Origin of the sequence: Mesorhizobium sp. C120A (assembly GCF_030323105.1) — a bacterium.
Classification (GTDB): domain Bacteria; phylum Pseudomonadota; class Alphaproteobacteria; order Rhizobiales; family Rhizobiaceae; genus Mesorhizobium.
Genome location: NZ_CP100476.1, coordinates 4,082,361 through 4,193,846 on the forward strand (window position 1 = coordinate 4,082,361; position 111,486 = coordinate 4,193,846).

A 111,486-nucleotide genomic window follows, 5' to 3' on the forward strand; every position below is an offset into this window, starting at 1 on the left:
CGTCGAAGGCGAATTTGCGCTCAAAACCCTCTTCGCGGTCTTTCATGCTGCTCATGGCTTCCCTCCGATGAAATCGATTCGCGTTGGCGATGGATATGTGTGTTGCCGCAGCACAAACCAAAAGGGCGCGGGCCGGTCAATATGCTACATCACTTGCTGCGCTGCGGCATTTCATTCCTGAAAGCGGTCGATGGAAAGGATTTGCCGATTGAGCAAACGCTGTGATTGGGATAGACCCGGCATTGAACCCCACCCGTCGCCGCACCAATTTAGGCAGACGGACAGGAACTGGTCGCTTGCCGCCTGCCCGCAAATCCAGAGAAAAATCAGATGAAAAATCGCCGCCGCATTTATGAAGGCAAGGCCAAGATCCTCTATGAGGGACCGGAACCGGGCACACTTATCCAGTTCTTCAAGGATGATGCGACCGCATTCAACAAGAAGAAACATGAGGTCATCGACGGCAAGGGTGTGCTCAACAACCGCATTTCCGAGTACATCTTTAACCATCTGAACCGCATGGGCATTCCGACCCACTTCATCCGCCGGCTCAACATGCGCGAGCAGTTGATCAAGGAAGTCGAGATTATTCCGCTCGAAGTGGTGGTGCGCAATGTCGCCGCCGGCTCGCTGTCCAAGCGCCTCGGCATCGAGGAAGGCACCGTTCTGCCGCGCTCGATCATCGAATTCTATTATAAGGCCGATGCGCTCGACGATCCGATGGTGTCGGAAGAGCACATCACCGCTTTCGGCTGGGCAAGCCCGCAGGAGATCGACGACGTCATGGCGCTGGCCATCCGCGTCAACGACTTCCTCTCCGGCCTGTTCATGGGTGTCGGCATCCAACTCGTCGATTTCAAGATCGAATGCGGCCGCCTGTTCGAGGGCGACATGATGCGCATCGTCGTTGCCGACGAGATCTCGCCGGATTCGTGCCGGCTGTGGGACGTGGCAACGCAGGACAAGCTCGACAAGGACCGTTTCCGCCGCGATATGGGCGGCCTCGTCGAAGCCTATCAGGAAGTTGCCCGCCGCCTCGGCATCATGAACGAGAACGAGCCGCCGCGCCCGACCGGCCCGGTGCTCGTCGCCTCGACCGATGGCCTCAAAGGCAAGCCGCACTAAGTCTTCATTTCTTGACGCGATTCCGGACGAAAAACCGCTTCAGACTTTTCCTGGAATTGCTAAGTCTTCGAACAGGAACCTGTCCAGCATGATCAAGGCCCGCATCACCGTCACCCTCAAGAACGGCGTGCTCGACCCGCAGGGAAAAGCCATAGAGCACGCTCTGTCCGGACTGGGGTTCGGCGGCGTCGGCCAGGTGCGGCAGGGCAAGGTCTTCGACCTCGAGCTCTCAGAGACCGACAAGGCCAAGGCCGAAGCCGATCTGAAAGCCATGTGCGACAAGCTGCTGGCGAACACAGTGATCGAGAATTACGCGGTGGAGATCGCTTGATATGAAATCAGCTGTCGTTCTTCTCCCCGGCCTCAACCGCGACCGCGACATGATTGCGGCGCTGACCAAGATCTCCGGGCAGGCGCCGGCGACCGTCTGGCAGACCGACACCGAAATCCCTGATGTGGACCTGATCGCCATTCCCGGCGGCTTCTCGTTCGGCGACTATCTGCGTTGCGGCGCCATTGCCGCGCGCATGCCGGTCATGCGGGCGGTTGCGGAAAAGGCGGCCAAGGGCGTCATGGTCATCGGCGTCTGCAACGGCTTCCAGATCCTGGTCGAGGCTGGCCTTTTGCCCGGCGCGCTGATGCGCAATGCCTCGCTGAAATTCGTTTGCCGGGAGGTGAAGCTCGAAATCGCCAACGCCAACACCATGTTCACCCGCCGCTACCAGCCGGGTCAGATCATCCGCACGCCGGTGGCGCATCACGACGGCAACTATTTCGCCGACGCCGACACGCTTGCCCGTCTCGAAGGCGAAGGACAGGTGGTGTTTCGCTATGCCGAGGGCACCAATCCCAATGGCTCGATGAACGACATTGCCGGTATCGTCAGCGAGAAGGGCAATGTGCTCGGCCTGATGCCGCATCCCGAAAACCTGATCGAGGCAGCGCATGGCGGAAGCGACGGCCGCGCTCTGTTCGAAGGCGCGCTCGGCATCGCCGCCTGATATCTCAAAATTACTTTCAAAAACGCGGGGGCGGTTGACCATGAGACTGACGATTGTTCGCCTAGGTCCCCTGGCTGCTGCCGGCTTGGCGTTGGCGTCCTGCCAGTCCAGCCCGAAGAGCGCGCCGGTCCCCACGGGCAAGAGCGCTTCGCTGCTGGCCATGGAGCAGGTGGCGATATCGGCCCACAAATGCTGGATCGCCAGCAAGGATCCCGCCTTCAAATCCTATCAGATGGCCAATGAGCTGAATTCGTTCAGCGGCACGCCCCGCTTCCTGCTGGTGCCGGCCAAGCATTATGGCGGCAAGCCGCTGCTGGTCGTCCAGGCGCAAGGCAATTCCAGCCGCGTCGACGTGTTCGGTCCGCTGATGGACGATCCGCTCGGCGCGCGCATCGGATCCGACATTGCGCGCTGGCAAACGGGCAACCCCTCCTGCAACGCGGCCGCCTGACGCCATGGGCCGCTTCCTGCAGTTTGCGGGATTGGTCATAGGTCTGGCCGGGCTTGTCCTGCAAGCGTGCATCACCATCCCGGCATCGATGGAGGCCGGCCGCAGTTTTCTCGGCTCCATCGTCTTTCTGTTCAGCTTCTTCACCATCCTGACCAACATCGGTGCGGTGCTGGTCCATGTCTCGCTGCTGTCGCCTTCGGGCTACGCCTGGCTGCCCGCCTTTGCCGGACCGCGGATGCGGGCCGGCGTCGCCGTGTCCATCGCGCTTGTCTTCATCGTCTATGCGACCGTTCTGGCGCAGCTCTGGCAGCCGCAGGGGCTGTTCCTGCTCTGCGACGTGCTGCTGCACTATGTGACGCCGGTTCTGTTCGTGCTGTGGTGGCTGATAGCAGGTGCCGACGGCAGAGCGAGATGGAGCGACATTTCCTGGTGGATGGCCTATCCGATCGCCTATCTCGCCTATGCGCTTGTACGCGCACCAATCGCAGGCGAAGTGCCCTACCCGTTCCTCGACGTTGCGAAAAACGGCACGACCAACGTCGCGCTTGCGGCGCTGGCTGTCACCGGGGTTTTCCTGGTGCTGTGCATCCTCGCTGTGCTTGCCGACAAGGGCGTCTCACGCATAAGAACATCCGGCGCGCGCCGCTGACCGGGCTCCGGGTCAGTCCCAGAATTGCCTGATGCCTTCGCGGTGGGCGTCGTCACGCGACACACCGATGTCCCTGAGTTGCTCGTCGGTCATTTCGAGCAAAGCCAGGCGGCCGCGACGGCGCTCGATCAGCACGTCGATCCATCGCGCCAGCGATCTGACCACATGCACGATCCGGCCGACAAAGCCTCGCCGGCTGGCCGGCCCGACCAATTCAATGCCCGCGCAGCGGATTGTCTCGATTGTATCCATTGTCTTTCAGCCAACCTTGCAAATTGTACCCATCTTAGTACGGTTCTGATATGCATTGACACCCGATCTGGTGCAATATACAGAATTGTCACCATGACAAATTGGCTCCCTGACCTCACCATCGGTTCCGGCCCGCTTTACCAGCGCCTTGCCGACAGCATCGAGTCGGACATTGACAAGGGCGTCATCGATGCCGGGGCAAAATTGCCGCCGCAGCGCGATCTCGCCTATGATATCGGCACGACGGTCGGCACGATCGGCCGAGCCTATCAGCTGCTGCGCGAGCGCGGCCTGGTGAGCGGCGAAGTCGGTCGCGGGACCTATGTGCTGGCGCAGCAATCGGAAGCGGCGTCACCCGAATTCGCCGAGCCGGCCGTGCAAGGCACGCGCTATGTCGATGCACCGCCCGGCAAGCTGCGTTTCGACAGCACTGCCGCGCCCGACATCGGCCAGGGCGCCATTGTCGCCGACATGCTCTCGCGCACGGTGCAGGATCACCCGCACGAGATTTCGAGCTACACCAGGGATTTTCCGGAGCGCTGGTTCGAGGCCGGCGCCCGCTGGCTGTCGCGCAATTCGTTCCGTCCGGCGGCCGACACCATCGTTCCCACGCTTGGCACACATGCCGCGGTGATGGCGGCGATTGCGGCACTGACCACACCGGGCGACTATGTCGCCTTCGAGCACCTCACCTATTCGCAGATCGCCCGCAGCGCCGGGCTGATCGGGCGGCGCATAGCACTGGTGGCATCGGACGAAGAAGGCCTCGATCCCGAGGATTTCGAACGCGTCTGCGCGCAAAAGCACCCGAAGATGATCTTCCTGATGCCGACGGTGCAGAACCCGACGCTGGCGATCCTGTCGGTTTCGCGCCGCGAGGCGATCGCTCGTGTCGCGCGCGCGTACAATGTCATCGTCATCGAGGACGATCTCTATGGCGGCCTGACCGAAGATCCGACGCCGCTCATCGCCGAATATGCACCCGAGCGCACCATTGTCGCCGGCGGTCTGTCGAAATCGGTCGCGGCAGGTGTTCGCGGCGGCTGGCTCTCCTGCCCGCCCGCCTATCGCCATCGCATCCGCGTCGCCCACAAGATGATGACCGGCGGGATGCCGTTCCTGCTGGCGGAGGTGAATGCGCGGCTGGTGCTGTCAGGGCAGGCTGGCGATATCCGCAAACGCAGCATTGCCGAAATTGCCGCCCGCATCGCCATCGTGCGCGAGACACTGGCGGGTTTCGCCTTCAAGTCACACGGCAGCGTGCCCTTCGTCTGGCTGACGCTGCCCGATCCCTGGCTGTCCGGCACGTTCAGGAGCGCATGCCTCGAAAATGGCGTGCTCCTCGACGACGAGGACGAGTTCAAGGCGGGGCGTTCCGAGCAGGTTTTTCACGGCGTGCGTTTCGGCGTCTCGCAGCCAAGGCGGCGCGAGGACATCACCGGCGGCGTCGCGGTGATCCGGCGGCTGCTGGAGGAAGGCCGCGCCGGCTACGACAGTTCGTCCTGAATCGTTGGCGCCAAACCGTGCCCCTGCGTACCGATCTCAGGTTCAGCCTTCTGCCTTGAAGTTTTTGGCTTCCTTCGCGCCCTTGTCCTTGCCGTGCTTCTCGGCCAGGTCCTTGGCTTGCTTGGGCGAAACGTCGGTGGTCTCGGCAATATGCATGGCCTCCTTGTCGGAGAGGCGATTGTCTTTCTTGCCTTGCTTGGTGGCCATGTCGAAATCTCCTGGTTGGTTTGAGGCCTAACGGCCGGGATGCCATAGCGTTCCCCAGCGGCTCCCCGCTACCATCGTCGCCCTGTGGTTTTCCGGCGTTTTTCGTCATCCAATGGGGTGTATCACGCCAAAGCTTGCGATATGAGGGGGACTCAAATTCCCCTCTCCCATGGACATCAATCGCCGCCCATGACCATTTCCAATTCCGTGCCGATCACCCCGGAACTCATCGCTGCGCATGGGCTGAAGCCCGACGAATACCAGCGCATCCTCGACCTGGTCGGGCGCGAACCGAGCTTTACCGAACTCGGCATCTTCTCGGCGATGTGGAATGAGCACTGCTCCTACAAATCCTCGAAGAAATGGCTGCGCACGCTGCCGACCACCGGGCCGCAGGTCATCCAGGGTCCGGGCGAGAACGCCGGCGTGGTCGATATCGGCGACGGCGACTGCGTCGTCTTCAAGATGGAGAGCCACAACCATCCCTCCTACATCGAGCCCTACCAGGGTGCGGCGACCGGCGTCGGCGGCATATTGCGCGACGTCTTCACCATGGGCGCGCGGCCGATTGCGGCGATGAACGCTTTGCGCTTCGGCGCACCGGACCATCCCAAGACCAGGCACCTGGTCAGCGGCGTGGTTTCCGGCGTCGGAGGATACGGCAACGCCTTTGGCGTGCCGACCGTCGGCGGCGAGGTCAATTTCGACGCCCGCTACAACGGCAACATCCTGGTCAACGCCTTTGCCGCCGGCCTCGCCAAGACAGATGCGATCTTCCTGTCGGAAGCCAAGGGCGTCGGCCTGCCGGTCGTCTATCTCGGCGCCAAGACCGGCCGCGACGGCGTCGGCGGCGCCACGATGGCCTCGGCCGAGTTCGACGACAAGATCGACGAGAAGCGCCCGACCGTGCAGGTCGGCGATCCCTTCACGGAAAAATGCCTGCTCGAAGCCTGCCTTGAGCTGATGGCGTCCGGCGCCGTCATCGCCATCCAGGACATGGGTGCGGCCGGCCTCACCTGTTCGGCGGTCGAGATGGGTGCCAAGGGCGACCTCGGCATCGAGCTTCACCTCGACCAGGTGCCGGTGCGCGAAGAGCGCATGAGCGCCTATGAGATGATGCTGTCGGAGAGCCAGGAGCGCATGCTGATGGTGCTGCGCCCCGAGAAGGAAAAGGAAGCCGAGGCGATCTTCCACAAATGGGGCCTCGACTTCGCCATTGTCGGCAAGACCACCGACGATCTGCGCTTCCGCGTCATTCACCAGGGCGACGAGGTCGCCAACCTGCCGATCAAGGACCTTGGCGACAAGGCGCCGGAATACGACCGCCCCTGGGTCGAGCCGAAGAAACCTGCGGCGCTTGCCGCCGGCGATGCGCCGAAGGCCGATGTCGCCGACGCGCTGCTGAAACTGCTCGGCGGGCCGGACCTGTCGTCGCGGCGATGGGTGTGGGAGCAATACGACACGCTGATCCAGGGCAATTCGCTGCAGCTTCCGGGCGGCGACGCCGGCGTGGTGCGCGTCGAAGGCCATCCGACCAAGGCGCTCGCCTTCTCCTCCGACGTGACGCCGCGCTATTGCGAGGCCGACCCGTATGAAGGCGGCAAGCAGGCGGTGGCCGAATGCTGGCGCAACCTTACCGCCACCGGCGCGCTGCCGCTGGCGGCGACGGACAACCTCAATTTCGGCAATCCGGAACGGCCCGAGATCATGGGCCAACTGGTCGGCGCGGTGAAAGGCATTGGCGATGCCTGCCGCGCGCTCGGCTTCCCGATCGTGTCGGGCAATGTCTCGCTCTACAATGAAACCAACGGCCAGGGCATCCTGCCGACGCCGACCATCGGCGGCGTCGGGCTGATTGCCGACTGGTCGAAGATGACCCGTATCGGCTTTGCCGCCGAGGGCCAGATGATCCTGCTGGTCGGCGCACCCGCAAGCTGGGGCAGCCATCTCGGCCAGTCCGCCTATTTCAGGGACATCCATGGCCGTACCGACGGGCCGCCGCCATCCGTCGACCTCGCCCATGAAAAGCGCGTCGGCGACCACGTGCGCGCGCTGATCGCGTCGGGCGTCGTCACCGCGGCGCATGACCTTTCCGATGGCGGCCTTGCGGTGGCCCTGGCCGAGATGGCGACGGCGTCCGGCATCGGCGCCACAATTCCGGGGCTCGCCGGCACCGACCCGATCCCGGTCTGGTTCGGCGAAGACCAGGGCCGCTACCTCCTGACGCTGTCCGTCGATCCGCAGAGCAAGGAATGGGACGCCATCCGCGAGGAACAGAGCAGGCTCGGCATCTTTGCGCCATGGATCGGCTCGACCGGTGGAAACGAACTGAAGCTCGGCGATGCCAGGGCGATCCCGGTCAGCGAATTGACCGCCGCCCACGAAGGCTGGTTCCCGAACTTCATGGACAAGTCCATTTGACCAGCCTGGCAGCCCGGACGCTGATCGCAGTCGTCTTCTGGCCGTCGCTGTTCTTCTTCTGGTTCCTCGGGCCGTTCGTCTTTTTCCTGCTGTCGACGACCTCGAGCGAGGTCTGTCCGCTGCTGGAAAGGCGTGACCAGTTCATTGAGGCGGCCAATGGCACACTGCAGATGCTGGCCTTGCAAAGTCTGATCTATGCGATCCCCATCGTCTGCCTGGTGCTGTGGAGCCGCCTTTTGCCGAACCCGGCGCGCGCAAGGCATGTCGCCACCTGCATCAAGCTCTTTGCCATTGCGGTCATTACCGGCGCGCTGTGGGAATACGGGTCATCGCTGATCTGCGACGGCTATGGCCAACCATTCTTTTCGCCCTTGTGGCAGATGACCAGCTATCTCCCGATTATCAACCTGGCGCTCAACATCCCGCTCTATGTCCTGGTGTCCAGCCTTGGCCGGGGGTTCTCGACCCGCGACGACATTACCGAAGATGGTGTGGTTCACCCGCGGCAGGATGGCCCTTAGACACTGCGTCGCCGACAGAACGGCTTCAACCCGGACCAGAAAGGCTTTAGGCTGCCGTCCGAGTCACTCGTGCCTAGCCGCCCAGAACAGGATTTTGCCATGGCAATGGATGCCCACGACATCGAAAAACTGATCAAGGACGGCATTCCGGACGCCAAGGTGACGATCCGCGACCTCGCCGGTGACGGCGATCACTATGCAGCCGAAGTGGTGGCCGAAAGCTTCCGCGGAAAGAGCCGCGTCCAGCAGCACCAAATGGTCTATGATGCGCTGAAGGGCAATATGGGCGGCGTGCTGCACGCGCTGGCCCTGCAGACCAGCGTGCCGGACTGAAGCCAGACTGGCCTACTGTTTCTGCGGCTGCTTCGCCGACACTGACGTGATCGGCTTCGCCGACACTGAGATGATCGGGCCCGCCGGGTATTTTCCGCCGACGATCATTCTTTTCCCATCCGACAGCGCGGAGACCGCGCCGTCGAGGAACAGCGCGTTGCGGCATTGTAGCGCGTCGCGAAACAGCCGCGCAAAGCTGCCGAAACTGACCTCAGACCGCGAGATCACCAGCAAAACGGTGTTTTCATCGCGCACGCCGACGCCGTTGCGGATGTAGCGCGAGGTTCCGTTCGGCTCGAAGCGTGGGTGAATCTTGCCATCGATCACCAGCATCGGGCCGGACTGCGTGGCGAAGGCAACATCGCGTTTGGTGACCGCATAGGCGTTGCTTTCCATGACAGCCGCCTTGCCGTCCTTGCCCACCAGAAAAACGCCGTTCGGTTTCAGGAAGAAATTGCCTTCGCCGTCGGCAAGATTGAGCCGTGACTTTTCGCTGCCGTCCTCGACCAGGAGCCCGACCGGCGACAAATCCTCGTGATACATGCCGCCATTCATGGCGAGCAGCACCGGCCTCCCCTCGCCCGCAACCGCCTTTTCGAAGGCTTCGAGCGAACCAAAAGGCTTGCCATCGGCGCCAGCGTGGAAAACACCGATGCTGTCGGCGCGAAGATCGATCTCGCAAACGACATAGGTCACCGCCTCGAAGGCGACATTCCGGCAAGGCGCGGGCAGGTCACCGCCAATGACCAGCGGCGGCGGCTCCGGGCGTCTCGGCCACCAGACAACGGCAATCGCCGCCAGCAGGATGGCGATCGGAAGGGCGGCGCCATATCGTCTTTTCATCATGTTCCGAAGGCTGCAATCGGGTCGGATGCTTGGCCCAAGACAGGCGATCCTTTGCGCCATTTCCGCGACGGCGGCGCAAACATCTTGTTTCGGCCCATCTATGGGTTTATTTGATGGCTATGCTTCGAGCCTGACTCCCACAGGCGTGAAAGGATATCTCATGAGCGGCATCAACGACTACATCGACAGCGAAGTGAAGGGCAACGACGTCGTCCTTTTCATGAAGGGCACGCCCGGTTTTCCGCAGTGCGGCTTTTCCGGCCAGGTCGTCCAGATCCTCGATTACATCGGCGCCGACTACAAGGGCGTCGACGTGCTGACCTCGGCCGAACTGCGCCAGGGCATCAAGGAATATTCGAACTGGCCGACGATCCCGCAGCTTTACGTCAAGGGCGAATTCGTCGGCGGCTGCGACATCATCCGCGAAATGTTCCAGGCGGGCGAGCTGCAGACGTTGCTCGTCGACAAGGGCGTCAGCGTCAAAGCGACAGCCTGATTCTGAGTTGAGACGGGGCAGCCCCGCCCCGGCAAAATGTTACCTCCCCCTATCGGAGTGAGGACGAACTTATGCGCCGGCATGCCGGCGCATATTCGTTTTGAAGATCGGACCCGCCGTGGACCAGCCAGCAAAAGCGCCGCAACAGGGACGCAAATTGCCTATTCCGCGCTGGGAATTCATCGCGCTGTGCGCGGCACTGATGGCGTTGAACTCGCTGGCCATCGACATCATGCTGCCGGCACTGCAGCAAATCGGCGCCACGCTTGGCGTTGAGAATGAAAACCACCGCCAGTATGTGATCACCGCCTATATATTGGGCTTCGGTGGCGGACAGCTTTTCTTCGGACCGATCTCGGACCGGTTCGGGCGCCGCGCGCCGCTCGTTGCCGGGCTGGCGATTTATGTCGTGGCGGCGGCAGCTGCCGCCATCGCCCCGTCATTCGCCGTCCTGCTGCTGTGCCGGCTGGTGCAAGGCATCGGTGCGGCGGCGACCCGCGTCATCGCCGTCTCGATCGTGCGCGACACGTTCGACGGTCGGCGCATGGCCGAGGTGATGTCTCTGATCTTCATGGTGTTCATGGCCATCCCGGTGATCGCGCCTGGGATCGGCCAGGTCATCATGCTGTTCGCAACATGGCACTGGATCTTCGTCACCATGGCCGTCGGGGCGCTGATCGTGTCGGCGTGGTCGCTGCTGCGGCTGCCGGAGACGCTGCATCCGGAGTACCGCCGGCCGCTGACAGTCTCATCCGTCGTCGGTGGTTTCCGCATCGTGCTCACCAACCGCATGGCGCTTTGCTACGCCTTTGCCAGCACCTTCATTTTCGCCGCCATGTTCGGCTTCATCGCCTCCGCACAGCAGATCTATGTCGACATTTTTCATGTCGGCGAATTGTTTCCTGTCATCTTCGCGGGTGTCGCCGGCGTTCTCGCTTTTTCGAACTACCTCAACTCGCGCCTGGTCGGCCGCATCGGCATGCGCCGCCTGTCGCAGAGCGCACTGCTGTTGTTCCTGGTGATCAGCCTTGCCTGGCTCACCGTTTCGCTTCAAATGAAGATGCCACTCTGGCTGTTCATCACCTTCTTCGCCAGTGCGATGCTCCCGTTCGGCGCGCTCGGCGCCAATTTCAACGCGCTCGCGATGGAGCCGCTCGGCCAACTGGCGGGCACCGCGTCGTCCATCCTGGGCTTCATGCAGACTTTTCTCGGCGGCATCCTCGGCACGCTGATCGGCCAGGCCTTCAACGGCACGGTGACGCCGCTTGCCGCCGGCTTCTGCAGCGTCTCGGTCGCGGCCCTGCTGATGATCCTGATCGCCGAGCGCGGCAAGATGTTCCAGCCGCACAACCCACCCATTTCAGGGCACGTCACCGACCTGCATTGAGCAACTGTTCTGCGCTACGAGTTTTATTTGTCTCAGACCGCAGCCACCTTCAAGCGACGCGTTTCAGGATGCGCCGCCAATCACTGCCGTGAAACGAGGGAACAGCGGGCGCCCTGCGATGGCGCCACCCATGCTGTCCGAAAGAGGCATCGGCAGAGCCTTGTCGAGCGCTTCGAGCACGGATGACACAAAGACCCGGTTGAGCGAGGCATCATCTCCCATATGGGAGAAAGTGGCGCGCGGTTTGCCCATCAGCGTGCCGTTTTTGCGAATTGAGAAACTCAGCGTCAGGGTCATGCCAGCACTTCCAGGCGGCGGCTGCCAACAGGCAAAGATCGCGGAAAACATCTCGTCTATGGTATCGACGGGATCGCGACTGCCGCACGCGCGTTCCTGCGATCTTGCCTCAGTGGCGCCAGCGGCGGCCAAGGCAAGTGCAAGCGCCGTTGCAACAATTGCGGACCGATGTTTCATTTCGCAGCTTCCGACTTCGCGAGAGATTGGACACTATAACAGAGCCAATATACTTGACGAAAGCCTCTACCAGCAGTTGGGCCGATTATTGCGCCCAGAGTTCCCTGCGCAACTCCTGCCAGCTTTCCTTGTCCGGGGCGACAAGAATGCCGCCGTCGATATGCGAGGGCAGATAGGCGCTGCCGTCGATCCGCGCGGTGTAGCCGCCGGCCTCGGCGTGGATCAGCACACCGACCAGATGGTCCCACGGCATCAGTTTGTTGTAGACGACGAAATGGGCATGGCCGCTGGCCAGAAGACGGTATTCATGTGCCGCGCAGCGATAGCCGAACTGCGACAGGGTCTTGGTCTGGTTGCGCGCCAGGAGCGAGCGTTGCGGTTCCGCCAGATATTGCCAGGAGACGGAGCCGGTCATCTGCGAGATCGGCACGGCATCGGCGACATGCACCGTCTCCAGCGCGCCATGCGCATGGCGGATATGGCTGCCGGCGCCCTTGGCGCCGATCAGCCAGTCCCGGCCTACGGGGTCATGGATGATACCGGCGACGGTTTCACCCTTGACGACGACGCTCAGCATGACGCCGAAGAGCGGCACGCCGGAGGCGAAGTTGAAGGTTCCGTCGACCGGGTCGACGACGAAGGCGAGGTCGGCATCACCGAGCCCCTGAAGCAGCGCCGGATTGTCGGAACAGGCTTCCTCGCCGACGATCATCGCCGTGGGATAGCGCTCGCGCAGCCTGGCCGTGATCAGCCGCTCGGCGTTGATGTCGGCCTCGGTCACTAGGTCGGCAGCCGAGGTCTTCTGCCTGATGTCGCCCTCGCCCAGCCGGCGAAAGCGTGGCATGATTTCGGCCCTGGCTGCATCGGCGAGAAGCTCGGCCAGCCAGTCGATCGCTTGGTCGTCAAATATCATCGGAAATGTCTTGTCCTGTGCTGAGGCTGCCATTGAGGGCGGCAAAGTCGAACAGCTTTCTGTCGAGCAGATGCGACGGCCTGGTGTTGGACAGCGCGCGCAGCATCGTGTCCTTGCGGCCCGGCATGCGCTTTTCCATATCGTCCAGCATCGCCTTCATGGCGTTGCGCTGCAGGCCTTCCTGGCTGCCGCAGAGATCGCAGGGAATGATCGGGAATTTCATCGCGGCGGCGAATTTCTCCAGATCGACCTCGGCGCAGTAGCTCAGCGGCCGCAGCACCATGACGTCACCGTCGTCATTGAGCAGCTTTGGCGGCATGGCGGCAAGGCGGCCGCCATGGAATAGATTCATGAAGAAGGTTTCGAGAATGTCCTCACGGTGGTGGCCGAGCACCAGCGCCGAACAGCCCTCCTCGCGCGCGATGCGATAGAGATGGCCGCGCCGCAGCCGCGAGCACAGCGAGCAATAGGTGCCGCCCCGGGGCAGCTTGTCGGTGACCACCGAATAGGTGTCCTGATACTCGATGCGATGGGCGATGCCATGCGCATCGAGGTAATCGGGCAAAATGTGCTTCGGAAAGTTCGGCTGGCCCTGGTCGAGATTGCAGGCCAGCAAATCGACCGGCAAAAGGCCGCGCCATTTGAGATCGAGCAGCACGGCGAGCAGGCCGTAGGAATCCTTGCCGCCGGACAAAGCCACCAGCCAGCGGTCGCCGGGCCTCGCCATGGCGAAATCCTCGACCGCCTGACGGGTCAACCGCAACAGCCGCTTACGCAGTTTGTTGAACTCGACGGAAGACGGCACGTCGGCAAACAGCGGATGGAAGCCGCCTTCAGCAATCGGTTCAACTGTGTCGATGTCTGCCAGCATGTTCATGGCTTGTCGCTTTCCATAGCCGAGAGTGCCGGATTAGCGGACATGGCCGACAAAGAAAAGGCCGCCTCGACGGGCGGCCCTTTCCGGTATCGCAGAAAGCGATCGCTTAGCGCGAATAGAATTCGACGACCAGGTTCGGCTCCATCTGCACGGCGAACGGAACGTCGGCCAGGCCGGGGATGCGCGAGAAGGTCGCGACCATCTTGTTGTGATCGACTTCGATATAGTCCGGCACGTCGCGCTCGGCGAGGCCGACCGCTTCCAGCACGATGACCAGCTGCTTCGACTTTTCGCGCACTTCGACGACGTCGCCCGGCTTGCAACGGTACGAGCCGATGTTGACGCGCTTGCCGTTGACGTTGACGTGGCCGTGGTTGACGAACTGGCGAGCCGCGAAAATGGTCGGCACGAACTTGGAGCGGTAGACGACCGCGTCGAGACGCGACTCGAGCAGGCCGATCAGGTTCTCGGAGGTGTCGCCCTTGCGGCGATCAGCCTCTTCATAGACCTTGCGGAACTGCTTTTCGGAGACATCACCATAGTGACCCTTCAGCTTCTGCTTGGCGCGCAGCTGCAGGCCGAAATCGGAAAGCTTGCCCTTGCGGCGCTGGCCGTGCTGGCCGGGGCCGTATTCACGCTTGTTGACCGGGGACTTCGGGCGGCCCCAGATGTTTTCGCCGAGACGGCGGTCGATCTTGTACTTCGCGGATTCGCGCTTGCTCATCGCATTCCCTTTCAAAACAAACCACCCGGAGCCTCATGGTCCGGGTGAAGGAAACGCGCCCTCCTCTGGCCTCCGTTTTCGAGGCCTGACAGGGTTTTCCCACGCAACGCGGCGGAAAACCCACGGGACACGTCAGTCTAGACAAAACCCAGGAAACGATAAACCTGCTTTCCCGGGCTTGCCATGCAAAAGAAACAACCGGGCATTGCGGCCCAGTGTTGGTGCGCTCGATAAACGGAGATTTGAGCAGAGTCAAGCGCGTCGCTGGCGCTGGGCCCGGCAACCATATCACGTCTTTGGCGTTGAGTGCCGTGCCGGATGCGGCGGGAGGTTGTTGCGCCGACGGCATTTAGGAAGGGACTGAGCCAAAGGAGCCCGAAGTCGCATGAAGAAGTTTTTCCTCTCGTTGGTCGGTGCAGCCGTCATGGCCGGGACGATGTCGATCGCCGTGCCCGAGCCAGCGATGGCCAAGCACTGGCAGGGCCACAAGCATCGTCAGACCTGCGATGTCGTGGTGAAGAAGAAGGTCATCTGGCGGCATGGCCACAAGAAGGTCATCCGCTACAAGGTGAAGCGCTGCTGGTGACGTCAGGAGTTTCGGGCTTGGCCTGAATCGAAGAAGCCCGTGGTTTCGGCCACGGGCTTTGTTTATCGACTCGGTTCAAGGTTTCAGTCTGCCGATTTCTTCTCCGGCAGGCCTTTGCGCTTGGTCTCTGCGAATTCCTCGAGCTGCTTTTCGCTCATCGAATTGTACATCGACTTCGACGCGCCTTGAAGTTCGCTCTTCCTGGTCTCGCCGCGCTTGGCCGACAGGGCTGCGCCAGCGGCCTTTTGCTGTGCTTTTGAGGTTGCAGGCATATCGGCACCTCCTTTGCTGACAGAGGAAGAAACGTTGCGCTCCGGCGACGGTTCCAGCGCTGGCGGTCAACTTCCGTTCCGCGCTCATGCCTGCCCATGGTCGGCCAACTGCCGGCAAAACCACCTTCCCGTGCCCGCAACGCCGGTGTAGGACGGCGCCATGAAATCGTTGAACGATCCCTCGCAGGCACTCGCCACCGGCCTCGCGAAAATCCGCACCGAGTTCCATGTGCCGGAGGGATTTCCCCCTGATGTAATGGCCATGGCACAGACGGCGGCCAGGCGCGTGCCCGACCAGCATGCCGACCGCACGGCGATGCCCTTCGTGACGCTCGATCCCGCGACTTCCACCGATCTTGACCAAGCGTTTTCGATCGAAGCGAGCGGTAGCGACCTTCTGTTGCACTATGCGATTGCCGACGTAGCCTGGTTCGTCGCGGACGGCGACGCGGTGGATCGCGAAGCCTGGGCGCGGGGCGAAACCCTGTATTTGCCGGACGGCAAGGCCGGGCTCTATCCCCGGGTCATTGCCGAGGGCGCCGCGAGCTTGCTGCCCGGCGGTCCGCGTCCGGCTGTCATCTTCACGGTCCGGATCGCCGACGACGGAGCGGTAAGGCTGGATGGCGCGGAGCGGGCAATCATTCAAAGCCGCGCCAAGCTCGCCTATGACAGCGTGCAGGCCGCCGACGTCCCAGTCGGCTTCGCCGAAATCGCGCGGCGCATGGCGGCGGCCGAAGACCGTCGCGGCGCTTCGCGCGTCGACCCGCCCGAGCAGGAGGTGGAACAGCTTGCCGATGGCACGTTCCAGCTTGCGTTCAGACCGCTGCTGCAATCCGAGCAAGACAACGCAGCACTTTCGCTGGCCGCCAACATGGCGATTGCCGACGCCATGCTGGCACACCGGACCGGCTTGTTCCGGGTGATGGCGCCGCCCGATGCTTCCAAAGTACAAAGACTGCGCAGCGCGGCACGGGCCTTAGGCCTGTCCTGGCCTCCTTCGACCAGCCTGTCCGACTATCAGCGAACCCTCGATCCGACCAACATGCACCAGGCAGCGCTGATGCTGGAAATCCGCCGCGCCGGCTCCGGTGCGTCCTACCAACCCTATGAAGAAGGCGTTGTCCCCTGGCACGAGGCGATGGCCGCGACCTATGCCCACGCCACCGCGCCCCTGAGGCGGCTGGCCGATCGCTATGTCGTGCGCTGTGTGCTGGCCATCGTCAACGGCCAGCCGGTGCCGCAAGCCGTTACCGAGGCGTTTTCCAGACTGCCGAAGGTGATGGGCCGCGCAGGCGCCCGCGCCTCGCAGATCAACCACGCGGCCATCGACCTTGCCGAGGCGGTGATGCTGAGGGGGCGCATGGGTGAAACATTCAAGGCCGTCGTCACCGACGTCGGTGATCAGCGTGTGCGCGTTCAGCTCTCGGACATGCCTGTCGTTGCGAATGTGAAGGCCTCTGGGTTCAGGCAGGGCGATGGCCTGACGCTAAGGCTTGTTTCGGCCGATCCGGATCGGCGCGTCATTGTCTTCGAGCTTGCCTAAAGCGCGTCGGCGACGCGCTTTAGTTTTTTCGTTTTGTGCATGTCGTTGTCCCAAAACCGCTGCGCACTTTTGGGCGACACATGCATTAGCGCGCGCTCAATCCAAAACCCTGCATCAGCCGGCTGATGGCGAAATCCGCGTTTCCGGAGGTAAAGACGGCGATGTCGGGCTCGCTTTGCGGCAATGGCCCGTCGACAGCCGGAAGCAGCGACAGAGCGCGCCGCGCAATCGCCTCGGCCGGGTCGATCCAGTCGACCGGCCAGGGCGCGGTCTTGCGCATGCGATTGGCCAGGAACGGATAGTGCGTGCAGGCGAGCACGACGATGTCCGTGCGCAAATCGTCATGCTGGACAAAACACGGTGCGATTTCGGCACGCACGGCCTCCTCGTCGACAAAGCCCTCGCGCATGTAGGCCTCGGCCAGTCCGGCGAGATTGTTGCTGCCGACCAGCCGGACATGGCATTTCTGCGCCCATTTGCCGATCAGGTCGCGCGTGTACTGGCGCTTCACCGTGCCCGGCGTCGCCAGCACCGAGACCAGCCCGGACCGGGTGCGCTCGGCAGCCGGCTTGATCGCCGGCACCGTGCCGACAAAGGGATGGCCAGGGAATTTTTCCCGCAACGCATCGATCACCAGCGTCGAAGCGGTATTGCAGGCGACGACCGAAATTTCCGGATCAAAACGGTCGAGCAGCTTGGCGAAGAGCTCGACTATATGGGCCTGCAGCGCCGGCTCTTCCCAGGCGCCGTAGGGAAAGGCCTTGTCATCGGCGACGTAGACGAAGCGCCGGTCGGGCATCAGCACGCGCGCTTCGCGCAGCACGGTCAATCCGCCAACGCCGGAATCGAACATCAGTATCGGACGGTGGCTCATTGATATCGGACCATGAAAGAGGCTGGATCAGAAGGCTTGGCGGTCATTGGCCAATGCCGTTCTATCTGCAACCATCATGGCCTTGAAGTGGCGAATGTTAGCAACTTCCACGCAAAGCCGGCGAAGACGACCTTGCCTCGGTTGCTCTAGAGCCCGCGCTTGCCGAAGCCGGCGGGCCGCGGACGGCCCAGAGGCTGGGCGGACGGCACCGAGCGCGTGGCCGGTGTGGCGTTGCGCATAGAAGACTGTGCCGCGCTGCTGGCCATCCGGCTGGATGCCGCAGGCATGGGCGTATCGCCATCGAAATCGAAAACCGATGTCAGTTCGTCGATATTGATGCCCGCCACCGGCTTAGCCACCAGAATCGTGCACCAAAGGCCAAAGATCGACAGCGCAAGCAGGTTCAAACCGCTGGACGTGCTTTCCGGATTGTTGAAATCGATGACCAGCAGCGTGCCTGCCTGCAGAAAGGCGTAGATGGCGCAGAACACGATGTAGGACCACAGGATCCAGGCTTTGCCGTTGGCGTCGCGGCTGCGTCGCCAGGCGATGTTGGCACGCATGACCACAGCCAGGAGGGAAACGATCAGAACCGCGCCTGCCATCCCTTGCCGCGATGGACCGGGCGCCGAGTTGACCAGCCCCTCAAAGCCGATCGTGCCAACGATGCACAGCACGGCAAGAACGGCCTCGAGCAGGGCTACGCCGAGGGAATAGAAGAAGAAGCGCATACGGCCGATTTTGGACGTGAACATCTGCCACCCCACCGTTTTGACAACAATGGATGATAAGCAAATAAAATTCGGTTACTTCAGCCGTTCGAAGCTTAGCGATTTCTAATCTTCTTTGTCTGCCTGGGGTTTTCGCGCAGCGGCCGGCAAACGCCTTGGATCGTCTCCCGGCGAGCCGTCACCGCGCGGCATGGCCGGCGAAAACCGGTCGAGCGACGAGATGATGCCGCGCAGCACTTTCAGTTCCGGCTCGGCGAAACCGGCGCGCGTCAAGACGGCGCGCAGATTGTCGACCATCTTGGGTTTCTTGGGCGCCGGGCGGAAATAACCGCGCGCTTCGAGCGCGCCTTCGAGATAGGCAAACAGGCCGTGCAACTCTTCCTTGCTCGCCGGCTTCATTTCAGGACTGGAGAAATTAGTCGCCGTCTCGTCCTCCAGGCCGGATTTCATCCATTCATAGGACATCAACAGCACGGCCTGGGCGATGTTGAGCGACGAAAAGCCGGGAACGACCGGGAAGGTGACGATCTCGTCGGCCAGCCCGACCTCGTCATTGTAGAGCCCAAAACGCTCGCGGCCGAACAAGATGCCGGTGCGCAGGCCGGCCATCTGACGCGCCCTGAGCGCCCTGCCCGCCTCGACCGGACCACGCACGGGTTTGAAGCCGTCGCGCTCGCGCGCCGTGGTGGCGAAGACAAAATTGAGGTCGGCGACGGCGGACGCCAGGTCGCCGAACACTGTTACGGCATCGATGACATGGTCGGCGCGGCTGGCGGCGGCGCGCGCCTTCTCGCTCGGCCAGCCGTCACGCGGGTTGACTAGTCTCAGTTCGGCAAGGCCGAAATTGGCCATGGCGCGCGCGACCATGCCGATATTCTCGCCAAGCTGCGGCTCGACCAGGATGATCGCCGGGGCGGCGGCGGATGCGTTTTCAGGATGATCGGCGGCGGACATGGTCTCAATGAACTGCTGTTTGCGGCATTTCAGCGTTCCCTGCCACATCCGCTCGGCAAAATGAAGCTTTTGCAAACACCGGTCGCGGCACAGACGACCCATTCTGCACGGATGGTCGTTTGCGCGGCCAAATAGGCTTTGATATACGCTCCGCATACCCGGCCGAAGCCATGCGGGCGAGGCCGTTTTGTTCCCCAAAAGCGAGGCATTCTTTTCATGGCGAAGATCAAGGTGGCGAACCCGGTCGTCGAGCTCGACGGCGACGAGATGACCCGCATCATCTGGCAGTTCATCAAGGACAAGCTGATCCACCCTTATCTCGACCTGAAGCTCGAATATTACGACCTCGGCGTCGAGCACCGCGACGCCACCAACGACCAGGTGACCATCGATTCGGCCAATGCCATCAAGAAATGGGGCGTCGGCGTGAAATGCGCGACGATCACGCCCGACGAGCAGCGCGTCGAGGAATTCAAGCTGAAGAAGATGTGGAAGTCGCCGAACGGCACCATCCGTAACATTCTCGGCGGCACCATTTTCCGCGAACCGATCATCATGAAGAACGTGCCGCGTCTGGTGCCGGGATGGACCAAGCCCATCATCGTCGGCCGTCATGCTTTCGGCGACCAGTATCGCGCCACCGACTTCCGCTTCCCCGGCAAGGGCAAGCTGACCATCAAGTTCGTCGGCGAGGACGGCAAGGTGATCGAGCATGACGTGTACGACGCACCCGGCGCCGGCGTTGCCATGGCGATGTACAATCTCGACGACTCCATCCGGGAATTCGCCCGCGCCTCGCTGAATTACGGCCTGCTGCGCAACTATCCGGTTTATCTCTCGACCAAGAACACCATCCTCAAAGCCTATGATGGCCGCTTCAAGGACATTTTCCAGGAGGTCTACGAGGCTGAATTCGAGGCCGAGTTCAAGGCGAAGAAGCTGTGGTACGAGCACCGGCTGATCGACGACATGGTGGCCTCCGCCCTGAAATGGTCTGGCGGCTACGTCTGGGCCTGCAAGAATTATGACGGCGACGTCCAGTCCGACACGGTGGCGCAAGGTTTTGGCTCGCTCGGCCTGATGACCTCCGTGCTGATGACGCCGGACGGCAAGACGGTGGAAGCGGAGGCCGCGCACGGCACCGTGACGCGCCACTATCGCCAGCACCAGAAGGGCGAGGAAACCTCGACCAATTCGATCGCCTCGATCTTCGCCTGGACGCGCGGCCTCGCCCACCGCGCCAAGCTCGACGACAATGCCGAGTTGAAGCGGTTTGCCGACACGCTGGAGAAGGTCTGCATCCAGACGGTTGAGAGCGGCTTCATGACCAAGGACCTGTCGCTCTTGATCGGTCCCGACCAACCATGGCTGTCGACCACCGGCTTCCTCGACAAGATCGACGAGAATTTGCAGAAGGCGATGGCGTAAGCCGGCAGCCATGGCCAAGCCGGTCGTCTACGGGGCGGACTACAGCGTCTATATGCGCATCGTCCGCCTCGTGCTGGCGGAAAAAGGCATCGACTACGACCTTGTGCCGGTCGATGTCTTTGCCGCCGAGGGCGCTCCCGCCTGGTACTTCGAGCATCACCCTTTCGGCCGCATTCCGGCCTTCGAGCATGACGGGTTTCGCCTGTTCGAAACCAGCGCGATCGCCCGCTATGTCGACGAGGCGTTCGACGGCCCGGCACTGCAGCCAAGAGACGCCCGCACCCGCGCAACGATGAACCAGATCATCGGCATGCTCGACGCCTATGCCTACAGGTCGATGGTCTGGGACGTCGCCGTCGAGCGGCTTGAGAAGGAAGCGCCAGACGAGGCACTGGTCGCCAACGGGCTGCGCCAGGCGGAAACGGTGCTGCGGGTGCTCACCGCACTCAAGCCTCCCGGGCCGTGGCTGCTCGGCGACCAGCTGACGCTGGTCGACCTGCATGCGGCATCCATCATCGCCTATTTCGTCAAGGTCGCCGACGGGCAAAAGCTGCTTGCGGCGTTCGCCGACATCCAGGCCTGGTGGGACGGCATCGCAAAACGTCCGAGCCTGGCGGCGGGCTGATATGGGTTCGGGCCATGGCTGACCCATCTCGCCAGGACGCGCTCACCATCGCCAGAATTGTCAGGGTCAACCACGCCGGTGAGTTCGGTGCGATCAGGATCTATTCGGCGCAGATTCTTGTCGCCAGGCGCTTCTGGCCGGATTGCGTGCCATCCTTGTCGGAGATGCTCGGGCACGAGCGCACGCATTGCGCCGCCTTCCGTGCCGCCATGCCGGCGCGGAAGGCGCGACCGTGCCGGGTGATGCAATTCTGGAGCTGGGGTGGCTGGCTGCTGGGTTCTGTCACCGCCCTGCTCGGTCCGCAAGGCATCTGGGCCTGCACGGCGGCGGTTGAAGCGGCGGTGCATCGCCATCTGGACGATCAGCTGTTTTCCTCGCCAATCGCGACCACGACTTGCACGGCATCATCCTGGCGATCCGCGAGGAAGAGCTCGCCCATCTCCATCTCGCCGAAGAGCAGCTGAAATCGCCCGGCCCGGCGCTGAACTTTTTACGGTCGCTGATTTCGATCGCCACGGACGTGCTGATCTGGCTGTCCACCTGGGGCGATTCCAGCAGAATGACGCGCGCCCTGAAGGCGGCGAAAAGAACTAGACTAGCTAGACGGACCGTCTAAGAGCTGATTGCCGGCTTGCCACGATCAGCCACAGAATGGCAAGCACGGCGGCGAAGGCCGGAAAGCCGCACACGAACCAGATACGACATAGGGTGGCTTTCAGGCTGCCTCCAGCGCCGCCCTCACCGCGGCGATCGCATCATTGGCCTTCGAGGCGTCCGGACCGCCGGCTTGCGCCATGTCGGGCCGTCCGCCGCCGCCCTGCCCGCCCAATGCGGCCGAGGCAACGCGCACCAGATCGACAGCGCTGAAGCGGCCGACGAGATCGTCCGTCACGGCGACCACGACGCTTGCCTTGTTGTCTTCGCCCGCACCGACGAAGACGACGACGCCGGAGCCGAGCGATGTCTTGCCGGCATCGGCCAGCGGCTTCAAATCCTTCGGCGACACGCCGGAAACCGCTTTGCCGAGGAAGCCGATACCGGCGACGGTTTCGGTGGTGGCCGGAGCATCGGCCGCGGCACCACCGCCCAGCGCGAGTTTCTTGCGCGCTTCGCTCAGCTCCTTCTCGAGCTTCTTGCGCTCCTCGAGCAGCGTCTCGACACGCGCCGGCACGTCGGCCGGCGAGATCTTCAGCACGGCCGCAGTTGCCTTCAGGCGCCTGTCCTGCTCATCGAGATGTTTGCGCGCGGCTTCGCCGGTCAGCGCCTCGATGCGGCGCACGCCGGCGGCGACCGCGCTGTCGGAGACGACACGGACCAGGCCGATATCGCCGGTCGCCCGGACATGGGTGCCACCGCAGAGCTCGACCGAATAGGGCCGGTTGGCCTTGGCGCCATGCACGCCGGTGCCCATCGAAACGACACGCACCTCGTCACCATATTTCTCGCCGAACAGCGCCATGGCGCCTTCGGCGATGGCGTCGTCGACCGACATCAGCCGCGTCGTCACCGGGCTGTTCTGGACGACGATTTCGTTGGCCATGCGCTCGACCTCTTCGAGGTCTTCGGCCGAGATCGGCTTGTTGTGCGAGATGTCGAAGCGCAGGCGCTCGGGCGCGACCAGCGAACCTTTCTGCGCGACATGGGTGCCCAGCACCTCGCGCAGCGCCTCGTGGATCAGATGCGTTGCCGAATGATTGGCGCGCAGCCGGGTGCGGCGCGCATGGTCAACCTTCAGCTCGACGGCTGCACCTGGCTTGACCGTGCCGTTCGTCACCTTGCCCAGGTGCACGAACAGGCCGTCGGCCTTTTTCTGCGTGTCGGAAACCTCGATCGAGAAACCTTCGCCGGAGATGATACCGGTGTCGCCCATCTGGCCGCCGGACTCGCCATAGAACGGCGTCTGGTTGACGACCACCGCCACCGCGTCGCCCTTGATCGCGCTGTCGACGGTCTTGCCGTCCTTGACCAGCGCCTGGATGAGGCCTTCCGCCTGTTCGGTCTCGTAGCCGAGGAATTCGGTGGCGCCGGCCTTCTCGCGTACAGAAAACCAGATGGTCTCGGTGGCCGCGTCGCCGGAGCCAGCCCAATGCTTGCGCGCTTCGGCCTTCTGCTGCTCCATCGCATGGGTGAATCCGGCAAGGTCGACCGAGATGTTGCGCTGGCGCAGTGCGTCCTGCGTCAGATCGAGCGGGAAGCCGTACGTGTCATAGAGCTTGAACGCGGTCTCGCCATCCAGCATATCGCCGGCGTGCAGCGTATCCGTCGCCTCCGAGAGCAGGCCGAGGCCGCGCACCAGCGTCTTGCGGAACCTGGTCTCCTCGAGCTTCAGCGTCTCGGTGATCAGCTGTTCGCCGCGCAGCAGTTCGGGATAGGCCTGGCCCATCTCGCGCACCAGCGCCGGCACCAGTTTCCACATCAACGGCTCCTTGGCGCCGAGCAACTGCGCATGGCGCATGGCGCGGCGCATGATGCGGCGCAGCACATAGCCGCGGCCTTCGTTCGACGGCAGCACGCCATCGGCCACCAGGAAGGAGGACGAGCGCAGATGGTCGGCAATGACGCGGAAGGAGGCGACCGTCTCCTTGTCCGGGCCCTGCCCGAGCGCTGACGAGGCCGCATCGATCAGATGACGGAACAGGTCGGTCTCGAAGACGCTCTCCACCCCTTGCAGGATGGAGGCCATGCGCTCCAGGCCCATGCCGGTGTCGATCGACGGCCGCGGCAGGTCGATGCGCTCATCCTTGGTGACCTGCTCATATTGCATGAACACCAGGTTCCAGAATTCAAGGAAGCGGTCGCCGTCCTCCTCCGGGCTGCCGGGAGGGCCGCCCCAGATGTGCTCGCCACGGTCGATGAAGATTTCCGAGCACGGCCCGCACGGTCCGGTGTCGCCCATAGCCCAGAAATTGTCGGAGGTCGGGATGCGGATGATGCGGTCATCGGAGAAACCGGCGATCTTCTTCCAGAAGCCGGCCGCCTCGTCATCGGTGTGATAGACGGTGACCAGCAGCTTGTCCTTGTTCAGCCCGAACTCCTTGGTGATCAGGTTCCAGGCCAGTTCGATGGCGCGCTCCTTGAAATAGTCGCCGAAGGAGAAATTGCCGAGCATTTCGAAGAAGGTCAGATGGCGCGCGGTGTAGCCGACATTGTCGAGGTCGTTGTGCTTGCCGCCGGCGCGCACGCTTTTCTGCGCAGTGGTGGCGCGCGAATAGGACCGCTTCTCCAGGCCGGTGAAGACGTTCTTGAACTGCACCATGCCGGCATTGGTGAACATCAGCGTCGGGTCGTTGCGCGGCACCAGCGGGCTCGAGGCCACGACCTCGTGGCCCTCCTTGCGGAAATAGTCGAGGAATGTCGACCGGATCTCGTTCACGCCACTCATGACTGCTGCCTTTTCGCGAAAACCGCCGGCACGGCCGGCGGACACTGGTCTCTGCTTTTTAGAAGATTGACTTGGCCTTTTAGCGGGCACGCCCCACCCTGTCCAGAAACACGGAATTGGGCCATCCCGGCAACTGCCAAGCCGGCTTCACGCTGCCCAAAAACGAAAACCGCCGGCGCGAAGGCCGGCGGTTTGAAACGCAATACTAAAGAACTCGGTTACTTAAGCATCGGATAATAGACTGGATTTATGGCCGAACTCTGGCCGTGCCCTACATGGCGCCGGATTCTTCCTCGAAGCCGTCGTCGCTTTCGCCGCGCTCGGGGCCGCCATTTTCAAGAAATTTCTCGGCGATCAGCCCGGCATTCTGCCGCAGCGCAAGTTCGATCTCACGCGCCGTGTCGGGATTGTCGCGCAGGAACAGTTTGGCGTTTTCGCGACCTTGGCCGAGACGCTGCGAATTGTAGGAGAACCAGGCGCCGGACTTCTCGACCACGCCGGCCTTGACGCCGAGATCGACCAGTTCGCCGGTCTTGGAGACGCCCTCGCCATACATGATGTCGAACTCGACCACCTTGAAGGGCGGCGCCAGCTTGTTCTTGACGACCTTGACGCGGGTCTGGTTGCCGACGACCTCGTCGCGGTCCTTGACCGAGCCGATGCGGCGGATGTCGAGGCGCACCGAAGCGTAGAATTTCAGCGCGTTGCCGCCGGTCGTGGTTTCGGGCGAACCGAACATGACGCCGATCTTCATGCGGATCTGGTTGATGAAGATGACCATGGTGTTGGAGCGCGAGATCGAGGCGGTCAGCTTGCGCAGCGCCTGGCTCATCAGACGAGCCTGGAGACCGGGCAGCGAATCGCCCATCTCGCCCTCGATTTCAGCGCGCGGCGTCAGTGCCGCCACCGAATCGACGACCAGCACATCGATGGCGCCGGAACGCACCAGCGTGTCGCAGATTTCAAGTGCCTGCTCGCCGGTGTCGGGCTGCGAGATCAGCAGGTTTTCGAGGTCCACGCCGAGCTTGCGGGCATAGACCGGGTCGAGCGCATGCTCGGCATCGACGAAGGCGCAGATACCGCCCTTCTTCTGGGCTTCCGCCACCGTATGCAGCGCCAGCGTCGTCTTGCCCGAGCTTTCCGGCCCGTAGATCTCGACGATGCGGCCGCGCGGCAGGCCGCCGACGCCAAGCGCGATGTCGAGGCCCAGCGATCCCGTCGGCACGGTTTCAATCTCGACGACCTGCTCATTGGCGCCAAGCCGCATGATCGAGCCCTTGCCGAAGGCGCGCTCGATTTGCGACAGCGCCGCATCCAGAGCCTTTGATTTGTCCACCGCTTTGTCCTCTACAAGCCGCAAAGAATTCTGAGCCATGATACATCACCCCTTGGTCGTCAATGAAGGCCGGACAATCCGTAATCCCTACCCATTTTGTACTACTTTTGTTCTCGTTTGGCAAGAGGGGTCAAATAACTGAAAAACCATCTTTATCCGGATTTGTTCTTTTTTTGTCTCTTGGTATTTTCGGATGTATCCCCTTCGGGCCAGATGCTCCGGCTGTTTCGATCGGCCGAATCGCCAGCTCGCCTGCGAAGCTCCGCCGCACAGCGTAGCGCTTGTGCGGCTCGAATAACAAAGGTCATATCGCCGGCATGGTGAAATCAGCAAAGATACTGGCGGTGGGCGGCGCCCATATCGATCGCCGCGGCCAGGTGTCGGGCACGTACGTGCCCGCGGCGTCCAACCCCGGCACGATGCGCGAGGATGTCGGCGGCGGCGTCTTCAACGCGCTGCGCAGCCTGGTGCGGCGCGGCGTCTCGGCCTCGCTTTTGTCGGTGCGCGGCGGCGATGCCTCGGCCGAGACGGTTGCGCGCGCCATCGCCGACTCCGGCATTGCCGACCTGTCGGCGGTTTTCCTCGACCGCACGACGCCGAGCTACACCGCGCTGATCGACAGGGATGGCGAGCTGATCACCGGCTTTGCCGACATGGCGCTCTACGATTTGGCGTTCCCCAAGCAGATCCGCCGCTCCAAGGTGCGCGAGGTGGTCGCCGAGGCCGATGCGGTGCTCTGCGACGCCAATCTGCCATCAACGGCGCTGGAGCGGCTGGTGGGGGTCGCCGCCGGCAAGCCGGTGTTCGCCATTGCCATTTCGCCGGCCAAGGTGGTGCGGCTGATACCGGTGCTGAAGGAACTCGCGCAGGTCTTCATGAACCGGCGCGAGGCCATGGTGCTGGCCGGCGTCGATGCCAATGCCACCGAGCGCGAGACCGTCGACGGACTGCGCTGCAGCGGCCTCACCAGTGGCGTGGTGACGGCGGGCGACGGCCCGGTGTTGGGATTCGACCAAGCCGGCGCCTTCTCTATCCTGCCGCCGGCGCCGAGAAAAGTCGCCGACGTCACCGGCGCCGGCGACGCGCTGGCCGGCGCCACCATCGCTGCCCTGCTGCGCGGCCTGGCATTGCGCCAGGCCCTCCGCGAAGGCGTTGCCGCGGCGACGCTCGCCATCGAAAGTTCGGATGCCGTGCCGGCCTTCACCGCCGCGACCTTCACCGAGGCACTGGCTCTTGTGCCCGACGCGCAGGAAATGGCATGAGGGCGGCCAATTGCCATTGCCGGAGCGCGACGTCCAAGCGGACGCGCGGATCTCCGGATCGGAGACCATCATGACACCGCAAAGCGCCCGCCCCTTGATCGACATCCACGCGCCCGTGGCTGAGGCGCTCGCCGCTGGCCGCCCGGTCGTGGCGCTGGAAAGCACCATCATCACCCATGGCATGCCTTACCCCGACAATGGCGCCATGGCCGCCAATGTCGAAAAGATCATCCTGGACAATGGCGCGGTGCCGGCGACGATCGCCGTGGTCGCCGGCCGCATCAAGATCGGGCTTTCCGACGGCGAGCGCGAGTCGCTGGCCATGACCGGCGATGCCATGAAGCTGTCGCGCGCCGATCTCGGCTTTGCGGTGGCGCAAGGCCGCACCGGCGGCACCACGGTCGCCGCCACCATGATCGCCGCTGACATGGTCGGGATAAAGGTGTTCGCCACCGGCGGCATTGGCGGCGTCCACAAGGGCGCGGAAAAGAGCTTCGACATCTCGGCCGATCTCGACGAGTTGGCGCGCACGCCGGTCATCGTCGTCTCGGCCGGCGCCAAGGCGATTCTCGACATCGAAAAGACGCTGGAAGTGCTGGAGACGCGCGGCGTGCCGGTGATTGGCCATGGCTGCGAGACGATGCCGGCCTTCTGGTCGCGGCATTCGCCGTTCCGCGCGCCGCTGACCCTGCACAGACCGGAAGAGATCGCGCATTTCTACAAGACCAGGGCGGCACTTGGCCTGGTCGGCGGCATGCTGATCGCCAACCCGGTGCCGCAGGACGATGAAATCCCGGCCGACGAGATGGCCGGCTATATCGAGGCCGCGCAGAAGGCGGCGGAAGTGCAGAATGTGACCGGTAAGGCGGTGACGCCGTTCCTGCTGGGCAAAATCCTCGAACTGACCGGCGGCCGGAGCTTGAAGACCAACATCGCGCTGGTCGAGAACAATGCGCGGCTGGCGGCGAGGATTGCGACGGCGCTGTAGGATCGCCTACGTCGGCGGGACAGCACCCCCCTCTGGCCTGCCGGCCATCTCCCCCGCAAGGAGGGAGATTAACAGCTTAGCCGCAGGCTCCCATTTTCAACGTTGGTGATTAGCGAAGGCCAATGTGACAACTGATCTCCCCCTTGCGGGGGAGATGTCCGGCAGGACAGAGGGGGGTGGGAAGAAACGCGGCGGTCCCGGTTCACTTCCCCGCCCTTCGTCCCGCCTCATACGCCCGGCGCGCCCACACCCTCATCTCGTCAGGATCATCAAACGCGTCGTCGGGAATGCTCCAGTACGGCATCGCGACCAGCTTGCCGTGGCGGGTGCCGGTATAGGTCCATTGCATGCAGCCGGCGGCTTCGAAGTCGGGCGCGCTTTGCTCGTCAGCCTTGAGCAGCAATTCGCCGCGCAGCACGATGGCGACGATGACGCCGTCGAAATAGATACCCTTGCCGCCGAACAGTTTTCGGATACTGACCGGGCCGAGGCCTTCGAACAGTTCTTCGATGCGTTCATTGTCCATGCCGCAATCATGTCACCGGGCTTGCCATGGCTGCAATCAAAAACCATGCTGGCAAGTTGAGAGCCATCCGTCGGAGTCTTGTCCATGCCGCTGCTGCTCAAGGGATCCTGCCGCTGCGATGCCGTCCATTTCGAGGTGGAGAGCAACACGCCGGTGCCGTTCATGCTGTGCTACTGCTCGATCTGCCGCAAGCAGCAGGGCGGCGGCGGCTTCGCCATCAATCTCGGCGCCGATTACAAGACGCTGAAAATCAAGGGCAAGCGCAATCTCGGCGTCTACCAGGCCGAGATCGCGGACGACGAGCATCCAAAGTGTGAGATTTCGACGGGCGAGCGCAATTTCTGCAAGAAGTGCGGTTCGGCGCTCTGGCTCTACGATCCGACATGGCCGGACCTGGTCCACCCCTTCGCCTCGGCAATCGACAGCGAGTTGCCGAAGCCGCCGGAGAAGGTGCATCTGATGTTGAAATACAAGGCGAGTTGGGTCGAGCCGGTGATCGGCAAGAAGGACAATGCGTTCGACGTCTATCCCGAGGAATCGATCGCCGACTGGCACAAGCGGACGAAGATGTGGGTGAAGTGAGGACTCGGAGCGCGACTTCCGATGGTTAGCGCTGCCCCTCATCCGGCCCTTCGGGCCGTTCGTCATTCGAAAAGCCAAGCAATTGGCTTTTCGCCCGCTGCGCGGACCATTCCTCACCTCCCCGTGAACGGGGCGAAGGAAAGATCAGGCGGAAGCGCGCGCTTCAGCCAGCGCCTTCAGGTCGGCGGGCTTCAGTTCGACGGATTCGCCGCAGCCGCAGGCCGAACTCTGGTTCGGGTTGTGGAAGGTGAAGCCGGTGCGCAGCGTGGTCTGCTCGAAATCCATCTCGGTGCCGAACAGGAAAAGGGCAGCCTCGGGCGCGACATAGACATGCGCGCCGTCGCGTTCGATATGGTCGTCCTTGGTATTGGGCTCGGTCACCAGGTCGACCGTGTATTCCATGCCGGCGCAGCCGCCCTTCTTGATGCCGAGGCGAATGCCATGCGCATTGTCGCGCGTGGCGACGATCTCGCGCACCCGGTCGGCGGCCTTTTCGGTCATCGTGATGACGGCGAAGCGTCCCATTCTTTTTCCTCTTCCATTCCATGCAGGTTCAAGGCCTGCCGAATGATTCCTCACCTAAAATGGTGAAGTTTTACCACTGGTGCAAGTGCACCAACCTCAGTCAACCTAGTACCAGCCCACCGCCACCTGCGCCTCTTCCGACATGCGGTCGGGCGACCAGGGCGGGTCGAAGGTCATGTTGACCTCGACGCCGGAGACGCCTTCGACGGCGCCGACGGCGTTTTCCACCCAGCCGGGCATTTCGCCGGCCACCGGACAGCCGGGCGCGGTCAGCGTCATGTCGATCTTGACCGCGCGGTTGTCCTCGATGTCGATCTTGTAGATGAGGCCGAGCTCATAGATGTCGGCCGGTATTTCCGGGTCATAGACCGTCTTCAGCGCCGAGACGATGTCGTCGGTCAGCCGCGCCAGTTCGTCGGCGGGAATGGCCGAGGCGGAAACCAGCGGATTGATGGCTGCTTCCGGCGCGGTGGTGTGGCTCGCATCATCCATGGTCGTCATCCAAAGAACCTGTCACCCGAAGAACTTGCGCGCTTTTTCCAGCGCATCGGCCAAAGCGTCGACTTCGGCCCTGGTATTATACATGCCGAACGATGCCCTGCATGTGGAGGTTACGCCAAAGCGTTTCAACAGCGGCTGGGCGCAATGGGTGCCCGCGCGGACGGCAACACCTTGCCTGTCTATCACCATCGACACGTCATGGGCATGAATGCCCTGCAACTCAAAGGAAATGATGGCGCCCTTGTCCGGCGCGTCGCCGAAGATGCGCAGCGAGTTGATGGCGCGCAGCCGCTCGTGTGCGTAGGTCTTGAGGTCGGCCTCGTGCGCGGCGATGCGCTCGCGGCCGATCTTTTCCATGTATTCCAATGCTGCACCCAGCCCGATCGCCTGCACGATCGGCGGCGTGCCGGCCTCGAAGCGGTGCGGCGGCTCGTTGTAGGAGACGACGTCTTCCGTCACTTCCTCGATCATCTCGCCTCCGCCCATGAAGGGGCGCATGGCCGAGAGAATATCCTTCTTGCCGTAAAGCACGCCGATGCCGGACGGCCCGTAAACCTTGTGGCCGGTGAAGACGAAGAAGTCGCAATCCAGATCCTGCACGTCGATCGGCATGTGCACGGCGCTCTGGCTGCCGTCGACAAGTACGGGAATTCCACGCGAATGCGCGATGCGCACGATCTCCTTGATCGGGGTTACCGTGCCCAGCGCGTTCGACATATGCGTGATGGCGACGAGCTTGGTCTTGTCGGTCAGCCGCTTTTCGAATTCCTCGATGTGGAAGATGCCGAGATCGTCGACCGGCACCCAGACCAGCTTGGCGCCCTGCCGCTCCCGGATGAAATGCCACGGCACGATGTTGGAGTGGTGCTCCATGATCGACAGCACGATCTCGTCGCCCGCGCCGATATTGGGCATGCCATAGCCGTAAGCCACGGTGTTGATCGCCGCGGTCGTGTTCGAGGTGAAGACGATGTTGTCGGTGCTTGGCGCATTGAGGAAACGGCGCACCGTCTCGCGTGCCTTCTCATAAGCGTCGGTTGCGGCATTCGACAGGAAATGCAGGCCGCGATGCACGTTGGCGTATTCCTGGGAATAGGCGTGCTGGATCGTATCCAGCACCACCTGCGGCTTCTGCGCCGAGGCGCCATTGTCGAGATAGACCAGCGGTTTGCCGTAGACTTCGCGCGACAGGATCGGGAAGTCGCGGCGGATCGCCTCGACGTCGTATGGGGTTGTTTCGATCTTCTGGTCCATTACAAGCTCTCTTGAGGCACCGCCTCACTTCGTCACGCACCCCTCACCCGACCGAGCTTCGCTCGGCCACCGCCCGGGGCGTGTCACTTGCCTCGCCCGTCCTTCGGACCCACAAGGGGAGAAGGGGAGGCGCTACCCATGCGCCACGAACCAGTCGTCCAGCCTTGTTTCCAGGGCCTCGACGATGGTTTCGTCGTCCAGTTCCTCGATCACTTCGGCGACGAACGCCTTGACCAGCAGGCCACGGGCGCTCTTCTCGTCGATGCCGCGAGCCATCAGGTAGAACAGATGGTTGTGGTCGATCTCGGTAACGGTCGCGCCGTGGCCGCAGATGACGTCGTCGGCGAAGATTTCCAGCTCCGGCTTGGTCGAGAACTCGCCATCATCCGACAAAAGCAGCGTGTTGCAGGCCATCTTGGCGTTGGTCTTCTGCGCGTATTGGTGGACGTTGATGCGGCCCTGGAAGACGCCGCGCGCCTTGCCGGTCACGACATTGCGGATCACTTCCGTCGATGTCGTATGCGGCACGGCATGGTCGAGCACCATGGTCACGTCGGTGTGGGTGTCGCCGGCCAGAAGGTTGATGCCGCGCAATTTGAAGTCGGCGCCTTCGCCCGTGGTCTTCACCACGATCTCCTGGCGCACAAGCTTGCCGCCGGCATTCATGAAAAACAGCGTCAGCTTCGAATTCTTGCCGAGATGCGCCTTGAACTGCGCCAGATGGGTGGCCGTCTCCGGCTGTTCCTGGATGATCAGCCAGGTCACCTCGGCGCCTTCGTCGAGCACCAGCTGGCTGACGGAGCTGGCCAGAGCCGCGCCCTCGCCCGCCTGACGCTCGACGATCGCAGCCTTGGCGCCGGCGCCGACACGCACGGGAAAGCGCACATGGGTCTGTCCGCCGGCTTGCACGTTCTGCAATTCGACCGGCTTTTCCAGTGCTGCGCCATCGGCGATGTCGACGAAATAGCCGTCGGCGACGAAAGCAGTGTTCAGCGCGCCGATGGCGTCATCGCTGCCATAGGGCTCGAGGCCGGGTGCAATCGAGCCGTCGGTCAGCTTTTCCGACAGGCGCTGGATCGTCACGCCCTCGATCGCGGGGAATTTCGCACTCGAGACGCCGTTCAGAACCGCCAGCACGGCGGAACCTTCGACGATGGGCGTTAGCGTTTTGGCGGCGGCCGTCGGATCGAATGCCGGCACCGCGGTCAACAGCCGGCGCAGGTCAGTGTAATGCCAGGATTCGATGCGCCGCGTCGGCAGCCCGTGCTTGATCGCCTCGATGGCGTCGTCGCGCTTCAGCATCACCGCGCCGTCACCCGGCAGCAACGACAGACGCTCGCCGAAAGCGTCGATCAACGCCGTTTCGGCCTGCGTGCGCTGGGGTTGTGTATGCATATTCATCAGTTTTGCCCCGCCTTTCAGCATAAAATGGCCTTCTGGCGCCTCACGCGGCTTCGCCGATCACGCCGGCATAGCCATTGGCTTCGAGATCGAGCGCCAGCGACTTGTCGCCGGACTTGATCACCTGGCCCTTGTATAGGACGTGCACGCTATCGGGCACGATGTGCTCGAGCAGGCGCTGGTAGTGGGTGATGACGATGATGGCACGGTCGGGCGAACGCAGCGCGTTGACGCCGTCCGAGACGATCTTCAGCGCATCGATGTCGAGGCCGGAATCGGTCTCGTCGAGCACGCAGAGCTTTGGCTCCAGCAGCTTCATCTGCAGGATCTCGGCCCGCTTCTTCTCGCCGCCGGAAAAGCCGACATTGAGCGGCCGCTTGAGCATCGCCATGTCCATGTTGAGCGAGGCTGCCGCCTCCTTCACCCGCTTCAAAAATTCCGGAATTTTTAGCGGCTCCTCGCCGCGCGCCTTGCGCTGCTCGTTCATCGCCACCTTCAGGAACTCCATGGTCGCGACACCAGGTATCTCCATCGGATACTGGAAGGCGAGGAAGATGCCCGCGGTGGCGCGCTCGGCCGGATCCATTTCGAGGATCGACTGGCCGTTATAGAGGATGTCGCCTTCGGTGACCTCATAGTCCTCGCGACCGGCGAGAATATAGGACAGCGTCGATTTGCCCGAGCCGTTCGGGCCCATGATGGCGGCGACCTCGCCGTTTTTCACCGTCAGGTTCAGGCCGCGGATGATCTCGGTGCCGTCATCGACGATGCGGGCATGCAGGTTCTTGATCTCAAGCATTGTTCTTTTCTCTGAAATAATCGTCGTAGGTGACTGTGCAATCGGTGTGCCGGCGCTGCAGGGTTTTGAACCGCCAGAAGGACAGGCCGAACCCCACCGCGAAAACCGCAAGGCCGACCAGCGGATGGACGAACGCCGCCAAAACGGCGCCTACCAGGGCCGAGGCTACTGCGGCCGCGGCGTATTTCATTGTGGCGATGTTGCCCTCGCGACGAACCGCCCAGAGCCGCCGCCAGCGAACCGCAAACCAGATCTCGTCGCGAGGCAGCGTCATGGTCATCTCTTCAGCCATCAACCAAGTGGCGCAGAAACGGCAGTATAATTGCCGAGACCAGCCCGGTCACGGCGCCCGCCGCCATCCGGCGCGGCGTCGACTGGATAGAGGGCGCGACAGCGCAGAGCGCGCCGCACACCAAAGCGTAAAAAACGATCGGAACCGTATCCATCACTTCAACTTCCTTTCAAACGTTCAGTTGCAATCCTGTGCCTTGTGCACGGTCCTGAACGCTTGGCGGGTCGCTATCCTTCCAGTGTCCATCGCATTGCCTATCCGAGCGCCTACGCCCGGTTATTCTACATCTGCGTCACGGCTTGCCAAAATCCTCGCCAAAAGCCATCCGGCGAGTAGGCCGCGCCGAGCAGCACTATCCCTATCGCGCAAAACCAGAATGCAAGGCCCAGGCCCGCTTCCCAGTTATCCACTCGATCCCGCAGATAGACATGTTTTTCCACGGATTCGCGTTTGCGCGCCCTTGTCACCCCACGCTACCCTCAAGGCTGATGCCGATAAGCTTCTGCGCTTCGACCGCGAACTCCATCGGCAGCTGCTGGATGACATCCTTGACGAAGCCGTTGACGATCAGCGCGATCGCCTCTTCCTCGGGAATGCCGCGCTGCATGACGTAGAATTTCTGGTCCTCGGAAATCTTCGACGTCGTCGCCTCATGCTCGAACTGCGCCGTCGAATTCTTGGCTTCCATGTAGGGCACGGTGTGCGCGCCGCACTGGTCGCCGATCAGGAGACTATCGCAATTGGTGAAGTTGCGGGCGTTGGTCGCTTTGCGGTGCGCCGAGACCTGGCCGCGATAGGTGTTCTGCGAGAAGCCGGCGGCGATGCCCTTGGAGATGATGCGGCTCGACGTGTTCTTGCCGAGATGGATCATTTTGGTGCCGCTATCGACCTGCTGGTAGCCGTTCGACACGGCGATCGAATAGAACTCGCCGGAGGAATCGTCGCCGCGCAGGATGCAGCTGGGATATTTCCAGGTGATCGCCGAACCGGTCTCGACCTGCGTCCACGAGATCTTCGAACGGTGGCCGCGGCAGTCGCCGCGCTTGGTGACGAAATTGTAGATGCCGCCCTTGCCCTCGGCATCGCCGGGGTACCAGTTCTGCACCGTCGAATATTTGATCTCGGCATCGTCGAGCGCCACCAGTTCGACGACGGCGGCATGCAGCTGGTTCTCGTCGCGCTGCGGCGCCGTGCAGCCTTCGAGATAGGAGACGTAAGCCCCCTCCTCGGCGATGATCAGCGTGCGCTCGAACTGGCCGGTGTTCTTCTCGTTCATGCGGAAATAGGTCGACAGCTCCATCGGGCAGCGCACGCCCTTGGGCACGAAGACGAACGAGCCGTCGGTGAAGACAGCCGAATTCAGCGTGGCGTAGAAATTGTCGGATGTCGGCACGACCGAGCCGAGATATTTCTGCACCAGCTCCGGATGCTCGCGGATGGCCTCCGAGATCGAGCAGAAGATGACGCCGGCCTGCGCCAGTTCCTTCTTGAACGTGGTGACGACGGAAACGGAATCAAACACCGCGTCGACGGCGACACGGCCCGATTTGTAGACGTTGTCGCTGGGCTCCTCGAGATCGGAGACGTCGGTTTTCTGCACGCCGGCGAGGATTTCTTGTTCCCGCAGCGGAATGCCGAGCTTCTCGTAGACCTTCAACAGCTCGGGATCGACGTCGCTCAGCGAGGTCGGGCCGGGCGTGCTCTTGGGCGCCGCGTAGTAATAGAGGTCCTGAAAATCGATCTTCGGATAATGGACGCGCGCCCAGGTCGGCTCTTCCAGCGTCAGCCAGCGCCGATAGGCTTCCAGACGCCATTCCAGCATCCAGGACGGTTCATCCTTCTTGGCCGAGATGAAGCGAATAATGTCTTCGCTCAGGCCCTTGGGGGCCTTGTCCATCGCGATCTCTGTCTGGAATCCGTATTTGTACTGGTCGACGTCGATCTTTCGGACCCGATCGATCGTGTCCTGCACAGCAGGCATAAGCGTTCTCCATCCACGCCGGGGTCAAGGCCCGACAGTTTTCAAACTATGGCATCGCCGAGGGCTGCCCATGAGGCGCCGAAGGCGGCGTAAGTTTCATATAGTGCGTCTCGGCCGGGAATTCACCCGGCCACTTGCAAACGCACGGCTCTACCAGGCCGCGAGGCCTGAATTCTTTGTCGCCGCCTCAGGCGGCTTGTTCCCTGCCCGCCCGGCGCTGGGCAATACCGGCCAGCGCAGCACGGAACAGTTCGATATCCCCGGCACTCGTTGCGTGGCCGATGGACACGCGCAAAGCGCCCAGGCTGTCGCCGTAACCCATGGCTTTCAGCACATGGCTCGGCCCGACCTTGCCCGACGAACAGGCCGATCCCGCCGACAGCGCCACGCCAGCCAGATCGAACGCGATCTGCGCCGTCTCGGCCTTGATGCCGGGAATAGCGAAGAATGTCGTATTGGCAAGCCTTGGCGCGCCGGTTCCGAAGATTTCTGCGTCCGGCACCAGCGTTTTGAGTGTTTTCTCGACCTCGCCGCGGCGTTGCGCGATCGCTTCGACGTCTTTCAGTCCAGCCAAAGCCTGCCGCGCCGCGGCGCCAAAGCCGGCGATGGCCGCCAGGTTTTCGGTGCCGCCGCGATGGCCCTTTTCCTGGCCGCCGCCATTGATCAGCGGCTTCGGCATCATCAGATCGGCTGCCGCAACGACGGCGCCGACACCCTTGGGGCCGCCGATCTTGTGCGAAGACAGAATCAAATAGTCGGCGTAAGCCGCTGACATATCGATGGGACCACGGCCCGCAGCCTGCACCGCGTCGACCACCAGAATGCCGCCCGCCGCCTTGACGATTGCAGCGATTGCCTCGATCGGCTGGATGACGCCGGTCTCGTTGTTGGCGGCATGGATCGCGACCAACGGCAGGCCTTCGGCCTTGTCATGCGCGGCCAGAGCGGCTGTCAGCTGAGCGAGGTCGGCAATGCCATCGGCGTCGACGCCGATCCGCGAAACCTGTGTTGCCGGGAAGCGGCCGCCGTTCAACAGGCAAGGGTGGTCGGCCTCGCACACATAGAGCCGGCTCATGCGCACCGTGCCACGGCCCATCCGCCAATCCGGCGTCAGCAGCGTCGATGCGGCTTCCGTCGCGCCGGAGGTGAAGACGACATGCTCGGCCTTGGCGCCGACAAGTGCTGCCACATCGCGCCGGGCAGTGTCGATCAGGCGCCGCGCCGCGCGCCCCTCGGCATGCACCGACGACGGATTGGCGACGAGATCGAGCGCGGCAATCATCGCCTCGCGCGCCTCGGCAATGAGCGGCTGGCTGGCATTGTAGTCGAGATAGGCGCGTGCTGCGGCCATTTTCACCCAATCGATCCCGTCAAGACCCTTTCCGCAAGGATAGCGCGTTATTTCCTTGAAATTGCAAGGCAAGACGTCCTATTTACGCGGCTTGCGGCGAGGATGGCCGGGCCGTCACGGCTGGCTATCCAGTTTTGAACAATTCTAAACTAGCTTCTAAGAAGACGCTTGCCCTGCGTCAAGGCCCGGAAGGGCTGGGGCTGGAGTAAGAATTGTTCCGGGCGCCGCGCATTCGTATGCCATTTGGAGTATTTCATGCCTGAGGTCATTTTCACCGGTCCGGCCGGCCGCCTGGAGGGCCGCTACCAGCCTTCCAAGGAGAAGAGCGCGCCGATTGCCATCGTGTTGCATCCGCACCCGCAATTCGGCGGCACGATGAACAACAAGATCGTCTATGACCTCTTCTACATGTTCCAGAAGCGCGATTTCACCACGCTTCGCTTCAACTTCCGCGGCATCGGCCGCAGCCAGGGCGAATTCGACCACGGCACCGGCGAATTGTCGGATGCCGCCGCAGCGCTCGACTGGGTGCAGTCGCTGCATCCGGATTCCAAGAGCTGCTGGGTGGCCGGTTATTCCTTCGGCTCCTGGATCGGCATGCAGCTTCTGATGCGCCGGCCCGAGATCGAGGGCTTCATCTCGATCGCGCCGCAGCCCAACACCTATGATTTCTCGTTCCTGGCGCCCTGCCCGTCATCGGGTCTGATCATCCATGGCGATGCCGACAAGGTGGCGCCGCCCAAGGATGTGCAGGGCCTGGTCGACAAGCTGCACACGCAAAAGGGCATCACCATCACGCAGAAGACCTTGCCAGGCGCCAACCACTTCTTCGCCAACGACGCCGATCTGCTGCTCGAGGAATGCGCCGACTATCTCGACCGACGGCTGGCCGGCGAATTGTCCGATCCGCGGCCGAAGCGGCTGCGCTAAGAGCAATTCCAGGAAAAGTGTAAACGGGTTTTCCGTCCGGAATTGCGTCAAAACAAAAACTCCCGGTCCGATGCCGTGCACAGTCGTGCCCATGACGGGCGCGACAATGCCATTTCGGCTGATCCAAACGGTGAAGCCAGCCTGACATGTGGCGCGGCTCGGCTGAACGGTGCACAATGCCGGTTCAGCCAGCGCAAGAAGGCATGACCGATCATGTACCAGCCTCCCCATTTCCAGGAAACGCGGCCGGACGTCCTGCACGGGCTGATCCGGACGCATCCGCTGGGGTTGCTGATCTCCAACGGCACCGATGGCCCGGTCGCCAATGCCATTCCCTTCCTGCTTGATGCAGAGGTTGGGCCGAATGGCCGGCTGCGCGCCCATCTGGCCAGGGCCAACCCGCAATGGCGTCAGCTGGCCGACAATCCGACATCGCCGGTGCTGGTCGTCTTCCAGGGCGCCGACGCCTATGTGACGCCGTCCTGGTACGAGACCAAGCGCGAGACCGGCAAGGTCGTGCCGACCTGGAACTACGCCATTGTCCAGGTGCGAGGAACCGTCAGAGTGATCGAGGATTCCGCCTGGATCGCACAGCAGATCACCGAGCTGACGCTGTCGCAGGAAGGCGCCCGCGAGGCACCCTGGGCGGTGACCGATGCGCCGCCGACCTTCATCCAGTCGCAAATCAAGGGCATTGTCGGACTTGAGATCGAGATCGCCGAAATCAGCGGCAAGTGGAAAGTCAGCCAGAACCGGCCTGTCGCCGACCGCGTCGGTGTCGCCGAAGGGCTGGAGAAGGAAGCCGCCAGCGCGCCTGACATGGCTCGGCTGGTGCGGAGCTGGGGTGGCATCGACAGCTAGCTGGGGTGGTCTTAGATGGTTCCAAAGGCGTCAGCAATTCAGTTGCTTGCCGGCGCTGCTCCAATGCGGAAATTCGTCTTGTCTCGGCGCATCGTTTTGGTTTGGTTTGCGAGCCCGACGGAATAGGCGGAACGTAGTTTTTGCCACCGGCAACCCCGACGCCGTGTAGCGGAAGATACATCCCAGCCGGCCAAGCACCATCGCGCAGACGATGGCAACAGCACAGCCAAGGCCGAAGCCGGCGACAGTGTCGCTCGGATAGTGCGCGCCGATAAAGATCCGGGTCGATGCGACCGACAAGGTTGCAGCCAGCAGCACCCATCTGCGCTGGGGCAACAACAGCAGTGCAATGCCGAAAATGACGCCCATGGTCGTGGCATGGCCGGACGGGAAGCTGGCAAAGCGCGCCTCCAAGGAAAAAGGATGCAGCGACAGCTCGCCGAGCTTGTCGAAATTCATCGGCCTGGCTCTGCCCACGCCATATTTCAGCACGTTGACGACCATGGCCGAGAGTGCGATCGAACCCAGCACCATGAAAGCAAAGCAGGTCCAGTTGTAGAAGGTCATCCGCGCGCGCCGGGAAAGGCTGCGCCAATCCGCCAGATTCGCCGCAATCAGCACCAGTACCGACGGGACAAGATACCAGCCGCCGAGGCCGAAGAAGGTAAAAAACGCGGCGATGCGAAAGACATTGGTCGAGCCTGAAGCCCACTGCCTCGCCATGGTGCCCGCAAGATGGTCGAAACGGAGCGACACCGCGACCGTCAGCAAAAGCCAGGCCGCCACCCAGACCGACCACAGGATTTTCGGGTAGCGCGCCGGGCGCGTCGCCAGGCGATGCCGTACAATCCCGAAAGTATCGCGGAAATTATCGACAGACTGCCGGAGCATGGCAGGCATAGCGGCACGCGCCGGTGATGGCGACTTCGTCAACATGCGGAGCTCGAAGCGATCATCGAAGAGGTATCAGTTCGCCACACGGTACAGGCCGAGCGACAGTTTATCACCTGACGAATAGTTGATGCCGTCGATCTCGGCGACGCGGCTGGCCTTCTTGCCTTGCCCTGCCAGAAGGTCATCCAGCCGTTTTTGATCGCCGACCGGCGCCAGGCCCAGCGCGCAGGCCGGATCGCCAAGCAGATGTTGCGCAACCCCGTCGACATCGGTCAGTACCGTCTTTGTGCCCACCAGAAATACCAGGCTCGGTTCGTGATATTGCGCGGAGGCGAGCACGCTCATCTCACAGGGACGATCGGCGCGAACCGCAGCCTCGATTTCCCGGCTCATCCAAATCGGGTTCAGTGACGGCACGATGACACCGAACAGCAGGGCGTAGGTTATACCGGCGCAAACCGCAGCCCCGCCGATGCGGACCAGCGGCACCAGCGTCTGGCGCGAAACAGCGAGGTAGCCGGCGCCCAATGCTGCCGCGGCGGCCGGAACGCTCCACCATAAAAATGTCTTCATGAGATAGATCGGCGCACCGACGCAAAGCACGGCGAGACCGACTGTCACCAGAACGGTGCCGAATGCGGTCGCCCACCACAGCCATGTCTGCCAGCGCCTGAGCGGCGCATTTGCCTCTTGCGGTGTCAGCGTCAAAAGCCAGCCGATGAGCAGGGCCATGCCGGGATAGGCCGGCAGCACATAATGCGGCAGTTTCGTCGGGATCAATTCGAAGACGAGCCAGAACGGAACGTACCAGGCGAGGCAGAAACGCAGGCGCGGATCGTCGCGCAATCGGTTGAGCGCCTGCAGTCCGGCGCCGAGCGCCACAAGGCCGAACGGCCACATGAACAGGCAATAGGTCAGCACGTAGAAGCCCGGCGGAACGCCGTGCGACTCCTCGCCTTGCGCGACCTTGCCGAGCATATCCTTGCCGACGGCCTGCTGCAGGAAGGCGCCGTTGCTCTTCCAGGTGATGAGGGCGAGCCAAGGCAGCACGATGAGCAGAACCAGAGCCAGCCCTCGCGCCGCTTTCAGCTTTGTCAGCCAGCACCAATCGCGCTCGAAGGCAACCAGCGTGAGCACCGTCAGCGCCGACAGCAGCGGTGCAATCGGCCCCTTGATGAGGATCGCCGCCCCCTGCGCCGCCCAGAAAATCCACGGCAGATGGCCGGCGACCGGCTCGTCGCGGCGCGATGCCAGATAAATCTGCGCCAGCGCGCCTTGCGCCAGAACGCAGCAGGCAAGCAGCATCGCGTCGGTCTTGGCGTCGCGGCCTTCGAAGGCGGTGGCGAAAATCGCCGCCATGACCAGGCCGGCGGCAAGACCGGCATTGGCGCCGAACAGATTGGCCCCGGTCCAGGCGATTGCGACGACGGCGATGGCGATGCCCAGCGCCGAGATCAGCCGGTAGATCCAGATCGGCGCCTGTGCCCCCTCGCCGCTCAGCGTGACCGCCGCCGATTGCAGCCAGTAGATGCCGATCGGCTTTTGGTAGCGCGACGCGTCCTGGAAGCGGATGTCGACATAGTCGCCGGTCTCCGTCATCTGCTTGGTCGCCTGGACGAAGCGCGGCTCGTCGCGGTCGAGCGGCGGCAAAGAGGCCAGTCCCGACGCCGTCATCATCAGGCTGAACAGGAAGAGAAAGATGTAGTTCCTGCTCATTTCGACACCGGACAGACTGAATTTGGCGGGACTGGTGGCTCAGTCGACCTTGGTCATCGCCGCCTTGCGCTCATTGGCGATGAGCCATAAATTTCTGACATAGATCACCATGCCCATGGCCTGGCCGGCGATGAACACCGGATCCTCACGCTGGATGGCGTAGACGAGCAGCAGCCCGCCGCCGAACAGCGAGAAGAACCAGAAAGCGATCGGCACGACGCTGCGCTTGGCCTTTTCCGAAGCGATCCACTGCACCAGGAAGCGCATGGTGAAGAAGAACTGGGCAACGAAGCCGAGCAGAACCCAGGCGTCGAACTGCTTGACGAAAACCTGGTGCAGCCAGGTCGCCAATTCCTGAAACACGTTAGCCATGCGTGATTTCCTCTACCTTTGGCATTCTGCGGCGCCGGCGCCGAAGCCACCAGACGCCGGCGAGATCGAGCGCGCCCTGCAGGCCGCGATCGAAGATGCCGTAATTCGACTTGCCGTGGCGGCGGGAGCGGTCGACGACGTCGCAATGGACGACGCGGTAGCCTTCCTGGATGACAAGCGCCGGAACGAAACGATGCGTACCGTCGAAAAACGGCAGTTTGCGCAAGATATCGGTGTGGATCGCCTTTAAGCCGCAGCCAGTGTCGCGGGTGTCGTCATGCAGGATCGCGCCGCGCAGCCAGTTGGCGAAACGCGATGCCAATTGCTTGATCTTGCTGTCGCGGCGCTTCAACCGCTGCCCCTGCGCGGCGCCGAAATCGGGCCCTGCCCGACGCAGCGCATCGACCAGCACGGGGATATATTGCGGGTCGTTCTGGCCGTCGCCGTCGATGGTGGCGATTATCGAGCCGCGCGCCGCCCAGGCGCCCGAGCGCACCGAAAGCGACTGGCCGGCGGATTTTTCGTGCCGAAGCTGCCGAAGCGGAAACGGACGTGTGGCGGCTTCAGCGGCAAGCACCGAAGCGGTGTCGTCAGTCGAACCGTCATTGACGACGATGATTTCGAAGTCGCGCCCGGTCATCGCCGCCTCGATCTCGTCGATCAGCAGCGGCAGGTTCGCCGCCTCGTTGCGGCAGGGAATGACGATGGATATCAATGCGTCCGGCATATCGCGTCGGGCTCTGTCACAAGATATGGCATTCGGTGGATGCCGTGCGGTGCCGTTCCAGCGGATCGAACCCGTTGGCGCGGCGCCTCATTACGCCAGCCGACAGGATGAAGCAAGCATGCGCGGCAGTGCAGAATAGGCTGTCCATGCCGGCGCAAAATCGGAAACCACTTTTGCTTGACGCGCTTGGATGCTAAACGCCCGCGTTCAGGCCATGCCGGGCCGTTCGGACCCGGCGCTTTCAGGAAGAAACAATGCCCGCCTTCAAGTCCGATTTCCTGCGCGTTATGAGCGAGCGCGGCTTCATCCACCAGATTTCGGATGAGACCGGGCTGGATCAACTTTTCGCGAAGGAAACGGTGACTGCCTATGTCGGCTACGACGCCACTGCGACCAGCCTGCACATCGGCAATCTGATATCGGCGACCATGCTCTACTGGATGCAAGAGACCGGCCACCGGCCGATCGCGCTGATGGGCGGCGGCACCTCGATGATCGGCGACCCGTCCTTCCGTGACGACCAGCGCAGCCTTTTGACGCCCGAGGCGATCGCCACCAACATCGAAGGCATCAAGCGAATTTTTGGCCGCATCCTGCGCTTCGGCGACACTGGCAATGACGCCATCATGGTCAACAATGCCGACTGGCTGATGAAGCTCAACTATGTCGAGTTCCTGCGCGATGTCGGCCGCCACTTTTCGGTCAACCGGATGCTGACCTTCGACAGCGTCAGGCTGCGGCTCGAGCGCGAACAGTCGCTGTCCTTCCTCGAATTCAACTACATGATCCTGCAGGGCTATGATTTCGTCGAGCTCAGCCGCCGCCACGACTGCCGGCTGCAGATGGGCGGTTCGGACCAGTGGGGCAACATCATCAACGGCGTCGATCTCGGCCACCGCATGGGCACGCCGCAGCTTTATGCGCTGACCACGCCGCTGCTGACGACATCGTCGGGCGCCAAGATGGGCAAATCGGCCAAGGGGGCGGTGTGGCTGAACGGCGACCTCTTCTCGCCCTATGATTTCTGGCAGTACTGGCGCAACACCGAGGATGCCGACGTCGAGCGCTTCCTGAAGATCTTCACCCGGCTGCCGCTGTCGGAGATCACGCGGCTGGCCGCCCTTGGCGGCTCGGAGATCAACGAGGCCAAGAAGGTGCTGGCCACCGAAACCACGGCCATCGTGCACGGCCGCGAGGCGGCGCAACAAGCCGAGGAGACCGCGCGCAAGACCTTCGAGGAAGGCGTGACGGCCGAAACGCTGCCGACCGTGGAAGTGGACGGCGCCGCGCTGGAAGCCGGCATCGGCATCCTGTCGCTGCTGGTCAGCGGGGGCCTTGCCGGGTCCAACGGCGAGGCAAGGCGTCACATACAGGGTGGCGCCGTGCGCCTCAACGACCAGCCGGTGGCGGACGACCGGCGGATGGTGACGCCTCAGGATTTGAGTCCGGAAAACGTCGCAAAGCTTTCAGTGGGCAAGAAAAAGCACGTGCTTGTGCGGCCTGCCTGAGCCGTCTTCTGGGATCCTCAGCGATACTCGAAGATCGACCGGAAAATGCCCGGCGCGATTACCGATAGCGGGTTGATGTCCAGCACCGGCTTGTTGGCGTTGCCCTTAAGCCGGTAGGTGACGCCGATCAGCCCGCGGTCGCGGCCATTGCCGAGCAGCGCGCCGACCAGCGGCAGTTCGCCAAAGATGCGGTTGAGGCCATAGGCCGGCATGAAGGTGCCGGTCATGTCCATATTGTTGTTCTGGTCGTAGAGCGTGCCTTGGAAGGTGGTGCCGATGCGCGGGCCGCGCAGCACGCCGTTGGCCAGCTTCAGGTAACCGCTGCCCTTGTCGATCTCGGTAAAGCCGCGCTCGAACTTTACCCGCGAAGTGTCGATCTTGCCCTTGACCGCTTCGTTCAGGCTGCGGCTGTCGCCGGTTGGCGTGGTCGAGACGATCGAGGCGAGCTTCGGTTCATTGACGATGAAGAAGTTGCTCGAATCGACCTGTCCACGCATCGGGCCGTCGGCTGCGCCGCTGAGCGCCAGCGTGATCGATCCGCCTTCCATATGCTCGTAGATGTTGAGGAAGCGCAATATGGCGCCTGCGTCGGCCGACTTCATGGTGAGCGCGCGAGCACCATTGCCTGCCGTATTGCTGATGGTGATGGCGGCGCCGGAACTTGCCGCGGCGCTGACCTTGAGCCTGTTCACCCTGGCGCCGGCGGCACTGTAGTCGAGCTTCAAATTGGACAGGACCTCGTCATGGAACCCGGTTAGCGAATTGACGTCGGCGCTGACCGAAACCGCGTCCGTGCCGGTGGTTTTGGTGGCGGTATCGACATCGGAGGTGAACTGCTTGATCAGCGAGCGGGCATCGAGCGCGTTGCCGCTGACATCGACTGCGAAGCCCTTGCCCGACCGCTTCACCGTCACGGCGACATCGTCGCCCCGGTTCAAGGCGACTTTGCTGAAGCGGGCCGAAGACAGCGCGCCCTTGACCAGGACGACATCGCCTTCGACCGAAAAGCTCTTTCCGTCGAGGTCGAAGTCGGACAGCGTCGTGGTATCGCCGGACTTGCTCATGGTAAAAGTGGCATTGGCGGGAATGCCCGGCCCCTTGCTCCAGCCTGCCCAGGGAATGTCCAGCCTGGCGCTCGTCAGGTCGACGTCGACGTTCTGGCTGCCGCCTTCGCCGCTCTTGTCGATTGCCACCTTGATGGTGCCGGAAATCAGCGGCGACAGGCCAGGCATGGCGATGGCGCGCGTCTTGTCGTCGAGCACAAGCGCCACCTTGCGGCTGCGCGGCGGCCCGCCATCCCTGAGCGGCTCAACCAGATCGAGCTCGGCTGGAATGCCGTTCAGCCGCGCCTTGGCAGAGATCACCGCCTTGCCGGGCCCGACTTCGATCGAGCCGTCGGCATCGGTCACCATCTGGCCTTCGAACGGCTTGGCGAGCGACAGGTCCTTGTAGTCGAGCGATACCAGCCAATCGAGCTTCGACGTGTCGACGCCGGATTGCAACGGAATGTCGGCCTTGACGTGGCCGGTCACCGTGCCCGACAGGTCGTCCGGCAAGATGCCGACATGGCGCATGGCGTTGATCGGTTCGTAGGAGGCAAGTTCGGCGATGGCCGGCGCCTCGCCGGCGACGTCGATGTCGAGCGCGCCGATCACCGGCGGGTGGTTTGCCGCCTTTACCGACAGTGTGCCATTGCTTGCCGCCACGGTGCGGCCGCTCGGCATATAGACGCTGCCCGACGACAGCGCGACGTCGACATCGTTGCCGTGGAAGGAAACGACGCCGACGGCATCGCGTATCGGCGGGATGCGGCCGGCGGTGTCGAAACGCGAGCCCTCGACCTGGAAGCGGCCGAACACCTCGTCGGCCGAAAGCGGCACGCCGTTGCCGAGACGCCCCGGCACGACCTGGAACTGCAGGCTGGCATCGACGACGCGGCCGCCAAACAGGTTCTGCAGCACCCACAGCCGCGCGTTCTTGGCCGAGAACCAGGGCCACAATTGCTTGACGTGCGATACCGCCATGTCATGGACGTTGAGCGACACCGAGATACCCGGCGGTCCGTTGTCGATGAAGGAAACCGCAGCGGTTCCCAGCACTTCGCTCCCCGATCCCGACCTGATGCCGATCTGGTCGGCGACAAGCTTGCGGCTCTTGATCTGATAGACGCCGGCGATGCGGGCGAAGAAATTCAGCGCCGGCTCGGGCGATTCCGAAGGCGCCAGCGTCGAGCCGTCGCTGGTCAGGTCGTAACGATAGGAAGGCTCCTCGCCGGCCGCGCCGGTCGACGGCTTTGGCCCGATCGAGCCGGCGAAATTGAACGCCGAGCGCCCGGTCTTTAGAACCAGCCTGCCGACATCGATCTTGTTGGAGCCGGAGACAAGGGCGGCGTCGACATCGACATCGGCCGGCAACAGCCCGCGTGTGCCGAGGTCGAGCACCGAGCCGGTTAGCGACAGCGAGCCCGTCAGCCGCGAATCGGTCTCGCCCGAGCCTTCGGATCCCGTGAGCTTCAAAGCCATCCCGCCGGTTCGCCCGCCGGCCGCCGGCGTTGTCTCCGCGACATCCGCCATGTCGATGGCGGCGTTCAAGGCGGTAACGCGCATCGAGCTCGTATCGCGGGTGGCGGTGGCCGTGACGGTGAGCGCGCGGCCATCGACATCCGCCTCGGACGAGAACTCCATGCTGCCGGGGCCTGACTGCAGCACCGTGGCGTTGGCGATCGTGACCAGCTTGACCGATCCGGCCTCGGGCAGCTCGAACGCGACATTTTTGAGATCGATGCGGCGCATCGAATCCTCGCGCACGGCATCGAGTGCACGATTGACGTCACTGAAGACGACGGCGGCCAGTTTTTCCGGATCGATGAGACCGTCTTGATTGCGCAGGCGCGCTATCCAGTCACCACCCGACGGCATTGCCGCGGTGACGATATGGGCGTCGGAAATCCTGGCGCTGGTCAGCCGAACCTCGCCCGAAAGCAGCGGGACCAGCCGGATGCCGAAGCGGACGCGCCCGGCATCGGCCATCGGCTTGCCGTCGGCCGTCTCGACGCTGACATCCTTGACCTGCAGCGCAATGAAGCTCGATCCGTCAAGTGTCAGGCTGGCAGGACCGACGGCGACTTTGACGTCGAAACCGGCCAGTTTCTCGATCGCCGTTTCGGCTTCCAACCGCAGCCGTTCGTTGCCGATGCCGGTGGCGCCGATGACGTAGACGGCGGCCGCTGCCAGCAGCACAAGGGCTCCAATGCCGGCAAACAGCCGGGCAAGGATGCGAAAGCCGCGGCCGATCCGTGCCTTGCCGAGCGGCGGCACGCGGCAAGCGGACGGGAAAGCCCCCAGGTCGGTGATCTCGTCACGCCTGAACCGGATTTTCTCGTGCTGCGGTTCTTCCTGATCCACGCAATTTTCCGTTGTGCGAATTCGATCGTGGACGAATCCCCGCCCGACACTATAACGACGCAGGCTAGAGCATGATGCCGAAAAGTGTGAGGCGGTTTTCTCGGACAAACGGTTTCCGTTTGTCCAGGCATCATGCTCTATCTCTTTGATTTAGGGCCGCGTAACCTCAAACAAGGGCATCGATATGGCTGATCTCGACGTTGGCGACGTTGCGCCGCAATTCGATCTTCCGCGCGACGGCGGCGGCTCACTCAGCCTTGCCTCGATGCGGGGGAAGCCCGTTGTACTTTATTTCTATCCGCAGGACGACACCACAAGTTGTACCAATGAGGCGATCAGCTTTTCGCAGCTGAAGCCGGAGTTCGAAAAGGCCGGCGCCGTGGTGATCGGCCTGTCGCCGGACAGCGTGAAGAAGCACGACAAGTTCAAGACCAAATACGATCTCACCGTCGACTTGGTTGCCGACGAGGAGCGCAAGGTGATCGAGGCCTACAATCTGTGGGTCGAGAAGACGATGTATGGCCGCAACTACATGGGCGTCGAGCGGGCGACGTTCCTGATCGGCAAGGACGGGCGGATCGCCGGGATCTGGCGCAAGGTCCGGGTGAAAGGCCATGCCGAAGCAGTGCTGGAGGCGGTCCGCGCGCTCTGAGGCGCCACCGATCTGGCCAACGCCGCGCAGTGCATTAGGGGCATAAGACATATATGCGGTTGGCTGACACCGTTGGTCACTAGCGCGCCCGCGACGGCAAAACTTTGTTAACCCTAATAATGTGTAATCGGGCTTCGTTGGTGTCGTAACGAAAGCTTGGTCCCGTGAACCTAACCGGTCAGTCAGCGGTCTTCGGCAGGCGCAAGGAGCCGCATACGGTCATCATTGCGCGGGGCAATGAAATACGGCATTTCACCATCCGGCCGTGGCTCGTCGCCTTTCTCGGCTCGGCACTGGCGGCGATCGCCATCGGCTATCTCTTGGCGACCTCCTATCTCGTACTGCGCGACGATCTGATCGGCGCCACCACGGCCCGGCAGGCGCGCATGCAGCAGGCCTATGAGGATCGCATCTCGGCGCTTCGCGCGCAGGTCGACCGCATCACCAGCCGCCAGCTTCTCGACCAGAAACTGATGGAGACCAAGGTCAGCGAATTGATCGAGCGGCAGAGCCAGCTCAGCCAGCGCCATGGCCGCCTCGGCCCGATTCTCGAGCGGGCCGAAAACGAGGTCGGGACGCCGCCAACCGCTGATGCCGCAGCGACAACAAAACCCGACGAACATGCCGAACTGACTGGCGGCGAGCCACTCGCCTATTCGGTCGCCAGCCTTGGTTCGGGCGACACCAGGCCATTCTCGCTGTGGTCGACACGTTCCGATCCGCTGCCCAGCGAAACGGCTGCGGACCGTGCCGACAAATTGTTCGTCTCGATCAATGATTCACTGAAGGCTATCGAAAGCCAGCAACTCACCCGCATCGAAACCCTGGCCGACAACGCCTACAAGAACGCCGATGCCATCACCCAGGCGCTGGAAGCGGCCGGTCTGCCGGTCGACAGTGATTTCGGCAAAAACGAAAGCGATGTCGGCGGACCGCTGATCCCGCTTGACAGCTCGATGATGTTCGACAGCAAGGTCAAGGAACTGGACGAGGCGCTGGATACGCTCGACCAGTTGAAGAAAGAGGCGCGGCGGCTGCCGCTCGCCAACCCGGCGCCGGGCCACTCCGTCACCAGCCCGTTCGGCGTGCGCACTGACCCCATCCTCGGCACCGCTGCCCTGCACTCGGGCATGGATTTCCGCGCGCCGGTCGGCATGGCAGCCAAGGTCACGGCGGCCGGAATCGTTACCAAGGCCGGCTGGAACGGCGGCTATGGCCGCATGGTCGAGGTCGATCACGGCAACGGCTTTGCCACGCGCTACGGCCATCTGAGCGAGATCGACGTTGCCGTCGGCCAAAAACTCGCAGCCGGCGACATCATTGGCAAAACCGGCAGCAGCGGCCGTTCGACCGGCCCGCACCTGCACTACGAAGTCCGCCACAATGGCGAGGCCATCGACCCGCTGCGCTTCCTGACCGTCGGCAAGAAGGTCGAGCAGTATCTGTAGGGTCAAGCCAGGCGGCTGGTTGCACGCCCCCGCCTCCTTCACCCGTTGTACCATCCTGTTGTTTGGCAATCCGACATCGCGTGCTCCGGCGTCACGTTCTGGAGCCTGCGGCTGCCGCGCGCTTTGCCGATGCTGTTCTCATCGCTGAGGATTGCCTCGGCCACCGCCGTGATCGGCGCCATTGTCGGCGAATGGATCGGCTCCGACCAAGGACTTGGCGCGCTGATCGTCCAGGCGTCCTTCAACTACCAGTCGGACCGCCTCTACGCGGCGATCGTGCTGTCATCGGGCCTGTCGATCGTCCTGTTTTGTCTTGTGGTGCTGATCGAGCGCCGGACGATCCAATATTGAGCAGATGCGTCAGGCGGGTCGCGGTGGCGTCCGTCGTGGCTGACCGGTCAGGATTTGACATGGATGTCTCGCGGGAATTTGGTCAGCGTCTCATGGCCGGTCTCGGTCACCAGAATGGTCTCGCTGATCTCGATGCCCCAGCCATCCATCCACATGCCAAGAATGGAGTGCAGGACGTTGCCGGGTTGCAGCGCGGTCTTGTCGCCGGGCCGCAGGCTGATCGTGTGCTCGCCCCAATCCGGGGGATAAGCGACGCCGATGGAGTAGCCGATGCGCGATTCCTTCTTCAGCCCGTAGCGCTGGATAACCTTGCGCCATGCGGCCTCGACCGCTTCGGCTGTGGTCCCGGGCCTGACCGCGTCGAGCACCGCATCCATGCCTTCGATCACCGCCTTTGCGGTGTCGGCGACACGGGCCGGCGTCTTGCCGAGCTGCATCGTTCGGGCGAGGCCTGCGGCATAGCGGCGGCAGACGCCGGCAAGTTCGAGCGCAATCGTCTCGTCCTTTCCGAACCGCCGGTCACTCCACATGATGTGCGGAGCCGATGCATTCTCGCCGCCGAGGATGGTCGGCGGCAGTGCCGTGATGTCGCCGGCGAAGTCCGGGCTGCCGGCGATCTGCGCCGCCTGGATCGCGGCAATCGCATCGCATTCGCGCACACCTGGCGCGATGACTTCGAAGGCCCGCGCAACAGCTGCTTCAGCCAAGGTCGACGCCTTGCGCAGGTAGGCAATTTCCGGAGCGGATTTCACGGCGCGGATCCAGTTCACCAGGAGATCGGCGTCGTGCCATTTCGCATTGGGCAGGCCAGCGACCAGCCGGGCATGCGCCTTCGGCGAGAAATAATAAGCTTCGAGCTCGATGCCGATATGTCTCGCGCCCCAGCCCTTGGCGACGATCCAGGCCGCCATCCAGTCCATCGGATGGCGATCGGCTCGCTGCACGTGGTCTTCGGGGAAGCCGACCGCATTCTCCGGCTTCATCCAGGCCGTCAGCAAGCCGCCTGCCGCATCCATGGCGCGGCCGATCCAGACCGGCTCGGCCTCGTCTTCGATCGGGACCAGCACGACCTGCGGCGTATAGAACGACCAGCCGTCATAGCCGGTGATGTAATGCTGGTTGGCGACATCGTTGACGACCAGCAGTTCCAGCCCACGCGCCGCCATCTCGGCGCGGATCTTCTGGAGCCGCCGCTGGTACTCATCGCGCGCAAAAGGCAATTCGATCATCGGTTTTCCTGCTGGATTGTTGGCCGGCGAGCCCGCGCCCGCCTGACGTCATTCATCATTGCGGTGGTTTCAGTCCGGCTGCAATCGGCCAGCGCGGCGCATGGGACAGGTCCGGCACCGCGTCCGGGAACCATTCCGAATTATTTTTGAATTCCATTTGACTGAATAAATTGCCTGTGCAAGTCTTGGTCTTCCTAAGGGGCGCGGGACATGGCACTGCGGGGAACCAATCAGGAGTTCGGACGGCCCTACAACCGGCGCATCGTGCTGGAGTCCATCCGTCTTCACGGTCCCATCGCCCGCGGCGACATTGCCAGCCGGGTCGGCCTCACCGTCCAGACCGTATCGACCATCGTTCGCGAACTCGAAGAGCACGGCTATGTGCTGTCGCTGCGCGAAGAGCCGCGCGGACGCGGGCTGCCGCCGGCGACGCTCAGGATCAACCCCGAGGGCGGCTATGCCGTCGGCGTCCACCTCACCCCGCTGGGGATCGACGCGGCGCTCATCAATCTCAGCGGCGATGTCATCGAGAGCATGCATCGCGAGGCGCCGCATGCGACGCCCAACCATGCCTTCGAGCTGATCGGCGCGATGGTGCCGGAGTTGACGGCGCTGCGGCCCGGCGGGCGCGTGCTCGGCATCGGCATGGCGCTGCCTGGACCGTTCGGCGTGGAGTCGATGAGCTTCGTCGGCCCGACGACCATGGCCGGCTGGAAGGATGTCGCGCTGCCGGAACGGCTGGCGGCGTCGACCGGGCTGCCGGCCTTCTTCGAAACCGACATGGCGGCGGCGGCCATGGGCGAACGGCTTTACGGTCTCGGCTCCGGTTATTCCGAATACTACTACCTCTATTTCGGCGTCGGCCTCGGCGGCGTCATCGTGCATGACGGCGCGGTGATGCGCGGCGCCTGGGGCAATGCCGGCGAAATCGGACACATCCCTGCCGTTCCCGGCGGCGAACCTTGCCCATGTGGCAACAGCGGCTGCCTCGAACGGTATCTCTCGCTGGAAGCACGTCGCCGCCGCAACATCAGCGACGCCGCCTGGGTGGCCGAGATCGCACCGATCTTCCGCAACGCCATCGTCACCATCGAGAATATATTCGACCCGGAAACCGTCATCCTCGGCGGGCTTGCGCCCACAGACCTGCTGGAAAAGCTGGTCGGCGCGGCCGGACAGTTCCCCAATTCGGTCTCGGCGCGGCGCGACCGCAAGACACCGCGCGTGACGGTGGCGACCGGCGGCAAGCATTCGGTGCTGCGGGGCGCTGCCGCATTGGCCGTGTCCGGTGTGCTTTCGCCGCGCTTCGGCCAGATGTTCATTGCCGAGCGCGAGCGCCGGCCAGACCTCATGCACAGCAAGGGAGTGGCGGCATGACCGAACCGCTGCTGGTACTCGAAAACGTCACCAAGAATTACGGCGCCATTCATGCGCTGAGGGGCATCAGCTTCTCGATCGGCAAGGGTGAAGTCGTGGCGCTGCTCGGTGACAACGGCGCAGGCAAGTCGACGCTGGTCAAGATCATTGCCGGCGGCCTCGAGCCGAGCTCCGGCCGCATGCTGTTCGAGGGCAAGGAGTTTCTGGCGAAGACGCCGGCCGAGGCCAAGGCTGCCGGCATCGAGACCGTCTACCAGGACCTGTCGCTCTGCACCAATGTCGACGTCGTCGCCAATTTCTTCATGGGCCGCGAAATCACTCGCAAGGTTCTCGGTGTCCCCATCCTCGACGAGCGCGCCATGGAGGCCGTCGTCGGCAAGGCGCTGGCAAGTGCCGGCACCCGCATCCCGTCGCTGCGCACCAATGTCGAGCATCTCTCGGGCGGCCAACGCCAGGCCATCGAGCTCAACCGCTTCGTGCACTGGGGCGGCAAGCTTGTGCTGCTTGACGAGCCGTTCGCGGCCCTCGGCGTCGAGCAGACGCGGCGCGGTCTCGAGATGATCCGCCAAGTGGCCAACCAGGGCATCGGCGTCGTCATCATCACCCACATCATGCAACAGGCCTTCCAGGTCGCCGACCGGATCGTGGTGATCCGGCAAGGCGTCGTGGCCGGCGATGTCGCACGCAACAAAACAAGTCCCGATGCGGTGATCAACATGATCACCGGTGAGACGCTTGCCGGTGCCGGACCGGCAGGTTGAGGGACAAAAGAGGGGTCCGGTATAAAAGAGGAGCGAACGACATGAAGCGAATACTTGTTCTTGTCTTCGGTATCCTGGCACTGGCTCTTGCCTCGCTCACGCCGGCAATGTCCCAGACCAAGGGCACCGTCTACTATATGGTCCCGACCCTGCTCGATGAATTCCAGACCGGCTCGGTGAGCGCACTGGAGCTGTTCCTCAAGCAGGTCGGCTATGAGGTGAAGACACTCAACGCCGACAACAAGACCGATGCGCAGCAATCGCAGATGAACGACGTCATTGCGCTGAAGCCGGCGGCGATCATCCTGGCCGCCGTCGATTTCAACGCGCTGAAGCCATCCATCGAAGCGGCACGCGCCGCCGGCATTCCGGTGGTCGAGTTCGACCGCCAGATCACCTCGACCCCATCCGATTTCACCTCGGTGGCGGGCACGGTCGAGATCGGCTACGTCGCGGCCGAGCAGGCGCAAAAACTTCTGACCGCCAAGAACGGTTCGGTGAAGGGCAAGATCCTGCAGGTGCTCGGCGATCCCGGCGATCCCTACACGCTCGACATCCAGAAGGGTTTCGAGGAGAAGTTGAAGGCGTTTCCGGACGTCAAGATCATCTCGCTGCCGGCCATGCAGTGGGAAGCCAGCAATGCCGGCACGATCGTTGCCGACCAGATGCTCGCCAACCCCGATATCGACCTGATCTTCAGCCATGCCGCGCACCTGTCGGTTGCAGCCGTCGCCTCGCTCGAGGCCGCCGGCAAGAAGCCGGGCGACGTCATGTTGATGAGCTCGAACGGCGCTCCGGTCGGTCTCGACCTGATCCGCAAGGGCTGGCTCAATGTCGAAGTCGAGCAACCGCTCTACGCGCAGGCCGCAGCCGTCGCCATGTTCATGGACAAGATCGCCGGCAAGCAGGAAATCAAGCCTGGCGAGTATGACGTGCTCGGCTTGAAGTCGACCGTGACCAAGGAGAGCTGGGGCCCCAACATCAAGATCCCGGGCGCCGCCATCACCAAGGAAAACGTCGACAATCCGGCCTTCTGGGGCAACCAGAAGCCGCCGACGGACACGATCAAGTCTGTCGAATAGTCGCCTAGCGAAGCGCTCCGGGTCATTGCGGCCCGGAGCCTGCCCATTCACGACGCCGCGTCCCAGGACACCGTGGCGAACCTAAACCCGCGCCTGAACCCGACGAAATCGAGTTGATTTCTCAGCCTGATTTTCTCGGGGGGCGCCAACCGGATCAGCCCATGAACCCGCGCAGCCGCAAAGCCCTGGAGTTCGTCCTCGACAACCTCGTCTGGTTCATGCTGATCTTTGTGCTGGTTGTCTTTTCCATCTTCGTCCCCAACTACTTCCAGCTCGGCATCTTCGCCAACATCATCGAGGCCTCGAGCGTTCTCGGCGTGATGTCGATCGGCCTGTCGCTGGTCATCATTGCCGGCCATATGGACCTGTCGGTGGAATCGGTGGCCGCACTCAGCGCCATGGCGGTCGGCATCCTGTTCTGCTCGTCGGGTATCGGCATGGGCATACAGCTCAATCCGCAGTGGCTGATGGTTCCGGTTTCGCTGCTGGTTGCGCTCGCCGTCGGCGGCCTCATCGGCGCCTTCAACGGCTATCTCGTGGTCAAGGTGAAGATGAGCGCCTTCATCATCACGCTGGCGTCCTACATCTGGGTGCGCGGCCTGGTGCTGGTGATTTCCGGCGGCCGCTCGGCACAGGATCTGGCGCCGGCCATCCGCTGGTTCGGCATCCAGCGGCTGGCCGGCCTGCCGCTGACCGCCTGGATCGCCGTCGCCTGTTTCGTCCTGTTCTCGCTGATCATGGCCAAGACGCCGTTCGGCCGCCACCTCGTGATGATCGGCGGCAACGAGACCGCGACCTTCCGCGCCGGCATCCGCGTCAACCGCAATTTGATCATCGCCTTCGTGCTGGCCGGCGCCATTGCCGGCCTCGCCGGCTGGCTGCTCGCCATCCGCACCTCGGGCGCCACCGCCAATCTCGGCACCGGGCTGTTGTTCAACGCCTTTGCCGCCGTCGTCATCGGCGGCGTCAGCCTGAAAGGCGGTGTCGGCACCTTGCCCGGCGTCTATGCCGGCGTGCTGCTGCTCTCCTCCATCAACACGGCGATCAATCTGATGGGCCTGCCGGCCAACTTCACCCAGGTCATCCACGGCCTTTTGGTGCTCGCCGCCGTGCTGCTCGACGCCTTCAAGCAAACCATTCGCCAAAGACTGGCATGAGAGGACGGCTCGCATGACCGGACGGCTTGAGAACAAGGTCGCGCTTATCGTCGGCAGCGCACGCGGCATCGGCAAGGGCATTGCGCTGCGCTTTGCCGAGGAAGGCGCAAGGCTGGTCCTGGCCGACAGCGAGGCCGAAGCCGGCCAGGCGACCGCGGACGAGCTCGGCGCGGATTTCATTCGCACCGACATCTCGCAAATGGCCGATGCAGAAGCTGCGGTGGCGCTGGCGCTGAGCCGCCATGGCCGCCTCGACATCGTCGTGCAGAATGCCGGCATCTACCCCTGGCAGCTGATCGAACACACCAGCCCGGACGACTGGGACCGGGTGATGGCGGTCAATCTGCGCGGCACGTTCAACGCCACGCTGGCGGCGCTGGCGCCGATGAAGGTGCAAGGTTACGGGCGCATGGTCTACACCTCGTCGATCACCGGTCCGCACGTCACCAGCCCCGGCCACGGCCACTATGCCGCCAGCAAGGCCGGCATCAACGGCTTCATCCGCTCGGCGGCGCTGGAATTTTCGGGCTACGGCATCACCGTCAACGGCGTCGAGCCCGGCAACATCCTGACCGAAGCGATCGAGCTGCATCGCGGCGCCGCCTACATCAAGAACATGGAGGATTCGATCCCGCTCGGACGCCTCGGCAGTCCGCGCGACGTCGCCAACGCCTTCCTGTTCCTCGCCTCCGACGATGCCAGCTACATCACCGGCACCACCATCGTCGTCGACGGCGGCCAGTTGCTGCCCGAAGGCAAGGATTTTCGGCTGCTGTCGCCGTGATCAGCCGGATTTTTTATACAGCAGCAATTCAGGCCGGTACTCGAAATGCATGGTGTCGTAGTGATACCAGCGCCCGCCCCAGATGAAGCCGTTTTTCTCGAACAACTCCACGACTTCCAGAGGGATCCGGTTCTTGAACGGAATGGGGGCCTTGGGGTTGGTTTTGTTCCTGTTGTTGTACCAGTAGTCGGAGAAGCCGACATTGACGTCGAAGGCCGCCCCGAAGGAGTGGACGCTCAACCGGTTCGTGCCGGCGATCGGCCGCCAGACAAAGCCGCCGCCGGGCTTGAGCCCATAACGGCTCAGCTCCGCGGGCATCGCCTCGAGCGCAGCGGAGACCTTGCCCAGCCGGTCGTTGATGGCAAACACCTTGGTCACCTGCACGGTTTTCTTGCCGAGCTTCGGCAACCATTTGACGTTGGCGATGTGCTTGCCCACCTCGGCGGCACTTGCCCCGTAGAGCTTTTCGAAGAAAGGTTCGTTCCGGATGCGGCCGGGATCGAAATCCTCCGCTGGGACCAGGGCGCCCTCCGCTGCTCCGGGATAGACGTAGCGAAACATGTCTTCGATGTCGGGGCTCTCCAGCAGCGCCTCGGCGTCGCGCGCCTTGCCGTCGTCCCACACCATTGTGGTGCCGTCGGTCCAGGTCAGGACATTGCCCTTGATGGTGAAAAGTCCGGGATAGGCCTTGAGCAAGGAAGCCTTGGCGGCCGGCTGGTCGACGCCGTCGCCCGCATTCCCTGCAAAGGCGGAGCGTCCAGTGCCGACGATTGCCAATGCGAACAGCAACCGCAGCATCAGGCGCCCTGGATGATCCATCATTGTCCTGCCGTCCCGGAGGGCTTTCGTTCATCGTGCATTTAACAAGGCTGCTGTACCATGCTGGTCGAATCGAACGGGAGACAAATCGTGTCAAAAACCTTCAATGCTTTGATCCGGATGACGTTTACATTCATCTGCCTGGTCGGCCTGGCCTCGTCCGTGTCTATTCTTTTTCCAGCCACCGCATCCGCCCAGCGGATGCAGCGATGCGCCGACGAAGGCGAAATCTGCCGCCTGCCCTACCCCTCGGAAGTGGTCTACGGCGCGCGCGGGCAGACCACTTCGCGCTTCATCGATCGCCGTGCCGTGCCGTGTACGAATCGCGTCTTTGGGGACCCGGCGCCCGGCCGCGACAAGGCTTGCTATATCGTGAAGCGCGGGGGCGGTAACGACTATGGCGACAATGACGACGACGGCGACAATTACGGCGATGATGATTACGGCCAGGGCCGCGGCAGATGGGTGGCCTGCGCCCGGGAGAATCAGTTCTGTGATTTCCGTGGCCGCCAAGTGGTCAGATACGGAGCGCGCGGTCGGTTCACGCAAGGCGTTTTCAGGAACGGCGTGCGCTGCGGCAACGATGCCTTTGACGAGGATCCCGCTCCCCGTGCGAAGAAGACCTGCTACATCAGGAAGTAGACTGGTGCCGGCATGAAAGGGGGGCGGCTCTTTGAGGCCGCGCCCGGAATCCGGGATCTTGGTGGGCGATGACGGGCTCGAACCGCCGACATCTTCGGTGTAAACGAAGCGCTCTACCAACTGAGCTAATCGCCCGCTCCGGCCGGACCTTTAAGCGGTCGCAACCGGCTTCGCAAGACCAAATGAACAGCTGCGAGCTTAGCCGCATACTGGTTTTCGCGGGCAAAGTGCCGCCTGTCAAAAAACCATCTCCTGTTTGCGTTTATGCTGTCCAGCTGCGCTTGACACCCGGTGGCGAACCCCTTATCCACCGCCCCAACGACGAACACGGCTGACACGTGCTCGTCCAATGCGCGGGTGTAGCTCAGTTGGTTAGAGTGCCGGCCTGTCACGCCGGAGGTCGCGGGTTCGAGCCCCGTCACTCGCGCCATTAATTTCAAGGGGTTAGCTACCGCCCCTTGAAAAGTTTCAACTCTCATTCTCCGGAGAGTTTCAACTTTCTGTATTCGTTCCGTTCCAGGCCAAGCAGCTTTCTGCCCTTGCGGCGGCTGGCATCGGCTGAGCGGACGGCGGCCAGATTGACCGGCATATAGGTCTTCTGCAGCGCCTTGTTCCCGTCGATCGAATTGCCCATCTTGGCCGAGATTGCCTCGACCGACGCGCCTCCGGCATTCGCCTCGACCGCGCCGGAACGCCGCATGTCCATCAGCCGCCGCTTCTCCGATGTCCCGAATACCAGCGTGCGCAGATCGGCAAAGTCGTCGACCAGAGAATCCTTCGTGTAAGGCACGCCGGCGCGCGGCCGGCCGCCCTTCAGGCCCGGCGCGAAACCGCGCGAGCGAAAGATCGGCGCATCGTCAAGCAGGGTGACGCCTAGTGATTCGACATAGGCCAGCACCAGGCGCTGCGTGCGTGACGACAGCGTGCCGAAAGCCGCCTCGCCACTCTTGCTGCGTGCAATCAGAAAACCCCATTCCTGTGCTGTCTGCATTGCCTGCGCCGGTTTGAGCGTGCGCACGTCGACGGGTGAGAAGCTCGTGTCCCACGCAACGGCGATGATGCAGGCCAGTCCGCGGTAGCCGGCGCGCCAGGCGCCCTTGACCATGCGCACCGCCTCGCCTGCCGTCCAGGTCTGGTGGCGCGGTGGTGGCGTCTGGCGGCGGATCGCCTGCGATGGGTCGGAGCCGGGCGGGCATAGCTTCATGCCGGCCATGACATTATAGAGCGAACGCCACGTCTTTACGGCACGGTAGGCGATGTCGACACCTTTGACCCGCAGCAGACGGCCATACCAGTCGTCGAGCAGCTCGAGGGTGATGTCGGCTGGCGGCAGGTCGGCGAAGTACGGCTCGATGAAGGTCCAACCGCGCTCCCAATCCTCGCGGGTGCGCGGTGGCTTGCGCTTCCATGCATCCATGCGGCGATAGCGTGCAAAGGCGTCTCCGATGGAATCCTTTGGCCATACATGCAGGCGCGACGGCTCCCTGCCCTTGCGGAGTTCCTGCCAGCGGTCTTCCCACTCCCGGGCTATCGTCCAAGCCTCAGGCCCGTCGATTCCACAGGAAATGCATCTGAAGCCAGCTTCGACCATCTTCGGCGTCGGCAGCCAGTAGCCGTATTTGCCCTTACGGATGACGTAGTGCTTCAACTTGATCTTACCCAAGGGTCGCCAGCCTCGCTCTTGCAATGTCAATGCTAGACTGCGCGCCGGATCCTGATCCTGCAAGACCCGAGCGTTGATCGAGCCAGGCGTCGATCGCAACCATGTCGTAGTTGCCGGTGATTGGGCAGGCCTTGGGAAAGCCTTGATCCTGCAACTCGGGCAGCAATTCCATGAATTCCCGCAGCGTCAGGTGGAGATAACGCGCCGCCTTGATCGCCGGCACCAGCCGTGGTTGTACCGGGAAGCGGATAGATGACGGTTGTAATGTGTGGGTTTGGCTCATGGCACCAAAACTCTATCCACCGTCCATCGGGCAGCGGATGGGCGCCTTGTGGTTGGGCGGGTGTGAATCTCGCCCGTGTAAGAACCTCCGCCGTATAGCATGAGATTTTCCTACTCCATGATCTCGTTATTCCTGCATCGAGGGGGAATGAGGCTTAGAATAGCGGCCTTTCTCCCCCATGCCTATTCATCCAATCCTTAATCGCAGAATCGGCAGCCACAGAGCGAGAATACTAGTAATCGGCGGCTTCGAAGCCGCTACGCCCGGCCAACCCAGCATCGCCATGACAGCGTCTGGCTTGTGGGTAGTCAGAATCGCACCCTGTGCTCTGGCGAAATCACCAGCCTTGAAACGGCACCCTCGTTTGGGGCGGCGGCCCGGCGTCTCGCCTGCGGCGTCGCCATGCTGACGCTCCTTCGGCGCCGGTTAGCTGATTTCACGGTCACGAACTTGCTTCGGCAACGAAATCGATTTCTTCCCGACTACGACGACTGACATGGAGATGCGCAGTTAGCGAGCATGAATGGTCTCTGCGAATTCCTCGGTCTCGATGAGCCAACGGCATGCGCGTCAGCATCGGCCCGGCATGGTCAGGATCGATCCAAGGTTCCCTTGCCATATCCGTCCAGTGGCCATCTCACGTCGTAACGGTCAGATCCTTGGCATGCCTTTTGGTCGCAGTGTTCGCCTCTGCCGGCAATGCGGAAGAGAGCGTTGGGAGCCCGGTAACCGCGACAGCCGCGGCGCTCGACGATCTCAAAGACGAAACCTTCGCTGTAAGTTGTAGAGCTGGAGCACGCTCTACACCGTGGATGGGGCAGCCGCGCTCGCTCCGAGACCATTAGGTCGAAATAGTCGTCGGCCTGTGGCTGAGACCCGATCGCGCTGTTTTACCGTTCGGGATCGGGACAATTGAGAGGCGAAAGCTGTGACAATGGAAAGCCCGCCACCGTGAGCCAGACCAGAAAACTCGTATTTTAGCACCGACGAAACAAAGCTCGCTATTCTGCGTTGAGGCTCGTCGAACAACGGAGCTTCACGAATGGATCCGGCAACTGCAGCTGTGATGATTTTGCTTTCTTGCAGTCCCGCCCAGGGAGTCTGCAAGCCACTCGATACATCACCGTCCATGTTCGGATCCCTTGACACATGCCAGTTGGCGTTATCCGTGAGGCTCGAGGGCGCTCCCAACGGGGAGATCGTGGGGCGATGCAGTTCGATCGATCCCTCCGCTACAGGTTCCGTTCCAGCCGGGTATAGCACGATTGTCGTCACGCGGGGCACAGGGGCGGGTGCGGTGAGCAGTCGCTACATCGTGCCACACAAAAACTGAAGCCAGCCACCGTCAGGCAGCCGGCTATTCATTCTCGACCGGACAATTAGAGGCCTTGCCCTCCCTCTATGAAGCCATACTCGGCATCGGCGGCTTCGCGCTCGTCGTCCGCTTCGCCATGGTCGTCGCCTTCCCTGTCATCGGTCCCGGTGACTTCGATGCCACCGGCCAGACAGGGTTCGAGATCCGGGTCGGGCTCTACGAAGTCGAGCAGCTACATCAGGCGTTCTTCATCTTCGATCGAGCGACGGACCGCCATGTCCGAAAGGCAGAGGTTCGTGGCTGGATAGCGAAGAATCGCACACGGCTTTCCTTCATTTGCATGGTCCGCAGAGATTAGCATTATCGCCTACTCTCATCTCGTCCGGCGTCGCTCCCTCAAAGCAGCGCCGGTAAGGCTCGGCGCCCTTCTTGGTTTCTCCCCGTATGTCAAAAGGAGGTCGCCGGGCCTTACCAGGCCCCGCTGCTCATCGCTTGCGGGGTGTCCTGATGGCTGAGCTTGGCCCCGTGGCCTAACGGCCAGAACCAAACGTTCCGAAAAGCCTTCCTAGGCTGGGCGGCAGCCGAAGGGCTGCACAAGAGGGATCGTCAGACCGCTCCTGGCGCACCACAGCGACACCACCAAGCTGTAAGTCAGGTCCATCGGCCCTGCTGATGAGTGCCCTTGGACAGATGGATTGCGTTTGCCACGAAAAAGGAATCGTACCGGCCCGTTCTCAGCACGTCAGCCGGAACGGGCCATGGGCAGAAGCAGCCGACTAGCTAAAATCGCAAGACGATCGAAGGACCACGTCGGCGATAGCACCGGACCCGACGGCGCCCGTGTCGCCAGTAACTACGGCAGACTCTTCTCCAGCCCCGCCGGCGGCGGCGGCGCCGGTGGTAGTAATCTGGGTCGTAGTCTGGGTCGTAATCTTGGTCGTAGTAGCGCCGATGGTTGACCGGCTCCACTTCCGCGTGAGTACCTTCGTTGTCGAAGGCGTCTGGCGCGTCGAGTTCTTCGAGAATGCCGCTTTTGGCCGCTGGAACACCGGCCAATGCGTTGATAGGCCGGACCGCGCTTGCAAAGGCTGCTGCCCCTGCAACGCCAAATATCGCTGTCAAAAAGGATCGCCGATCCATAGTAAACCTCCCAAGTTACATGAGCTGAACGAAGCGCCCCGCCTGCTGAAGGAGCAGGCCCAGCGCACGGTAAAATAGAGGATTCGCCAGCCGCTCAAGCAACTCGCGAATCCTATCAGCGCAGGAAGGGACCTGGCTGCGCCGATCCAAGACATGTCAGCTAAGGACGACCGCCATTACCAGAAAGGTAACGGCTGTTGCAAAAATCGGTGCGAGCAACCATCGCGCCTGGCCAACACTTTGATCCATTTGTTCTCTCCCGTTGTGGAGAACCAACAACCTGAAGCCCTAATCCGTTCCGCCTAGTCCAAAGGTAAGACCATTGCGTTGTACGGTCGGACTTTAGACCAATCGGATTAGACAAAGGTGCGTAGGCGGGAACGTTTACCCCGGTTCAAAGTTGGTTGCCGGGCAGTGCGGGACGATGATCGTCGTGTGCCGGTCCTTGCAGGAGAGAAGATATGAAGATGCACTTCGTGAACACCGCCGCAGCCATGTTGCTCTTGGCGGGGATCGGCTCCGCCGCCGCTGACGACATTATCATCCAGCCGGAACAGGACACGGTCATCCGTGAGTATGTCAAGAAGCAGCCCTTGGCTTCGGTGAACCTTCCCGGCGTGGAATTGAACGTCGGGACAGCTCTGCCGGAAACTGTTGAGATCCACGAGGTCCCGAACGTCAAATACCGTTACGTGGTGGTCGACAACCGCACGGTCCTGGTCGATCCGGGCACCCGCAAGATCGTGAAAGTTTACGACTGAGATTTCGAACGAACCCACGCTCGCCACCCTTGGGTGGCGAGTGTGTGCATTCAAACGATACTCAGCCGGACAAATTCAAATTGCCACTCAGCCGGACAATGAACATGACGAACCCTGAACTCGAGAGGACGCAAGCCCTGGCTGCCCGCTTGGCTGATCTCCAAGCAAGAATGCAGGCAGCACGTCTTGTTGGAGCCGAGGTAACAACCGTCCGAAAGGTTGCAGCCACAATCGATGACGGCTTGCGACAGGCCGGCCTCACACCGTTAGAAATCGCAGAAGGTCAAGAGGAACAGTTTAGCGTTACTAAATGTTCGACTGGCTATGGACAGCCGAACCTTCCTCTCAGCAGATCAAGTCAGAGCAGCACGAGCCCTACTGAACTGGCCGCGTGTGCGACTTGCCGCCAAGGCCAATCTTAGCGAAATGGTGATCAGCGATCTTGAGAACGGATTCAGGAAGCCGCGTCCCCACAACATCGCCGCCATCCGCAAAGCGTTTGAGGATGCCGGAATCGTTTTCACCGTCCAAGGCACTCCATCGCTAGCCCGCTCAGAAGGTGATAGCGGCCTAGCCGCCGATAATAGACGGTGGCGGGGCCGGGAGAAAAAAGGATAGCGGGGAAAAGCCCGTGTACCCACTGCACCCGATCTCTAAAGCGGCCGCTAACAAGGGCGGTTGTTCACTGACTTTGTGCTGGCGCTCACCTTTCTAAGGTGCCGCTCGAATATGGCCAGCTTCTCTTGGTAGCCGATCCGCACTCTGGACCTGCAACTATCGCATTTGAAACCGGCAATCGTTTCAGCCAGGATCCCCTTCTCACCATAGCGCGTGAACAGGAGGGGCATTGGAATTCTAAAGGTACGTCGCGAAGTTCATTTGATAGAGGCGCTGTGCATGTTCTCCTCAGCGGCACGGCCACTGCAACAAAGTAGAAGGAGAAATGTTTCCGGCTTCGGCCATTTACGCGGAGCAATCAGACCTAAGTCCAAATGCTGAAGGGGGCAGGCAAGCTGTTCCTTGCCCTTCGATCCGGATCGTCTCCGTGGCCTCACCATACTCGGCCGTAGCTCAAAGGCTCGTATCACCGGCCAGAACGCGCAGTTCATCCAGTGGAATGGGCCAGGACCGGCAAAGCCTCGCGACCGAACTTCTCGAGATTAGACGGATCCGTTGGCCTTCCGCAGAGGCCATGGCATAAGATTCGAGCTCGATCAGCTGTCTTCCTTGCCCTTCTCTATAACGCGGACCAGCCATTCTCAGCAGGCTTCGGCCACTCCACACTGTCTGAGTGTGTGTTCTGAACTGTGCCGCCCATCGCAGTTCCCTCCACCTCCAATAGGCTAATTACGGATTATAAGACCTGGGGAATCGATCTCTCAAGGTGGAATCCGCATTAGCGCTGGATGTTGCATCGCGGCGCGGAGGGGTTTTATTAGCTCCCCCTCATCTTGACGCTGGCGCCGGCTGCTCCAAAGTCTTGGGCATGGCTCGGGGAACTATCAAAGTTGGCGACGAGGTCGCAGTCACGGCGATTGTGCGCGGCCGCGTGACGCCCGATCGCATGAGCGTGACGATCCCCTCCTACGACTTCCCGCATTCTGTTGTCGATTCGACTTCGAAGGCTGTAATTGGCCAGCATATGGAATTGATCGGCCCTGTCACACGCATCGACGGGGACAAGGTAACCGTCAGCCTCCGGCCATTGGTGACTGTCGACGCCGAGCACGTGCGCCTGGTCGAAAGACATGTGGCGCTTCCACGCGGGCGAAAAAAGTCGCTGGTTGACAAGGCTTAAACTTCGTTGCCGACCCCAGGAACAGCCCACTGAAACTTTCTCCTTCACATCGGCTCTGGTCGCCTCCCGCTAGCTGCCGGCGCGTTGCGATATCGGCACAGTAGACGGGTTGGCATTTCCGAACTTTCCGCCATGTCGTCGCGATGACGTTGGCGAAGGCGCTTCAGCAGATCGCGTGAGGCTTGGATCGCCCTGCGCGATTGATCCATGTTCTGGCGAAACGTGGCGCGTTCCTCCATGGACTTCTGCCACTTCAGCAAGGTGGCCGTAGTCGCAGTAGCGGCTTGGGCGATTTCTATGGGCGTTGCAACCATCGCATTCTCCCTAAAAAGGCAATGGTAAACGCAATCTTTATAGGCCCAACGAAACCCTTCTCCAATTAAAAACGACCATACGGCATACGGCAAAATGGCTATTCGTCGGGGCGCTCGACGGCAGCTTCGTCGACCTCGGCTTCCATGTCTCGTCGTTGACGGTCTTGGTCTTGCCAAAACCGTCCATCGCCACACCGTCAAAGCCCTGCAGCCACGCGTCGGCATGTTCCTGCCAGTAAGCTGGCACCTCACGCTCCTTGCCATCCTTGCGCGCTTAGGCGCCGTACATCCAGGCGTAGGTGGCGCGTTCCTGATCTTTCTTAGGCATGGCCATTTGCATCATCCTCCCGGAATCCAGCAGCCTTGCGTGCCGCAGCTTCTCTTCGCCTTTTCCTAAGAAAGGAGAGGGTCTGTGGACAGCTGTGGCTCTATCCGGCTGTAAGTTGCCAGACCGCTACGCTGGCGAGGGCAAGGCCCGCTGCGCCTTCGATTGCTCGCGATATGGTATCGAACAGCCGTGGCCTGCTGTCGAAAAAATGCACCAGGCGCTCCCGAAACAAGATCGACAGTACCGCCACGCTGGACAGCGTTAGGGCCACGCCCACCATCATGGTGATTGCGAACAGAATTCCAGCTCCCGGCACCCCTCTGGAAATCGCGAAGGTCATGACAAAAAGGGTCAGCGGGCACGGAATCAAACCGGCCATGACTCCAACGGCCTCGCCCTCATGCTTGTGATGGTGGCCGTGGCTCACCGAACGCCAAAGCATCCAGACGCCGATCAGCCCGAGCAGACCGCGACTCACACCCTCAAGCAGTGGTGCGCGTCCAACGCTGCCCAATGCAATCGAGACGAGCGGCAGGGAGAATACGGCGATCAGCACCGCTGTCGCCACGTGAGTGAAGGACAGCGTAATCGACACCAGGAGGCCGCGCGAAACCTTCGCATCCGAACCTGCAAGGTAAGTCGCCAAGACAGCCTTACTGTGGCCGGGCGTCAGAGCATGTGCCGCACCGAACAGGAGGCCCATCGGCAGAAAGGCAAGGAACGCAAGCCAATCACCGCCAACTGACAGCAGCTTTATCTGATCTGCGAGCGCCAGGTATATGGAGCGCTGAAATTCGACAAGCGCCTGGAACATCAGCCGAGACCGGCAAAAGCGAGTGGTTTCCGGCAGTTGTCAGTGCTGGTGGCCGTGATGTTCGCCCTGATCATGAGAGTGCGGATGCTCGTGCTCACCTTGGTCGGTCGAAAACCGGATGTTGGCAGCTGCGAGCGCCGGCATGTGTTCGAACAGTTCGTTCTCCAGCGCCGCCGTGATCTTGTTTGCCTCTGAGAGAGGCAAGGTTCCGTCGGCTGCAATAGCGATGTCGGCATGCAACTTGTGGCCAATCCAGCGGGCCTTGGCGTCGACAACGCGAGCACCCTGCACATGCGCAGCGGCATGCTGAATTTCGGCCATCACGCCCGGCTCGACGCCGTCGAGCATGCGGGTGAGCACTGAGCGCGCCGATTGCCAGACGATACCGAATATAGCGACCGTGATGAGAAGCCCGATGATCGGGTCGGCCAGTGGAAATCCGAGCCAGACGCCCATGGCGCCGATGACCACTGCAAGGCTGGTAAGCCCGTCGGTGCGGGCATGGTAGCCGTCGGCGACGAGCGCCGCACTGTTGATTTCCCTGCCGATACGGATGCGAAACACCGCGACGGCCTCATTCCCGAGGAAGCCGACAATGCCCGCCGCGGTCAGCCAACCGAGATGAGTCACTGCCTGCGGACTGACCAGGCGCTCGATAGCCTGGTACCCGGCGACGATGGCGCTGAACAGAATGATCAGCACGATAATGATACCGGCCAGATCCTCTACCCTGCCAAGGCCGTAGCTGAAGGTCCGTGACGGCTTGCGTCGTGCCAGCATGAATGCGATCCAGAGCGGAATGGCGGTTGTGGTGTCGCCTATGTTGTGGATCGTATCGGCCAACAGCGCCACGCTGCGTGACACCAACACCACGGCCATCTGCAATGCCGCCGTCATGGCCAAGATGACGAACGACCATTTGACGGCCCAGATGCCGCGGTCAGTGGTTGCAATCGTTGCGTCGATGACCCCGTGCGTATGGCCGTGCGAGCCATCGTCATGAGCATGCGCGTCATGATCATGTGACCCGAAGCCGAACCAATCCAAGACGCGTGCGCCGATACTGGTCATAGGTATTTCGCCAGTTGCTTGAGCTCTGCCAGCGAGTTGCCTCCCGCTTCCGTGTCGATCAGACAATGTTCGATATGATCGTGGATCAGTTCTCGCTTTGCGCTGCTGATGGCGCTCTCCACTGCATGGAGTTGCTGCGCCAGGTCCAGGCAGGATCGCTGCGCCTCGAACATGCCAAGCACGGATGCAAGATGCCCCTGTGCGCGCTTTAAGCGCTTCACGATAGCCGGATGAGAACTATGGATGCCTTCGGACATGCCCACCGGTATCCCCCCAGGGAGGATGCGTCAAGTATGATGTGAGGGCAGATCGGCTCTTGATCAGCCACCCCGCAGAGCGTGTATCCATGGCGCTGAATGGTTCCGGAAATTGGAATCTGGGCTTGAAAGGGCTTGCCCCTGTGCAATACAGGAACCAGCCATTAAACCTACCAACTCAATGAACCGTCCAACTTCGATGGGGTCAGTTCACGACCGGGCCTTTCTTTGCGTGGTGAAACTGAAGAAGCCCGTCGGTCGGATCAGCGGGCTTTGTGATGGATGGCCCGCGCCGGCTTCCGAGGCTGCGCGGGCCGACCATGACGAGTGAGGGACGCATCTTGGTCACCGGCCGGACCGCTGAAGAACGAGCCGGGTGTGACCGAACTGCCTTGGAGCGGGAATGTTCCCGGCTGACGCAAAAAGCCCGCCAGCATGAGCCGGCGGGCAATCGATCTGGAGTAGCTGGACTCATCCAGCATAGTTCAACGACGGCGGAAGGTTCGGTAGCAACCCGCGCTCGTCGCTCCCCAAGGATCCAGGGAGCGGCGAGTTGGTGCCCTGCGAGCGCGACACAGAAACTTCGCCGCGCCATGAAAGGACGGCGTGGAGCGCGCAAGCTCTGCAACAAGCTGCCGGCGCTCTGGGAGGTCTGTCCGCTTTTCGGATTGCCAGTGCCAGTCCAGACCAGCACCCTGCCTGGTGAGCGTAATCCCGCAATTGCCTGCGCTTAAGGCGGCGTAGGGCCGCCCATTGGGCGAGACTGGACTTCTAGACTGGAAGCCACCAATTCCTGCACCGCTTCGGGAACGGCCAACGGCACCATCTGCGCCGGATAGGGGCCGTCGATCCAGCCGTTCGCGGAGCGCTCGCTATCAGTTTGGCCGTTCAGGCTAGCCATTCGCGCCACTTCGCAGAAAGCCTCCCGGTTGGGCCTTATGCGGCACGTCCCAACCGAAATAAACCATGGCCGGCTAGGACGACGTCTGGAGAAACTGTTGCTCTCTCGTCGGCGTCTTCGAAAACGCTGTGATTATCGCCTCGAGCGATACATTCAAGGCGTTGGAAAAGGTCCTTCCCCTCTGCCAAATCGCCACGTAGTGATAGAGCGCGGACGGTTCCACTGGCCTTACTCCCAGCTGAAACGCCGCGTACTCACCTGCGATGATCTCGTTTGTGATCGAAATGCCCAGGCCAGCCGAAACGTATCCGGCTTCGTGACCGTTGCAATCGAATTCCACCAGTATGTCCGGCTCAACGCCGGCGAAGCGCAAGGCATTGAAGTTCATCTGGTGGGCGGCAAACTGGGGATCGATATCGACGATCGTTTCGCCTGCCAGGTCTTGCGCCTCGATACAGGTCTGTTTTGAAAAGCGGTGGTCGGGATGAAAAATGCATACGTTTCGTGCCGACCCAAGCGGCGCCCATTCAAACAAGCCTGGATCCAGAGGCAGTCTCGAAATTCCAAGATCGGCGCGGCCGGCCAGGATGTGTTCGCCGATCTGCTCGTAGCTTCCAGAAATCGACCGGACATTCGAAGCGGTCTTTGAGCGGATAATCGCCACGACCTTGGGCAAGGTCACGAAACCGAAAACAGAGGGCGCGGCAATCGCAATCCGCTGCTTTTCCTCGTTCTTCATAGCGAAGATCGACGCGTCCAGGCGATCCAGCGACGTCAGGGCCAGTTCTACGTTTCGCAGGAGTTCCCAGGCTTCCTGCAAGGGGACGATGCGGTTGGCTGATCTCTTGAAGAGTGTGATGCCGAGCGTGGTCTCAAGCTGCTTCACATGTTGACTGACGGCCGGCTGGCTTATCCCGAGCGCAGCCGCCGCCCGCCTAGTCGAACCGGCCCGCAACACTTCCCGGAAGACCTTCAGCTGACGGAGCTTGAGGTCGCTCTGCAACAACTCCATTCCCTGCGCGCCTTTCCCTGATAACCACCCGGCGGCAGACAACGCCAACCTGGGGAGCAACGAACTGCCTCAGTATATAACGACGCGTTATAGATAAAATAATAAAAGTTATAGATTGAGTGTGTAATTTTAAGCGTTAGAATTGGCCAGTATCTCAAATTAACTGCACATTAGAAATATAACAACTCGCAACCTTGGGTTATATGGCTTGGTCTCGGCAATAAAGACCGGCGTATCCTGCGGCAATTGCGAGCCGAGGAAAGCGCCCCATGGGTGGTTTTACTACTCAGTTTGTTGTCGCACTTACCGTGACCATAAGCCTGGCTCTTGTCAGCGGCTGCCTGGGTACGGCATTCGGGCTGTTTTTGGCGATTTCGAAGGGCACGGCAAAGCCGCGCCTCAACGCGGTCGTGGCCGCCTACACCACAGTCGTCCGTGGTGTACCAGAACTTCTCGTTATCCTGCTCATCTACTTCGGCGGAACCACGCTCGCCAGCAAGATCGCCGGCCGGTATGTCGAGGTGAACGCATTCACCGCAGGGGTTATCGCGCTCTCGGTCATTTTCAGCGGTTATGCGACCGAAGTGTTTCGCGGCGCGATTGCGGCAGTGCCAGCGGGCCAAACCGAAGCGGCAAAGTCGCTTGGGCTGAACGCCTGGCAGCGCTGGATGTTCGTCATCGGTCCGCAGATGCTGCGGCTGGCGCTGCCTGCCTATGGCAATCTCTGGATTTCGCTCTTCAAGGATACCGCACTGGTTTCGATCGTCGGCCTGACCGACATCATGCGCGTTGCGTATGTGGGGGCCGGATCCTTGCGCGCACCATTGACCTTCTACCTTGCGGCCTCCGCTCTCTATCTGTCGCTGACCACCGTCACGTTGCTGTCGATCCGGCTGACTGAGCGGCGCTATCCGGCTCTCGGCCGGTAGGAGGGAAGGCCCATGAACCTCGGCTTGATATTTGACGCACTGGTTGTCTTGCCCTCGGGCATCGGTCTTACATTGATCCTGACGGTGTTGTCGCTGACGGCCGGATTTCTTCTGTCCGTGCCGCTGGCCTTCATGCGCGCTTTCGGACGCCCCGGCCTCTCGCTCGCAGTGCTCTCATACACCTATGTGATCCGCGGAACGCCGATGCTTGTTCAGCTCTTCCTGCTCTATTACGGCCTCGCTCAGATCGAGGCGGTGCGGGCCAGCATCTTCTGGGTGATCCTGCGCGACCCCTTTTGGTGCGCCCTTCTGACATTTTCGCTGAACAGCGCGGCACACACCACCGAAATCCTGTGCCGTGGTCTCCAGTCCGTGCCTAAGGGTGTCACCGAGGCGGCCACGTCTCTGGGCTTGAAACGCTTCCAGATCGCTCGCCTGGTCACCTTCCCGATCGCTTTCAGGATATCGCTCCCGGCCTACGGCAACGAGATCGTCGGGATGATCAAGGGCTCGTCCCTGGCCAGCACCGTGACGCTTCTCGAGATCACCGGGATGGCGAGACAGATGGTGTCGACCACGTTCGCGCCGTACGAGATCTTCGTCGTCGCCGGAGCGATCTACCTATCGCTCACCTCGATCGCGGTGAAAGCGATCCAGTTGCTGGAGCGATGGCTCTCGGGCGACGGCCATCCGGTGCGTCGACGAAAGGCGCGATTGCGCCCCGCCCTACCTGATCCAGAGATCACGACGCCCCTGCCCTGACGCCGCAGGTTCTGGGCTCCCTCCATCACAAACCAAAGAAGAGGTGCATCATGCGCATACCCCTGGCTATTGCTGTTTCTGTCGCATCCCTGATGTCGGCATTCCCCGCTGGCGCCGAAAGCGCGCGCGTCATATCGATCGCCTCCGAAGGCGCCTCGCCTCCCTGGGACAGCACCGACGCGAACGGTCAACTCTATGGCTACGATATCGATGTCGGACTGGAACTGTGCCGTCGCATCGAGATCAAATGTACCTTCGTCCCGCAGGATTGGGACGGGATCATCCCGGCACTGCTTGTCGGCAAGTTCGACGTCATCATGTCCGGCATGGCGATCACGGAAAAACGCAAGCAGTCGATCGCGTTCTCGATCCCCTACGCCACCGGCTTCAACCAGTTCGTTGTGCGCAAGGACCTGGGCCTCGACGCCGGCGACATCAAGCAGAAGGTCAACCTTTCGACCATCGGCGACAAGGAAAAGGCGACCATCGAGCGCCTCAGATCGACACTCGCCGGCAGGGCGATCGGGGCCCTGCGCTCGTCGAATTCGGAAGCAGTGGTGAAGGAAATGCTGGGCGATGTCGTGACCATCCGCAGTTATGACAGCCAGGACAACATGAAGCTCGATCTTGCTGCAGGTCGCATCGACGGCGGTCTGGCCGACTATTTCACGTGGCGAGATTTTCTGGAGACGCCTTCCGGCTCGGATGTGGTGTTTTTCGGCCCTGAACTGAATGGCGGGCTCTGGGGGCCGGGCGTCGGCGCAGGTCTGCGCAAAGACGATACGGAGTTGCTCGCCAGGTTCAACGCGGCCATCGACGCGGCCACCAAGGATGGGACGATCAAGGCGCTGAGCCTGAAATGGTTCAAAAGCGATATCTCGCCTGCAGTCGCGCAATAGGCAGCAACCGACTTCGACATTGACGTGGCGCCGGCCGGAATGCCAGCGCCCTCCCCTCCTTCAAGGCGAGCCCCATGAAAGACCAGTTCTGCGCGGTCGTTACCGGCCAATCCCTGATCAAGCACGATATCCGTGACATCAAAGACGAACGCTTCATCGCGGTTACGGACTTCCTGCGACAAGGCGACGTCGTCTTCACCAACTTCGAGTCGACGATCCTGGGCAAGCACGGCGGGTGGCCGACCAAGGGCAAATACTTCGGATATTCCAGGGCTGAAGTGCTCGACGCATTGCAGGCGAACGGTTTCAACGCGCTTGCGCTCGCAAACAACCACGCCTTCGATCTCGGCGTTGGCGGCATCCTGTCGACGCTGGAGGAGGTGGAAGCGCGGGGCTTCCTCCATGCCGGCATCGGGGCCGACGAGACGGATGCGAGGAAACCGGGCCGCCGCCAGCTGGGCGCGCGCGAGGTCGCACTTCTTGCGATGGATGCAGGCCCTGGCCCGACCAACATGTATGCCGAAGACCGTACGGCCTTCCGGCCGGCTCGGCCGGGCGTCAATCGCCTGAGCACCGTTCGCAAGATGGGGGTGCCGGACGGACATTTCAGCAGACTGGCAAGGCTGGGCGCCCATTTGCAAAGCTCCCCGTTTGAACTGGCCAACTATGCGCAACCGGAGGACCCGGTAGAGGTGGCAGCCGGCAAGGAGATCAATTTCTACGGCACCGTGTTCACGCAAGCCGCCGATTTCGGCCGCCTCATCGAAGTCGACCAGCAGAGCGCAGCCATCCATCTGTCCGCCATCCGGCACGCCGCGGCACAAGGCGATTTCGTCATTGCCTATCTGCACCACCATCATTGGGAACCAGGTTGGCAGAACGTGCCGCGCTGGGTGCAGGCCTTTGCCAGGATGTGCATCGACGCCGGCGCCAACCTGTTCGTCAGCCACGGTGCTCCGGTGCTGCAGGCAGTGGAAATCTACAATGGCTCGCCGATCTTCTACGGCCTCGGAAATTTCCTTTTCCACGTCCACCCGAAGGAAACCGAATGGGATCCACCGGAAGTCTGGCAAAGCATCGTTGCGGCCTGCCGCTATGATGGGAGCGGAAACCTCGCAGGAATAGACCTCCTGCCCGTCGTGATCGGCGCGAAAGCTCAGTCTCTCGGATCAGCAACGGGCAGATTGGTACCCGTCGCCGTCGCTGGAAGCGCGGCGCGAGACATCCTCGAGGGATTCGCGACCCGATCGCGGGCGTTCGGCGTCGAAATCGAAGTGTCCCCGACTTGCGGCCGCATCGCCCTGCCCGCTGCACGAAAATTCGGCTGACGGCCCGACCGACCGCTCACACCGTCTTGCATTCCGCCGGCGGGGACTCGCCGCCCGTCTCGCTATCTGCCTTTGTGTCTAGCTGGGCCAGTTCTTCTCCTAACGCCGCGATCAGGGACGAGACGCGACCGCGCACACGCGGCGGAAGTTTCACTAGCCCTTCAATCAGTCGCCGACCCTCCGCGCTGGCAATGAAATCCAGGCGCTCATCGACCGGCAGGGGCCGCGCCTCGACGCGGGTTTCATCGTTTCCCGGCAGGCCTTCAAAGAAGCGGCCGACAGGAACGCCGAGCGAACTGGCGATCTCGTAGAGCATCGACGCGCTCACGCGATTGCGCGCGTTCTCGTATTTCTGCAGCTGCTGGAAACTGATGCCGATGGATCGGGCAAGCTGGGCTTGCGATACGTCCGATTGGACGCGAACCGTCGCAATCTGCCTGCCGACATGCTGATCGGCGGGATGCGGGTCGCTTTCGATCTTCGGCTTCGGCCCCGTCCGAAGGAGGACTGAGCGTTGCGGTTTCAACAAGGCCTTTCGATCCTCCATTAGTCAGCCGGACAGAGAGTCTGTCGCCACGCGCCGGGCTCTCCGCACCGATGTGATCTGCAGGTCGACTCGCCATTTTATATACCTTATGGGGTGCAAAATGACCCTATTGGTGGCAAAGAAAATCTGCCTGCCGATTGTGGCCTCATGGTCAGTCCACGACAGATTCGAGCCGCACGAGCTTTGCTTGGTTGGTCGCAGCAGGAGCTTGCGGACAAGGCAATCGTGTCGCTGAACGCTCTGACCCGGTTGGAAAACGGCAAGGTAGATTCCCGGATCAGCACTTTGCAGGCCATTGAGGCGGCCCTGATAAAGGCGGGTGTCGAATTCTTATCCGCTGGTCAAAAGGGTGAAGGTGTTCGGCTCTTAGATCCTCAGGCTTGAATGTCCCGTTGGCGGAAGGACAGGTTCTCGCAGCTGCAACCGCCACAACTACCCTCCGGCGGGTGACGAGAGGCAAAGTCGTGGTATTGTCGGAATCAGCCATGATCCGAGTTTCCTGAAGCTTGGTTGTGGTCAGGCTGGGATGACTCCCCGACGCACGTCCTCAGCCGAGTCCAAATGTGAGCCCCTGCTCCTATGAAACTTTGGAAGCAGAAAAACTATGTGAGCTATTTCATATCACATGAGCCATAAGTGATCAACTTGAAATTAGATGATATGAAAGAAATTATGGGCGCCCAGATCAGAGGAGCGCGAGGATTAATACGTTGGAGTGCCGAAGATTTGGCCGATGCGGCGAGCGTGGGAGTAGCCACAGTTAGGCGCGCAGAAGCTGCGGATGGCGTCCCTCCAATCACAATAGCAAATCGGAATGCGATCCGTGGTGCCCTGGAAAGGGCGGGCATCGAGTTCATTTCGGAAAACGGCGGTGGCGCTGGCGTGCGCTTGGCCAAACGGCAATAGCGAACAACGCGCAGCTTCGAGCGATCGTCTAAATCTCATCGCCGACGTCCCGCTTGCTTTTTGCACTAGGTGCGGCCATCCGCACAGGTGACATTGAACGACTGAAAAGGGGCCGAAAGGGGACTGTCAGCTTCTAAGCACGAATTTTCACAAGCGGACTTTCATGCCGCAATGGAATCGACCTGACAGGGCGCAATCCAAGCCCTAGCCAGGGAACAGGAATGCCGAGGCAGGATCGAAGAAAATGCGTTGACCCGGTGCGATGGCGCTGTCCGCTTCCTCTGCATCGGAGGTTGGCCTGACGTCGATATCTTCTCCGGCCGCCGTGCGCGCCACGATGCGCCGGCGGTCGCCGAAGAAGGCGGTATCGACGATCTCGACGCCGAGTGCTGCGCTCGCTGGCCCGGGCGTCAGGCGGAAGGCTTCGGGGCGTACCATCAGGCGCACCTTTTGACCTTGACCAAAGGATGTTGTCGTCTTTACGCCGGTCACGATCGAGCCGTCGGCCAGGCGGACCGTCGACGCGCCACCTGCGGTTAGCAGATGCTCGGCCGGCAGGAAATTCGAGTTGCCGATGAAGCCGGCGACAAACTCGCTCGCCGGCCGGAGGTAAAGATCCTCACCGGTGCCGATCTGTTCGATACGGCCTTCCCTGAACAGAGCGATGCGATCCGAAAGATGCAGCGCCTCCTCCTGGTCATGCGTGACATAGAGGATCGTGACGCCTGTCTCGCGGTGGATGCGGCGGATCTCGGCCTGGATCTCCTGGCGCAACTTCTTGTCGAGTGCCGACAGCGGTTCGTCCATCAAGAGGATCGGTGGGTCGTAGGCCAGCGCGCGTGCAAGCGCCACGCGCTGCTGCTGGCCGCCAGACAGCGCGCCCGGATGGCGGTCGGCGAAGTTTTCGAGGCGCACCAGCGCCAGCATGTCGGCAACCTTGCGCTTGACCTCACCGTCGGGCCGGCGGCGCACGCGCAGCGGAAAGGCGACGTTCTCGGCGACGCTCAGATGCGGAAAAAGGGTGTAGCGCTGGAACACCATGCCGATGTTGCGCTTGTGCGACGGCACCGAAAGCAGCGATCTGTCCTCCAGGAGCACATCGCCCGAGCTCGGATCCTGGAAACCGGCGATGGCGTACAGCGTGGTCGACTTGCCGGAGCCCGACGGGCCGAGGAACGTCAGGAACTCGCCCTTGGGCACATCGACGGTGACGTCGTGGACGGCGACGAAGGCACCGAACGTCTTTCTTACTGCGCGTATGGACAGGAAGGGAGGGATCATCTGGTCAATTTTCTGCGAAGGAGTGCGGTCACGATCATCAGGCACAAGGTCAAGCCGACAAGCAGGCTGGAGGCGGCGGCGACGACCGGGCTGAGGTCGGCGCGCAGGCTGCCCCAGATTTTCACCGGCAAGGTTTGCAAGCTCGGGCTCGCCATGAAGATCGCCACCACGACCTCGTCCCATGAGGCCAGGAAAGAGAAGATCGCCGCCGAGAAGATGCCGATCCTGATCGACGGCAAGGTGATCCTAAGCCTCGCCTGCAGCGGGCTGGCGCCGCAGACGATGGCCGCGTCCTCGATGGATTTGTCAAAACCCTCGAGCGCGGCCGTGATCGGAATGATGGCGAAAGGCAGCGCCAAGATGGTGTGGGCGATGACGAAGCCGACCGTGGTGCCGGCAAGGCCGATGCGCAGGAAGAAGGCGTAGATGGCGATGGCGAAAACGACCACCGGCAGCACCATCGGCGTCAACAGCAAGCCGCGCAGGACCTGGCGTCCGCGAAACTCACCCCTGACCAGGCTGAAGGAGGCGAACAGGCCGATGATGACGGCGAGGATAGCGGCCATGGCGGCAATTCGGGCACTGGTCAGAGCGGCATCGATCCAGGTCGGGTCGCCCAGTAATTGCTGATACCATTTCAGCGTCCAGCCGGGTGGCGGAAAGGCCAGCCAGCGCGACGAGCCGAATGACAGGAGCACGATGAAGACCACCGGCAGCAGCAGGAAAGCCGTGACGGCCGCCGTGAAGCCGCCAAGCACCATCCGCAGCCATCCGAGCCGTTCATAGTCGAGCAGCATGTCAGGTCCCTCCCCCGGCGCGCCTGGCCCCAACCAGGCGAAACTGGATCGCGTAGAGCGCCATGGTGACGGCAAGCAGGACAAAGGCGGCCGCACTGCCGAGCCCCCAGTTGAGCAGCGACTGCACCGTCTGGGCGATCATCTCGGCCAGCATCATGTTCGATGTGCCACCGAGCAGGGCCGGGGTGACGAAGTAGCCAAGCGACATGACGAAGACCATCAGGCCGCCAGCAGCGACGCCGGGAAGCGACAGCGGCAAGAGGATGCGGCGGAAGGCCTCGAACGCGCTTGCGCCGCAAAGGGCTGCCGCGCGCAGCGTCATCGGGTCTATCGACCTCAGTGTGCCGACCAGCGGCAGGATCATGAAGGGCAGCATGATGTAGACCATGCCGATGGTGACGCCGGCCAGATTGTTGATGAGCGGCAGCGGTTCGTGAATGATGCCCAGGCCCATCAGTGCCCGGTTAATGACACCGGTGCGCTGCAGCAGCACCATCCACGCATAGGTGCGGGTAAGAAGGTTCGTCCACATAGACAGGATGATGATGCCGAAGACGATCGAGCCCAGGGCGGGCGGCATGATCGCCAGCATCCAGGCGACGGGGAACGCCACCAGGATGGTGACGGCGGTTACGACCGATGCAACCAGAAAGGTGTTGAGGAACACCCGCACATAGGTGCCGCTGCCGAACAGCGCCGCGTAGTTCTGTAAGCCCGGTTCGGGATCGGTGACGCTGCGCAGCAGCAGGGCGACCACCGGCACGATAAAGAACAGCCCGACCAGGAACAGGGCCGGCAAGGCGCTGCCACTGCCGGTCGGCAGGCCGACGATCGAGCCGCGTCTAGGAGAATTTCCTTGCATCGAGCGGTCCTGTCTCGAAACGGGGCGCGCAAGCCGCGCCCCGTCGGTCTGCAACGGTGTTACTTGGTCTGCCAGGCATACCAGCGCGTCGCGATCTCGTCGCGATGCTCGGCCCAGTAGTTCATGTCCAGGTTGATCTGGCCCTCGACATGGGCATCTGGCAGGGCCTTGACGGAATCGGCCGGCATCTCCGCCTTGGCCTTGGTGTTGATGGGCGCATAGCCGCTTGCTTCGGCGAATTTCGCTTGGCCGGTCGGGCTGGTGGCGGCGGCAAGGAACTTCATCGCGCTGGCCTTGTTCTTGGTACCCTTCGGCACGACGAGCACGTCGGCGGCGGTGAGGTTCTGGTTCCAGGAGACGCCGACATCGGTGCCGTCCTGCTGAAGGGCGAAGACGCGCCCGTTCCACAATTGCCCGAAGGCGGCCTCGCCGGAGGCGATCAACTGCTGCGACTCGGCGCCGCCGCCCCACCAGACGATGTCGGACTTGATGGTGTCGAGCTTCTTGAAGGCACGGGCGAGGTCGAGCGGATAGAGCTTGTCCGCCGGCACGCCGTCGGCCAGCAGAGCGATCTCGATCACGCCCGGCGCCGACCATTTGTAGAAGGTCCGCTTGCCGGGAAACTTCTTGGTGTCGAACATGTCGGCCCAGCCGGCCGGTTCGCTCGCGACCGCGCCCTTGTTCCAGGCGAGCACGAAGGAATAGTAGAAGCTGCCGACGGCATGCTCATTGCTGAAGCGCGGGTCGAGATCGGTCTTGGGCACGACCGCATAGTCGATCGGCTCGAGCAGTCCGTCCTTGGCGGCCTTGATGGCGAAATCCATCTCCACGTCGACGACATCCCAGGTGACGTTGCCGGCGTCGACCATGGCCTTGAGCTTGCCGTAGTCGGTCGGTCCATCCTGCAAAACCTTGATGCTGGAGCTGGCCTCGAAGGGGGCGGCCCAGGACTTGGTCTGCGCCTCCTGCGTGGTGCCGCCCCAGCTGGTGAACGCCATCTCATCGGCCTTGGCGGCTGTCGCCGCGAGCAGTCCGGCCAGCAGGCCGGTCAAAATCAATTTCATTGTCATTCTCCTCTGTTGGTCTGTTCTTGTTTTTCTCAGTGCACCTGCGTCCTGCGCAACTCAGCGCATGACGAAGGGATCGGGGATCGGCTCGTCCGAGGTGTTGATCCATACGGATTTCGAGCGCGTGTAGTCTCTGATGGCGTCGAGACCGCCTTCGCGGCCGAGGCCCGACAGACCGTAGCCGCCGAACGGAACGAGCGGCGATACGGCGCGATAGGTGTTGACCCAGACAACGCCGGCATGGATGTCGCGCGCCATGCGATGCGCCTTGCCGAGATTGCTGGTGAACACGCCGGAAGCCAGGCCGAACGGAGTGTCATTGGCGAGTGCCAGCGCCTGCGCTTCGCTGTCGAAGGCAAGCACGCTGAGCACCGGTCCGAACAATTCCTCCCGCACGCAGGGCAGGTCGCTGCCGCCGGCATCGATGATGGTCGGTGCGTAGTAGAAGCCGCTGCCGACTGGCCGTGTTCCACCGGTGACCAGCATGCCGCCCGCGGTGAGGCTTTCCGCGACAACCTTCTCGATCCAGTCGCGCTGCCGCAGCGTGGCGAGCGGACCCATTTCGGTCGCCGGATCCTGCGGATCGCCGATGCGAATCGCCTCGGCCTTGCGCTTCAGGCGAGCGAGGAATTCATCCTTCACCGAACGTTCAACCAGCAGCCGCGAGCCGGCGACGCAGCTCTGGCCGGTCGCCGCGAAAATGCCGGCGACCACCGCATTGGCGGCACTGTCGAGGTCGGCGTCGGCAAAGACGACGACCGGGCTTTTGCCACCGAGTTCGAGCGTGGTGTAGGCAAGGTTTTCCGCCGTGTTCCTGACGACGGCGCGCGCCGTCGACGGACCGCCGGTGAAGGCGACGCGCGAAACCAGCGGATGGCTGGTCAGGCGCCGGCCGCAATCATGGCCAAAGCCGGTGAGGATGTTGACGACACCGGCTGGAAAGCCGGCCTCATGAACCAATTCGGCAAAGGCAAGCAGCGGCGCCGGCCCATCTTCGGAGGCCTTGAGCACGATGGTGCAGCCGGCGGCGAGCGCCGGGCCGAGCTTGACGGCCGAGAGGAAGAGCTGCGAATTCCACGGCACCACCGCGGCAACGACGCCGATCGGTTCGCTGCGTATGGTGACGTCGAGATCCGCCTTGTCAACAGGCACATGCGTGCCTTCATGCTTGTCGGCAAGCCCGCCATAATAGCGGTAGTAGTCGCCGACATAGGCGATCTGGGCGCGGGTTTCGCGGATGATCTTGCCGGTGTCGCGCGTCTCGAGTTCTGCAAGGCGCCCGACATTGGCGGCGACGAGGTCGCCGAGCTTGACCAGCAGTTTTCCACGCGCTGTCGCAGTCATCCTTCGCCATAGGTCTGAGCGCAGTGCGCGGTGCGCCGCCCCGACGGCACGGTCGACATCGGCTTCGCTCGCCGCCGGCATCCTGGCCCAGGCCGTCCCGGCCGATGGGTCGACGCTGTCGAACGTGGCGGACGGCTCGTCGAAGCGGCCGTCGATGAAGTTCCTGAAAACAGCGTCGGTCATGGGCTCGCGATCAGAGGAAGGCCGGCATCACCCGGTCGATGAACAATTGCAGCGATTTCATCTTGCGCTGGTGCGAAAGGCCGCTGTCGATCCAGATCGAATACTGGTCGTAGCCGAGCGCCTCATAAGCCTTCAGCCGGGCGATGACCTCATCAGCCTCGCCAATTACCAGGTTCTGCCTGATCTTGTCCGGCGCGTATTGCGGCATGGCGGCGATCTCATCCGCCGTCAGCGGCTCCAATATGCCTTGATGCACCGGCTTCTTGTTCTGGAACCAGGCGCCGAACTGGCAGTAGAAAGTCGACAGGTCCTGGGTGAGGCGATCGGCATCGGTCGCGTCTTCGGCGACGAAGGTGTGCATCAAAAGCATGATTTCCGGTCTTTCGATCTCGGGATGCGCGGTGCAGGCGCCGTTAAAGCGCTGCATCAGGCTGGTCACCTCGTGATCGCCGGAAGCCAGCGGCGTCACCTGGACCTTGCAGCCATTGGCGACGGCGAAATCATGCGAATTCGGGTCGCGGGCCGCCACCCAGATCGGCGGGTAGGGTTTCTGCAGCGGCTTGGGCGAGGAGGTGGTGGCCGGGAATTGCCAGAACTCGCCGGAGAGTTCGAAGTCGCCGTCCCAGAGGCCGCGGATCGCCGGTATGATCTCGCGCATGCGCTGGCCGGCCCCCCAGGCGTCGAGGCCTGGAAAGATGCGCTGATATTCATAGCTGTAGGCGCCGCGCGCGATGCCGATGTCGAGCCGGCCGCCGCTGATTACGTCGGCCATCGCGGCTTCGCCGGCAAGCTTGATCGGGTGCCAGAAGGGCGCGATCACGGTTCCGGTACCGAGGCGGATGCGGCTGGTCTTGGCGGCGAGATAGGCGATGTTGATGAAGGGGTTCGGCGAGATGGTGAATTCCATGCCGTGATGCTCGCCGATCCAGGCGGTCTCGAACCCTGCCTGCTCGGCCAGCAGGACCAGTTCTTCTAGCTCGGTCACAAGCTCGGAATGCGGCTTGGCCAGGTCCGATCGTTCCATGTGCACGAAGAGCGAGAATTTCATCGCTGGTCACCTGTATTGACGGCGGAAGCGCCGGCGCTGGCGAGCGGCCGGACCTCGCCTTCGACATTGTTGCCGACATAGACACCGAATGCATCCACCGAGCATTCCCTGACATAGCGCGCGAGCATCGAGCGGATGGCCGGATCGGCGATCTTCAATCCTTCGATCGCGTCGATCTCGATCAGCCGGATGCCGCGATCGCTGGAAGCGGGCACGTCGAACGTGCCGCGATAGTAGACATGCGTGCGTGAAACAGTTCCGGCATCGTCCCAGACGGCGAAAAGGAAGCCGAGCTGAGCCTCAATGGCCTTTGCCACAAGCAACCCTCGGAGGCTATTGCCATCGCCCGCCGAGCCCAATCCCCGGCCACGCGGCAGTTCAAAACCGTCCGCGGTTTCCACGAACAGGATCCGGCCGCCATTTTCGAGGATGGCGCCAACATCGGTGCCGGGTTGGATTGCGGCGAGCGCGTCCTGGCTGAGGCCGGGTGCGACATAGGCGCCGCGGCAATAGCCGAGCGGCTGCGAGGAATTGTGCTGGAAATCGCGGACGCGCCCAATGAGGATCGAATGATCGCCGGCCTCGACCAGTCGCTCCATGTCACAGTCGAAGGACGCGACGGAGCCGTCCAGCACAGGGCTGCCGGTCCGTCCCGGCCGCCAGGCAACGGCGGCGAACTTGTCGGCCACTTTCGAGGCGAAGATGCCGGACGCTGCCTTTTGACCCTCGTTGAGAACGTTGATGGCGAAGCTCTTCGATGTCGCGAAGACGGGATGGCCAAGCGCCTTGTGTGCGATGCAGACCAGCACCAGCGGCGGATCGAGCGAGACCGAGGTGAAGGAGTTGGCGGTGAAGCCGCGCGGCTCGCCTTCGGGGCCGATCGTGGTGACGATGGTGACGCCGGTGAGGAAGGAGCCAAGCGCACGGCGGAATTCGCCGCTGTCGAACCCGGTATTCGCTTGCGCAGGGCCGTCTTGTTCGGTCGCTTCGTCCTCGGTGAGGAAGTCAACGATGCAGCGCGTGGTGAGGTCCGGTGCCGCGACCGCCATCATGTGCTTCTCACCCGGCAGTACCGTGCAGCGGCCATGCGGCGCCAGGCGTGCCATCGCGGCTGACATTGCCGGTGAAGAGTTCCTGTCCTCGGAGCCGGTCATGAACAGGGCCGGCACGGCCAGCGTCGGCAGGCGATCAGCATGATCGCCGTCGGCACGAGTGAACAGGCGATAGGTGCGGGCATAGCCTTCCGGGTCGACCGCGCTCAGTGCGGATGCCGTCTTCTGCGCTGCCGCTTCCAACTCGACCGGCACCGGATCGCCGAACCAGCGGGCGATGGTCCGTGCCGTGCCGGCCGTATCGCTGCGGCCGTTGAGCGCCACCGCGCGCTGGCGAACGGCTTCGGCCAGTTCAGGTGTACGCCGGAACACGGCATTCAGTGAAACGATGCGGCGGACGCGCTCCGGTGCGCGCAGCGCGAGTTCCTGAGCAACGAGTGCACCCATCGAGTGGCCGACGACGGATACCTTGTCGAGGCCGAGATGGTCGAGGAGGCGAATGGCTTGGTCGGCATAATCGGCCAGTTCCGGATCTTGCGGTGGCAGCGGCGACTGACCATGGCCGAGCATGTCGATGGCGATCGCGTCGAAGCGGCCAGCCATGCGCTCGAGCTGCGGCTGCCAGATCGCAGCGTTCATGCCGACACCATGGATGAACAGCACTGGGGCACCGACACCGGCCCGGATGAAGCCGGTGCCGTCGGGCGCCGTGCCCTGTCGAGCCCATGCGGAAGCATCAGCCATGCACGTCCCCAAGCTCCTTGAGGTCCTGATAGCGGTCGCCGATGCGGTGATGCGGGCGACCGCCGATCGAAGCGCCAAGCGCGACCACCAGTTCGTCCGGCGCCGGCGCATCGCCGATCTGGAAATGCACGGTCAGGTAATGCGAGCGCCGTCCCTCGTCATTCTTATCCATTAGCGGGATCATGATCGGCGTGTTTGGCCCGCCGCGCAGATTGGTGAAGGCAAGATAGGTCTTGGCGCCGACGGCACGCCGATAATGATTGCCGAAATGGAGTGTGTGGATCAGCGCCGACGCATGCTCGATCTCGCCCGACGTACCGCAGATGGCGGCCTTGCCATAGCCCTCGATAGCCTCGCCGGAACCGGCGACGGCAACGATCTCGCGGGTCAGGATCTCCCCCAGCACCGGCGCACAGGCTCGGATTTGGGGCGACAGATCGTCGGTGAAGCCGCGACCGGCCCAGGGATTGGTCAGCACCGCGGCGACGCCGATAAGGCGCAGCGGCCGGGGGGTGGCCTTGCCGCCTTCGATCAGCGTGTTCTCGGTATAAGTCACGATCTTACGGATGGCGGTCTGCATTGGATTTCCTCGGGTAGGTGATGCCTCGGAACGTCCAATCCCGCTGTCATCTTATGGTATACCATGATATGGAGCGCCAAGTACCTTGTCAACCGGGCGTCGAATCTGTTTTGGTAGGGCGCAGGAGGCATACATGCCAGACGACAACCTTCGCATCGACCGCAGCGCCAAGACCTTGAGGACGCTGGCGCTGGAGCGCATGCGCGAAGCGATCATGGATTTCCATTTCCAGCCTGGCGAAAGGCTCGTCGAACGGCCGCTTTGCGACCAGCTCGGCGTCAGCCGTTCCGTCGTGCGTGAGGTTCTGCGGCAGCTGGAGGCAGAGGGGCTCGTGCAGATGATCCCTGGGCATGGGCCGGCCGTCGCCAGGCCGGACCTCGGCCGTACCGACGAGATCTACGAGCTTCGGGCTCTGCTTGAAGGCATCGCGGCCCGAGCCTGTGCCCTGTCGGCCACCGGCGAGCAGTTGGCAAGGCTCGAAGGGGCGCTGGCGGATTTGTTCGATGCGTGGGCGTCGGCGACGCCGCCTGCGGTGATGCGGGCGACGACCAAATTCTACGAGGCGCTGTTCGAGGCCGCCGACAAGCGTGTCGCCTGGGAAATCGTCTCCGGGCTGAATGTCCGCATCAACCAGCTTCGTTCGATGACCATCGTCTCGACCAACCGGCGCGAAGCGGCGATCACCGAGATGAATGAGATCATGGATGCGATAAGGGCGCGCAAGCCCGATGAAGCGGAAGCGGCGGCACGGCGACATGTCGAATCGGCGTGGCAGATCGCTCGAGATAAACTTCGCCTGGTCTAGGTCCGCGTGAGCCTAGCCTATCCAACCCTTCGAAGCGCCTTGCAGAAAATGTCTGCTTCCCGGCAACGAAAATGCAACTTTACGACTGAGATGACCCGCAAAGCGGTCCGGCAGCTTCGGAGCCGTATCCGGACGGTCTGCTTCTAGGAAGCGCTCGTCGGTAAGCTGCCGTTCGAGTTCACGGTCATCGAGCGAAGTTTGCCTTGTCAACTGACGAATACGCTGCTTTGACGACCAAGTTTAGCGGGCGCTCTTACCGGCCGGCACCTTGACGGCTGGAACAGGGCCGGTAGCGGATCGGCAGCTTGTGGAGCCACGCAGCCGAAGAGCGGTCATTCCATGACGTTGTTTACAGCTCCAGGAGGAGTGTCACTCCTCCTCGAATAACAACCTGCCATTCGTCAACGCCTCCTTCCAACCTAGGGAGAACCGCCGGAAATCAGGCTGTCAGATTGCACACCGTCGCGTGGAGTCATTCATCGCGCCAGTATGGGTGGGAACAGCTGAATTGGCGCGAGCCAACCAGACGGCGTTTGGTCTCAGATATCGGTCCTCGGACGGGCAGATCATTCGCGGTCATGTTGGGTACGAAACTGTAACCCTGATCGACAAGCTGCAGTTTCAGCTCCGCCAGGTGGCGCCTGAATCCATTTTCGATGTAGCTGCGCGGATACCGCCATCCGTTCCTGCATGCTCGCACGAGAATGTCGGAATACAGTTCAGAGCTGGCAGCTTTCACCGCTTCTTCGGAAGTCAGTTTGCTGTTGGTTTGGGTACCTTCGGACAAGCATCGCCCCACCGACACCAAAAGCACCAGTATTACGGTCAAGACAGACAACTTTGTCATGGAGCCCTCCGTGTTCTGAATCGACCAGGCCTGCCAAGCAACCTGCCCTGCCGATCTGCAGAGACTAGGATGCTGACCCGTCGCATGGAATCGTGCAAATGCAGTGTTTTCGATATCGCATCTGTAGTATTTTCATCCTGATGTAAGGCCATCGGGTTCTGGCCACAGGTCGGCAGCAAGGAAAATGGAACGATGCTTCGCGCCGTAGGCAATCCTCTCGCCGGCTTATCGGATCGGGAGTTGATGGTCGCGGCAAAGTTTGCGGAGGGCATGACTTATCGCGAAATCGGCGAAACACTTTTCATAGCGCCTACCACCGTTCGGACCCATCTTTCGGCCATTTATCGGAAGCTCGATGTTCGTAGTAAAGTGGCGCTTGCTGGGTTACTTGCCGATCACCGCCAGCAGGACCGCAGCCATGCACCACCCGGAAGTCTTTCGACCGATGAGCCGGGTCCGCCGGTCCTCGCAGTTCTCCCGTTCGACAATTTAAGCGGAGAAGAACGCTGGACTCGTATCGCTGATGGTTTGTCGGCGGACCTCATAGTTGATCTCTCTCGCTACCGGGACCTTGCGGTGATCGCCCGCCAAACAATGCTTTCCTACAAGGGACGGCATGTTGACGTGCGAGCTCTCGGACGAGAGTTGAATGCCGACTATGTGATCGAGGGAAGTTTTCAAGTGGACGGGCAGCGGGTGCGCATCCGCGTCCAACTCGTCGACGCCCACACAGGGGTCGATGTCTGGACGATGCGTTACGATCGTTCCGCGAACAACCTGTTTGCGATGCTGGACAGCGTGACCGAAAACGTCATCAATGTCCTTGCAACTTGCCACGGTCAGCTCGCCAATCTGCGACGCGATGCGGCTCGTCGGAAGGCTCCAGCAAGTTTGCAGGCCTATGACTGCTATCTGCTTGGGCTTGAGCAGAAGCACCTTTTCACCCGTGAGTCGAACAAGGAGGCGATACGGCTACTGGCGCGTGCGATCGAACTCGACCCGGGTCTAGCAAGAGCTTGGACCGCGCTGGCACTTGCGCATGCTGTGGAAGCTATCAACGGGTTTACCGACAACCTTTCCGGCTCGATCGAGAGCTGGAGCCAATGTGTCAAGCAAGCGCTGGCGCTCGATCCGTCCGACATTTACGCCCGCATAATGCTTGCCGATCTTCGGGCATTGCAGGGCGATGTCGAAGCTGCTGTCGAAGAACATGACCGAGTGTTGGTGGCTGCTCCAAATGACGCGGACTCACTTGCCTTTCTTGCGGGTAGCCTTGCTCTTGTTGGCAGCGACCCGAAGCGTGGCTACGAACTGGCCAAGCGAGCGGTCCGGCTAAATCCTTATGTTCCCTGGTATCATGGAATGCTCGCTCGATGCAGCTACGTTCTTGGCTTTTACCGTGAATCACTGGTCGCGCTACGTCAATCTGCGCCAGATTCGCCCGCCACCCTTCTGTTTCTGGCAATGGCTCATGCGATGCTCAATGAAACTCCTCAGGTCGCCAGGATCAATTCGCGACTGAAGGACGAGTTCCCGAATTTCACGGCTGAGGTGTTCATCAGAACCTATCCGGTTACCAATCCTGTCGCCATTGCTGCAATCAGAGAAGGCGCCCGTCGTGCGGGTTTGGCCTAGCTTCTTCACTCTGGTCACCTCAGAGGCGCATTGCTCCTCGGGCAGCATTGGGGCCGAATGCGGACTGGCGGCTTTAACTGAGCAGCAATCAACAACGGACGATTGCACCATAGCTTTTGAGGCCAGCCAAATGGCTTTGTCGTCCTGGGCGGGTTGCATAAGGCTGCACTCCAAACATGGCTTTCAAGGAAGCTGGACGATTCCCTCAAGCGCCGCGTAGACCGAGATTCGAAGCCAACGGTCCATGCTTCGCGCGAGGCCGGGGTCGCCGATGAGGAAAAGGCCGCCCCTCTCTTTCTCACGCTCGATGCTGGAGCGGCCCTCCAGGATGGCTCCCAGCGAAACAACGCCGGTCTCGACGTAAAGATCGACGTCCCGGCCGGGGTCGAGCGTGCATAGCTCGGGCAAGTCTGAGCCTGGCTCGACCACAAACCAGTAATGGGGACACCTCGGTGGGGGATCGTCGCGGAAATGGAAGCGGATGACGGCGCGCCGCCGCGGCAGTTCAGCGAGGTCAATCTTTCGCCGCACGGCCCACATGAGGGTCGAAACATCCACGTCGGCGAGCGCGATCTCCGCCTCGATGTTGCATTGCGCCCATTCCGCCAGCGCGTTCATCGCCGGCTCGAGCCTTATCGACTTTTCGGTACGGAAATAGCTGATGGTGCCCGTCGCCTCGTCCTCGACGCGCTCGACCAGGCCCAACGCTTCCATTTCCTTGAGCCGCCTCGACAAGAGGGCGGACGAGACGTTGCCCACCCCCTTGCGAATGTCATTAAAGCGGGTCGAGCCGTTCCAGAGCTCGGTCAGGATTTGAATTGTCCAGCGTGGCTCCAGGAACTCGCAGGCGTGCGAGATCGGGCAGACCAGTCCGTAAGGCCGTCGCGTCATGGCTGACCGCTCCTTTGCCGCAGGTTAGGCCTTTCGGAGGTCTGAGGCCAGTTCACAATCTGAAGCGGAACGCTTCCGAAGCTGCCCTGGCGCCTTCTCGCCTTCTGCCGTCACGTGATCGCCATTCGCATTCCCGATCAACGGAGGTTCACCATGACTTGGCGTAACATGACGCAAACGACAATAGGCCAGACCGCACGGCGCTTGCCGGGCACTTTTCTTGACCCTCCGCTCGAACGCCTGCTGGCCCTTGTCCGTGAGTGGAGGACCCGCCGCAACATAGAGCGCGGGCTCGGTCACCTGTCCAACTTCCTTCTGCGGGACGTTGGCTTGACCGAAGCGGACGTCGAAGCGGCCTGCGCCGACAGCTTCGATAGGTCCGCCTCTCGCGCGCTCCAGAGTGCAGCGCAGAACCGCACGGGAAATTGGTGAGAAGGGAGAGCCCCGGGATCGGAAGCCGTTTTGACGGCGGCAATTGATCAGCCGAACTCAGGGCCATCCCCAGTAGCGCCTTGGTTTCAGAGATCTAGCGCGCCGAAGCGATTCGAATGCATACTTCCAAGTGGTCGGCCGGCTCTTCGGATTCATCGTGAGGAACGTCTGCTGTTGGAAGAAACCCACCGAAGCTTTGACAACCGAGTTGAGGCGCTGAGCGCACGCTCGTGCGGTATAGTAGGTCCGATAGCGAGCTACGAGCACGGCACGATCCGCAACTATCGAAGCCCGGCAATGCGCAGCCCCTCTACATAGAGAGCCCGGTGCTTGTCGTGAACGATCGGATGAAACTTGTCTACCCATTGAAGGGATAGGGACGGTTGAAGGCGCTTGGCCTGCGAAAGCGCATGAACCGCGATGTCCATTTCACCGGCCATCCCAGCGGCCGCCGCGTACGTCCGCCATGCAGACCCAAAATGGGGCCGGAGTTCAACCGCGCGACATTCGCATTCGACCGCGTCTGCATATCGTCCAGCCATGAAATGACATAAGCCAAGGATGGAGAAATTCGCAGCATATGTGTGATCGCGAGGACTTAGCCTACCCGCGATTTCAAGATGGTCGAGCCCCTCGGCGGGCATGCCCCCATATCCGTAAGTTGAGCCCAGGATCGAATGCGCAAAGGCGAAGCTCGGGTTTAGCTCGATCGCTTCATTTAGTTCTCTCACAGCAGAGTCGAAGCCGCGCGAAATCATGTGGACAAACCCTGCCGCTAAATGCGTCCACGGGTCCTCGGGGTCGCCTTGGATTGCCCGCTGCGCGAGGGCGCGAGAGGTGGGCAGAATGTCTGCTGCGTTGGCCCATCCTGACAAAACGCGGGCCGCGTGAGCCCACGCCAACAGGCTGTTGGCGCGGGGATAGTCAGGATCGAGGTCCGTAGCCTGCTTCAGAAATCCCTGTGCAATCTCGATTTCCGTAGCCGAACTCCAGGTCCAGACATATGGCATCGCCTTCATGACGAATCCCCAAGCGTCAAGATTGGTGGGGGACCTGCTCTGAAAGCGTTGCTGTTCCGCCGTGTAGAGCCGCGGCTCGATCGTAGCGATGACACTTTCGGCAATCTGATCCTGAAGCGCGAAGAATTCCGACAATTCCACATCGTATCGTTCAGCCCACACTTGTACCCCGGTCGATGTGTCACTGACTTGCGCGCTTATCCTGAGTCGATGACCTGAGCGCCTTACACTTCCGTCCAGCACATACCGCACACCAAGCTCTCGACCGACTTGTTTTAAGTCGACCGCTTTTCCCTTGTAGGTGAACAAAGAGTTCCGGGCGGACACGAAGAGCCAACGAAGACGCGACAGCCGAGTAATAATGTCTTCGGCAAGGCCGTCGGCGAAGTATTCCTGTTCGGGGTCGCCGCCCATGTTCTGGAATGGCAAGACAGCAATCGAAGGGTTGTCGGGCAGCGCCAGCTGTTCGGAGGACCCGGCAGTCGCAGCCAGATCGGTTTTTGGGACCGTGTCGCGCATACATAGGCGATAGGTGCGCACCGGGCGTGCGATATTTTTGAGCTCTTTCTCGCCCAGATCGACAAATTCTTCCTTCAATTTGTCGCGCACCTGTTCGTAAGCGGCGGCCGATAAACAGATGCCGTTCGGCTCAGCGATGCTTTCTAGACGGGAGGCAATATTGACACCATCTCCCATCAGATCGCCGTCGCTCTCCTCGACAACATCGCAGAGATGAATGCCGACGCGAAATTCAATGCGTCGCCCGGGCGGTAAGCCAGCGTTGCGCTCAATCATGCCGTTCTGCATTTCGATTGCACAGCGTACGGCGTCAACAACGCTCCGGAACTCTACGAGGGTGCCGTCACCCATAAGCTTCACAACGCGCCCATTGTGGACAGCGATGGTCGGATTGATGAGATCGCTCCGGAGCGCCCGTAGCCGCGCCAGCGTTTGATCTTCGTCCGACCCCGCCAACCGGCTGTATCCGACCACGTCGGCGACCAGGATCGCCGCAAGTTTCCGCGTCTGGCTCACTTTGCCCACTCCTGTCGACTAAGTGGCATAGCACAGATTACAAAATCCCGTTTTCGAAGGCGACGTTCGATAGGTGAATTCCGAGATAGCCTCAAACAAAGCAGCGCGGGATCTGATTGGAAGTGAATTACGGCAACCACGATCTGTTGGCGAGGCGGACCTTAGGTGCCGTTGAAAATTTTCAGTCAACGAAGCGCGTCCTGTCAGACTTGATGATGACCTCGGCGAAATCGGGCGAGACCTTGCCGCACCAGGCCATCAAGAGTTTTCTCACCGCCCTGATACGGTGAGCCGCGCCAGCACCGTTTCAGCCTCGAGGCGAGGCACCACGGCGATACCATCGCGGTCGCCGACCAGTATGTCTCCCCGCGAGATGGTCATTCCTCCCAGTACCACCGGGAACCCGGCCGTGCCTGGACCATTGCGCGCCGGCGAGTTCGCGACGATCCCGGCACAGTAAACCGGCACCCGCCCGCCTCGATCCCGACAACATCGCGCACGAGGCAGGCGCACCCCTTGTTTCGCACCATGCCAAGGACCAGATCCTCAGTGACCGCCGCACCAGCAAAGCTGTCGGTGGCCGCAACGATGATATCGGCCAGTATCGCAGTACCTGGCGAGAGTGCCTTAATCCCTGGTGCAACGCCCCTCGCCCGCCCATGGCGTCTAGGACTAGGCTCACGGGCAAGCCGGAAAAGGCACTGATGATCTCTGCCGCAGGCCGTTCGAAACGGCTTTTGATGGTGAGCAGCGGTGGGTCTTCAATCATGTGGCGGCCTCACACCCTGAACGAACGAAAGACGAGCTGCAGCGGGATATTTGCGGTTCCTCAAAGGCGCTGCCGCAACTTCCATGCCCTTGAGAGATATCGAAGGCGAGGATCTTCGCTCTGGGGGCGCGGTGAAGTTCAAGCACCTGGCAGATGAATTCCTCGCCATCGTAAAGAGCTGCGCGTCGTCGATCGCATCGAGGCAGCGACCCAAGGCGCCTCGCCGAGAGTGGAAGACGAGGAATAGTTCGCCCGATTCGCGTGATCGCATTTCGCGATAGCCGCCGGCGAGCCAGTCATTGGCTTCTCGGCGCCGGCCGATCTGTACTCCAGCGACCAGGTTTCAGAAAAGTTTCAGAATTTCGCCGGTACGCACCGCTCCACATGCGCCATGATCCCTACAATCTAGGGAGTGGCCATCATGGAAAACGACGTCGAAAGGCTCCGCATACGGCAAGAGCTTTACGAGTTGTACTTCAGTGAGGTCAACAGCTTGGCCTGCGCGCCAATGCCCGGCACCTTCTTCGAACTTCTAGAGTTGGGCGCCCTGGCTCGCCATGAACCCGTGCCTGAGGGGGCAGAACCTGCGGCTGCGGCAAAGGTCTTGACCGTAAGCGCGGATGGCCCCTGTATGTCGACGAGCCCGGCTCGGTTTGGCAGAGCGCTTCTGAATGTCGCATACAGAATCAGGGAGCATAGCAATCGGCGAGTGCGTGTTTGACACTTCGCGCGGCTTGCTGTTGCGCCAGGGTCATCCCGTCAAACTTCGTCCCAAGACATTTGCACTCCTGAGCCATCTCGTTGGAAAAACAGGGCACGTCGTCAGCAAGTCGGAGCTGATGGAGTCCGTCTGGCCTGGGCTGTTTGTAACCGAAGACTCGCTCACCCAAGGCGTGCGCGAGTTGCGCAAGGCGCTGCGCGATGACTCACAAAGTATAATTCGCACCGTCTCAGGCCGCGGCTACCTCCTTTCACCGCTTGGCGCGCCGGCGAGGCCGCCGTCCGACCTGCCTTCTGTAGCGGTGCTGCGCTTCACTAATGAAGGCGATGCGACCGACACGCCTCTGGTCGATGGTTTTGCCGAGGACATTGTCAACGCTCTGGCGCGATTTCGCACTGCTGTTGTCCTGGCGCGCAACTCAAGCTTTTCCTTTGCGTCGGAGGACCCCGGCAACTGGACCGAGGTCGGCAGGAGACTCGGGGCAACCTTCCTGGTTCGGGGACGCATGGGCCTTCGCGACGGCACCGTACGGGTGGCGATCAACCTCATCGAAGCGGCAAACGGCGCGGTCTTGTGGGGCGAGAAGTTCACAGCATCGGGCTCAGCTGTTTTCGACATGCAGGAAGAGATCGCGCTGCGTGTGACGAACCGTCTTGTCGCACGGCTCGACGATGCGGGCTTGACGCGCGCCCGTCCAAAGCCTCCAGCAAGCCTGGCGGCTTATGAGCTTCTTCTCAAGGGGCTGGTGCATTTGCGTGGCTACGGCGCCGACGATAATCAGGCAGCACGGAACTACTTTGCTGCGGCCGTCACCAAGGATACGCATTATGCGCTCGCGCGCTCATACCTTGCATTTGCCGACCTGATTATCGGCGATTATGGAATGGCTCCTCCGGAGGTGCTGGCCGACATAGTAGAGCAAGCCCGCTTCGCGGTAGGACTCGCACCAGAGGAGCCTCGCTGCCATCGGATTCTTGCCCAAGCACTGCTGTGCACGCGCACATACGATGCCGCCGAGCGGCACTTTCGAAGATCCTATGACCTCAATCCCTTCGATGCGGACACGATCGCGCAGATCGGCTATCTGCTTGCCATCAGGGGCAAGCCTTTCGAAGCCCTGACCTGGATCGACAAGGCGGTTCAGATCAATCCGATACATCCAGACTGGTATCATTCCGACCGTGCATTCGCCCAATACGCGGCGGGAGACTACAAGGGAGCCGTTGTCAGTTGGTCGATGTTGCCCATGACTTCGGCCGTAAGGCTCACATGGCTGGCGGCGGCACAGGCGAAGTTGGGCAACCAGGACGCGGTATCGCGGCTCGTTTCGGAACTCAAGCGTATCGCGCCATCCTACACTCCACTGGAGTCGATCCGGGCCAGCATGCTTTACGAGCATGAATCTGACGCTGACCATCTTCTCGACGGAGTCGCGAAAGCGCTGATGATGTGGAGCGCCGCCTGAACTGTTTGGTTACCGGCTGGACTGGCGGAGCTTTGGGCAACGTTGAAACATTACGACACCGATGTGTCGGATGGTTTGCATTCAAAGGTTTTTGCGACGCTATCTGAGAGCTCTCGTCGGTGATCGCGGGAGGAACTATGGAATCGCCCGAGCATGCTTTCGAAATCATCCGCTACAAGAAATTGGACCGTCCGCGTGCCGGCCTATAGCAACACGCTGACCTTCGCTTTCGAGGCAGAAAGCTACGCACGCTCCTATGCGGATGGCCAGGCTTTCCGCCTTAGCGTCGAGGTGGCTGAGCGCAAGAAGTGTGCGTGAAGGGGGCCTACAATCCTGGTCGTTTCGCCCCAGACGGCTGAACCCGACGATGTCCGCCACCAGGATTGCCGCAATCTTACGGCGCTTCGGTCATTTCTGCTGCCAAAACCGCCACAAGCTTTCGTTCTGGGCGCGCCACGATCCCCTCCGGCCCTACACCTGGGTTTGCTCTAACGTGGCACCCCTGCCTACGCGCAACCAGCTACCAGAGTCCGCTTCAATCGGCGGCAGAGCTCGGCCCAATGGCCGAATTGCGGCGCATAGCGGAATATGGCATCGCGCCTAGACGGTTGAGATTCAACCGCGGCTCAGAACTCGCCGGAGAGCACTGAAACGAATGCGATATTGCGCCGGCGTCAGCCCGACCTTGCGGCGGAAGAGACGCCCGAAAAAACTCGCATCCTCGTAGCCGACTTCATTGGCCACACCCTCGACCGCCAGGTCGCCGGTCTCCAGCAGTTCCTTGGCCGCTTCGAGCCGGAGCGCGTGGATGTAGTCGATTGTCTTCATGTCCGTGGCCCTTGCGAAGCGGCGCACGAAGGAGCGCTCGGACAGGCCTGACAGCTTGGTCATGGCGGTGACGGGCGAAGGGGTCCGGTAGTTGCGTTCGGCCCATTTCTGGCAGCGGTTGATCACCGCGTCGTCGGTCTGGCGAAAGCGCATCAGCGCTGCGAAGGGCTGCTGGCCCATGTCGTGCCACTGCAGCATGTAGACCTTGGCGACCTCCATCGCCTCCCTGAGGCTGACGAAGCGCGCGATCAGATAGAGGGCGAGATCCTGCCAGCTTGAGCCGCCCCCGGCCATGACGATGCGCTGGGCCTCGCCGCTCAGCACGAGCGACTGGCCCGGCTTCACCTTCACGCCGGGATAGTTGTTCGTGAGCGTCTCGACATAGCCCCAGTGAATGGTGGCCTCGCGATTGTCGAGCAGCCCGGCCTCACCGAGCAGCACCGCGCCCGAACATGCGCTGGCCAGCATGGCGCCGTCGTCATGCGCTCGCTTCAGCCACGCGGCTTCGGCGTCATACTGCCCGGCAACGCTTTCGCCCGGATTGACGAAGAAATCTGGAATACAGACGATGTCGGGTGGCGGGCAATCGGCAAGGCTGTGATCTGGGCGCACCCAGATGCCGTTTGCCGCGCGAAACGGGCTGCCGTCCCCGGCGACCACATAGGGCCGCATGCGTGGCGTGCCCGCGGCTCCGCTGGTGATGAACAGGAAATCCCTGCCGGGCGAGGAAAACAAGTCGAACATGCCGTAGATCGTGGAGGCGGTAGCCTCCGGAGCGGCAAGGATCGCCACATTCAATGGTCTCGCCTGTTCAACCATGGCAGAAATGACCGCCTTCCAGCATTTTCGACTTTAGCGGCCGTGCCCGCGCCGCGCTAGCGTGTGTCAAACGAGGAGACCGCTACATGGCCGCCACCGCTACCCTTGCACAATCGAGCATCGATAGCTTCCGTTCCATCTTGTGCGGCGAGGTGCTGGAGCCGTCGAACCTGTCCTATGACGCGACGCGGGTCGTTTGGAACGGCATGATCGACCGCCGTCCCGCCCTCATCGCGCGCTGCCGGAGTGCTGCCGATGTCGTGGCGTCGGTGAATTTCGGGCGCGAGCATCGGTTAGCGATCGCGATCCGCTCGGGTGGCCACAATGTTGCAGGCTACGCCGTCTGCGAAGGCGGCCTGATGATCGACATGTCGCTGATGAAGGGCGTGCGGGTCGCGTCCGGCCTCGACCGTGCCCTCGTCGAGGGCGGCGCGACCTGGGCCGATGTCGATGCGGCCACCACCCCGCTTGGCCGCGCCACGCCGGGCGGTCTCATCTCGGCGACGGGCGTTGCCGGCCTGACGCTTTCCGGTGGCATCGGCTGGCTGCGCGGCAGCCACGGCCTCAGCGTCGATAATCTGCTGGCCGCCGATCTGGTGACCGCCGATGGCCGGCTCATCCATGCCGACGCGACGCAGAACCCGGATCTCTTCTGGGCGCTACGCGGCGGCGGCGGCAATTTCGGCGTGGTGACGAGCTTCGAGTTCAAGCTGCACCCGATCGAACCGGAGCTGATGTTATGCGGTCCGGCCTATCCCGAGGAGCGCGCCAACGAGATCATTCCGCTCTGGCGCGACTTCATGCAGACCGCACCCGACCGCCTGAGCGGCCTGGCCGAGTTCTCCACCCTGCCCGACGACCCCTCGATTGCCGAGCATGCAAGGGGCCGGCGCGTCCTGGCGCTCGCGCATGTCTATGACGGACCGGCCGACGAGGGCGAACGGGTCGTGGCGCCGTTGCGCAGTTTTGGGGAACCGCTCGTCGATTTCAGCGGCCGCATGCCATATCGCACCATCCAGTCGCTCTATGACGGGCTGTTCCCGAAAGGCCGCGACCGCTGCTACTGGAAATCCACTTACCTTTCGCGCCTCGACGACGAGGTCGTCGGGGAGACCACTGCTTGGATGGCGAAGCGCCCCTCCGAAATGACCTTCGCCTCGATCTGGAAGTTCGGCGGTTTCGTCCAGCGCGTTGCAGCCGATGAGACTGCCTTCGGCGACCGCTCCATGCCCTTCATGCTCAGCCTCGACGCCATCTGGCCAGGCGCTAACGAGGACGATGCGAACATCGGCTGGGTTCGCAGCTTCTGGCAGGACATGCAGCGCTACTCGACCGGCCGCCTCTATCTGAACTTCCCCGGCCATGGCGAAGGATCGGATCTCGTCCGCGACGCCTTCGGCGCTGAGGCTTACGCGCGGCTCGCCAAGATCAAGCACAGATACGATCCGGACAATCTGTTCCGCCTCAACCAGAACATCCTGCCAATGCGCTGACGCACAATCAAAATCGGGTGTACGGTGCGACCCTCGTTTCGCCGTGGGAGCTTTGATCGCGCTGAGTCGCGAGCGACGACCAGCGTGGTCGCCGCGATGCCCGCTTTCAATCAGTGGCAAATCTGTCCGCAACGGCTGAGATGAAGCGCAAAGCTGTCGGGCAACCTTGGGGACCGCAAGCCAACTGGCAGCTTTAAGGCTTCAATCCGTCAGAAGTGGACGTTCAGCGTGCGCGAGTTCCGGTGGCCAGGATCACGTCTGCTTTATGACTTCATCTCGACACGGATACCATGCAGGGTCTTGCTCGAAGCGTTGAGCACGCGACCCGCTGGTTGGGGGGCCATATGCACCACGAGACAGCCTTGACCGTCCCATGCCTGAACCGCCTGGATGACATCTCGATTGGGCGGCATCATGGTTCCATCCGGCGCGAAGTCGTGGATAGGGCCTTCCACCTCATCGAACACGAATACTGAAGGCCAGCGGTGGTGATGTGTCGGCTCTTCCTCGTCGGGCTTGAGGATTACCTCAAGCACACGTAGCCGGTCATTCTCAAACAACACCTTATGGTTGCCGGGAGCCGCGATAACGGCGTCAAGCTTTGGATCCCACTGCGTAGGATCGGTCTGGTCGATCACCTTGGTAGTCATGGCGTAATTCTCCTCTCAGATAGACAGGCGGCCCTCACGCCGTCGTCACTGGTTGAATTGTGCCTTGGGCGCAGAACTGCTGCCCGTCCGCCAGTCGCGCATAGTTATGAACGATCTGGTTCTCGTGATCTTGAACCTGCACGACGAAGTTGCCGCCTTGCTCGGTCCAACTCATGATGAAAAGTCCGGGTCGAACGCCGGTCAGATTGCTCTGAACCACCTCGTCGATCTCGGTAGCGCCGATCGTCGCCTGCACCCGCAATTCGGTCGGCGACAGGACCGTCAACCTCGGTACGAACTGTCCGAATGAGCAATCAAAAGTCTTTCCGACGAGCGAGGTCGGAGCACCATTGGTGGTAGCCATCCTAATCCTCCTTGATGATTTTCGAAATCAGCTCGGCCGATGCTCGGGACAGATGCCGAACTGCCACTTTCAATTTTTGGAGCGCTCCAAGTGCAAGTTCCAACATTTTGGACCTAGCGTCAAGAAAAAACTTGGAGCGCTCCAAGAAATTGTCTAATTGAGGGAAATGAACGCTTCTAAAATGCCTACGCTCGCCGATGTCGGCCGGCTCGCTGGAGTCTCCCGCGGCACCGTCTCCAACGTATTCAACCATCCGGATCTGGTGCGATCCGATCTGCGCCAGCGCGTCGAGGCCGCGGCGCGTCAGCTTGGTTATGATGGCCCCGACCCGAGGGGACGCGTGCTGCGCGACGGCAAGTTCAACGCCATAGGCCTGATCCCCCCGGGCGCATACGCCATTGCCGATATGATCAGGAGCCCATATCTGCGCGAGCTGGTGCTTGGCGTTTCGCTTGCTTGTGACGAGGCTGGAGCGACATTGAGTTTGGTCAATGGTACGGACGAGACACGCACTTCCACCATTCGAGAGGCCTTGGTTGACGGCTTCATTCTGGGCCACAGCGCGGACATCGAGTTGATTGCGTCTTTACGGCGCCGGCGGCTGCCCTTCGTCATCCTCGAGAGCGATGCCGGTCCGGACGTCAATTCTATCCGGATAGACGGCAGGAGCGGGGCGCTGGCGGCCATCAGGCATCTGGCTGCTCTTGGACATCGGCGTTTTGCAATCCTTTCCATTCGGCGCACATCGGGGTCACCCATCGTCCATTTGCCTGGCAATTCCCCGCGCGCTATCTCTGCCGGTTTTCAACTCGATCAGGAGAGACTTTTCGGCTTCGCCCAGGGTTTGGCTGAGCTCGGTCTGTCAATCGACAATGTCCCGATCATCGAGACGACCCCAGGTGAGCCTTCGGCCGGAGCGGTCGTATTCGACCGGGCTCCGCAAGCAACGGCGATCTTGACTATGTCGGACTGGCAGGCAATCACCGTCCTGGACGAAGCGCGTCGGCGCAATATCAAGATACCCGAACACATGTCTGTCGTCGGCTTCGATGGCACTGCGGAGTCTTCGCGCACCACGCCCCCGCTCACGACAGTGGCTCAAGACATTGTCGGGAAGGGGAGACTTGCCGCCACGACGGTGTTTGCAAACGGCGCCCCGAGCCAGGTGATCATACCGGTCGAACTCTTGGTCCGCGGCTCGACCGCCCGACCACGCGGTTAGGCCGGTCACCTCATACTCGTCGTAACGCACAGTGCGCACTGCGAACTCCAGCGTGGTCGCCGTCAACGTCTGCTTTCAGAAGGTATCAAAGGTGGCTGCAACGGCCGAGATCAGGCGCATTGCGGTCCGGCAGCCTTGGGGCCGGGACCAGTAAGTCCGCTTGTGGTCAGTTAAGAACGACAGAGGCCGATCTCGACCCACATCAGCCATGCGGCAACATCCGGTTTCGCACAAGGCTAAGCCATGAGGGCAATGTCTTCAAAACGACGTGGTTGCATTATCGCTGTCCAGTAGGCCAAGCATGCTCGCATTCGAAACGCCAGTCGAATACGCTCAGCGAAGCTTTGAGCTAGGGAGGCAGGACAACCGCACATGGAGCGAAGGCTTACCGCGATCCTTGCTGCCGACGTGGTCGGCTACAGCACGCTCATGGGCGAGGATGAGGTCGGCACGCTCGAACGACTGAAGGGTTGCCGTCGAGAACTGGTCGACCCCGCGATCAAGGAATTCCACGGTCGGATTATCAAGCTCATGGGAGACGGGGCGCTGGTCGAATTCGCCAGCGTCGTTGATGCCGTCCAATGCGCTGCCGCGATTCAGCGCCGGATGGCTGTCCGAGACCCGGGCACCTCCGACCCCCGCCACATCCGGTTTCGCATCGGCGTCAATCTCGGTGATGTCATCGTAGAGGAAAATGACATCTACGGCGATGGCGTCAACATCGCCGCGCGCCTCGAGGCTATGGCCGAGCCGGGGGTGTATGTATCTCCGGAACCGCATTTGATCATGCCGTTCACAAGGTTGATGTCGGCTTTGCCAGTCTTGGCGAGCAGCGCCTCAAGAACATCGCCGATCCGGTTCGCGCCTATCGATTGCTGCTGGATCCCGCAGCATCGGGAAAGGTCACGGCCGCGCCACACCGGCCGAGCTCGCGCGTCATCATCCTGGCAGGCGCCGCCGCCTTGGCGATCGCCGCGATTGCCGGCATTTTCGCATGGCAGAAGTTCTCAGTGCCATCGCGGCCATCGGTTGCCGTGCTGCCGTTTGCAAACCTCGGCGGCGATCCAGGCCAGGACTATTTCGCTGACGGCATCACCGAGGATCTGATCACCGACCTCACCAAGCTGTCCGGTCTGGACGTCATCGCGCGCAACTCGGTGTTCGCCTACAAGAACAAGCCTGCAGCGCTGGCGGACGTCGCGCGCGACCTTGGCGTCCGCTTCGTTGTCGAGGGGAGTGTCCGCCGCACCGGCGAGCAGATCCGCCTCAATGCCCAGCTCATCGATACGGCAACGGGCGACAATCTGTGGGCCAACCGGTTCGACCGTGGCATGGCCGGCGTGTTTGCCGTCCAGCACGAGATGAGCGGCGAGATCGCCAAGGCGCTTGGCATGCAACCTTCGGCAGCGGAAAGCGAACGCATGGCGCGGCCGCCGACCGAAAACCTCGAAGCCTACGACTTCTATCTTCGTGCCGAGCAGACAGCACGGACCGGTCGGCGCGACGGCCTGCGGGAGGCGCTCACGCTCTACGACAAGGCCGAGCAGCTCGACCCCGCTTTTGCGGAAGCCTTCGCGGCGGATGCAAGCACGACGGTGTATATCTGGCGTGAATCGTTCAATGACATCATGCAGAGCGCGCCAGCACGAAAGAGAGCATATGAGAAGGCGAGCCGAGCTTTGCAACTCGACCCTGACCTTTCGTCGCCCTATGCTATTCTTGGGATCATGCAGGTCGTGGATCGCCGCTACGAGGAAGCCATCGCTTCGGTCGAGCGAGCCGTCGCACTCGGCCCCGGCGATGCTGAGACGCAAATAGCCCTGGGATACGTGCAACTGTTCGCCGGCAGTCATGCTGAGGCTGCCGAAGCGGTCGAGACGGCGCTCAGGCTCGATCCCAACCTTTCACCTGTAAACCGGCAAATTGCCGGTCTGGTCTTTCTAATTCAAGGGAGCAACGACAGGGCGATCGAGGCCCTCGAACGCACCCGCGACGATGCGCCGTCAGTCGGAGATTTCACGATCACGCTTGGTGCCGCCTACGCCCGCGCCGGCCGCCTGCAGGATGCCAGGGCGGCAGTGGCCGAGGGGCTAGGTGCCATGTCCACACCAGGTTTCGATTCATTGTCCGCATACCGACTCAACGGTGCCCAATATCGTAACCCGCAGGATTTGGCTCTCATCGTCGACGCGTTGCAGCAGGCGGGCTTGCCCGAATGGCCGTTCGGTTTCACCGGCGATGAGCACAACCGCTTGAAGGGCAAGGAGATCGCCTCGCTGGTGCTGGGCCATACTCTGCAGGGTCAGCTTGAGCCCGGACTCCAACCAGCCTTCCTCCAGATCGGGAGCGACGGCAAGGCAGCCTTCCGCTCCACGACGCGGCTGGTCACCGAGACCGTCCGTGTCGATGGCGACTTATTGTGCGAGCTGAGCGAGAATATGTTCGGGCGCCCCGACTGTGGACCCGTCTATAAACGCCGCGACGATGGAGGCGGCGGCTATTCCTTCGTCAACTCAAGCAAGGTGTTTCACTTTACGGTTGTTCAGTAGAAGCACACGCGCGTCATAACGGACGCACACACTCGCGTCCGATGCGGGACTAGAATAGGCTGCGCGAAGCCGCTTGATCGACCAAGGAGGGCGCAGGCAGGTATGGAGCGAAGGCTTACCGCGATCCTTGCTGCCGACGTGGTCGGCTACAGCACGCTCATGGGCGAGGATGAGGTCGGCACGCTCGAACGACTGAAGGGTTGCCGTCGAGAACTGGTCGACCCCGCGATCAAGGAATTCCACGGTCGGATTATCAAGCTCATGGGAGACGGGGCGCTGGTCGAATTCGCCAGCGTCGTTGATGCCGTCCAATGCGCTGCCGCGATTCAGCGCCGGATGGCTGTCCGAGACCCGGGCACCTCCGACCCCCGCCACATCCGGTTTCGCATCGGCGTCAATCTCGGTGATGTCATCGTAGAGGAAAATGACATCTACGGCGATGGCGTCAACATCGCCGCGCGCCTCGAGGCTATGGCCGAGCCGGGGGGTGTATGTATCTCCGGAACCGCATTTGATCATGCCGTTCACAAGGTTGATGTCGGCTTTGCCAGTCTTGGCGAGCAGCGCCTCAAGAACATCGCCGATCCGGTTCGCGCCTATCGATTGCTGCTGGATCCCGCAGCATCGGGAAAGGTCACGGCCGCGCCACACCGGCCGAGCTCGCGCGTCATCATCCTGGCAGGCGCCGCCGCCTTGGCGATCGCCGCGATTGCCGGCATTTTCGCATGGCAGAAGTTCTCAGTGCCATCGCGGCCATCGGTTGCCGTGCTGCCGTTTGCAAACCTCGGCGGCGATCCAGGCCAGGACTATTTCGCTGACGGCATCACCGAGGATCTGATCACCGACCTCACCAAGCTGTCCGGTCTGGACGTCATCGCGCGCAACTCGGTGTTCGCCTACAAGAACAAGCCTGCAGCGCTGGCGGACGTCGCGCGCGACCTTGGCGTCCGCTTCGTTGTCGAGGGGAGCGTCCGCCGCACCGGCGAGCAGATCCGCCTCAATGCCCAGCTCATCGATACGGCAACGGGCGACAATCTGTGGGCCAACCGGTTCGACCGTGGCATGGCCGGCGTGTTTGCCGTCCAGCACGAGATGAGCGGCGAGATCGCCAAGGCGCTTGGCATGCAACCTTCGGCAGCGGAAAGCGAGCGCATGGCGCGGCCGCCGACGAGCAATCTCGAGGCCTATGATTACTATCTACAAGCCGAGACGGCGTCACGCAGCGTCCTGCAGGCCGGCCTGCGGGAGGCGCTCACGCTCTACGACAAGGCGGAGGAGCTTGACCCCGCCTTTGCCGAAGCCTTCGCGGCCGACGCGCGCACCACAATCTATATCTGGCGGGAGGCCTTCAACGACGTCATCCAGAGCGCGCCAGCACGAAAGAGAGCATATGAGAAGGCGAGCCGAGCTTTGGAACTCGACCCTGACCTTTCGTCGCCCTATGCAATTCTTGGGATCATGCAGGTCGTGAATCGCCGCTACGAAGATGCGATTGCCTCTGCCAAGAAGGCTGTTTCAATCGGTCCGGGCGATGCAGAGGCGCAAGCAGCCCTTGGATATGTTCAGTTATACGCCGGCAATCATGCCGAGGCAGCCACTGCGGTCGAGACGGCGCTCAGGCTCGACCCCGACCTCTCAGCGATCAACCGGGAAACTGCTGGGCTGGTTTTTCTGCTCCAGGGCAATGTCGAGAAAGCGATCGAGACTCTCGAGCACACACGCGACGATGCGTCCACGGTTGGCAACTTTCGGTTTACGCTCGCTGCGGCGTATGTCCGCGGCGGCCGCCTACCGAATGCGAAAGCCGCAATCGCCGAGGGGCTCCGCCTCGTAGCAGGGTCCAGCTACGTGGACTCTTTGGCTGGGTGGGAGATGACTCATGCACATTTTCGGAATCCGCAGGATCTGGCGATACTCGTCGCCGCACTGCGCCAGGCGGGCCTCCCCCAATGGCGCTTCGGCTTTACCCCGGCCGAACAGGACCAGTTACAGGGTGCCGAGATCGCGTCCCTCGTCATTGGCCATACACTGCAAGGCCAGATCGAACCCGGTCTCCAACCAGCCTTCCTTCAGATCGGAAGCGACGGCAAGGCGGCCTTCCGCTCTACGACGCGGCTAGTCACCGAGACCGTCTACGTCGATGGCGATCTGTTGTGCGAGCAGAGCGAGAACCTGTTCGGTCGCCCCGACTGTGGTCCCGTCTACAGACGCAACGACGCAGCCGGCAAAAGCTACTCCTATGCCAATACAAGCAAGGTGTTTCACTTCACCGTGGTTCGGTAGACGCACACGCGCGTCTCAATGATAGTGATCGAGTTCCAAATTGGCCGCGACCTTCGGCCAGTTGGCATCGGCTTTCGGGATATTTTCAGCTGCATGCGCGGCGAAATCATCCGCATTGTCGACGTCGTAGATCAGGTAGAGCTTGCCGTCGATAATCTTGAATGCCTCAGGATCGACATTGACCGTGACCCCCCCGCCCACGACTTCGCCGGCGCAGTACCCGCCATATTGAGGAGCGTACTTGACCGGTTCGCTCATGAACATTTCCTGGTGTTTCTTGCTGGCGAAATGCCAAGGTGTCCCCAGCCATTCATAAGTGAACTCTTCGGAGCCCTTCACGGCCTTGCCGTCAGTGAAGTAAGCGACCGTGTCGTAGCCCATGATCGCCACACCACCAAAATAGCCGGTGTTTACCGAATCGTCGGCACATGCCGATCCCGCGCCGGCGACCACAGCTACCGCGACCAGGGCAGCCTTCCCCAAACTCCGAACCAGTCGTAGCTTGATCATCGTGCTCATCTGTATCCTCCGTTAATCGTGGATCTCGGCGCACTTCGCCGCGTTCGCCTCGCCAAGAATTTTGGCTTGGCAGGTAGCACCATGGCGTTTGAAAAGTCGTATGATATCCGTGTTGCCCTTCCAGAATGCGCGCGTTATCGGCATGTAGCCATGCCCCTCGGCATGGTTCACATTGGCACCTTTCGCAATGAGGAACTCGGCCAGTTCAATGTGGTTTTCCTCGCCGGCCACCAGCAACGGCGTAGCACCCGCCTTGTTGGCGGCATCGTCGAGCACCGCGCCTTTTTCCAGCAGCAGCTTGGCGATCGGCAGGCTGCCCGAGAAGGCCGCCGCATGAAGCGGGGTAAAGCCGCCCGAGTTACGCGCCATGATGTCGGCACCCTTGGCCAGCAAGAAGTCGGCGATTTCCGGCTGGTTATCGAGCGCTGCAGCGATGAGCAGCGTTGCCTGGTCGCGCGCCCGGCTGTCGACGTCGGCACCGCCTGCCAGGGCTTGCTCCACGGCACCCTTGTCGCCGGCGGCGATGGAGTCGAACAACTGCTCACCTGCGGCTGCTGTTGTAGCCGCCAAAACCAGCATTCCAAGTGCCAGCAATCCGCGCATTGTGCAAGGTAGCATATTAGCTTGTGGTCATACAAGCTGTCCTGGGCACATCAGGTGGATCCAAGGCGGACGGCGCGGCCAGACATAGCGAACGCGGCCCAGGGCGGGAAGGCGTTAGTGCTACTGGCTTCGTCAGTACGGCACCGGTCCAGGCTGAATTTTGAAGAGCGTCGATTACCGAGGCGCCGAGCGGCGTCGAACGTAACCGCCTGTTGCTCCGTTGGGATAGCCGGTAAGCGCAAAGGTGGCCGTTGGCGGAAGTGTCCGCTTTCGGATGCAACTATGGCTTGCTCAATGACCGACATGGGGCGCAAAGCTGCCATTCGTAACCGGCGTACACATAGGAAGTGCATAGGACATTTCAGGAAAAGGCCCATTCCGCATCGGACGGCGTGACCAACCCCTGCCGCAGTCGGCTGTGAAGTTCATTCCACGACGGGTCTGTCACGAAGCCTTTCATGCTTCCACAAGCCTCGGCGAAGGAAATGTCGCCCAAACGGCCGATGAGATCACTCATCGCGCCGTTCCTGCCCTTCAGGAATAGCTCGAGCGGATCATCATCACACTCAATTACCCGATGTCCCCAAGCACCCGGTACGTCGTCGCTTGCGAGAGCCTGCTGAAGATCTTCATCCACGCCTGTGGCCTCAAGCGCCCGGGAGACGACATAGCGCATCAGGGGGTAATAGATCGGCTGATAGCTGCCTCCAAGCGCGCGCACGCCGGGCAGGATCGACAAAACCAGAAACATCAGCAGGAGATTCGGGACAAGGCTGCGATTTGCCAGCCGCTCAAGGATATCGGGGGCTGTGAAGCACGCCACCTTCATACCGGTCGCGGGATCGATGAGCTCTCCGGCAACCAGACGCAGCGGAAGGCGTTTGCCATTTTCGTAGAGCCAGAAGAAGTCGGTACCGCGCGCGAGCCAGCCACTCCAGGGGCCGGACGCGAGCCCATCGATGCCGGCAAGGATATTGGAGGCGAACTTCGGGTCTTCCAGCAGTCTCATGCGTAGCCAGGAATTTTCGTCCGACAGATGGTCGGCCACCAAGTCGGCGATATCCTCGTCGTCGATCTGCAGGAAGGCAAAGCGGTGTCCGAACATTCTTGGCCAAAGGATGAGATTGGCTGCCTTGATGGCATGCGCCGGCCGGTCGAATTGCGTTTTCGGCAGAAGGCTACGAAGCAGCGTGAGCGCGTCTCCCCCAGTATTTGGCTCCCTCGGTAACAACTCGAACCTGTAAGGTCCCGGCCCGGCTAGCAGGCTGTATCCGATCATCCGGCTTCGGCTCAGGCCAAAGACGTTGACCGGCTTGCCGTCAACGGTGATCCAGCCTGGTCCCTTGCGTGGCTTTTCGACGAGATTCACCGTCGAAACGGCGTAGGAAACGTAGGTCGAACAGCCATGCGCCGAGAGACCAAGGAGGCTGAAGATATGCGTATAATAGGCTTCCGGCTCCAGGAGGAGAAACAAATGAGGGCCTGTCTGCAACACGCGGCGCCTTTGGAAATCCCTGCAGATTTCCAAGGCGGTATCGGCAGACAACCCGTTTCGTGTCGCTGCCTTCCTGATGATGTCGAGTAGTTTGGTGAAGGCTCGGAGCCGGATTTCTGGCATGGGAACCGAAGCCGGCGCCGTAAACAGGCGAAACGCATAATCACGGATCGGCCGGGAATGGTATGGGCTCATCCAGGGGTAGAGTGCCGTCAGCGACCCCAGGACTGCCTGTTTCGCATCTACGCCTGCTGTTAGCTCTTCCACCTCACGTTTCACCTTTTTCTCGTGTCTGAATTACACCCACGCTCAAACACAAAATACTGACGAGGAGCGCCACGCCAAAGCTCAAGAAAATCGTCGAAGGAAATGCTCGATCTCCGACAGCGGCGGCGATGCCGAAGATGAGTAACCCGAGCACCACGGCCACACTATGCATAATGCCTTTGGCCCGGCCCAAAAGATAAATGGATACATGCGACTGCAATGTGACTTCAACGCTGACGCGTCCAAGATTGTATAGAAATCCGAGCGCGACAAAAAGGATCACTGTCCAGGGCGTGGGCAGAGATGCCAGCGCCATGAGTACCAGCGCCGTTAAGCCCAAAAGCATGAGATGCCGCACGTGGGTACTCATCGCTCTTTCAATCCGGAACAGAGAGACCGCACCGATCAGTGAGCCCGCCGACCATGCAGCCTCAAGGTAGCCGAAATCCGCGGCAGTACCCTTCTGCTCCTGGAAGACGAAGCTAGATCCCATGACGCTGACAAGCACCGCGCTTGTGTAGAGAAGCGCGTAGACGCCGATGAGACGACGCAGGCTTGGATCTAATTGTGCTGCCGAGATTTTGGCGAAGCGGACATCACGCGAAACCGGTTGCAGCCGCATCAAGGCTAGGCAGCCCGATGAAAACAAAAAGAAGGCAGCAATAACGGTGAATGGCAGGACTGGGGAGCGATCATGCAGCAAAGGCCCTGCAAGCAAAGCTGCGCCGAGATTGCCGACCTGCATGACGAAGAAGACGGCGGAATTCGAGGCTACAAGATCGCGGCCGTCAGCTATCACGGGGATCATTGATTGAGAGCTTGTAAGCGCGACACGGTCGCAAAACGAAAAGAGGGCCGCTGACAGACAGATAATCACAAACACGTCCATGTCGAGAAGCGCGCAAGCGGTAGCCAGCATAACGACGAAGCGGCTGAGGTCTGCCGCAACGTTCAAGCATCGCCTGTCAAATCGATCCGCCGCTACACCGGCCAGAGGGCTCGCGATGAATTCGACAACGCTGACGATCGCAAGGAACGTCGCCACGCCGGCGGTTCCGTACCCTCGCTCGACGAGAATCCAGGCGGATGCGATGTAGTAGCCGTTTCGGGCAACGGCCGCCGATAGCGTGCTGGCCAGGAATCCGAGGCAGGGACTGGACCGGCCGGCCCGTCCTTTGCCATGATGAACTCGAACCAGGTTTGACATGAGCGGCGTATCCGGCTGACCGCCGATGGATACCGTCTTCCGCCAAGCCTGCTTTACTGTGATGTTGGGGTTTTCCGATACTTGCTGAGAACCGACAAGCGGGGGGCTAGATTCTGCAGTTACGACGAAACTCCGTCGGGACCGCGCCGAATGCCCGCTTAAAGGCGGTCGTGAAATGGCTCGAGCTGCCGAAACCACATTCCATCGCGATTTCCGTCGCCGACAGACTGGTCGATCGCAGCATGTCCGCGGCCTGCTCCAGCCGTCGCTGCGCAATGAATGCGTGCGGCGTCATGCCTGTCGACTGCTTGAAGGCCCTCCAGAAATGGAACCGGCTAACCCCAATTTCTTTCGCCAGATCGGCGAGCGTAGGTCTGCCGTCCGACAACGTCTCGATCATGTCCACCGCCCGCTTGAGATCGAACGATGACAAACCGCCTTTTGCCGGCTCCTGATGGAAGCCGTTCAACCTCAACATTTGGCCGAGCAATTGCGTGGCGTGGCACTCCACCATCGTTGCGCTGATGGGGTCAGGCTGCTTGAGCTCCAAGGCAATCCTCTGCAACGCCAACTCTACAGTGCCGTCCCGAAACCCGATCGACGGCGGCAGCACTGCCGGGCGATGGCGAGCCGTTCCCGCAAACACATCGTCGGCGAACTCTTTTGCAATCGAGACTAGGAGGTAGGAAGCGGTCGCGTCCCCCTCGTCCCACCCATTCCAATCACTGCCGGCGGGCATGAAGATTATCGAACCGGCCCGGCGCGGCAAAAAGGCAATCCGGCGCCCATCCACGATGTCTTCTCCGCGGCACGCCGTGCCCTTCAGGTTCATCAGGAACAAATGGTTTGGCTGCAGGATTCTTGTTTCCTGGCGCTCAAGCCCGGTTCTTTTGACCACGTCCGCCCGCACGCTCCCCCAATTCTCATATTTGTGTGTAAGCGACTGGTGCCGGGAACGGCGATTCTGGGTCGGGTCGAGCGCAAGAGTATTCACGTATCCGCAGCCTCCTTACTGGCGAGCGGCCAGTCGGCGCATGATGTGGCGAACCATGGGTTGCTGAACAACACGCAAATAACTCTGGATTGGTAGAAGATGTGACTTTAGCGAAAAAATGGCAAACGAGTGAAAGCCGCCTGTATCCGGCAGGCCTACCAGTTGGCTCAGCCAATACTTGAGCCCGGTGAAATATTAGACCCCACTTATCTTGGTGGAATTTCCCCCATCGACGTATCGGCATCTCACCAATGGAACGGTGCTGGAGGCATACTGCGATGCGTGGACTCGACGACTTTCTGGCTGAGTGCGACCACGGCCCACGGATCAACGGACTGGCAGGCTTTTTCGCGGCGACCGCCGCTGGCAAGAGCGGGATGCCAATCCGCAAGCCCGTCGCCGACGCCCGGCTTCTGCCGAGCGATGAACTGCTGCGCGGCCTGGTCAGCCTGCATGCGGCACGACAAGGCTTTTTTGACCAGCATTATCACGGCAGCATTCCCTACAGATTGGAGGAGGAGTGCCGGACGGCCTACGCAATGCTGAAATACGCACGGGATCGTGGTGGTCCGCATTCGCTATACAGCCTTGGAACAGCGGAAGGCACGATGGCGAGGACACTGTCCGAACTGTCGGAGGGACAGATACGCACACTGTCGTGCAGCCCGAACGCGGAGAATTACAATTGCTTCATGGCTTATGGCGAACCGCCGCACGCTGACTTCTTCGTCGGCCCCTTTCATCATTTGACAAAGGACGTCCTGCGTTCAGATCCGCGACTGGCAAATTTTGCCCACGGGTTCGACATCATTCTCGAAGATACGACCTTTCAGATGTACTCGCCCAACAGAGCAAGCCAGATCGAATTCGTGACCCAGCACCTCAAGCAGGACGGAATCTTCGTCTTCGTCGAAAAGTTCCGGGCAACCGAGGAGCCGGACTACAGGCGTCGCGAATACCAGAAGGATTTTGGGTTCAAGGCGCGCTATTTTCCCCCAGATGAAATCGAGAAGAAGCAAACCCTCGTTCTGGATACGATGTTCGGCAATGAGGTGACTTTGGCACAGATGGCCGACGCCATACGCCAGCATTTCAGCTACTGCTCACTGACGTGGAACAGCGGAAATTTCTGTAGCCTGGCGGCGAGCAATAGCGAGGAAAACCTAAACCGGTACCTCTCCCAGATGGCCACTCCGGCCATTCCGCACGAGTACGTCTACGAAACGAGCTTGTGTCCGCCCCTGCCCGTTAGCGTCCCTGCCGCGCAGGAATAGGCTCCTGCGCCTTGGGACAGGTCGACAACACGCTCCGCCGTTTGGACCATGTCTTCGCAGCTGTCGACCATGGCAGCCTCAGGCAGGCTGCAAGAGTTCTCAGAGTGAGGGAATCCTGTGTCAGCCGCAACATCGTAGCTCTCGAGCAGTTGCTCGACATGCAGTTGTTTGACCGCGACGTCCATGGCGTTCGGCTGACCGAGGCAGGCCGGGCCTGGGTCGATCTTGTCCGGGCCCATTATGAAGGCTTGCAGGATGCACTGGCTGGAGGTAGTCGCGGTCACCAGGATGTCAAAACGCTCAGGATAGGATTATGCGCCCAGATGGGGCGCACGTTCGTGACACGTCTCATCGATCGTTTTGGCCGTTTACATCCAGACGTGTGCGTCGAGATCGAAGACGTTCCACTCGAACAGTGCCTGGCGGCTATACGCCGCCGGCGCCTCGACATCGTCTTCACGCACGGGCTTGAGAACGCCGCCCTGTGCCGTAGCGAGATATTTGCGCACGAGCGTTTGTTCGTTCTCCTGCCCTGCTACCATCCGCTTGCAGAAAAGCCTGCGGTCAGATGGGCAGATCTTGCAGATACGTGTCTGCTGGTTTCAGGCGAATCCTCCCGGGATCCGCAATTGCTGGAGCATATCGCTGCGAATGGTGGCCCCGCTATCCAGATATGTCGCGCCAGCGAAGCAACGGTCATCCTCAAGGTGCAACTCGGTCAAGGCGTCACTCTGGCGGGCGAGGGTTTTGCCAGGACAGTCGCCATCGACGCCACAGTGTGGAAACCGATCCGTGGGCAGAGCAGCATCAGTTGGATCAAGGCAGTGTGGCTTGAATCGAACCCAAAGCGCGCGCTCTTGCGGCTGGTTGGGACCGCAAGAAACATGGCGACAGCAGCACGACCCGGGACCTGTCAATGGAGGAGCTCGCCGCGGCGCGATTTCTGAAGTCACGCCATGAATGGGAGGCGCGACTGACCGGTTCGACTTCGGTCCCCAGGCCCTTAGCCAGCACTTTCCGAACGCTTTGCCCTGGCAAAGCCCCGATCCGTCGCAATGAACCGCTCCAACATCGCAACGATGAGGCGCGGCGCATCGGCGGGCCGGTGCCCCGCTTCGCGGCCGAGGATCTCGGCATAAGCGGTCAGGTCACGGTGCAATGCCGCGGGAAGCTCCACCATGACCTTGACAGGTTTGTCGTCAGCGATTGGCCCCAGTTTCAGCT

General features: G+C 61.8%; 110 protein-coding genes, 2 tRNA genes and 3 pseudogenes (2 of these 115 running past the window's edge). 55 read left to right on the forward strand and 60 right to left on the reverse strand.

Annotated elements, in window-relative coordinates; all coding sequences use genetic code 11:
- A protein-coding gene (locus NL532_RS19840) for a DUF1476 domain-containing protein (RefSeq protein ID WP_023669091.1) crosses the window boundary here: on the reverse strand, positions 1-55 show its beginning. The gene continues 266 nt to the left of window position 1, outside the view; the window shows 55 of its 321 coding nt (coding positions 1-55); the start codon lies at positions 53-55; the stop codon falls past the left edge of the window.
- A 47-nt stretch (positions 56-102) separates the two neighbouring features.
- Between NL532_RS19840 and NL532_RS19845 the strand changes: the two genes are divergently transcribed.
- The 6 genes from NL532_RS19845 to NL532_RS19870 all read left to right on the forward strand — a co-directional run bounded on the left by NL532_RS19845 (position 103) and on the right by NL532_RS19870 (position 3,226).
- Positions 103-225, forward strand: a complete 123-nt coding sequence (locus NL532_RS19845) for a hypothetical protein (RefSeq protein WP_280790911.1) — start codon at positions 103-105, stop codon at positions 223-225.
- A 105-nt stretch (positions 226-330) separates the two neighbouring features.
- Complete coding sequence (gene purC / locus NL532_RS19850) at positions 331-1,125, forward strand: phosphoribosylaminoimidazolesuccinocarboxamide synthase (protein ID WP_013532127.1); 795 nt, start codon at positions 331-333, stop codon at positions 1,123-1,125.
- An 88-nt stretch (positions 1,126-1,213) separates the two neighbouring features.
- On the forward strand, positions 1,214-1,456 hold the full coding sequence (gene purS / locus NL532_RS19855) for a phosphoribosylformylglycinamidine synthase subunit PurS (RefSeq protein WP_023669092.1): 243 nt from the start codon (positions 1,214-1,216) through the stop codon (positions 1,454-1,456).
- A gap of 1 nt (position 1,457) precedes the next feature.
- Positions 1,458-2,126: a phosphoribosylformylglycinamidine synthase subunit PurQ gene (gene purQ, locus NL532_RS19860; RefSeq protein WP_023829945.1), complete on the forward strand. Its 669-nt coding sequence runs from the start codon at positions 1,458-1,460 to the stop codon at positions 2,124-2,126.
- Positions 2,127-2,166: 40 nt separating this feature from the next.
- Positions 2,167-2,577, forward strand: a complete 411-nt coding sequence (locus NL532_RS19865; RefSeq protein ID WP_023669094.1) for a hypothetical protein — start codon at positions 2,167-2,169, stop codon at positions 2,575-2,577.
- 4 nt (positions 2,578-2,581) lie between these two features.
- Positions 2,582-3,226 carry a Pr6Pr family membrane protein gene (locus NL532_RS19870; protein WP_023829946.1) on the forward strand — a complete coding sequence of 215 codons (645 nt, stop codon included), beginning with the start codon at positions 2,582-2,584 and terminating at the stop codon, positions 3,224-3,226.
- A 12-nt stretch (positions 3,227-3,238) separates the two neighbouring features.
- Here the strand turns inward: NL532_RS19870 and NL532_RS19875 are convergent, their stop codons facing one another.
- A complete protein-coding gene (locus NL532_RS19875) occupies positions 3,239-3,478 on the reverse strand; it encodes a DUF1127 domain-containing protein (protein ID WP_023829947.1) in 240 nt (79 codons plus the stop codon).
- Between the two features lie 93 nt (positions 3,479-3,571).
- Here NL532_RS19875 and NL532_RS19880 point away from each other — a divergent pair, with 93 nt between their 5' ends.
- Entirely contained in the window at positions 3,572-4,984 is a 1,413-nt protein-coding gene (locus NL532_RS19880) for an aminotransferase-like domain-containing protein (RefSeq protein ID WP_023684885.1), read from the forward strand.
- Between the two features lie 42 nt (positions 4,985-5,026).
- Here the strand turns inward: NL532_RS19880 and NL532_RS19885 are convergent, their stop codons facing one another.
- Positions 5,027-5,191, reverse strand: a complete 165-nt coding sequence (locus tag NL532_RS19885; RefSeq protein WP_023669098.1) for a hypothetical protein — start codon at positions 5,189-5,191, stop codon at positions 5,027-5,029.
- Positions 5,192-5,380: 189 nt separating this feature from the next.
- On the opposite strand from NL532_RS19885, the gene purL reads away from it, so the two are divergent.
- From purL to NL532_RS19900, 3 genes are all read left to right on the forward strand, one after another.
- The gene (gene purL, locus NL532_RS19890) at positions 5,381-7,612 is read left to right on the forward strand and encodes a phosphoribosylformylglycinamidine synthase subunit PurL (protein ID WP_023829948.1); all 2,232 of its coding nucleotides are present in this window, start codon (positions 5,381-5,383) and stop codon (positions 7,610-7,612) included.
- Complete coding sequence (locus NL532_RS19895; protein WP_023829949.1) at positions 7,609-8,133, forward strand: hypothetical protein; 525 nt, start codon at positions 7,609-7,611, stop codon at positions 8,131-8,133. The genes purL and NL532_RS19895 overlap by 4 nt, the downstream gene beginning before the upstream one ends.
- 99 nt (positions 8,134-8,232) lie before the next feature.
- Positions 8,233-8,466 (forward strand): BolA/IbaG family iron-sulfur metabolism protein, encoded by a 234-nt coding sequence (locus tag NL532_RS19900; RefSeq protein ID WP_010909092.1) that lies wholly within the window; start codon positions 8,233-8,235, stop codon positions 8,464-8,466.
- Positions 8,467-8,478: 12 nt separating this feature from the next.
- On the opposite strand, the gene NL532_RS19905 is transcribed toward NL532_RS19900, so the two are convergent.
- Complete coding sequence (locus NL532_RS19905) at positions 8,479-9,312, reverse strand: phosphodiester glycosidase family protein (RefSeq protein ID WP_023829950.1); 834 nt, start codon at positions 9,310-9,312, stop codon at positions 8,479-8,481.
- 160 nt (positions 9,313-9,472) lie between these two features.
- On the opposite strand from NL532_RS19905, the gene grxD reads away from it, so the two are divergent.
- Complete coding sequence (gene grxD, locus NL532_RS19910) at positions 9,473-9,808, forward strand: Grx4 family monothiol glutaredoxin (RefSeq protein ID WP_023669102.1); 336 nt, start codon at positions 9,473-9,475, stop codon at positions 9,806-9,808.
- Positions 9,809-9,926: 118 nt separating this feature from the next.
- On the forward strand, positions 9,927-11,195 hold the full coding sequence (locus NL532_RS19915; protein WP_023829951.1) for a multidrug effflux MFS transporter: 1,269 nt from the start codon (positions 9,927-9,929) through the stop codon (positions 11,193-11,195).
- Between the two features lie 63 nt (positions 11,196-11,258).
- Here NL532_RS19915 and NL532_RS32415 read toward each other — a convergent pair whose 3' ends face one another.
- The 4 genes from NL532_RS32415 to rpsD all read right to left on the reverse strand — a co-directional run bounded on the left by NL532_RS32415 (position 11,259) and on the right by rpsD (position 14,183).
- Positions 11,259-11,669: a UCP034077 family protein gene (locus NL532_RS32415; RefSeq protein ID WP_023669104.1), complete on the reverse strand. Its 411-nt coding sequence runs from the start codon at positions 11,667-11,669 to the stop codon at positions 11,259-11,261.
- Between the two features lie 85 nt (positions 11,670-11,754).
- Positions 11,755-12,582 (reverse strand): inositol monophosphatase family protein, encoded by an 828-nt coding sequence (locus NL532_RS19925; RefSeq protein ID WP_023684879.1) that lies wholly within the window; start codon positions 12,580-12,582, stop codon positions 11,755-11,757.
- A complete protein-coding gene (gene ttcA, locus NL532_RS19930) occupies positions 12,572-13,459 on the reverse strand; it encodes a tRNA 2-thiocytidine(32) synthetase TtcA (RefSeq protein WP_023829952.1) in 888 nt (295 codons plus the stop codon). Before ttcA ends, NL532_RS19925 begins: the two co-directional genes overlap by 11 nt.
- Before the next feature lie 106 nt (positions 13,460-13,565).
- Complete coding sequence (rpsD, locus tag NL532_RS19935) at positions 13,566-14,183, reverse strand: 30S ribosomal protein S4 (protein WP_023669107.1); 618 nt, start codon at positions 14,181-14,183, stop codon at positions 13,566-13,568.
- A 385-nt stretch (positions 14,184-14,568) separates the two neighbouring features.
- Between rpsD and NL532_RS19940 the strand changes: the two genes are divergently transcribed.
- Positions 14,569-14,769, forward strand: coding sequence for a hypothetical protein (locus tag NL532_RS19940; protein WP_023829953.1), 201 nt, complete (start codon positions 14,569-14,571; stop codon positions 14,767-14,769).
- 83 nt (positions 14,770-14,852) lie between these two features.
- On the opposite strand, the gene NL532_RS19945 is transcribed toward NL532_RS19940, so the two are convergent.
- Positions 14,853-15,041 carry a DUF3008 family protein gene (locus NL532_RS19945; protein WP_023684876.1) on the reverse strand — a complete coding sequence of 63 codons (189 nt, stop codon included), beginning with the start codon at positions 15,039-15,041 and terminating at the stop codon, positions 14,853-14,855.
- Between the two features lie 160 nt (positions 15,042-15,201).
- Between NL532_RS19945 and NL532_RS19950 the strand changes: the two genes are divergently transcribed.
- A complete protein-coding gene (locus NL532_RS19950; protein ID WP_023829954.1) occupies positions 15,202-16,584 on the forward strand; it encodes an RNB domain-containing ribonuclease in 1,383 nt (460 codons plus the stop codon).
- 85 nt (positions 16,585-16,669) lie between these two features.
- Here NL532_RS19950 and murI read toward each other — a convergent pair whose 3' ends face one another.
- From murI to NL532_RS19965, 3 genes are all read right to left on the reverse strand, one after another.
- Positions 16,670-17,458 (reverse strand): glutamate racemase, encoded by a 789-nt coding sequence (murI, locus tag NL532_RS19955; protein ID WP_023694125.1) that lies wholly within the window; start codon positions 17,456-17,458, stop codon positions 16,670-16,672.
- Positions 17,459-17,604: 146 nt separating this feature from the next.
- The gene (locus NL532_RS19960; protein WP_023731156.1) at positions 17,605-18,213 is read right to left on the reverse strand and encodes a DUF805 domain-containing protein; all 609 of its coding nucleotides are present in this window, start codon (positions 18,211-18,213) and stop codon (positions 17,605-17,607) included.
- Between the two features lie 81 nt (positions 18,214-18,294).
- A complete protein-coding gene (locus NL532_RS19965) occupies positions 18,295-19,143 on the reverse strand; it encodes an RNA methyltransferase (protein ID WP_023829956.1) in 849 nt (282 codons plus the stop codon).
- A 216-nt stretch (positions 19,144-19,359) separates the two neighbouring features.
- On the opposite strand from NL532_RS19965, the gene NL532_RS19970 reads away from it, so the two are divergent.
- The 3 genes and pseudogenes from NL532_RS19970 (at position 19,360) to NL532_RS19980 (ending at position 21,812) form a co-directional block, all read left to right on the forward strand.
- Entirely contained in the window at positions 19,360-20,571 is a 1,212-nt protein-coding gene (locus tag NL532_RS19970; RefSeq protein ID WP_023669114.1) for an NADP-dependent isocitrate dehydrogenase, read from the forward strand.
- A 10-nt stretch (positions 20,572-20,581) separates the two neighbouring features.
- Positions 20,582-21,196, forward strand: a complete 615-nt coding sequence (locus NL532_RS19975; protein ID WP_023829957.1) for a glutathione S-transferase family protein — start codon at positions 20,582-20,584, stop codon at positions 21,194-21,196.
- 14 nt (positions 21,197-21,210) lie between these two features.
- A pseudogene (locus NL532_RS19980) lies at positions 21,211-21,812 on the forward strand (demethoxyubiquinone hydroxylase family protein).
- Between the two features lie 99 nt (positions 21,813-21,911).
- On the opposite strand, the gene alaS reads toward NL532_RS19980, so the two are convergent.
- Complete coding sequence (alaS, locus tag NL532_RS19985; RefSeq protein WP_286487416.1) at positions 21,912-24,578, reverse strand: alanine--tRNA ligase; 2,667 nt, start codon at positions 24,576-24,578, stop codon at positions 21,912-21,914.
- A gap of 271 nt (positions 24,579-24,849) precedes the next feature.
- Positions 24,850-25,953, reverse strand: coding sequence for a recombinase RecA (gene recA / locus NL532_RS19990; RefSeq protein WP_023669117.1), 1,104 nt, complete (start codon positions 25,951-25,953; stop codon positions 24,850-24,852).
- Positions 25,954-26,231: 278 nt separating this feature from the next.
- Between recA and NL532_RS19995 the strand changes: the two genes are divergently transcribed.
- Complete coding sequence (locus NL532_RS19995) at positions 26,232-27,176, forward strand: carbohydrate kinase family protein (protein WP_023829958.1); 945 nt, start codon at positions 26,232-26,234, stop codon at positions 27,174-27,176.
- Between the two features lie 70 nt (positions 27,177-27,246).
- The gene (locus NL532_RS20000; RefSeq protein WP_023829959.1) at positions 27,247-28,164 is read left to right on the forward strand and encodes a pseudouridine-5'-phosphate glycosidase; all 918 of its coding nucleotides are present in this window, start codon (positions 27,247-27,249) and stop codon (positions 28,162-28,164) included.
- Positions 28,165-28,366: 202 nt separating this feature from the next.
- On the opposite strand, the gene NL532_RS20005 is transcribed toward NL532_RS20000, so the two are convergent.
- Positions 28,367-28,690 (reverse strand): TfoX/Sxy family protein, encoded by a 324-nt coding sequence (locus NL532_RS20005; protein ID WP_023829960.1) that lies wholly within the window; start codon positions 28,688-28,690, stop codon positions 28,367-28,369.
- Between the two features lie 84 nt (positions 28,691-28,774).
- Between NL532_RS20005 and NL532_RS20010 the strand changes: the two genes are divergently transcribed.
- Complete coding sequence (locus tag NL532_RS20010; protein ID WP_023669121.1) at positions 28,775-29,272, forward strand: GFA family protein; 498 nt, start codon at positions 28,775-28,777, stop codon at positions 29,270-29,272.
- Positions 29,273-29,416: 144 nt separating this feature from the next.
- Here NL532_RS20010 and sufA read toward each other — a convergent pair whose 3' ends face one another.
- The 9 genes from sufA to NL532_RS20055 form a co-directional block, all read right to left on the reverse strand.
- Positions 29,417-29,797, reverse strand: a complete 381-nt coding sequence (gene sufA / locus NL532_RS20015) for a Fe-S cluster assembly scaffold SufA (protein ID WP_013532156.1) — start codon at positions 29,795-29,797, stop codon at positions 29,417-29,419.
- A 105-nt stretch (positions 29,798-29,902) separates the two neighbouring features.
- The gene (locus NL532_RS20020) at positions 29,903-30,289 is read right to left on the reverse strand and encodes an SUF system Fe-S cluster assembly protein (protein ID WP_023709315.1); all 387 of its coding nucleotides are present in this window, start codon (positions 30,287-30,289) and stop codon (positions 29,903-29,905) included.
- Positions 30,290-30,310: 21 nt separating this feature from the next.
- Positions 30,311-31,552, reverse strand: a complete 1,242-nt coding sequence (locus NL532_RS20025) for a cysteine desulfurase (RefSeq protein ID WP_023734521.1) — start codon at positions 31,550-31,552, stop codon at positions 30,311-30,313.
- 132 nt (positions 31,553-31,684) lie between these two features.
- A complete protein-coding gene (gene sufD, locus NL532_RS20030) occupies positions 31,685-32,953 on the reverse strand; it encodes a Fe-S cluster assembly protein SufD (protein WP_023829962.1) in 1,269 nt (422 codons plus the stop codon).
- A gap of 43 nt (positions 32,954-32,996) precedes the next feature.
- Positions 32,997-33,752, reverse strand: coding sequence for a Fe-S cluster assembly ATPase SufC (gene sufC, locus NL532_RS20035; protein WP_023748559.1), 756 nt, complete (start codon positions 33,750-33,752; stop codon positions 32,997-32,999).
- Positions 33,745-34,026 (reverse strand): hypothetical protein, encoded by a 282-nt coding sequence (locus NL532_RS20040; protein WP_155923884.1) that lies wholly within the window; start codon positions 34,024-34,026, stop codon positions 33,745-33,747. Before NL532_RS20040 ends, sufC begins: the two co-directional genes overlap by 8 nt.
- A gap of 10 nt (positions 34,027-34,036) precedes the next feature.
- Positions 34,037-34,198 carry a hypothetical protein gene (locus NL532_RS20045; protein ID WP_023829964.1) on the reverse strand — a complete coding sequence of 54 codons (162 nt, stop codon included), beginning with the start codon at positions 34,196-34,198 and terminating at the stop codon, positions 34,037-34,039.
- A gap of 309 nt (positions 34,199-34,507) precedes the next feature.
- Positions 34,508-36,025 carry a Fe-S cluster assembly protein SufB gene (gene sufB, locus NL532_RS20050; RefSeq protein WP_023706434.1) on the reverse strand — a complete coding sequence of 506 codons (1,518 nt, stop codon included), beginning with the start codon at positions 36,023-36,025 and terminating at the stop codon, positions 34,508-34,510.
- Positions 36,026-36,212: 187 nt separating this feature from the next.
- Positions 36,213-37,376, reverse strand: coding sequence for a cysteine desulfurase family protein (locus NL532_RS20055; RefSeq protein WP_023829965.1), 1,164 nt, complete (start codon positions 37,374-37,376; stop codon positions 36,213-36,215).
- Between the two features lie 255 nt (positions 37,377-37,631).
- On the opposite strand from NL532_RS20055, the gene NL532_RS20060 reads away from it, so the two are divergent.
- A complete protein-coding gene (locus tag NL532_RS20060) occupies positions 37,632-38,306 on the forward strand; it encodes an alpha/beta hydrolase (protein WP_023669128.1) in 675 nt (224 codons plus the stop codon).
- Between the two features lie 213 nt (positions 38,307-38,519).
- Complete coding sequence (locus NL532_RS20065; RefSeq protein ID WP_023690215.1) at positions 38,520-39,167, forward strand: FMN-binding negative transcriptional regulator; 648 nt, start codon at positions 38,520-38,522, stop codon at positions 39,165-39,167.
- 30 nt (positions 39,168-39,197) lie between these two features.
- Here the strand turns inward: NL532_RS20065 and NL532_RS20070 are convergent, their stop codons facing one another.
- The 4 genes from NL532_RS20070 to NL532_RS20085 form a co-directional block, all read right to left on the reverse strand.
- Positions 39,198-39,938 carry a phosphatase PAP2 family protein gene (locus NL532_RS20070; protein ID WP_245270400.1) on the reverse strand — a complete coding sequence of 247 codons (741 nt, stop codon included), beginning with the start codon at positions 39,936-39,938 and terminating at the stop codon, positions 39,198-39,200.
- Between the two features lie 195 nt (positions 39,939-40,133).
- Complete coding sequence (locus NL532_RS20075; RefSeq protein ID WP_286487417.1) at positions 40,134-41,777, reverse strand: ArnT family glycosyltransferase; 1,644 nt, start codon at positions 41,775-41,777, stop codon at positions 40,134-40,136.
- A 39-nt stretch (positions 41,778-41,816) separates the two neighbouring features.
- Entirely contained in the window at positions 41,817-42,149 is a 333-nt protein-coding gene (locus NL532_RS20080; protein ID WP_023669132.1) for a lipid-A-disaccharide synthase N-terminal domain-containing protein, read from the reverse strand.
- Positions 42,142-42,876, reverse strand: a complete 735-nt coding sequence (locus NL532_RS20085; RefSeq protein WP_023694104.1) for a glycosyltransferase family 2 protein — start codon at positions 42,874-42,876, stop codon at positions 42,142-42,144. The genes NL532_RS20080 and NL532_RS20085 overlap by 8 nt, the downstream gene beginning before the upstream one ends.
- A 254-nt stretch (positions 42,877-43,130) precedes the next feature.
- On the opposite strand from NL532_RS20085, the gene tyrS reads away from it, so the two are divergent.
- On the forward strand, positions 43,131-44,384 hold the full coding sequence (gene tyrS, locus NL532_RS20090) for a tyrosine--tRNA ligase (RefSeq protein WP_023829968.1): 1,254 nt from the start codon (positions 43,131-43,133) through the stop codon (positions 44,382-44,384).
- A 17-nt stretch (positions 44,385-44,401) separates the two neighbouring features.
- Here the strand turns inward: tyrS and NL532_RS20095 are convergent, their stop codons facing one another.
- Complete coding sequence (locus NL532_RS20095; protein ID WP_023829969.1) at positions 44,402-47,788, reverse strand: DUF3971 domain-containing protein; 3,387 nt, start codon at positions 47,786-47,788, stop codon at positions 44,402-44,404.
- 184 nt (positions 47,789-47,972) lie between these two features.
- Between NL532_RS20095 and NL532_RS20100 the strand changes: the two genes are divergently transcribed.
- The 3 genes and pseudogenes from NL532_RS20100 to NL532_RS20110 all read left to right on the forward strand — a co-directional run.
- The gene (locus NL532_RS20100) at positions 47,973-48,440 is read left to right on the forward strand and encodes a peroxiredoxin (RefSeq protein ID WP_023697549.1); all 468 of its coding nucleotides are present in this window, start codon (positions 47,973-47,975) and stop codon (positions 48,438-48,440) included.
- Positions 48,441-48,604: 164 nt separating this feature from the next.
- Positions 48,605-49,888, forward strand: coding sequence for a M23 family metallopeptidase (locus tag NL532_RS20105; RefSeq protein WP_023690221.1), 1,284 nt, complete (start codon positions 48,605-48,607; stop codon positions 49,886-49,888).
- A 93-nt stretch (positions 49,889-49,981) separates the two neighbouring features.
- Positions 49,982-50,239: pseudogene (locus NL532_RS20110) on the forward strand (ABC transporter permease); the annotation flags it as partial.
- A 47-nt stretch (positions 50,240-50,286) separates the two neighbouring features.
- Here NL532_RS20110 and NL532_RS20115 read toward each other — a convergent pair.
- Entirely contained in the window at positions 50,287-51,468 is a 1,182-nt protein-coding gene (locus tag NL532_RS20115; protein ID WP_023829970.1) for a M24 family metallopeptidase, read from the reverse strand.
- 210 nt (positions 51,469-51,678) lie between these two features.
- Here NL532_RS20115 and NL532_RS20120 point away from each other — a divergent pair, with 210 nt between their 5' ends.
- From NL532_RS20120 to NL532_RS20140, 5 genes are all read left to right on the forward strand, one after another.
- Positions 51,679-52,845 (forward strand): ROK family transcriptional regulator, encoded by a 1,167-nt coding sequence (locus NL532_RS20120; protein WP_023829972.1) that lies wholly within the window; start codon positions 51,679-51,681, stop codon positions 52,843-52,845.
- On the forward strand, positions 52,842-53,606 hold the full coding sequence (locus tag NL532_RS20125; RefSeq protein ID WP_023669142.1) for an ATP-binding cassette domain-containing protein: 765 nt from the start codon (positions 52,842-52,844) through the stop codon (positions 53,604-53,606). Before NL532_RS20120 ends, NL532_RS20125 begins: the two co-directional genes overlap by 4 nt.
- A gap of 41 nt (positions 53,607-53,647) precedes the next feature.
- Positions 53,648-54,688, forward strand: a complete 1,041-nt coding sequence (locus NL532_RS20130) for a sugar ABC transporter substrate-binding protein (RefSeq protein ID WP_023684845.1) — start codon at positions 53,648-53,650, stop codon at positions 54,686-54,688.
- Between the two features lie 161 nt (positions 54,689-54,849).
- Positions 54,850-55,845, forward strand: a complete 996-nt coding sequence (locus tag NL532_RS20135) for an ABC transporter permease (protein WP_023829973.1) — start codon at positions 54,850-54,852, stop codon at positions 55,843-55,845.
- A 13-nt stretch (positions 55,846-55,858) separates the two neighbouring features.
- Positions 55,859-56,629: an SDR family oxidoreductase gene (locus NL532_RS20140; protein ID WP_023829974.1), complete on the forward strand. Its 771-nt coding sequence runs from the start codon at positions 55,859-55,861 to the stop codon at positions 56,627-56,629.
- On the opposite strand, the gene NL532_RS20145 is transcribed toward NL532_RS20140, so the two are convergent.
- Positions 56,630-57,451, reverse strand: coding sequence for a M15 family metallopeptidase (locus NL532_RS20145; RefSeq protein WP_023829975.1), 822 nt, complete (start codon positions 57,449-57,451; stop codon positions 56,630-56,632).
- A gap of 57 nt (positions 57,452-57,508) precedes the next feature.
- Here NL532_RS20145 and NL532_RS20150 point away from each other — a divergent pair, with 57 nt between their 5' ends.
- The gene (locus NL532_RS20150) at positions 57,509-58,090 is read left to right on the forward strand and encodes a hypothetical protein (protein WP_245260656.1); all 582 of its coding nucleotides are present in this window, start codon (positions 57,509-57,511) and stop codon (positions 58,088-58,090) included.
- Between the two features lie 59 nt (positions 58,091-58,149).
- Here the strand turns inward: NL532_RS20150 and NL532_RS20155 are convergent.
- Positions 58,150-58,225 (reverse strand) — tRNA-Val (locus NL532_RS20155).
- Between the two features lie 218 nt (positions 58,226-58,443).
- Here NL532_RS20155 and NL532_RS20160 point away from each other — a divergent pair.
- Positions 58,444-58,520 (forward strand) — tRNA-Asp (locus NL532_RS20160).
- A 45-nt stretch (positions 58,521-58,565) separates the two neighbouring features.
- On the opposite strand, the gene NL532_RS20165 is transcribed toward NL532_RS20160, so the two are convergent.
- Complete coding sequence (locus NL532_RS20165; protein WP_050589311.1) at positions 58,566-59,753, reverse strand: site-specific integrase; 1,188 nt, start codon at positions 59,751-59,753, stop codon at positions 58,566-58,568.
- Positions 59,746-60,036 (reverse strand): hypothetical protein, encoded by a 291-nt coding sequence (locus NL532_RS20170; protein WP_023731498.1) that lies wholly within the window; start codon positions 60,034-60,036, stop codon positions 59,746-59,748. Before NL532_RS20170 ends, NL532_RS20165 begins: the two co-directional genes overlap by 8 nt.
- Positions 60,037-61,424: 1,388 nt before the next feature.
- Here NL532_RS20170 and NL532_RS20175 point away from each other — a divergent pair.
- The 5 genes from NL532_RS20175 (at position 61,425) to NL532_RS20195 (ending at position 65,050) form a co-directional block, all read left to right on the forward strand.
- The gene (locus tag NL532_RS20175; RefSeq protein ID WP_023684836.1) at positions 61,425-61,709 is read left to right on the forward strand and encodes a hypothetical protein; all 285 of its coding nucleotides are present in this window, start codon (positions 61,425-61,427) and stop codon (positions 61,707-61,709) included.
- 593 nt (positions 61,710-62,302) lie between these two features.
- The gene (locus NL532_RS20180) at positions 62,303-62,569 is read left to right on the forward strand and encodes a hypothetical protein (RefSeq protein WP_155923348.1); all 267 of its coding nucleotides are present in this window, start codon (positions 62,303-62,305) and stop codon (positions 62,567-62,569) included.
- A gap of 383 nt (positions 62,570-62,952) precedes the next feature.
- Positions 62,953-63,252: a DUF1236 domain-containing protein gene (locus NL532_RS20185; protein WP_023669226.1), complete on the forward strand. Its 300-nt coding sequence runs from the start codon at positions 62,953-62,955 to the stop codon at positions 63,250-63,252.
- Positions 63,253-63,576: 324 nt separating this feature from the next.
- Positions 63,577-63,870 carry a helix-turn-helix domain-containing protein gene (locus NL532_RS20190; RefSeq protein ID WP_081726963.1) on the forward strand — a complete coding sequence of 98 codons (294 nt, stop codon included), beginning with the start codon at positions 63,577-63,579 and terminating at the stop codon, positions 63,868-63,870.
- A gap of 868 nt (positions 63,871-64,738) precedes the next feature.
- On the forward strand, positions 64,739-65,050 hold the full coding sequence (locus NL532_RS20195; RefSeq protein WP_286487418.1) for a hypothetical protein: 312 nt from the start codon (positions 64,739-64,741) through the stop codon (positions 65,048-65,050).
- Between the two features lie 742 nt (positions 65,051-65,792).
- On the opposite strand, the gene NL532_RS20200 is transcribed toward NL532_RS20195, so the two are convergent.
- The 4 genes from NL532_RS20200 to NL532_RS20215 all read right to left on the reverse strand — a co-directional run bounded on the left by NL532_RS20200 (position 65,793) and on the right by NL532_RS20215 (position 69,747).
- Entirely contained in the window at positions 65,793-66,506 is a 714-nt protein-coding gene (locus NL532_RS20200; RefSeq protein ID WP_023684830.1) for a HoxN/HupN/NixA family nickel/cobalt transporter, read from the reverse strand.
- Between the two features lie 39 nt (positions 66,507-66,545).
- On the reverse strand, positions 66,546-67,577 hold the full coding sequence (locus tag NL532_RS20205; RefSeq protein ID WP_023684829.1) for a cation diffusion facilitator family transporter: 1,032 nt from the start codon (positions 67,575-67,577) through the stop codon (positions 66,546-66,548).
- Positions 67,574-67,834, reverse strand: coding sequence for a metal-sensing transcriptional repressor (locus tag NL532_RS20210; protein WP_023684828.1), 261 nt, complete (start codon positions 67,832-67,834; stop codon positions 67,574-67,576). Before NL532_RS20210 ends, NL532_RS20205 begins: the two co-directional genes overlap by 4 nt.
- A gap of 974 nt (positions 67,835-68,808) precedes the next feature.
- Entirely contained in the window at positions 68,809-69,747 is a 939-nt protein-coding gene (locus NL532_RS20215) for a LysR family transcriptional regulator (RefSeq protein WP_023829977.1), read from the reverse strand.
- A gap of 269 nt (positions 69,748-70,016) precedes the next feature.
- On the opposite strand from NL532_RS20215, the gene NL532_RS20220 reads away from it, so the two are divergent.
- The 4 genes from NL532_RS20220 (at position 70,017) to NL532_RS20235 (ending at position 73,665) form a co-directional block, all read left to right on the forward strand.
- Complete coding sequence (locus tag NL532_RS20220; protein WP_023683618.1) at positions 70,017-70,676, forward strand: ABC transporter permease; 660 nt, start codon at positions 70,017-70,019, stop codon at positions 70,674-70,676.
- Between the two features lie 12 nt (positions 70,677-70,688).
- Positions 70,689-71,438: an ABC transporter permease gene (locus tag NL532_RS20225; protein WP_023731781.1), complete on the forward strand. Its 750-nt coding sequence runs from the start codon at positions 70,689-70,691 to the stop codon at positions 71,436-71,438.
- A gap of 50 nt (positions 71,439-71,488) precedes the next feature.
- Complete coding sequence (locus NL532_RS20230; protein WP_023829978.1) at positions 71,489-72,337, forward strand: transporter substrate-binding domain-containing protein; 849 nt, start codon at positions 71,489-71,491, stop codon at positions 72,335-72,337.
- Between the two features lie 74 nt (positions 72,338-72,411).
- A complete protein-coding gene (locus NL532_RS20235; RefSeq protein ID WP_023731779.1) occupies positions 72,412-73,665 on the forward strand; it encodes a CapA family protein in 1,254 nt (417 codons plus the stop codon).
- A gap of 16 nt (positions 73,666-73,681) precedes the next feature.
- Here the strand turns inward: NL532_RS20235 and NL532_RS20240 are convergent, their stop codons facing one another.
- Positions 73,682-74,194: a helix-turn-helix domain-containing protein gene (locus NL532_RS20240; protein WP_245260152.1), complete on the reverse strand. Its 513-nt coding sequence runs from the start codon at positions 74,192-74,194 to the stop codon at positions 73,682-73,684.
- 165 nt (positions 74,195-74,359) lie between these two features.
- Between NL532_RS20240 and NL532_RS20245 the strand changes: the two genes are divergently transcribed.
- Together NL532_RS20245 and NL532_RS20250 are read left to right on the forward strand one after the other, a co-directional pair.
- On the forward strand, positions 74,360-74,596 hold the full coding sequence (locus NL532_RS20245) for a helix-turn-helix domain-containing protein (RefSeq protein WP_023716174.1): 237 nt from the start codon (positions 74,360-74,362) through the stop codon (positions 74,594-74,596).
- A 276-nt stretch (positions 74,597-74,872) separates the two neighbouring features.
- Entirely contained in the window at positions 74,873-75,118 is a 246-nt protein-coding gene (locus tag NL532_RS20250) for a hypothetical protein (RefSeq protein WP_023804518.1), read from the forward strand.
- Between the two features lie 204 nt (positions 75,119-75,322).
- Here NL532_RS20250 and NL532_RS20255 read toward each other — a convergent pair whose 3' ends face one another.
- The 8 genes from NL532_RS20255 to NL532_RS20290 are packed head-to-tail and all read right to left on the reverse strand — an operon-like array spanning position 75,323 to position 84,076.
- A complete protein-coding gene (locus NL532_RS20255) occupies positions 75,323-76,399 on the reverse strand; it encodes an ABC transporter ATP-binding protein (RefSeq protein ID WP_023716175.1) in 1,077 nt (358 codons plus the stop codon).
- The gene (locus tag NL532_RS20260) at positions 76,396-77,196 is read right to left on the reverse strand and encodes an ABC transporter permease (RefSeq protein WP_023716176.1); all 801 of its coding nucleotides are present in this window, start codon (positions 77,194-77,196) and stop codon (positions 76,396-76,398) included. Before NL532_RS20260 ends, NL532_RS20255 begins: the two co-directional genes overlap by 4 nt.
- A gap of 1 nt (position 77,197) precedes the next feature.
- Entirely contained in the window at positions 77,198-78,058 is an 861-nt protein-coding gene (locus NL532_RS20265) for an ABC transporter permease (protein ID WP_023829979.1), read from the reverse strand.
- A gap of 59 nt (positions 78,059-78,117) precedes the next feature.
- Complete coding sequence (locus NL532_RS20270; protein ID WP_023716178.1) at positions 78,118-79,122, reverse strand: ABC transporter substrate-binding protein; 1,005 nt, start codon at positions 79,120-79,122, stop codon at positions 78,118-78,120.
- Between the two features lie 60 nt (positions 79,123-79,182).
- Complete coding sequence (locus NL532_RS20275) at positions 79,183-80,652, reverse strand: aldehyde dehydrogenase (protein WP_023825145.1); 1,470 nt, start codon at positions 80,650-80,652, stop codon at positions 79,183-79,185.
- A gap of 10 nt (positions 80,653-80,662) precedes the next feature.
- Complete coding sequence (locus tag NL532_RS20280; protein ID WP_023697483.1) at positions 80,663-81,700, reverse strand: LLM class flavin-dependent oxidoreductase; 1,038 nt, start codon at positions 81,698-81,700, stop codon at positions 80,663-80,665.
- Positions 81,697-83,496, reverse strand: a complete 1,800-nt coding sequence (locus tag NL532_RS20285) for an alpha/beta fold hydrolase (protein ID WP_023829980.1) — start codon at positions 83,494-83,496, stop codon at positions 81,697-81,699. The genes NL532_RS20280 and NL532_RS20285 overlap by 4 nt, the downstream gene beginning before the upstream one ends.
- Positions 83,489-84,076 (reverse strand): amino acid synthesis family protein, encoded by a 588-nt coding sequence (locus NL532_RS20290; RefSeq protein ID WP_023716181.1) that lies wholly within the window; start codon positions 84,074-84,076, stop codon positions 83,489-83,491. Before NL532_RS20290 ends, NL532_RS20285 begins: the two co-directional genes overlap by 8 nt.
- Positions 84,077-84,209: 133 nt before the next feature.
- Here NL532_RS20290 and NL532_RS20295 point away from each other — a divergent pair, with 133 nt between their 5' ends.
- On the forward strand, positions 84,210-84,881 hold the full coding sequence (locus tag NL532_RS20295; protein WP_023716182.1) for a GntR family transcriptional regulator: 672 nt from the start codon (positions 84,210-84,212) through the stop codon (positions 84,879-84,881).
- Positions 84,882-85,353: 472 nt separating this feature from the next.
- Here NL532_RS20295 and NL532_RS20300 read toward each other — a convergent pair whose 3' ends face one another.
- Positions 85,354-85,728 carry a hypothetical protein gene (locus tag NL532_RS20300; RefSeq protein ID WP_023716183.1) on the reverse strand — a complete coding sequence of 125 codons (375 nt, stop codon included), beginning with the start codon at positions 85,726-85,728 and terminating at the stop codon, positions 85,354-85,356.
- Between the two features lie 192 nt (positions 85,729-85,920).
- On the opposite strand from NL532_RS20300, the gene NL532_RS20305 reads away from it, so the two are divergent.
- Positions 85,921-87,363 (forward strand): LuxR C-terminal-related transcriptional regulator, encoded by a 1,443-nt coding sequence (locus tag NL532_RS20305; protein ID WP_023716184.1) that lies wholly within the window; start codon positions 85,921-85,923, stop codon positions 87,361-87,363.
- A 183-nt stretch (positions 87,364-87,546) separates the two neighbouring features.
- Here the strand turns inward: NL532_RS20305 and NL532_RS20310 are convergent, their stop codons facing one another.
- Entirely contained in the window at positions 87,547-88,254 is a 708-nt protein-coding gene (locus NL532_RS20310; RefSeq protein ID WP_023716185.1) for a winged helix-turn-helix transcriptional regulator, read from the reverse strand.
- 168 nt (positions 88,255-88,422) lie between these two features.
- On the opposite strand from NL532_RS20310, the gene NL532_RS32230 reads away from it, so the two are divergent.
- A complete protein-coding gene (locus tag NL532_RS32230) occupies positions 88,423-88,686 on the forward strand; it encodes a DUF1127 domain-containing protein (RefSeq protein ID WP_023829982.1) in 264 nt (87 codons plus the stop codon).
- 281 nt (positions 88,687-88,967) lie between these two features.
- Here the strand turns inward: NL532_RS32230 and NL532_RS20315 are convergent, their stop codons facing one another.
- Both NL532_RS20315 and NL532_RS20320 read right to left on the reverse strand, forming a co-directional pair.
- On the reverse strand, positions 88,968-90,740 hold the full coding sequence (locus NL532_RS20315; RefSeq protein WP_023716187.1) for an adenylate/guanylate cyclase domain-containing protein: 1,773 nt from the start codon (positions 90,738-90,740) through the stop codon (positions 88,968-88,970).
- A gap of 270 nt (positions 90,741-91,010) precedes the next feature.
- Positions 91,011-91,208, reverse strand: a complete 198-nt coding sequence (locus tag NL532_RS20320; RefSeq protein ID WP_196813640.1) for an RraA family protein — start codon at positions 91,206-91,208, stop codon at positions 91,011-91,013.
- A gap of 1,014 nt (positions 91,209-92,222) precedes the next feature.
- On the opposite strand from NL532_RS20320, the gene NL532_RS20325 reads away from it, so the two are divergent.
- Both NL532_RS20325 and NL532_RS20330 read left to right on the forward strand, forming a co-directional pair.
- Positions 92,223-93,695, forward strand: coding sequence for a winged helix-turn-helix domain-containing protein (locus NL532_RS20325; protein WP_023829984.1), 1,473 nt, complete (start codon positions 92,223-92,225; stop codon positions 93,693-93,695).
- A 195-nt stretch (positions 93,696-93,890) separates the two neighbouring features.
- Positions 93,891-94,013: a hypothetical protein gene (locus NL532_RS20330; protein WP_023825152.1), complete on the forward strand. Its 123-nt coding sequence runs from the start codon at positions 93,891-93,893 to the stop codon at positions 94,011-94,013.
- A 297-nt stretch (positions 94,014-94,310) separates the two neighbouring features.
- Here NL532_RS20330 and NL532_RS20335 read toward each other — a convergent pair whose 3' ends face one another.
- Positions 94,311-95,315, reverse strand: a complete 1,005-nt coding sequence (locus NL532_RS20335; protein WP_245260153.1) for a GlxA family transcriptional regulator — start codon at positions 95,313-95,315, stop codon at positions 94,311-94,313.
- 113 nt (positions 95,316-95,428) lie between these two features.
- Here NL532_RS20335 and NL532_RS20340 point away from each other — a divergent pair, with 113 nt between their 5' ends.
- Positions 95,429-96,835: an FAD-binding oxidoreductase gene (locus tag NL532_RS20340; protein WP_023716192.1), complete on the forward strand. Its 1,407-nt coding sequence runs from the start codon at positions 95,429-95,431 to the stop codon at positions 96,833-96,835.
- A gap of 263 nt (positions 96,836-97,098) precedes the next feature.
- Here the strand turns inward: NL532_RS20340 and NL532_RS20345 are convergent, their stop codons facing one another.
- Positions 97,099-97,485 carry a hypothetical protein gene (locus NL532_RS20345; protein WP_023699225.1) on the reverse strand — a complete coding sequence of 129 codons (387 nt, stop codon included), beginning with the start codon at positions 97,483-97,485 and terminating at the stop codon, positions 97,099-97,101.
- 34 nt (positions 97,486-97,519) lie between these two features.
- A complete protein-coding gene (locus tag NL532_RS20350) occupies positions 97,520-97,849 on the reverse strand; it encodes a MoaF-related domain-containing protein (RefSeq protein WP_023699226.1) in 330 nt (109 codons plus the stop codon).
- Between the two features lie 166 nt (positions 97,850-98,015).
- On the opposite strand from NL532_RS20350, the gene NL532_RS20355 reads away from it, so the two are divergent.
- The 3 genes and pseudogenes from NL532_RS20355 (at position 98,016) to NL532_RS20365 (ending at position 103,903) form a co-directional block, all read left to right on the forward strand.
- Positions 98,016-99,071, forward strand: a complete 1,056-nt coding sequence (locus NL532_RS20355; RefSeq protein ID WP_023825156.1) for a LacI family DNA-binding transcriptional regulator — start codon at positions 98,016-98,018, stop codon at positions 99,069-99,071.
- 372 nt (positions 99,072-99,443) lie between these two features.
- A pseudogene (locus NL532_RS20360) lies at positions 99,444-101,620 on the forward strand (tetratricopeptide repeat protein).
- Positions 101,621-101,722: 102 nt separating this feature from the next.
- Positions 101,723-103,903, forward strand: coding sequence for an adenylate/guanylate cyclase domain-containing protein (locus tag NL532_RS20365; protein ID WP_023716195.1), 2,181 nt, complete (start codon positions 101,723-101,725; stop codon positions 103,901-103,903).
- 15 nt (positions 103,904-103,918) lie between these two features.
- Here the strand turns inward: NL532_RS20365 and NL532_RS20370 are convergent, their stop codons facing one another.
- The 5 genes from NL532_RS20370 to NL532_RS20390 form a co-directional block, all read right to left on the reverse strand.
- Entirely contained in the window at positions 103,919-104,422 is a 504-nt protein-coding gene (locus NL532_RS20370) for a YHS domain-containing (seleno)protein (RefSeq protein WP_023829988.1), read from the reverse strand.
- Positions 104,423-104,434: 12 nt separating this feature from the next.
- Positions 104,435-105,025, reverse strand: coding sequence for an ankyrin repeat domain-containing protein (locus NL532_RS20375; protein ID WP_023695862.1), 591 nt, complete (start codon positions 105,023-105,025; stop codon positions 104,435-104,437).
- 361 nt (positions 105,026-105,386) lie between these two features.
- Positions 105,387-106,799 (reverse strand): hypothetical protein, encoded by a 1,413-nt coding sequence (locus NL532_RS20380; RefSeq protein ID WP_155923635.1) that lies wholly within the window; start codon positions 106,797-106,799, stop codon positions 105,387-105,389.
- Complete coding sequence (locus tag NL532_RS20385; RefSeq protein WP_023673783.1) at positions 106,789-107,994, reverse strand: MFS transporter; 1,206 nt, start codon at positions 107,992-107,994, stop codon at positions 106,789-106,791. The genes NL532_RS20380 and NL532_RS20385 overlap by 11 nt, the downstream gene beginning before the upstream one ends.
- Before the next feature lie 106 nt (positions 107,995-108,100).
- Positions 108,101-108,988 carry a helix-turn-helix transcriptional regulator gene (locus tag NL532_RS20390; RefSeq protein ID WP_023829990.1) on the reverse strand — a complete coding sequence of 296 codons (888 nt, stop codon included), beginning with the start codon at positions 108,986-108,988 and terminating at the stop codon, positions 108,101-108,103.
- 278 nt (positions 108,989-109,266) lie between these two features.
- On the opposite strand from NL532_RS20390, the gene NL532_RS20395 reads away from it, so the two are divergent.
- Complete coding sequence (locus NL532_RS20395; protein ID WP_023694972.1) at positions 109,267-110,262, forward strand: class I SAM-dependent methyltransferase; 996 nt, start codon at positions 109,267-109,269, stop codon at positions 110,260-110,262.
- A gap of 11 nt (positions 110,263-110,273) precedes the next feature.
- The gene (locus NL532_RS20400) at positions 110,274-111,209 is read left to right on the forward strand and encodes a LysR family transcriptional regulator (RefSeq protein ID WP_023716199.1); all 936 of its coding nucleotides are present in this window, start codon (positions 110,274-110,276) and stop codon (positions 111,207-111,209) included.
- Positions 111,210-111,265: 56 nt separating this feature from the next.
- On the opposite strand, the gene NL532_RS20405 is transcribed toward NL532_RS20400, so the two are convergent.
- Positions 111,266-111,486, reverse strand: the 3' portion of a protein-coding gene (locus NL532_RS20405; protein WP_023716200.1) for a DUF2274 domain-containing protein. 7 nt of this gene lie beyond the right edge of the window; only the last 221 of its 228 coding nucleotides appear in the window; the start codon falls outside the window, past its right edge; it ends in the stop codon at positions 111,266-111,268.

Excerpts from the sequence above, each read along its gene's own strand:
- NL532_RS19880 (WP_023684885.1), top strand. The coding sequence starts at position 3,572 with ATGACAAATTGGCTCCCTGACCTCACCATCGGTTCCGGCCCGCTTTAC.
- NL532_RS20020 (WP_023709315.1), bottom strand. The coding sequence starts at position 30,289 with ATGGATGATGCGAGCCACACCACCGCGCCGGAAGCAGCCATCAATCCG.
- NL532_RS20395 (WP_023694972.1), top strand. The coding sequence starts at position 109,267 with ATGCGTGGACTCGACGACTTTCTGGCTGAGTGCGACCACGGCCCACGG.
- tyrS (WP_023829968.1), top strand. The coding sequence starts at position 43,131 with ATGCCCGCCTTCAAGTCCGATTTCCTGCGCGTTATGAGCGAGCGCGGC.
- purS (WP_023669092.1), top strand. The coding sequence starts at position 1,214 with ATGATCAAGGCCCGCATCACCGTCACCCTCAAGAACGGCGTGCTCGAC.
- NL532_RS20200 (WP_023684830.1), bottom strand. The coding sequence starts at position 66,506 with ATGTTCCAGGCGCTTGTCGAATTTCAGCGCTCCATATACCTGGCGCTC.
- sufC (WP_023748559.1), bottom strand. The coding sequence starts at position 33,752 with ATGCTTGAGATCAAGAACCTGCATGCCCGCATCGTCGATGACGGCACC.
- NL532_RS20045 (WP_023829964.1), bottom strand. The coding sequence starts at position 34,198 with ATGGATACGGTTCCGATCGTTTTTTACGCTTTGGTGTGCGGCGCGCTC.
- NL532_RS20260 (WP_023716176.1), bottom strand. The coding sequence starts at position 77,196 with ATGCTGCTCGACTATGAACGGCTCGGATGGCTGCGGATGGTGCTTGGC.
- NL532_RS20385 (WP_023673783.1), bottom strand. The coding sequence starts at position 107,994 with ATGTCAAACCTGGTTCGAGTTCATCATGGCAAAGGACGGGCCGGCCGG.
- NL532_RS20310 (WP_023716185.1), bottom strand. The coding sequence starts at position 88,254 with ATGACGCGACGGCCTTACGGACTGGTCTGCCCGATCTCGCACGCCTGC.
- NL532_RS20370 (WP_023829988.1), bottom strand. The coding sequence starts at position 104,422 with ATGAGCACGATGATCAAGCTACGACTGGTTCGGAGTTTGGGGAAGGCT.
- NL532_RS20220 (WP_023683618.1), top strand. The coding sequence starts at position 70,017 with ATGGGTGGTTTTACTACTCAGTTTGTTGTCGCACTTACCGTGACCATA.
- NL532_RS20205 (WP_023684829.1), bottom strand. The coding sequence starts at position 67,577 with ATGACCAGTATCGGCGCACGCGTCTTGGATTGGTTCGGCTTCGGGTCA.
- NL532_RS19960 (WP_023731156.1), bottom strand. The coding sequence starts at position 18,213 with ATGTTCACGTCCAAAATCGGCCGTATGCGCTTCTTCTTCTATTCCCTC.
- NL532_RS20080 (WP_023669132.1), bottom strand. The coding sequence starts at position 42,149 with ATGGCTAACGTGTTTCAGGAATTGGCGACCTGGCTGCACCAGGTTTTC.
- NL532_RS20295 (WP_023716182.1), top strand. The coding sequence starts at position 84,210 with ATGCCAGACGACAACCTTCGCATCGACCGCAGCGCCAAGACCTTGAGG.
- NL532_RS20100 (WP_023697549.1), top strand. The coding sequence starts at position 47,973 with ATGGCTGATCTCGACGTTGGCGACGTTGCGCCGCAATTCGATCTTCCG.
- NL532_RS20130 (WP_023684845.1), top strand. The coding sequence starts at position 53,648 with ATGAAGCGAATACTTGTTCTTGTCTTCGGTATCCTGGCACTGGCTCTT.
- NL532_RS19945 (WP_023684876.1), bottom strand. The coding sequence starts at position 15,041 with ATGCCTGCAACCTCAAAAGCACAGCAAAAGGCCGCTGGCGCAGCCCTG.
- purC (WP_013532127.1), top strand. The coding sequence starts at position 331 with ATGAAAAATCGCCGCCGCATTTATGAAGGCAAGGCCAAGATCCTCTAT.
- NL532_RS20290 (WP_023716181.1), bottom strand. The coding sequence starts at position 84,076 with ATGCAGACCGCCATCCGTAAGATCGTGACTTATACCGAGAACACGCTG.
- NL532_RS19995 (WP_023829958.1), top strand. The coding sequence starts at position 26,232 with ATGGTGAAATCAGCAAAGATACTGGCGGTGGGCGGCGCCCATATCGAT.
- NL532_RS19885 (WP_023669098.1), bottom strand. The coding sequence starts at position 5,191 with ATGGCCACCAAGCAAGGCAAGAAAGACAATCGCCTCTCCGACAAGGAG.
- NL532_RS20235 (WP_023731779.1), top strand. The coding sequence starts at position 72,412 with ATGAAAGACCAGTTCTGCGCGGTCGTTACCGGCCAATCCCTGATCAAG.
- NL532_RS20145 (WP_023829975.1), bottom strand. The coding sequence starts at position 57,451 with ATGATGGATCATCCAGGGCGCCTGATGCTGCGGTTGCTGTTCGCATTG.
- NL532_RS20040 (WP_155923884.1), bottom strand. The coding sequence starts at position 34,026 with ATGACGCTGCCTCGCGACGAGATCTGGTTTGCGGTTCGCTGGCGGCGG.
- NL532_RS20225 (WP_023731781.1), top strand. The coding sequence starts at position 70,689 with ATGAACCTCGGCTTGATATTTGACGCACTGGTTGTCTTGCCCTCGGGC.
- NL532_RS20075 (WP_286487417.1), bottom strand. The coding sequence starts at position 41,777 with ATGAGCAGGAACTACATCTTTCTCTTCCTGTTCAGCCTGATGATGACG.
- NL532_RS20300 (WP_023716183.1), bottom strand. The coding sequence starts at position 85,728 with ATGACAAAGTTGTCTGTCTTGACCGTAATACTGGTGCTTTTGGTGTCG.
- NL532_RS19870 (WP_023829946.1), top strand. The coding sequence starts at position 2,582 with ATGGGCCGCTTCCTGCAGTTTGCGGGATTGGTCATAGGTCTGGCCGGG.
- NL532_RS20280 (WP_023697483.1), bottom strand. The coding sequence starts at position 81,700 with ATGAAATTCTCGCTCTTCGTGCACATGGAACGATCGGACCTGGCCAAG.
- NL532_RS20305 (WP_023716184.1), top strand. The coding sequence starts at position 85,921 with ATGCTTCGCGCCGTAGGCAATCCTCTCGCCGGCTTATCGGATCGGGAG.
- NL532_RS19950 (WP_023829954.1), top strand. The coding sequence starts at position 15,202 with ATGAAATCGTTGAACGATCCCTCGCAGGCACTCGCCACCGGCCTCGCG.
- NL532_RS20180 (WP_155923348.1), top strand. The coding sequence starts at position 62,303 with ATGGTTGACCGGCTCCACTTCCGCGTGAGTACCTTCGTTGTCGAAGGC.
- recA (WP_023669117.1), bottom strand. The coding sequence starts at position 25,953 with ATGGCTCAGAATTCTTTGCGGCTTGTAGAGGACAAAGCGGTGGACAAA.
- grxD (WP_023669102.1), top strand. The coding sequence starts at position 9,473 with ATGAGCGGCATCAACGACTACATCGACAGCGAAGTGAAGGGCAACGAC.
- NL532_RS20265 (WP_023829979.1), bottom strand. The coding sequence starts at position 78,058 with ATGCAAGGAAATTCTCCTAGACGCGGCTCGATCGTCGGCCTGCCGACC.
- NL532_RS20285 (WP_023829980.1), bottom strand. The coding sequence starts at position 83,496 with ATGGCTGATGCTTCCGCATGGGCTCGACAGGGCACGGCGCCCGACGGC.
- NL532_RS20190 (WP_081726963.1), top strand. The coding sequence starts at position 63,577 with ATGGACAGCCGAACCTTCCTCTCAGCAGATCAAGTCAGAGCAGCACGA.
- NL532_RS20055 (WP_023829965.1), bottom strand. The coding sequence starts at position 37,376 with ATGGCCGCAGCACGCGCCTATCTCGACTACAATGCCAGCCAGCCGCTC.
- NL532_RS20135 (WP_023829973.1), top strand. The coding sequence starts at position 54,850 with ATGAACCCGCGCAGCCGCAAAGCCCTGGAGTTCGTCCTCGACAACCTC.
- NL532_RS20350 (WP_023699226.1), bottom strand. The coding sequence starts at position 97,849 with ATGGCTACCACCAATGGTGCTCCGACCTCGCTCGTCGGAAAGACTTTT.
- NL532_RS20120 (WP_023829972.1), top strand. The coding sequence starts at position 51,679 with ATGGCACTGCGGGGAACCAATCAGGAGTTCGGACGGCCCTACAACCGG.
- ttcA (WP_023829952.1), bottom strand. The coding sequence starts at position 13,459 with ATGAACATGCTGGCAGACATCGACACAGTTGAACCGATTGCTGAAGGC.
- NL532_RS19925 (WP_023684879.1), bottom strand. The coding sequence starts at position 12,582 with ATGATATTTGACGACCAAGCGATCGACTGGCTGGCCGAGCTTCTCGCC.
- NL532_RS20115 (WP_023829970.1), bottom strand. The coding sequence starts at position 51,468 with ATGATCGAATTGCCTTTTGCGCGCGATGAGTACCAGCGGCGGCTCCAG.
- NL532_RS20255 (WP_023716175.1), bottom strand. The coding sequence starts at position 76,399 with ATGATCCCTCCCTTCCTGTCCATACGCGCAGTAAGAAAGACGTTCGGT.
- NL532_RS20250 (WP_023804518.1), top strand. The coding sequence starts at position 74,873 with ATGAAAGAAATTATGGGCGCCCAGATCAGAGGAGCGCGAGGATTAATA.
- NL532_RS20345 (WP_023699225.1), bottom strand. The coding sequence starts at position 97,485 with ATGACTACCAAGGTGATCGACCAGACCGATCCTACGCAGTGGGATCCA.
- NL532_RS20000 (WP_023829959.1), top strand. The coding sequence starts at position 27,247 with ATGACACCGCAAAGCGCCCGCCCCTTGATCGACATCCACGCGCCCGTG.
- NL532_RS20185 (WP_023669226.1), top strand. The coding sequence starts at position 62,953 with ATGAAGATGCACTTCGTGAACACCGCCGCAGCCATGTTGCTCTTGGCG.
- alaS (WP_286487416.1), bottom strand. The coding sequence starts at position 24,578 with ATGAGTGGCGTGAACGAGATCCGGTCGACATTCCTCGACTATTTCCGC.
- NL532_RS19970 (WP_023669114.1), top strand. The coding sequence starts at position 19,360 with ATGGCGAAGATCAAGGTGGCGAACCCGGTCGTCGAGCTCGACGGCGAC.
- NL532_RS32415 (WP_023669104.1), bottom strand. The coding sequence starts at position 11,669 with ATGAAACATCGGTCCGCAATTGTTGCAACGGCGCTTGCACTTGCCTTG.
- NL532_RS32230 (WP_023829982.1), top strand. The coding sequence starts at position 88,423 with ATGACGCAAACGACAATAGGCCAGACCGCACGGCGCTTGCCGGGCACT.
- NL532_RS20270 (WP_023716178.1), bottom strand. The coding sequence starts at position 79,122 with ATGAAATTGATTTTGACCGGCCTGCTGGCCGGACTGCTCGCGGCGACA.
- NL532_RS19900 (WP_010909092.1), top strand. The coding sequence starts at position 8,233 with ATGGCAATGGATGCCCACGACATCGAAAAACTGATCAAGGACGGCATT.
- NL532_RS20245 (WP_023716174.1), top strand. The coding sequence starts at position 74,360 with ATGGTCAGTCCACGACAGATTCGAGCCGCACGAGCTTTGCTTGGTTGG.
- NL532_RS20375 (WP_023695862.1), bottom strand. The coding sequence starts at position 105,025 with ATGCGCGGATTGCTGGCACTTGGAATGCTGGTTTTGGCGGCTACAACA.
- NL532_RS20140 (WP_023829974.1), top strand. The coding sequence starts at position 55,859 with ATGACCGGACGGCTTGAGAACAAGGTCGCGCTTATCGTCGGCAGCGCA.
- NL532_RS20215 (WP_023829977.1), bottom strand. The coding sequence starts at position 69,747 with ATGGAGTTGTTGCAGAGCGACCTCAAGCTCCGTCAGCTGAAGGTCTTC.
- sufB (WP_023706434.1), bottom strand. The coding sequence starts at position 36,025 with ATGCCTGCTGTGCAGGACACGATCGATCGGGTCCGAAAGATCGACGTC.
- NL532_RS20060 (WP_023669128.1), top strand. The coding sequence starts at position 37,632 with ATGCCTGAGGTCATTTTCACCGGTCCGGCCGGCCGCCTGGAGGGCCGC.
- NL532_RS20195 (WP_286487418.1), top strand. The coding sequence starts at position 64,739 with ATGGCTCGGGGAACTATCAAAGTTGGCGACGAGGTCGCAGTCACGGCG.
- NL532_RS20355 (WP_023825156.1), top strand. The coding sequence starts at position 98,016 with ATGAACGCTTCTAAAATGCCTACGCTCGCCGATGTCGGCCGGCTCGCT.
- purL (WP_023829948.1), top strand. The coding sequence starts at position 5,381 with ATGACCATTTCCAATTCCGTGCCGATCACCCCGGAACTCATCGCTGCG.
- NL532_RS20125 (WP_023669142.1), top strand. The coding sequence starts at position 52,842 with ATGACCGAACCGCTGCTGGTACTCGAAAACGTCACCAAGAATTACGGC.
- NL532_RS20065 (WP_023690215.1), top strand. The coding sequence starts at position 38,520 with ATGTACCAGCCTCCCCATTTCCAGGAAACGCGGCCGGACGTCCTGCAC.
- NL532_RS19940 (WP_023829953.1), top strand. The coding sequence starts at position 14,569 with ATGAAGAAGTTTTTCCTCTCGTTGGTCGGTGCAGCCGTCATGGCCGGG.
- sufD (WP_023829962.1), bottom strand. The coding sequence starts at position 32,953 with ATGAATATGCATACACAACCCCAGCGCACGCAGGCCGAAACGGCGTTG.
- NL532_RS20005 (WP_023829960.1), bottom strand. The coding sequence starts at position 28,690 with ATGGACAATGAACGCATCGAAGAACTGTTCGAAGGCCTCGGCCCGGTC.
- NL532_RS19975 (WP_023829957.1), top strand. The coding sequence starts at position 20,582 with ATGGCCAAGCCGGTCGTCTACGGGGCGGACTACAGCGTCTATATGCGC.
- NL532_RS20010 (WP_023669121.1), top strand. The coding sequence starts at position 28,775 with ATGCCGCTGCTGCTCAAGGGATCCTGCCGCTGCGATGCCGTCCATTTC.
- NL532_RS20025 (WP_023734521.1), bottom strand. The coding sequence starts at position 31,552 with ATGGACCAGAAGATCGAAACAACCCCATACGACGTCGAGGCGATCCGC.
- NL532_RS20085 (WP_023694104.1), bottom strand. The coding sequence starts at position 42,876 with ATGCCGGACGCATTGATATCCATCGTCATTCCCTGCCGCAACGAGGCG.
- NL532_RS20230 (WP_023829978.1), top strand. The coding sequence starts at position 71,489 with ATGCGCATACCCCTGGCTATTGCTGTTTCTGTCGCATCCCTGATGTCG.
- NL532_RS20275 (WP_023825145.1), bottom strand. The coding sequence starts at position 80,652 with ATGACCGACGCTGTTTTCAGGAACTTCATCGACGGCCGCTTCGACGAG.
- NL532_RS19905 (WP_023829950.1), bottom strand. The coding sequence starts at position 9,312 with ATGATGAAAAGACGATATGGCGCCGCCCTTCCGATCGCCATCCTGCTG.
- NL532_RS20170 (WP_023731498.1), bottom strand. The coding sequence starts at position 60,036 with ATGAGCCAAACCCACACATTACAACCGTCATCTATCCGCTTCCCGGTA.
- sufA (WP_013532156.1), bottom strand. The coding sequence starts at position 29,797 with ATGGGACGCTTCGCCGTCATCACGATGACCGAAAAGGCCGCCGACCGG.
- NL532_RS19865 (WP_023669094.1), top strand. The coding sequence starts at position 2,167 with ATGAGACTGACGATTGTTCGCCTAGGTCCCCTGGCTGCTGCCGGCTTG.
- NL532_RS20365 (WP_023716195.1), top strand. The coding sequence starts at position 101,723 with ATGGAGCGAAGGCTTACCGCGATCCTTGCTGCCGACGTGGTCGGCTAC.
- NL532_RS19965 (WP_023829956.1), bottom strand. The coding sequence starts at position 19,143 with ATGTCCGCCGCCGATCATCCTGAAAACGCATCCGCCGCCGCCCCGGCG.
- purQ (WP_023829945.1), top strand. The coding sequence starts at position 1,458 with ATGAAATCAGCTGTCGTTCTTCTCCCCGGCCTCAACCGCGACCGCGAC.
- NL532_RS20150 (WP_245260656.1), top strand. The coding sequence starts at position 57,509 with ATGCTGGTCGAATCGAACGGGAGACAAATCGTGTCAAAAACCTTCAAT.
- NL532_RS20340 (WP_023716192.1), top strand. The coding sequence starts at position 95,429 with ATGGCCGCCACCGCTACCCTTGCACAATCGAGCATCGATAGCTTCCGT.
- murI (WP_023694125.1), bottom strand. The coding sequence starts at position 17,458 with ATGAGCCACCGTCCGATACTGATGTTCGATTCCGGCGTTGGCGGATTG.
- NL532_RS19875 (WP_023829947.1), bottom strand. The coding sequence starts at position 3,478 with ATGGATACAATCGAGACAATCCGCTGCGCGGGCATTGAATTGGTCGGG.
- rpsD (WP_023669107.1), bottom strand. The coding sequence starts at position 14,183 with ATGAGCAAGCGCGAATCCGCGAAGTACAAGATCGACCGCCGTCTCGGC.
- NL532_RS20210 (WP_023684828.1), bottom strand. The coding sequence starts at position 67,834 with ATGTCCGAAGGCATCCATAGTTCTCATCCGGCTATCGTGAAGCGCTTA.